Annotated in this window: 110 protein-coding genes, 1 tRNA gene and 1 pseudogene (1 of these 112 only partly in view); 62 read left to right on the forward strand and 50 right to left on the reverse strand. The window is 66.9% G+C overall.

The genetic code is table 11. The features are described from left to right. The first annotated feature begins 209 nt into the window (after window positions 1-209). From J2X50_RS08060 to zapE, 3 genes are all read left to right on the forward strand, one after another. Window positions 210-1613, forward strand: a complete 1404-nt coding sequence (locus tag J2X50_RS08060; protein WP_429093773.1) for a hypothetical protein — start codon at window positions 210-212, stop codon at window positions 1611-1613. A gap of 163 nt (window positions 1614-1776) precedes the next feature. Next, window positions 1777-2316 carry a protease inhibitor Inh/omp19 family protein gene (locus J2X50_RS08065; protein ID WP_429093775.1) on the forward strand — a complete coding sequence of 180 codons (540 nt, stop codon included), beginning with the start codon at window positions 1777-1779 and terminating at the stop codon, window positions 2314-2316. 32 nt (window positions 2317-2348) lie between these two features. Then, a complete protein-coding gene (gene zapE / locus J2X50_RS08070; RefSeq protein WP_429093776.1) occupies window positions 2349-3542 on the forward strand; it encodes a cell division protein ZapE in 1194 nt (397 codons plus the stop codon). A gap of 55 nt (window positions 3543-3597) precedes the next feature. On the opposite strand, the gene J2X50_RS08075 is transcribed toward zapE, so the two are convergent. Beyond that, window positions 3598-4296, reverse strand: a complete 699-nt coding sequence (locus J2X50_RS08075; protein ID WP_429093778.1) for a ceramidase domain-containing protein — start codon at window positions 4294-4296, stop codon at window positions 3598-3600. 218 nt (window positions 4297-4514) lie between these two features. Between J2X50_RS08075 and J2X50_RS08080 the strand changes: the two genes are divergently transcribed. Then, window positions 4515-5282, forward strand: a complete 768-nt coding sequence (locus J2X50_RS08080) for a DUF1223 domain-containing protein (RefSeq protein ID WP_429093780.1) — start codon at window positions 4515-4517, stop codon at window positions 5280-5282. A 394-nt stretch (window positions 5283-5676) separates the two neighbouring features. Further along, window positions 5677-6063, forward strand: a complete 387-nt coding sequence (locus J2X50_RS08085) for a DUF2794 domain-containing protein (RefSeq protein ID WP_429093782.1) — start codon at window positions 5677-5679, stop codon at window positions 6061-6063. 35 nt (window positions 6064-6098) lie between these two features. Here the strand turns inward: J2X50_RS08085 and J2X50_RS08090 are convergent, their stop codons facing one another. Beyond that, window positions 6099-6650 carry a DUF308 domain-containing protein gene (locus J2X50_RS08090; RefSeq protein WP_429093784.1) on the reverse strand — a complete coding sequence of 184 codons (552 nt, stop codon included), beginning with the start codon at window positions 6648-6650 and terminating at the stop codon, window positions 6099-6101. Between the two features lie 197 nt (window positions 6651-6847). Here J2X50_RS08090 and J2X50_RS08095 point away from each other — a divergent pair, with 197 nt between their 5' ends. Beyond that, window positions 6848-8950, forward strand: a complete 2103-nt coding sequence (locus J2X50_RS08095; protein ID WP_429093785.1) for a putative bifunctional diguanylate cyclase/phosphodiesterase — start codon at window positions 6848-6850, stop codon at window positions 8948-8950. 3 nt (window positions 8951-8953) lie between these two features. On the opposite strand, the gene J2X50_RS08100 is transcribed toward J2X50_RS08095, so the two are convergent. The 10 genes from J2X50_RS08100 to J2X50_RS08145 form a co-directional block, all read right to left on the reverse strand. Then, window positions 8954-9832 carry an SDR family NAD(P)-dependent oxidoreductase gene (locus tag J2X50_RS08100; RefSeq protein WP_429093787.1) on the reverse strand — a complete coding sequence of 293 codons (879 nt, stop codon included), beginning with the start codon at window positions 9830-9832 and terminating at the stop codon, window positions 8954-8956. Window positions 9833-9867: 35 nt separating this feature from the next. Further along, the gene (locus J2X50_RS08105; RefSeq protein ID WP_429093789.1) at window positions 9868-10311 is read right to left on the reverse strand and encodes a nuclear transport factor 2 family protein; all 444 of its coding nucleotides are present in this window, start codon (window positions 10309-10311) and stop codon (window positions 9868-9870) included. 24 nt (window positions 10312-10335) lie between these two features. Beyond that, window positions 10336-11241 carry an NAD-dependent epimerase/dehydratase family protein gene (locus J2X50_RS08110; RefSeq protein WP_429093791.1) on the reverse strand — a complete coding sequence of 302 codons (906 nt, stop codon included), beginning with the start codon at window positions 11239-11241 and terminating at the stop codon, window positions 10336-10338. Window positions 11242-11317: 76 nt separating this feature from the next. Next, window positions 11318-12967 (reverse strand): copper resistance protein CopC, encoded by a 1650-nt coding sequence (locus tag J2X50_RS08115; protein ID WP_429093793.1) that lies wholly within the window; start codon window positions 12965-12967, stop codon window positions 11318-11320. A gap of 1 nt (window position 12968) precedes the next feature. Next, window positions 12969-13499 (reverse strand): copper chaperone PCu(A)C, encoded by a 531-nt coding sequence (locus tag J2X50_RS08120; RefSeq protein WP_429093795.1) that lies wholly within the window; start codon window positions 13497-13499, stop codon window positions 12969-12971. A gap of 88 nt (window positions 13500-13587) precedes the next feature. Then, window positions 13588-13968, reverse strand: a complete 381-nt coding sequence (locus tag J2X50_RS08125; RefSeq protein ID WP_429093796.1) for a hypothetical protein — start codon at window positions 13966-13968, stop codon at window positions 13588-13590. A 91-nt stretch (window positions 13969-14059) separates the two neighbouring features. After that, the gene (locus J2X50_RS08130; RefSeq protein ID WP_429093798.1) at window positions 14060-14965 is read right to left on the reverse strand and encodes a bestrophin family protein; all 906 of its coding nucleotides are present in this window, start codon (window positions 14963-14965) and stop codon (window positions 14060-14062) included. A 149-nt stretch (window positions 14966-15114) separates the two neighbouring features. Continuing rightward, entirely contained in the window at window positions 15115-15282 is a 168-nt protein-coding gene (locus J2X50_RS08135) for a hypothetical protein (protein WP_429093800.1), read from the reverse strand. 234 nt (window positions 15283-15516) lie between these two features. Continuing rightward, window positions 15517-16551, reverse strand: a complete 1035-nt coding sequence (locus J2X50_RS08140; RefSeq protein ID WP_429093802.1) for an aspartate-semialdehyde dehydrogenase — start codon at window positions 16549-16551, stop codon at window positions 15517-15519. 106 nt (window positions 16552-16657) lie between these two features. Next, entirely contained in the window at window positions 16658-16789 is a 132-nt protein-coding gene (locus tag J2X50_RS08145) for a hypothetical protein (protein WP_347967184.1), read from the reverse strand. Between the two features lie 141 nt (window positions 16790-16930). On the opposite strand from J2X50_RS08145, the gene J2X50_RS08150 reads away from it, so the two are divergent. Then, window positions 16931-17704 (forward strand): DUF805 domain-containing protein, encoded by a 774-nt coding sequence (locus J2X50_RS08150; RefSeq protein ID WP_429093804.1) that lies wholly within the window; start codon window positions 16931-16933, stop codon window positions 17702-17704. Window positions 17705-17777: 73 nt separating this feature from the next. Here J2X50_RS08150 and leuB read toward each other — a convergent pair whose 3' ends face one another. Continuing rightward, entirely contained in the window at window positions 17778-18881 is a 1104-nt protein-coding gene (leuB, locus tag J2X50_RS08155) for a 3-isopropylmalate dehydrogenase (RefSeq protein ID WP_429093806.1), read from the reverse strand. A 146-nt stretch (window positions 18882-19027) separates the two neighbouring features. Between leuB and J2X50_RS08160 the strand changes: the two genes are divergently transcribed. Further along, complete coding sequence (locus tag J2X50_RS08160) at window positions 19028-19252, forward strand: type II toxin-antitoxin system VapB family antitoxin (RefSeq protein ID WP_429093807.1); 225 nt, start codon at window positions 19028-19030, stop codon at window positions 19250-19252. A 22-nt stretch (window positions 19253-19274) separates the two neighbouring features. Here J2X50_RS08160 and J2X50_RS08165 read toward each other — a convergent pair whose 3' ends face one another. From J2X50_RS08165 to leuD, 4 genes are all read right to left on the reverse strand, one after another. Next, complete coding sequence (locus J2X50_RS08165) at window positions 19275-20075, reverse strand: endonuclease/exonuclease/phosphatase family protein (RefSeq protein WP_429093809.1); 801 nt, start codon at window positions 20073-20075, stop codon at window positions 19275-19277. A gap of 17 nt (window positions 20076-20092) precedes the next feature. Then, a complete protein-coding gene (locus J2X50_RS08170; protein ID WP_429093811.1) occupies window positions 20093-20473 on the reverse strand; it encodes a RidA family protein in 381 nt (126 codons plus the stop codon). 10 nt (window positions 20474-20483) lie between these two features. Beyond that, window positions 20484-21314, reverse strand: a complete 831-nt coding sequence (locus tag J2X50_RS08175; protein ID WP_429093813.1) for a hypothetical protein — start codon at window positions 21312-21314, stop codon at window positions 20484-20486. 235 nt (window positions 21315-21549) lie between these two features. Beyond that, on the reverse strand, window positions 21550-22155 hold the full coding sequence (gene leuD / locus J2X50_RS08180) for a 3-isopropylmalate dehydratase small subunit (protein ID WP_429093815.1): 606 nt from the start codon (window positions 22153-22155) through the stop codon (window positions 21550-21552). A 203-nt stretch (window positions 22156-22358) separates the two neighbouring features. On the opposite strand from leuD, the gene J2X50_RS08185 reads away from it, so the two are divergent. Next, window positions 22359-23552 carry a chloride channel protein gene (locus J2X50_RS08185; RefSeq protein WP_429093816.1) on the forward strand — a complete coding sequence of 398 codons (1194 nt, stop codon included), beginning with the start codon at window positions 22359-22361 and terminating at the stop codon, window positions 23550-23552. A gap of 50 nt (window positions 23553-23602) precedes the next feature. Here J2X50_RS08185 and J2X50_RS08190 read toward each other — a convergent pair whose 3' ends face one another. Next, the gene (locus J2X50_RS08190; protein WP_429093818.1) at window positions 23603-24052 is read right to left on the reverse strand and encodes a glyoxalase superfamily protein; all 450 of its coding nucleotides are present in this window, start codon (window positions 24050-24052) and stop codon (window positions 23603-23605) included. A 262-nt stretch (window positions 24053-24314) separates the two neighbouring features. On the opposite strand from J2X50_RS08190, the gene J2X50_RS08195 reads away from it, so the two are divergent. After that, window positions 24315-24623, forward strand: a complete 309-nt coding sequence (locus J2X50_RS08195) for a hypothetical protein (protein ID WP_347967174.1) — start codon at window positions 24315-24317, stop codon at window positions 24621-24623. Window positions 24624-24686: 63 nt separating this feature from the next. Here J2X50_RS08195 and J2X50_RS08200 read toward each other — a convergent pair whose 3' ends face one another. From J2X50_RS08200 to J2X50_RS08220, 5 genes are all read right to left on the reverse strand, one after another. Beyond that, the gene (locus J2X50_RS08200; protein ID WP_429093820.1) at window positions 24687-25175 is read right to left on the reverse strand and encodes an SRPBCC family protein; all 489 of its coding nucleotides are present in this window, start codon (window positions 25173-25175) and stop codon (window positions 24687-24689) included. A gap of 27 nt (window positions 25176-25202) precedes the next feature. Next, a complete protein-coding gene (locus tag J2X50_RS08205) occupies window positions 25203-25544 on the reverse strand; it encodes an ArsR/SmtB family transcription factor (RefSeq protein ID WP_429093822.1) in 342 nt (113 codons plus the stop codon). Window positions 25545-25701: 157 nt separating this feature from the next. Then, on the reverse strand, window positions 25702-27141 hold the full coding sequence (locus J2X50_RS08210; protein ID WP_429093824.1) for an FAD-binding oxidoreductase: 1440 nt from the start codon (window positions 27139-27141) through the stop codon (window positions 25702-25704). 160 nt (window positions 27142-27301) lie between these two features. Then, on the reverse strand, window positions 27302-28090 hold the full coding sequence (locus J2X50_RS08215) for a DUF2189 domain-containing protein (protein WP_429093826.1): 789 nt from the start codon (window positions 28088-28090) through the stop codon (window positions 27302-27304). A gap of 106 nt (window positions 28091-28196) precedes the next feature. Next, window positions 28197-30179, reverse strand: a complete 1983-nt coding sequence (locus J2X50_RS08220) for a BTAD domain-containing putative transcriptional regulator (RefSeq protein ID WP_429093828.1) — start codon at window positions 30177-30179, stop codon at window positions 28197-28199. Window positions 30180-30352: 173 nt separating this feature from the next. On the opposite strand from J2X50_RS08220, the gene J2X50_RS08225 reads away from it, so the two are divergent. Then, a complete protein-coding gene (locus tag J2X50_RS08225) occupies window positions 30353-30595 on the forward strand; it encodes a DUF1127 domain-containing protein (protein WP_429093829.1) in 243 nt (80 codons plus the stop codon). A 1010-nt stretch (window positions 30596-31605) separates the two neighbouring features. Here J2X50_RS08225 and J2X50_RS08230 read toward each other — a convergent pair. Further along, window positions 31606-32775 carry an NAD(P)/FAD-dependent oxidoreductase gene (locus J2X50_RS08230; protein ID WP_429093831.1) on the reverse strand — a complete coding sequence of 390 codons (1170 nt, stop codon included), beginning with the start codon at window positions 32773-32775 and terminating at the stop codon, window positions 31606-31608. Between the two features lie 96 nt (window positions 32776-32871). Between J2X50_RS08230 and J2X50_RS08235 the strand changes: the two genes are divergently transcribed. After that, complete coding sequence (locus J2X50_RS08235) at window positions 32872-33762, forward strand: HpcH/HpaI aldolase/citrate lyase family protein (RefSeq protein ID WP_429093833.1); 891 nt, start codon at window positions 32872-32874, stop codon at window positions 33760-33762. 21 nt (window positions 33763-33783) lie between these two features. Then, a complete protein-coding gene (locus J2X50_RS08240) occupies window positions 33784-33990 on the forward strand; it encodes a DUF1737 domain-containing protein (protein WP_018430424.1) in 207 nt (68 codons plus the stop codon). 33 nt (window positions 33991-34023) lie between these two features. Here J2X50_RS08240 and J2X50_RS08245 read toward each other — a convergent pair whose 3' ends face one another. Beyond that, window positions 34024-34446, reverse strand: a complete 423-nt coding sequence (locus J2X50_RS08245; RefSeq protein WP_340040922.1) for a metallopeptidase family protein — start codon at window positions 34444-34446, stop codon at window positions 34024-34026. Window positions 34447-34638: 192 nt separating this feature from the next. On the opposite strand from J2X50_RS08245, the gene J2X50_RS08250 reads away from it, so the two are divergent. From J2X50_RS08250 to J2X50_RS08260, 3 genes are read left to right on the forward strand one after another with little or no spacing between them, the layout of a single operon-like run. Next, a complete protein-coding gene (locus J2X50_RS08250) occupies window positions 34639-35640 on the forward strand; it encodes an ImuA family protein (RefSeq protein ID WP_429093836.1) in 1002 nt (333 codons plus the stop codon). Beyond that, the gene (locus J2X50_RS08255) at window positions 35582-37051 is read left to right on the forward strand and encodes a Y-family DNA polymerase (protein WP_429093838.1); all 1470 of its coding nucleotides are present in this window, start codon (window positions 35582-35584) and stop codon (window positions 37049-37051) included. Before J2X50_RS08250 ends, J2X50_RS08255 begins: the two co-directional genes overlap by 59 nt. Beyond that, entirely contained in the window at window positions 37048-40383 is a 3336-nt protein-coding gene (locus tag J2X50_RS08260) for an error-prone DNA polymerase (protein ID WP_429093839.1), read from the forward strand. The genes J2X50_RS08255 and J2X50_RS08260 overlap by 4 nt, the downstream gene beginning before the upstream one ends. A gap of 59 nt (window positions 40384-40442) precedes the next feature. Here the strand turns inward: J2X50_RS08260 and J2X50_RS08265 are convergent, their stop codons facing one another. The 4 genes from J2X50_RS08265 to J2X50_RS08280 form a co-directional block, all read right to left on the reverse strand. After that, the gene (locus J2X50_RS08265) at window positions 40443-40670 is read right to left on the reverse strand and encodes a Trm112 family protein (RefSeq protein ID WP_429093841.1); all 228 of its coding nucleotides are present in this window, start codon (window positions 40668-40670) and stop codon (window positions 40443-40445) included. Window positions 40671-40901: 231 nt separating this feature from the next. Then, complete coding sequence (locus tag J2X50_RS08270; protein WP_429093843.1) at window positions 40902-41573, reverse strand: LON peptidase substrate-binding domain-containing protein; 672 nt, start codon at window positions 41571-41573, stop codon at window positions 40902-40904. A 65-nt stretch (window positions 41574-41638) separates the two neighbouring features. Beyond that, window positions 41639-42604, reverse strand: a complete 966-nt coding sequence (gene trxA / locus J2X50_RS08275; protein ID WP_429093845.1) for a thioredoxin — start codon at window positions 42602-42604, stop codon at window positions 41639-41641. A gap of 63 nt (window positions 42605-42667) precedes the next feature. Continuing rightward, entirely contained in the window at window positions 42668-43180 is a 513-nt protein-coding gene (locus J2X50_RS08280; RefSeq protein ID WP_429093846.1) for a prolyl-tRNA synthetase associated domain-containing protein, read from the reverse strand. A 211-nt stretch (window positions 43181-43391) separates the two neighbouring features. Here J2X50_RS08280 and J2X50_RS08285 point away from each other — a divergent pair. Further along, window positions 43392-43466, forward strand: a tRNA-Gly gene (locus J2X50_RS08285). 304 nt (window positions 43467-43770) lie between these two features. On the opposite strand, the gene J2X50_RS08290 is transcribed toward J2X50_RS08285, so the two are convergent. Beyond that, window positions 43771-44784, reverse strand: a complete 1014-nt coding sequence (locus J2X50_RS08290; RefSeq protein WP_429093848.1) for a sugar-binding transcriptional regulator — start codon at window positions 44782-44784, stop codon at window positions 43771-43773. A gap of 147 nt (window positions 44785-44931) precedes the next feature. Here J2X50_RS08290 and J2X50_RS08295 point away from each other — a divergent pair, with 147 nt between their 5' ends. From J2X50_RS08295 to J2X50_RS08330, 8 genes are all read left to right on the forward strand, one after another. Continuing rightward, window positions 44932-45708, forward strand: coding sequence for a hypothetical protein (locus tag J2X50_RS08295; RefSeq protein ID WP_429093850.1), 777 nt, complete (start codon window positions 44932-44934; stop codon window positions 45706-45708). A 331-nt stretch (window positions 45709-46039) separates the two neighbouring features. Beyond that, complete coding sequence (rplS, locus tag J2X50_RS08300; RefSeq protein ID WP_429093851.1) at window positions 46040-46564, forward strand: 50S ribosomal protein L19; 525 nt, start codon at window positions 46040-46042, stop codon at window positions 46562-46564. Then, on the forward strand, window positions 46536-47144 hold the full coding sequence (locus J2X50_RS08305; protein WP_429094264.1) for an N-acetyltransferase family protein: 609 nt from the start codon (window positions 46536-46538) through the stop codon (window positions 47142-47144). The genes rplS and J2X50_RS08305 overlap by 29 nt, the downstream gene beginning before the upstream one ends. 151 nt (window positions 47145-47295) lie before the next feature. Beyond that, window positions 47296-48093 carry a basic amino acid ABC transporter substrate-binding protein gene (locus tag J2X50_RS08310; RefSeq protein WP_429093853.1) on the forward strand — a complete coding sequence of 266 codons (798 nt, stop codon included), beginning with the start codon at window positions 47296-47298 and terminating at the stop codon, window positions 48091-48093. Window positions 48094-48277: 184 nt separating this feature from the next. Then, complete coding sequence (locus J2X50_RS08315) at window positions 48278-49087, forward strand: amino acid ABC transporter permease (RefSeq protein WP_429093854.1); 810 nt, start codon at window positions 48278-48280, stop codon at window positions 49085-49087. 13 nt (window positions 49088-49100) lie between these two features. Continuing rightward, the gene (locus J2X50_RS08320) at window positions 49101-49730 is read left to right on the forward strand and encodes a class I SAM-dependent DNA methyltransferase (RefSeq protein WP_429093856.1); all 630 of its coding nucleotides are present in this window, start codon (window positions 49101-49103) and stop codon (window positions 49728-49730) included. A 275-nt stretch (window positions 49731-50005) separates the two neighbouring features. Continuing rightward, window positions 50006-51415: a 3-isopropylmalate dehydratase large subunit gene (gene leuC, locus J2X50_RS08325; RefSeq protein ID WP_429093858.1), complete on the forward strand. Its 1410-nt coding sequence runs from the start codon at window positions 50006-50008 to the stop codon at window positions 51413-51415. A 157-nt stretch (window positions 51416-51572) separates the two neighbouring features. Further along, entirely contained in the window at window positions 51573-52805 is a 1233-nt protein-coding gene (locus J2X50_RS08330; RefSeq protein ID WP_429093860.1) for a GGDEF domain-containing protein, read from the forward strand. 6 nt (window positions 52806-52811) lie between these two features. Here J2X50_RS08330 and J2X50_RS08335 read toward each other — a convergent pair whose 3' ends face one another. Then, window positions 52812-53162 carry a hypothetical protein gene (locus tag J2X50_RS08335; protein WP_429093862.1) on the reverse strand — a complete coding sequence of 117 codons (351 nt, stop codon included), beginning with the start codon at window positions 53160-53162 and terminating at the stop codon, window positions 52812-52814. Between the two features lie 415 nt (window positions 53163-53577). Between J2X50_RS08335 and sdhC the strand changes: the two genes are divergently transcribed. From sdhC to J2X50_RS08365, 6 genes are all read left to right on the forward strand, one after another. Then, complete coding sequence (gene sdhC / locus J2X50_RS08340) at window positions 53578-53988, forward strand: succinate dehydrogenase, cytochrome b556 subunit (protein ID WP_429093863.1); 411 nt, start codon at window positions 53578-53580, stop codon at window positions 53986-53988. 1 nt (window position 53989) lies between these two features. Next, a complete protein-coding gene (sdhD, locus tag J2X50_RS08345) occupies window positions 53990-54385 on the forward strand; it encodes a succinate dehydrogenase, hydrophobic membrane anchor protein (protein WP_429093864.1) in 396 nt (131 codons plus the stop codon). Window positions 54386-54389: 4 nt separating this feature from the next. After that, a complete protein-coding gene (gene sdhA, locus J2X50_RS08350) occupies window positions 54390-56225 on the forward strand; it encodes a succinate dehydrogenase flavoprotein subunit (protein ID WP_429093866.1) in 1836 nt (611 codons plus the stop codon). Window positions 56226-56300: 75 nt separating this feature from the next. Next, window positions 56301-56672, forward strand: coding sequence for a DUF3052 domain-containing protein (locus J2X50_RS08355; protein ID WP_429093867.1), 372 nt, complete (start codon window positions 56301-56303; stop codon window positions 56670-56672). Between the two features lie 10 nt (window positions 56673-56682). Beyond that, the gene (locus tag J2X50_RS08360) at window positions 56683-57462 is read left to right on the forward strand and encodes a succinate dehydrogenase iron-sulfur subunit (protein WP_429093869.1); all 780 of its coding nucleotides are present in this window, start codon (window positions 56683-56685) and stop codon (window positions 57460-57462) included. Window positions 57463-57487: 25 nt separating this feature from the next. Then, window positions 57488-58129, forward strand: coding sequence for a YceH family protein (locus tag J2X50_RS08365; RefSeq protein WP_429093871.1), 642 nt, complete (start codon window positions 57488-57490; stop codon window positions 58127-58129). A gap of 327 nt (window positions 58130-58456) precedes the next feature. On the opposite strand, the gene J2X50_RS08370 is transcribed toward J2X50_RS08365, so the two are convergent. Both J2X50_RS08370 and J2X50_RS08375 read right to left on the reverse strand, forming a co-directional pair. After that, complete coding sequence (locus tag J2X50_RS08370; protein ID WP_429093872.1) at window positions 58457-59572, reverse strand: Glu/Leu/Phe/Val family dehydrogenase; 1116 nt, start codon at window positions 59570-59572, stop codon at window positions 58457-58459. 276 nt (window positions 59573-59848) lie between these two features. After that, window positions 59849-60001: a hypothetical protein gene (locus J2X50_RS08375; RefSeq protein ID WP_429093874.1), complete on the reverse strand. Its 153-nt coding sequence runs from the start codon at window positions 59999-60001 to the stop codon at window positions 59849-59851. Window positions 60002-60179: 178 nt separating this feature from the next. On the opposite strand from J2X50_RS08375, the gene J2X50_RS08380 reads away from it, so the two are divergent. Continuing rightward, entirely contained in the window at window positions 60180-61154 is a 975-nt protein-coding gene (locus J2X50_RS08380) for an AraC family transcriptional regulator (RefSeq protein ID WP_429093876.1), read from the forward strand. A 36-nt stretch (window positions 61155-61190) separates the two neighbouring features. Here the strand turns inward: J2X50_RS08380 and J2X50_RS08385 are convergent, their stop codons facing one another. Next, the gene (locus J2X50_RS08385; protein WP_429093878.1) at window positions 61191-61616 is read right to left on the reverse strand and encodes an OsmC family protein; all 426 of its coding nucleotides are present in this window, start codon (window positions 61614-61616) and stop codon (window positions 61191-61193) included. Between the two features lie 193 nt (window positions 61617-61809). Continuing rightward, window positions 61810-63072, reverse strand: coding sequence for a ubiquinone biosynthesis hydroxylase (locus J2X50_RS08390; protein WP_429093879.1), 1263 nt, complete (start codon window positions 63070-63072; stop codon window positions 61810-61812). Window positions 63073-63164: 92 nt separating this feature from the next. Between J2X50_RS08390 and J2X50_RS08395 the strand changes: the two genes are divergently transcribed. The 7 genes from J2X50_RS08395 (at window position 63165) to xth (ending at window position 71743) form a co-directional block, all read left to right on the forward strand. After that, window positions 63165-64037, forward strand: coding sequence for an acyl-CoA thioesterase (locus J2X50_RS08395; RefSeq protein WP_429093881.1), 873 nt, complete (start codon window positions 63165-63167; stop codon window positions 64035-64037). A 222-nt stretch (window positions 64038-64259) separates the two neighbouring features. Next, window positions 64260-64598, forward strand: coding sequence for a P-II family nitrogen regulator (locus J2X50_RS08400; protein ID WP_340040991.1), 339 nt, complete (start codon window positions 64260-64262; stop codon window positions 64596-64598). Window positions 64599-64625: 27 nt separating this feature from the next. Next, window positions 64626-66053, forward strand: coding sequence for an ammonium transporter (locus J2X50_RS08405; RefSeq protein ID WP_429093883.1), 1428 nt, complete (start codon window positions 64626-64628; stop codon window positions 66051-66053). A gap of 266 nt (window positions 66054-66319) precedes the next feature. Then, complete coding sequence (locus J2X50_RS08410) at window positions 66320-67237, forward strand: hypothetical protein (RefSeq protein WP_429093884.1); 918 nt, start codon at window positions 66320-66322, stop codon at window positions 67235-67237. Between the two features lie 152 nt (window positions 67238-67389). Beyond that, entirely contained in the window at window positions 67390-70038 is a 2649-nt protein-coding gene (locus tag J2X50_RS08415) for a DNA translocase FtsK (RefSeq protein ID WP_429093886.1), read from the forward strand. Between the two features lie 118 nt (window positions 70039-70156). Further along, the gene (locus tag J2X50_RS08420) at window positions 70157-70813 is read left to right on the forward strand and encodes an outer membrane lipoprotein carrier protein LolA (RefSeq protein ID WP_429093888.1); all 657 of its coding nucleotides are present in this window, start codon (window positions 70157-70159) and stop codon (window positions 70811-70813) included. Between the two features lie 123 nt (window positions 70814-70936). Further along, window positions 70937-71743, forward strand: coding sequence for an exodeoxyribonuclease III (xth, locus tag J2X50_RS08425; protein ID WP_429093890.1), 807 nt, complete (start codon window positions 70937-70939; stop codon window positions 71741-71743). 231 nt (window positions 71744-71974) lie between these two features. On the opposite strand, the gene J2X50_RS08430 is transcribed toward xth, so the two are convergent. Then, the gene (locus J2X50_RS08430) at window positions 71975-72430 is read right to left on the reverse strand and encodes a Crp/Fnr family transcriptional regulator (RefSeq protein WP_429093891.1); all 456 of its coding nucleotides are present in this window, start codon (window positions 72428-72430) and stop codon (window positions 71975-71977) included. Window positions 72431-72504: 74 nt separating this feature from the next. Beyond that, window positions 72505-73188, reverse strand: a complete 684-nt coding sequence (locus tag J2X50_RS08435; RefSeq protein ID WP_340041003.1) for a response regulator transcription factor — start codon at window positions 73186-73188, stop codon at window positions 72505-72507. A 147-nt stretch (window positions 73189-73335) separates the two neighbouring features. Here J2X50_RS08435 and J2X50_RS08440 point away from each other — a divergent pair, with 147 nt between their 5' ends. Next, on the forward strand, window positions 73336-73866 hold the full coding sequence (locus J2X50_RS08440; protein ID WP_429093893.1) for a L,D-transpeptidase family protein: 531 nt from the start codon (window positions 73336-73338) through the stop codon (window positions 73864-73866). A gap of 190 nt (window positions 73867-74056) precedes the next feature. On the opposite strand, the gene J2X50_RS08445 is transcribed toward J2X50_RS08440, so the two are convergent. Then, the gene (locus J2X50_RS08445; protein ID WP_429093894.1) at window positions 74057-74305 is read right to left on the reverse strand and encodes a hypothetical protein; all 249 of its coding nucleotides are present in this window, start codon (window positions 74303-74305) and stop codon (window positions 74057-74059) included. 135 nt (window positions 74306-74440) lie between these two features. Here J2X50_RS08445 and gcvA point away from each other — a divergent pair, with 135 nt between their 5' ends. Together gcvA and J2X50_RS08455 are read left to right on the forward strand one after the other, a co-directional pair. Beyond that, window positions 74441-75358: a transcriptional regulator GcvA gene (gene gcvA / locus J2X50_RS08450; protein ID WP_429093896.1), complete on the forward strand. Its 918-nt coding sequence runs from the start codon at window positions 74441-74443 to the stop codon at window positions 75356-75358. Window positions 75359-75373: 15 nt separating this feature from the next. After that, a pseudogene (locus J2X50_RS08455) lies at window positions 75374-75890 on the forward strand (integrase core domain-containing protein); the annotation flags it as partial. On the opposite strand, the gene J2X50_RS08460 reads toward J2X50_RS08455, so the two are convergent. Continuing rightward, window positions 75887-77872, reverse strand: a complete 1986-nt coding sequence (locus J2X50_RS08460; RefSeq protein WP_429093898.1) for an acyltransferase family protein — start codon at window positions 77870-77872, stop codon at window positions 75887-75889. The pseudogene J2X50_RS08455 and the gene J2X50_RS08460 overlap by 4 nt on opposite strands. A gap of 254 nt (window positions 77873-78126) precedes the next feature. Here J2X50_RS08460 and J2X50_RS08465 point away from each other — a divergent pair, with 254 nt between their 5' ends. Further along, the gene (locus J2X50_RS08465; protein ID WP_429093899.1) at window positions 78127-78564 is read left to right on the forward strand and encodes a hypothetical protein; all 438 of its coding nucleotides are present in this window, start codon (window positions 78127-78129) and stop codon (window positions 78562-78564) included. A gap of 129 nt (window positions 78565-78693) precedes the next feature. Here J2X50_RS08465 and J2X50_RS08470 read toward each other — a convergent pair whose 3' ends face one another. The 6 genes from J2X50_RS08470 to hemC all read right to left on the reverse strand — a co-directional run bounded on the left by J2X50_RS08470 (window position 78694) and on the right by hemC (window position 84671). Continuing rightward, the gene (locus J2X50_RS08470; protein WP_429093901.1) at window positions 78694-79404 is read right to left on the reverse strand and encodes a glutamine amidotransferase; all 711 of its coding nucleotides are present in this window, start codon (window positions 79402-79404) and stop codon (window positions 78694-78696) included. A 7-nt stretch (window positions 79405-79411) separates the two neighbouring features. Beyond that, window positions 79412-79891, reverse strand: coding sequence for a TerB family tellurite resistance protein (locus tag J2X50_RS08475; RefSeq protein WP_429093903.1), 480 nt, complete (start codon window positions 79889-79891; stop codon window positions 79412-79414). A 47-nt stretch (window positions 79892-79938) separates the two neighbouring features. Then, window positions 79939-81522, reverse strand: a complete 1584-nt coding sequence (locus J2X50_RS08480; RefSeq protein ID WP_429093904.1) for a heme biosynthesis protein HemY — start codon at window positions 81520-81522, stop codon at window positions 79939-79941. Window positions 81523-81538: 16 nt separating this feature from the next. Then, complete coding sequence (locus J2X50_RS08485; protein WP_429093906.1) at window positions 81539-82912, reverse strand: COG4223 family protein; 1374 nt, start codon at window positions 82910-82912, stop codon at window positions 81539-81541. A 112-nt stretch (window positions 82913-83024) separates the two neighbouring features. After that, the gene (locus J2X50_RS08490; protein ID WP_429093908.1) at window positions 83025-83741 is read right to left on the reverse strand and encodes a uroporphyrinogen-III synthase; all 717 of its coding nucleotides are present in this window, start codon (window positions 83739-83741) and stop codon (window positions 83025-83027) included. Next, window positions 83742-84671 carry a hydroxymethylbilane synthase gene (hemC, locus tag J2X50_RS08495; RefSeq protein WP_429093910.1) on the reverse strand — a complete coding sequence of 310 codons (930 nt, stop codon included), beginning with the start codon at window positions 84669-84671 and terminating at the stop codon, window positions 83742-83744. A gap of 98 nt (window positions 84672-84769) precedes the next feature. Between hemC and tsaD the strand changes: the two genes are divergently transcribed. Genes tsaD through J2X50_RS08520 form a run of 5 tightly spaced genes read left to right on the forward strand, consistent with a single transcriptional unit; the run spans window position 84770 to window position 88276 of the window. Then, the gene (gene tsaD, locus J2X50_RS08500; RefSeq protein WP_429094266.1) at window positions 84770-85855 is read left to right on the forward strand and encodes a tRNA (adenosine(37)-N6)-threonylcarbamoyltransferase complex transferase subunit TsaD; all 1086 of its coding nucleotides are present in this window, start codon (window positions 84770-84772) and stop codon (window positions 85853-85855) included. Beyond that, a complete protein-coding gene (locus J2X50_RS08505; protein ID WP_429093912.1) occupies window positions 85852-86835 on the forward strand; it encodes an NAD(P)H-dependent glycerol-3-phosphate dehydrogenase in 984 nt (327 codons plus the stop codon). Before tsaD ends, J2X50_RS08505 begins: the two co-directional genes overlap by 4 nt. Before the next feature lie 16 nt (window positions 86836-86851). Beyond that, entirely contained in the window at window positions 86852-87148 is a 297-nt protein-coding gene (locus J2X50_RS08510) for a YciI-like protein (protein WP_429093913.1), read from the forward strand. Between the two features lie 22 nt (window positions 87149-87170). Then, entirely contained in the window at window positions 87171-87605 is a 435-nt protein-coding gene (locus J2X50_RS08515) for an EVE domain-containing protein (RefSeq protein ID WP_429093915.1), read from the forward strand. Continuing rightward, complete coding sequence (locus J2X50_RS08520) at window positions 87560-88276, forward strand: class I SAM-dependent methyltransferase (protein WP_429093917.1); 717 nt, start codon at window positions 87560-87562, stop codon at window positions 88274-88276. Before J2X50_RS08515 ends, J2X50_RS08520 begins: the two co-directional genes overlap by 46 nt. Window positions 88277-88339: 63 nt before the next feature. Here J2X50_RS08520 and J2X50_RS08525 read toward each other — a convergent pair whose 3' ends face one another. Continuing rightward, entirely contained in the window at window positions 88340-89605 is a 1266-nt protein-coding gene (locus J2X50_RS08525; RefSeq protein ID WP_429093919.1) for an AGE family epimerase/isomerase, read from the reverse strand. Between the two features lie 250 nt (window positions 89606-89855). Between J2X50_RS08525 and J2X50_RS08530 the strand changes: the two genes are divergently transcribed. After that, window positions 89856-91025 carry a pyridoxal phosphate-dependent aminotransferase gene (locus J2X50_RS08530; RefSeq protein WP_429093921.1) on the forward strand — a complete coding sequence of 390 codons (1170 nt, stop codon included), beginning with the start codon at window positions 89856-89858 and terminating at the stop codon, window positions 91023-91025. A 98-nt stretch (window positions 91026-91123) separates the two neighbouring features. Beyond that, a complete protein-coding gene (locus J2X50_RS08535) occupies window positions 91124-91825 on the forward strand; it encodes a GntR family transcriptional regulator (protein WP_429093923.1) in 702 nt (233 codons plus the stop codon). 6 nt (window positions 91826-91831) lie between these two features. Here J2X50_RS08535 and J2X50_RS08540 read toward each other — a convergent pair whose 3' ends face one another. The 3 genes from J2X50_RS08540 to J2X50_RS08550 form a co-directional block, all read right to left on the reverse strand. After that, window positions 91832-92977: an aminotransferase class V-fold PLP-dependent enzyme gene (locus J2X50_RS08540; RefSeq protein WP_429093925.1), complete on the reverse strand. Its 1146-nt coding sequence runs from the start codon at window positions 92975-92977 to the stop codon at window positions 91832-91834. Window positions 92978-93005: 28 nt separating this feature from the next. Beyond that, entirely contained in the window at window positions 93006-93683 is a 678-nt protein-coding gene (locus J2X50_RS08545) for an amino acid ABC transporter permease (protein ID WP_429093927.1), read from the reverse strand. A 72-nt stretch (window positions 93684-93755) separates the two neighbouring features. Beyond that, window positions 93756-94550 carry an ABC transporter substrate-binding protein gene (locus J2X50_RS08550; protein ID WP_429093928.1) on the reverse strand — a complete coding sequence of 265 codons (795 nt, stop codon included), beginning with the start codon at window positions 94548-94550 and terminating at the stop codon, window positions 93756-93758. Window positions 94551-94989: 439 nt separating this feature from the next. On the opposite strand from J2X50_RS08550, the gene J2X50_RS08555 reads away from it, so the two are divergent. The 4 genes from J2X50_RS08555 (at window position 94990) to J2X50_RS08570 (ending at window position 100162) form a co-directional block, all read left to right on the forward strand. Then, window positions 94990-95784 (forward strand): cyclase family protein, encoded by a 795-nt coding sequence (locus J2X50_RS08555; protein WP_429093929.1) that lies wholly within the window; start codon window positions 94990-94992, stop codon window positions 95782-95784. Between the two features lie 165 nt (window positions 95785-95949). Then, entirely contained in the window at window positions 95950-96435 is a 486-nt protein-coding gene (locus tag J2X50_RS08560) for a MarR family winged helix-turn-helix transcriptional regulator (RefSeq protein WP_429093931.1), read from the forward strand. 11 nt (window positions 96436-96446) lie between these two features. Continuing rightward, window positions 96447-98600: a thiamine pyrophosphate-dependent enzyme gene (locus tag J2X50_RS08565; RefSeq protein ID WP_429093933.1), complete on the forward strand. Its 2154-nt coding sequence runs from the start codon at window positions 96447-96449 to the stop codon at window positions 98598-98600. After that, window positions 98597-100162, forward strand: a complete 1566-nt coding sequence (locus J2X50_RS08570) for an indolepyruvate oxidoreductase subunit beta family protein (RefSeq protein WP_429093935.1) — start codon at window positions 98597-98599, stop codon at window positions 100160-100162. Before J2X50_RS08565 ends, J2X50_RS08570 begins: the two co-directional genes overlap by 4 nt. Window positions 100163-100247: 85 nt before the next feature. On the opposite strand, the gene J2X50_RS08575 is transcribed toward J2X50_RS08570, so the two are convergent. After that, the gene (locus tag J2X50_RS08575; protein ID WP_429093937.1) at window positions 100248-100904 is read right to left on the reverse strand and encodes a TerC family protein; all 657 of its coding nucleotides are present in this window, start codon (window positions 100902-100904) and stop codon (window positions 100248-100250) included. Between the two features lie 76 nt (window positions 100905-100980). Between J2X50_RS08575 and J2X50_RS08580 the strand changes: the two genes are divergently transcribed. The 8 genes from J2X50_RS08580 to J2X50_RS08615 form a co-directional block, all read left to right on the forward strand. Next, on the forward strand, window positions 100981-102471 hold the full coding sequence (locus J2X50_RS08580; RefSeq protein ID WP_429093939.1) for a LysR family transcriptional regulator: 1491 nt from the start codon (window positions 100981-100983) through the stop codon (window positions 102469-102471). A 136-nt stretch (window positions 102472-102607) separates the two neighbouring features. Next, on the forward strand, window positions 102608-103636 hold the full coding sequence (locus tag J2X50_RS08585) for a YeiH family protein (RefSeq protein WP_429093941.1): 1029 nt from the start codon (window positions 102608-102610) through the stop codon (window positions 103634-103636). 65 nt (window positions 103637-103701) lie between these two features. After that, window positions 103702-104628 carry a LysR substrate-binding domain-containing protein gene (locus J2X50_RS08590; RefSeq protein ID WP_429093942.1) on the forward strand — a complete coding sequence of 309 codons (927 nt, stop codon included), beginning with the start codon at window positions 103702-103704 and terminating at the stop codon, window positions 104626-104628. A 389-nt stretch (window positions 104629-105017) separates the two neighbouring features. Then, on the forward strand, window positions 105018-106568 hold the full coding sequence (locus tag J2X50_RS08595) for an acyl CoA:acetate/3-ketoacid CoA transferase (protein ID WP_429093944.1): 1551 nt from the start codon (window positions 105018-105020) through the stop codon (window positions 106566-106568). Continuing rightward, entirely contained in the window at window positions 106565-107371 is an 807-nt protein-coding gene (locus J2X50_RS08600) for an SDR family NAD(P)-dependent oxidoreductase (protein WP_429093946.1), read from the forward strand. The genes J2X50_RS08595 and J2X50_RS08600 overlap by 4 nt, the downstream gene beginning before the upstream one ends. After that, the gene (locus J2X50_RS08605) at window positions 107368-108219 is read left to right on the forward strand and encodes a MaoC/PaaZ C-terminal domain-containing protein (protein WP_429093947.1); all 852 of its coding nucleotides are present in this window, start codon (window positions 107368-107370) and stop codon (window positions 108217-108219) included. The genes J2X50_RS08600 and J2X50_RS08605 overlap by 4 nt, the downstream gene beginning before the upstream one ends. Before the next feature lie 95 nt (window positions 108220-108314). Further along, window positions 108315-109829: an HAL/PAL/TAL family ammonia-lyase gene (locus tag J2X50_RS08610; protein ID WP_429094268.1), complete on the forward strand. Its 1515-nt coding sequence runs from the start codon at window positions 108315-108317 to the stop codon at window positions 109827-109829. A 110-nt stretch (window positions 109830-109939) separates the two neighbouring features. Then, on the forward strand, window positions 109940-110715 hold the 5' portion of the coding sequence (locus tag J2X50_RS08615; protein ID WP_429093948.1) for a glycine betaine ABC transporter substrate-binding protein. 112 nt of this gene lie beyond the right edge of the window; only the first 776 of its 888 coding nucleotides appear in the window; it begins with the start codon at window positions 109940-109942; the stop codon falls past the right edge of the window.

The raw sequence follows: 110715 nt of genomic DNA on the forward strand, positions 1-110715 counted from the left end.
GGCAACGGCTCGATTCGGTCCACATCCGCGCCCTGAATCACGTTTCACGCCCGGCGGGAATCCCTCAAATCCGATTTTCCAAACAGCCTCTAACGCCTGAGCAGTCCTGCAAGCACCTCGATCGGTGTTGAGACAAGACGCTAAACAGCTGTTCATCGCCTCGATTGTGCTGCAATCATCGAAAGCGGCGCAATTCATGCGGGGGTAACATGCGCATTGTGGCTTCGATTGCTGTTTCGCTACAGCTTATTTCATCCGCCTTGTCCGAAGAACAGAGTTTCAGTCGCGCGCCAAGTTGCAGATACGGGGCCGAGATCGAGAAAGCCGCCGACTTTCTTCTGACTGACCCGGCCACAAAATCACGCTTCCGCCGAAACCTGTATGCCACCGATGCCGCCTATCTGAAGCTGCACTATGGCGAGACAAGCTATGCTGCCGGTTCCGAACTGTTGAGCAGTTTGATGCAGGCAGATCAACCTCCCGCGAGGCTCGATGAGCTTCGCTTTGCCTATGCCAACAAGGCGGATCGGCGGAAACTATACGACAGCCTTCCAGCCGATCCGGGTGCACGCAAAGCGATTGCCATGCTTGGCCCATCCGGATGGCGCGCAGCGATCATCGACGGCGACGAAGACTGGCTGCTTGCAAATCTTGCTGAATGGCGAGCCTCAGACCCATTTGGATTCGACGCTGAAATCGACCCACTCGCATCCGCGCTGCTGGATTTGGACGATGAAGTGAAGCTCCGGATTTCGCAGAAGGCGGAAAAATTGGGCATTTCCAGCCTTGCGGTCGACCTGCTGGCCACCCTCTACGACCTCCAGCCACTTATCTCCATCCTCGATCGGACAAAGGAAATGGATTCGCAGAGATCCAGAATAGTTCGATCAGCAAGATGGAACAGCCTGTCAAAACCGCTCTTTGAAATCGAAAAGCAGCCAAAGGAAATAAAAGACGCAAAATTTGAGCTTTGGGTCCAAAGGATCTTCGATGCGATTGATGCGGCGCCGGAGGCATTCATACTTTACCCGTTGATGCAGTATACGGGCGACATGAGGCTAGGCACGGTTGTGGCGGAGAGCATGCTCGCCGGCATTGCCGGAGGCTCGCTGGATCCGGTCGCCGACCCCGACAAATCCATAGCCATCATGATCGCACTGCTCGACCAGATCTACGGTCGAGATGAGCGGGTCCAACTATTACAACGCGTCACGTCAACCGGCCCCGGCCGACCCGGCCAGTCTGCGCTGGAAATGGTCGACCGCGCATTGGCTCGCTACGCCATGCGGCCACTGTTTAGCGACCCTCGGCAATCGACTGCACCTTCGCGCCCGCCCGCCCTGTCACAAGCGCTCCCTTGGGACCAGTGGTCACGGATCGCCCTGGCTCTGAGACAGGGCAAGCCGATCAAGCCCGAGATGAAGCTTGTCGCCGCTGATCTACTTGCCGCCTCCGGGCTTATCGGAGCTGCGATAGCCACACTCGGCTCCGACGGTAGCATGAAGGCGCGGCAGCAAACCTACGAGTTGATGCTGTCGCTGGATCGCCGTTGCGCACAATGGTTCAGCCACCCACTGCCGTTATCGGACCCTCTTTATCGGTTTGACAATTGACGGATCGTTGGCGCTTTCTTGCTGCGACAAATTTGCAACAATTTCATACGCAAACCCTATTTTAACCATATCGGGTTGAAATTCTGCCAACTTCGCCGCTTTAGAGGCGAGCTATCGACCACGCGGGGGCGCCCCCAAGAACCGCCCCGATGGAGGGACTGCAATGGCACTATCGAACCCCGGCCTGCTGGCCGCATCGCTGATCACGCTGATGACCGTGGCCGGCTGCACCAGTTCGCGCCTTTCCTCGATGGACTCCCAGCCGGCACCGCTGCCGCCGGCTCCTGCCGGCACCGTGACCAGCGGCCAGCTGCCGCCGCCCGCGGCACCCGGCACGGCGAGCGCCTCGCAGTTCCCGGCGGCGCCGCAAACCCAGGTCGCGGCCCTGCCGGCGGATGGCGGCGCGGCCGCGGCCAACGCACCCGATCTCACCGCCGCCAGCGTCGCCGGCGTGTGGAGCGCCTCGGTTTCCGGCCAGAGCTGCAAGGTGGCCACCCCGCAGACCAAGTTCGGCCAGGGCTTCCGCGCCGGTCCGCTGCGCTGCCCGGCTCCGGTCGACGGCGTCAGGTCGTGGAACGTCTCGGGCAAGCAGCTGACGCTCTACGACGATGCCGGCTCGCCGCTGGCACGGCTCTATGCGTCGGGTGAGGGCCGCTTCGACGGCCAGACCTCCAACGGCCTGCCGATCTCGCTCAACCGCTGACGCAGCACCTCCTCCCGCGGTTGGAATGAACCATGCACGTGCGTGACGGCCTGCAGACCCACGTGACCGTCAGGCAGCGTTACGACCACCTGGTCGAGCTGGGCACGGTGCGGCGGGATTCGGCCCAGCTCGCGATCGTCGCCGCTCTCGACCGGCTGATCGACGAGATCTCCGACAAGCGGCTGGCGCGCAAGTCGAGCGCGCTGGGCTGGCTGTTCGCAAGGGGCAAGCCGCAGCGCGAGCCGATCAAGGGGCTCTATGTCCATGGCGGCGTCGGCCGCGGCAAGACCATGCTGATGGACATGTTCTTCGAGCTCGTCCCGGTCAAGCACAAGCGCCGCGTCCATTTCAACGACTTCATGGCCGACGTGCACGACCGCATCCAGAAGCAGCGGGCGGCGCGCAAGAACGGCAAGTCGCGCGACGACGACCCCATCCCGCCGGTGGCCGCACAGCTCGCCGAAGAGGCCTGGGTGCTGTGCTTCGACGAGTTCTCGGTCACCGACATCGCCGACGCGATGATCCTGTCCAGGCTGTTCTCGGCGCTGTTTGCGCAGGGCGTGGTTCTCGTCGCCACCTCGAACGTGGCGCCTCGCGATCTCTATCGCGACGGCCTCAACCGCCAGCTGTTCCTGCCCTTCATCGCCCTGCTCGAGGCCAATTCCAGGGTCCTCAATCTCGACGCCGACACCGACTACCGGCTGGAGAAGCTCGACCGCGTTCCGGTCTACCTCACCCCGCTCGGCGAGGCGGCGGACCGCGACATGGACAAGGCCTGGGCCAAGGTCACGCATGGCGCGAAGGCGGAGCCGGCGACGGTCGCGGTCAAGGGACGCAAAGTGGCGGTGCCCGCCGCCGTCGGCGATGCCGCGCGCTTCTCCTTCGCCGATCTCTGCGACAAGCCGCTGGCAGCCCGCGACTATCTGGCGATCACGGCGCACTACAAGACGATCTTCGTCGACCACGTGCCGGTGATGGCCGAGGCCAACCGCAACGAGGCCAAGCGCTTCATCCTTTTGGTCGACACGCTCTACGACCAGCACATCAGGCTGGTGGTCAGCGCCGCCGCATCGCCCGACAAGCTCTATGTCGGCAAGCGCGGCCACGAGGCCTTCGAGTTCGATCGCACCTCGTCGAGGCTCATCGAGATGCAGGGCGCCGAGTGGCTCGAGGGTTGGGCCGAACGCCATGCCGCCGCGGGCAGTGCGGTCGCGGCGGCGGTCTGACGGCCACGCCGATGCGGGGGCAGCGCCTTCGCCCGAACTCCCCGTCTCTCGGCCGTCAGGCCCTGGCGACGCCGGCGATGTGTCGAGGCGCGCTGCCGGGCCTTGCGTAGCGTGCCGTGGCGGACAGCAGCACCCCGAGCATCAGGCCGTTCAGCAGGTGCCACATGAAATGCGTGCCGATCGGCAGGCTGTCGCAGAGCAGCGGGTCGGCGACCCGGCAGGCGACCGAGCCGGCGAAGATCGCGGCCGCGGCAATGTTGTACCAGCCGGCAGGGTTGCCGCGGGCAATCACCATGCCGCCGAAGACGATCAGGGCAAGGAACGGCGGCAGGTAGCCGGTCGTGCCGTTGGAGGCCGCCCGCAGCCAGTCGGGCACCATGAAGGTGGCAAAGCCGACCACGACGTAGAAGGTGAGGAAGATGCCGAGCGCCCTGGGCCACGGCAGGGCGGCAAACCGCCGGAGATTGAACAGCGTGTAGGCAAGCGTAAAGCCGGCGATCGGCAAGATGTCGGCCCATTTGGTGCCTTCGGTGGCGAAGGTATGGAATAGCGTCGAGCCTATCCCGATCGCCACCACCCACCAGGACAGCAACTGGGCGAAAGCACCGGCCTCGTGGCGCCGTATATGGTAGATGCCCCACAGGCCGGCGGCGAAGAAGGCGAGATTGCTCACTGCATTGAACGGCTCCGCCCACAGCCCCGGCTCAAGACGCTCGCAATAGAGATCGACGCTTCGACCGAGATATCCCGGCATTGTACCCGCCTCGTCCCGCCACGATGGAATACTAGCTTCAGTTTCATGACGAACGTAGAGGATTCGATCTGAACGTGGCAAATGCGTCGGTAACGCGAGGGAGGCTTGCAGTGCTGGAAGTTTCACCTCAACGTGACTTCACGTTGAATGGCGCTTCTGCCACATAATGGCCGCAACCATAAAAAGCCGGTAACGCCGGCCGAGGAAGTTGGATCGGAATGGAGTTTCGCGCATCTCGTTGGCTGGCGGGTCTGGTGCTGGCCGTGGGCGCCATTGCCGGCTCGGCGACAGCCGAGGCGAAGGAGCGTCCCCTTGGCGTGATCGAACTCTTCACCAGCCAGGGCTGCAATGCCTGTCCGCCCGCAGACGAGCTTTTCGCCGAATTCGCCGCCAGGGATGACGTCGTGGCACTGGCCTACCACGTCACCTACTGGGATTATCTCGGCTGGCAGGACAATCTCGCCAACAAGGAAAACACCGACCGCCAGTACGGCTACATGCGCGGCTTCGGCGCGCGTGCCGTCTACACGCCCCAGGCCGTCGTCAACGGCCGCACTCACATGAGCGGCGCCAAGCGCGACGACATCACCCAGGCGCTCGACAATCTCGAGAAGACCGGCCAGGGCCTCAACGTCGACATCCACGTCACCGAAAACGCCGACACCATTTCCATCGATGTCGGCCAGGTCGAGGGGCCGCAGCGCATCAACGCCCACCTGGTGCTGGTCTACTTCGGGCCGCCGCAGCTGGTCGACCTACCGCGCGGCGAAAACAAGGGCCGCCGCATCACCTATTGGAACGCCGTCACAGACGTGAACACCGCCGGCATATGGCACGGGGAGAAACAACGCTTCGACCTGCCGCGCAGCGAGGTCGAGAAGAAGGGCGGGGCGGCGGTGCTCTTGCAGGCCGTCGGCAAGGACGGGCTGCCGGGCCCGATCCTCGGGGCGGCGGTCATCCGCAAGGCGCCCGGTCCGATGCGCTGAGCGCGGATGCAAAAAGGCCGACGTCGGCTCTCGCCTGACGCCGGCCTAGATTTGGGATCGTCGCACCGCCGGCTCATCCCTAAGGAGAACCGAGGTTGGTTCGATCCGACTCTGGCCCGTGGGCGGGGGGCTTGGGGTTTACGAGCCGGTGCCGGACCGAACCGTCTCAGGCAACACGGGTAAAGTCGTCGGACATTGGGGCGTCAGCGCGGATAAAAAAAGGCAGGAATGTGGCGAGACATCACCAATTCCAACAGTTTGTTTCGCAATCGTTACCAAGGCTGTAATCTTTCGTGAAGCCTTCGCCGAATGGTTTGATTCGGCTTCCCGGGTTGCAATTCGGGCGCGAATGCGCGACCCTCGACAGGGTCGGAATCTGCAAAGGGAATCATTGATGACCGATCGCAGTGCCGGGGCGGAGGACGGCGAGACATCCGCAGTCCTGATCCCGCTCCATGAGGCCCGCCGCGAGCGCCAGGATTTGCCGGTGGCCTTCGAAAGGCGGGAACTGGATCAGATCCTCCGGCTTTACGGGCGCATGGTCGCCGCCAACGAGTGGCGCGACTACGCGATCGACCACATGAGCGATCGCGCCATCTTTTCGGTGTTCCGACGCACCAGCGAAACGCCGCTCTACCAGATCGTCAAGGACCCCAAGCTCGCCCGCAGGCAGGGCGCGTTCAGCGTCGTCGCCGCTGGCGGCCTCATCCTGAAGCGCGGCCATGAGCTTGCCCGGGTGCTGGGTGTCTTCGACAAGCGCCTGAAGCTGGTCGAGGCCTGAATCCACCGCCCGCGACGTGGCGGCCGCGAGGCCGATCAGCCGTCCGCGCGGATACGCCAGGCGCGGTAGAGCAGCGCCGCCGCATAGGCGAGCATCAGCAGCATGGCCACGCGCATCAGCGTTCCGGCGCTCGTCAGCGGCACGAATATCAGTGCGAGGCCGAAGGCGGCGTAGATCGCGCCGCCGACGAATGTCGGCCAGAGGCGCGTCTGTCGCTCGCTGCCCAGCATGCTCGAGGCCATCTCGATCAAGCCGACCAGAAGCGCCAGCAACCCCACCAGCCAGGCCAGGAAAGCCGGGGTGAAGATCGTGGTCAGCGCACCGCTGCCGATGACGAGGACACCGGCTACGATCGACAGCAGGTTGCGGGCGAGCGTGAACCAGTGGCCTGCGTTTTTCGGAGCCGCATAGTCGACCGTGGCAAGCCCCAACACCCCGTCGACCAGCAGCAGCCCGCCTCCGACCAGCACCAGCAGCTGCACCGCCTGCGTGGGATAGACGAGCGCGACCAGCGCCGCTGCGGCGATGAGTATGCCGCGTAAGGCCGTCAGCACCGCTTCGAACCGTTGCGACCTTTCTTTGGCCATCTCTTGCCTCCATTGCCGCGGCCATTGTGGGTACATCGGACAGGGCTTGGCAATGGCCCCCGGACCGCGGATGCCTCGCGGCGCGCGCCGGCCGCTGGAATCCTGTACTATTCGTAAATTAGCGATTTCTTTGAATTTTCGGACGAACACTCGTCGCCGGGGCAGCCGGAATTGTGCTGGCATTGGGGGCTGGGGCGATGTTCAAGGTCATTTCCTATCTTGCTTACGAGCACGACTATTCCTTCGTGATGGTCGCGGCCATCGTCTGCATCGCCGGCGCGGCGATGACCATGCGGCTGTTCGAGCGCGCCGCCCGGCTTTCGCCGGAGGCACGCAGTGCCTGGATCGTGCTGTCTGGCATCGCCTGCGGTTCGGCGATCTGGACCACCCATTTTGTCGCCATGCTCGGCTTCCGCCTGCCCTTTGAGGCGGCCTTCGATCCGGTCCTGACTATTGCGTCGCTGCTCATCGCCATCGTCTTCACGGCGGCGGGGCTGCACTTGTCGGTCAGCCCGCCCAAGGGCTTGCCGGTCGAGACCGGCGGCGTCGTCATCGGCGTCGGCATCGTCGCCATGCATTTCACCGGCATGCGCGGCTACGATTTCGCCGGCCGCATCGAATGGGATGCGACGCTGGTGAGCGCCTCGATCCTGTTTGCCGTCGCCTTCGGCGCGCTCACCATGCACCTGGCGGCCAGGCAGCCGGTCCGCCATTCCAAGCTCTTGTCGGTGATCAGCCTCGTTCTCGCCATCTGCACCATGCATTTCACTGCCATGGGTGCGGCGACACTGGTTCCCGACCCCTCGGTCGTGGTGCCGGCCAAGCTGTTCTCGAGCGAGTTCTTGGCCGTGCTCGTGCTCGCCACCATGGCCATCATCGCCGGACTGACGCTTTCGGTCATGGATGCCAAGTCGCAGCGCGAGCTGGTCGACAGCTTCCGTCATGCCGCCCAGCACGACCCGCTGACGGGCCTGCCCAATCGTGCCTTCCTGTCCGACAACCTGCCGGCCATGCTGTTGCGCAGCGATGCGGCCGGCCGGAAGGCTGCCGTCATCGTCGTCGATCTCGACCGCTTCAAGGAGATCAACGACGTCCATGGCCACAGTGTCGGTGATCAGCTGCTGCGCACGCTCTCGGTCAGGCTCAGGGGGCTGGTCGGCTCGGGCGAGCTGGTCGCGCGCGTCGGCGGCGACGAGTTCGTCGCGGTCAAGCAGGACGTGTCTTCGGCGCGCGAGATCGACGATTTCGTCCGCCGCCTCATCGACAGCGTCCTCGACCCGGTCCAGAGCAAGGCCAAGACCCTGTCGGTCGGCGCCAGCGTCGGCATCAGCGTCTATCCCGACCACGCGGCAAGTGCAGACGATCTGATCGGGGCCGCCGACCTTGCCATGTACCGGGCCAAGCGCGCCGTCTCTGACAAGGTCTGCTACTACGACCGGTCGATGGACGAGGGCCGGCGCGAGCGCAGCGCGCTCGCCATCGAACTGCGCCATGCGCTCGAGCGCGACGAATTCGAGCTCTACTACCAGCCCCAGCACGACGTCCGCACCGGCGAGGTCGGCGCCTACGAGGCACTGCTGCGCTGGCATCACCGCGAGCGCGGCATCGTCCCGCCCGAGGAGTTCATCCCGATCGCCGAGGAGAACGGGCTGATCATCCCGATCGGCGAGTGGGTGCTGCGGACCGCCTGCGCCGAGGTTGCCGGCTGGCGCAAGCCCTACAGGATCTGCGTCAACATCGCCGCGGCGCAGCTCACCCAGGCGGACCTGCCCAAGGTCGTGCACGAGACGCTGCTTGCCACCGGGCTTGCGGCCTCGCGGCTCGAGCTGGAGGTCACCGAGGCGAGCATCATCGAGGACCGCGACCGCGCGCTTCACATCGTCCGCCAACTCAAGGCGCTCGGTGTCACCATTGCCATGGACGACTACGGGGTCGGCTATTCGTCGCTGTCGACGCTGCAGATATTCCCCTTCGACAAGGTCAAGATCGACCGCTCCTTCGTCGACGACGTGGCCAGCAACGACGCCTCCGCCGCGATCGTGCGCGCCACGATCCTGCTTGCCAACCAGCTGAAGATACCGGTCCTCGCCGAGGGCGTGGAGAGGCAGGAGAACTTCGAGTTCCTGCGCGCCGAAGGCTGCACCGAGATGCAGGGCTTCCTGTTCGGCCGGCCCCAGCCGCTGTCCGAGATCGCCAGTCTCGTCGGCCGCCCCGAAATCCGTCCCGCGGAGCCGACCAGGGCAGGCGCCGGCCCGCGGCTCGAGGACGCGGCGCTCGAAACGCGGCAGAGCGCCGCCTGACGCCTAGCCCTTTCGGGCGTGCGGCCGTGGCGTGTAGCCGTCGGCCTCGATGACCGGCAGGTGCGTCCAGCCGTTGTCGCCCGGCATGCGCATCCAGGCGCCCGCGGCGAGCACGCCGCCGTCGACATGGATGGTCGTGCCGGAAACCCAGCCGGAGAGGGTGTCCGAAGCCAGGAAGAGGGCCGCGCCCGCCGAGTCCGCGCCTTCGCCGAAGCGGCCGATCGGGAACCAGCGTTTGAGGTGCTCCAGGTTCTCCGGCGGCACCTTGGGCGTCGCCACGATCTGCGCCGAATTGGTGGTCTCCGGCGCGATCGCGTTGACGCGTATGCCATGTTGGCCGAGCTCGACGGCGAGGCTCTGGGTGAAGCCGGTGACCGCGGCCTTGAACGCCGAATAGACGACGGTCATCGGGATGCCGCGGAAGGCCTCGATGGTCGACACGTTGATGATGCTGCCCCCGGCGCCGCCTGCCCGCATCAGCGGGATCGCTGCCTTGCTCATGTGGAACATGTGCAGCAGGTTGATGCCGTAGAGCGCGTCCCACTCCGCCTCGCTCGACTGCTCGAACGGCGTCTTGAAGCCGAGATAGTCGCCGACATTGTTGACCAGCACGTCGAGCCGCCCGAAGCGCGCCGCGACCGCCTCGATCACTTTCGCCGCGTCGGCCGCCTTGCGCACGTCCGCCTCGACGACGAGATGGTCGTCCCCCAGGGCCGTGCGCACCGCAGCCACGCGAGCCGGATCGATCTCGGCCACCGCGACCTTCATGCCGGCCCGGGCGTAGAGCTCGGCCGTCGCGCGGCCGATGCCGGCGCCGCCGCCGGTGACGACGGCCACCTTGCCGGCCAGTCCGAGTATCGAGAGTTCTTCCGCGCTGGTCATCTTGTCCTCCGCAACCGGCAAATCGGGGTCGGGCTTCAGGCCGGGGTTTCCTGCGCCTCGTAGGTATGGGTCGACACCACCGCCAGTTCGCGCTGCGCAAGGCGCCAGCCGTCTGCTGTACGGGCGAAGCGGTCCTGGTAGCGGATGGTCATCTCGTAGCAGAGGTAACGGCCGGCCGGATCGCGGAAGTAGTGGCGGGCGATGCAGTAGGTCTCACCCTCGGCGCCGCCCTCGGCCGGCTTGATCACCTGGTTGAGCACGGCGTGGAAGGTCTTGAGATAACGCTCCTTGAGCATCGCCGGGATGCCGCGGATCTGTTCCGGCCCCTCGAAGGTGCCGCGCGGCGAGACGATCATGCCATCGGCGGTGAACTGGGCCGCGAGCAGCGCACCGTCGCCGCTGTCGACCGCATGGGCGTAGCGTTCAGACACCCGCCGGATCGCGATTTCCATGAGCAGCGCGCCCTGGTCGTCGGCCATGTTTGCCTCCCGGAAAGCCGTGCGCTATGCGCCCGAGACCTGGGCGAAGACCTCGCGAAGCGCCCGCTGCACGTCATTGCGGCGGTAGCCGAGCAACCTGGTCTCTTTGGGATCCGGATCGTAGGCAAGCACGTTGCCGCGGCCCGGAACGATGAAGAAGTCGGGCAGCAGCGGATGCTCCTCGTTGCGCTCCTCGACCCGGTGCGGATTGCCCACCGCATCGAACAGCGACTGGAAATACTGCTGGAAGGTCAGGTTCTCGTCGCCGACCAGGTAGGCCTTGCCGCTCTCGGCGTGCTGGAACGCGCCCCAGATGGCCTCGGCCAGCGACTGCACCGACATGTAGTTGGTGCCGCCGGGCGGGGCGAAGACCGGCAGGCCGGTCTCGCCGCGCGCATAGGCCATCAGCGTCTCGTAGCGCTTGGTGGGCAGGCCCTTCACATAGCCGACGATCGACGGCGGATTGAGCGTCGAGACGTTGAAATCGTCGGTCGCCAGCGAGCGCACGCCCTCGTCGGCCAGGCTGCGGCCGCGCACATAGGCGTTGGTCTCGACCAGATGCGGCATGACCTGGTGATAGTAGCTGCCGATATGGACGACGCGGCGCACGCCGGCCTTGCGTGCCAGCTCGACGAAGGCCGGCACGCCTTCGATCTGCATCTTGGTCCAGAATTCGTTCTCGTCCACGCCCCTGGGCAGGTGGCGGATGTCGTTGCCGGCGGCAAACAGGATCCCGTCGAAGGGCGCGAGATCGGCGGTTGCGAAATCGCCCTTGGTGTAGTCGCCGTAGATGGTCGGATATGCGGCCATGGGCGTCGTTTCAGGCGCCGGCCTGCGCGCCGCCAGCACCACCTCGTTGCCCTGCGCCTTGAGGTAGCCTGCCGTGTGGCCGCCGATCATGCCCGTTCCGCCGACGACGAGGATTTTCATGCGCACTCTCCCGGGCATTTCGCAAAGAATGTCCGGACGATAGGCGGCGACGCCGGCGCGGCATCGTCCGTATCGACTACCAGCCGGGTGCCGGCCGGATCAGCACGTCGCCGTCCAGCGTCGCCCGCTGGCCGTCGGAGATGTCGACGTCGATGGCAACGCTCCATCTGCCGGCAGCCGGCAGGTCGAGTTCGTCGATGCGCCATGTGCCGTCGCCGGGCTTGTAGCCCTCTGCCTTGATCTCGGCGGAGCCGGGCCTGCTCAGCCTGAGCGTCACGCCGCGCGCATCCAGCGGGCCGAAATCGCCGGTCATCACCACGATCGAAGCGCTGACCTTGCCGGTGTGACCGGGCGCGATGGCGAGGTCGGCCATGGCCTCGGCCGTATGGATGTGGATCGCGGCGGGCTCGGCCGCTTCGATCGCGAGTACGCGCGGCGGCGGGGTGAAGCGGAAACCGGCGACCACGCCGAGGATCGCCACCATCAGCAGTGTTTCGAGGGCGATGCTGCGCACCAGCCAGCGCTGCGCGCCTGTCTGTTCGGCCAGCGCCGGCCTGGTCAGCCGCCAGCGGTTGATGCCCGCGAGCAGCAGCAGAAGCAAGGCCAGCGCGAGCTTCAAAAGCAGCAGCCGGCCGTAATCCGAGCGCCAGAGTGCCAGCGGCGTTTCGACCTGGACGATTGCCAGCACGAGCCCGGCGGCAACGAGCGCCATCACCAGATAGGGGATGGCGATGGAGAAGCGGCGTAACGCGGTTTCCGCGTCTTGGCCGCCCTCGCGCCAGGCAAGGCCGAGCGGCAGCAGCGCACCGGCCCAGAAGGCGATGCCTGTGCCATGGACGAACACCATCGGTCGGGTCAGCCATTGCGGGGCGGCGGCGCTAGCATGGCCGCTTGCCGCGAGCGCCATGCCTGTGCCCGCCAGGGCGCCGAGCGAAAGCCAGCGCGCCAACCTGCCGGTGATGGCGAGTGCCGGCAGCGCCATTGCCAATGCCAGGAAGGCGAACGCCGCCGTCAGGCCGTAGCTGGTCGCCGCCGCGGCCTGCCAGGCCATTGCACTGCCGAACAGCCTGAGCGGCGCGCCCAGCGCGTCCAGTCCCTGGAGCCCGAGGGAGACCGGCGCGGCAACTAGGCCGAGCGCGACGAACGCAGCCGTGGCGGAGCGGCCAGTGCGCTTGCCGGGCTCCAGCCAGGCGAGCGCATAGGTGCCGCCAACCCCGAGGAACAGGCCGAGATAGAGCGCCAGCCTGGCGCTCCAGATGGCGAAGTTGAGCGCGCCGCGGCTCGGCTCGGCTGCGGTGGGCGGCGTCGCGCTCGGACTGCCGATGGAGAAGGACAATATCCCGGCGACGGGATGCCCGTCGGAGGAAACGACGCGCCAGGACAGCAGGTAGGTGCCGGGGGCGTCCTGCGCGGGCCAATCGATCGTCAGGTCGGCGCCGACAGCCTTGGCCGCCGGCCGCGCCGAGCTGCTGTCCGGCGCCGAAAGCTCGATGACGAGTGGTGTCACGGCTTCGCTGAAGCCGAGCACGATCCCGGCCGGTGCGGTCTGCACCACCGCGCCCTCGGAGGGCGTCGAGCGCAGCAGCGATGCATGGGCGCTCGCCGCCGCCGTCGCGCCGAGGACGGCCGCGACGGCGACGACGAGGCCGCAGATCAGCACCGGCAGGCGCGCGCCAACCCCGGCAAGGCCGGTCCCGGGAACGGAAGGAGGGCGCGCGCTCCCCACGTCAGTGGCCCGAGTGGTCCTGGCTCTGGCCGCCCATCTTGTCGACCGCGAACTCGACCGTCACGGTGCCCGCCTTCTCGAAGGTGAGCGTGGCCGAGAACTTCTCGGCCTCCTTCACCGGCGCCTTCAGGCCGATGAACATGATGTGATAGGAGCCGGATTTGAAGGCGACTTCGCCGCCGGCCGGAATTTCGACGCCGTCGGTGATCTGGCGCATCTTCATGACGCCGTCGGCGCCGACGCTCATTTCGTGGACCTCGGCCTTTTCGGAGATGTCGGACCGGATCGAGACAAGGCGGTCGGCCTCGCTGCCCTCGTTCTTGACCACGAGATAGCCGCCCGCGACCCGGGCGCCAGGCGGCGTCGCGCGAGACCAGGGATGGTCGATCTCGAGCTGGCCGAGCTTGAATTCGTGGGCGAAGAGCCCGTGGGCCGTGGCAATCAGCAACGACAGCGCAAGCACGACGATGCCGAGGCGCTGTTCGATGCTGCCGAAAAGCGGGCGCGCGATGGCGCGAGCGGAAACGTTCATGTGAAACTCCGATGGGAAAGGCGCCGGCATAAGCGGCGCGGGATTTATCTCAGAAGGTCGGGCCGCCGCGGCGTCCCGGCTGCGCGCGTCAGGCCGCCGGCGGCGGCGCGCGCGGACTGCCTGGGTCGTGATCCGGTGCCGTCGGCGGAGCGAGCCGTGCAGGCTGGAGAACGACTACAGCCTCGCGCGACCGCCCGACCGGAAGAGTGGCGCCGTCCGGCGGCGACGCCATCGCCGCGGCGAACATGTTGCAGCCGAGGGTGCAGCATTCGGGCAGGCTCGGGTGGTCGCTCTTGGCCGGCGCCGTGTGATCTGTGCTCGAGGTGATGCAGAGCGGATTGCCGAAGATGTCGAGTGGCGGCGTACCCTTGCCGAGGGCGAGCGCTCCGGCCGCGGTCTGCAGCATGAGGATCAGCGCTACGGCGAGCGCGGCCCCGATGCTCCATCTGTTGCGGCCAAGTCCGATCATGCAAACCTTCAGCTTCGGTGGAGAGTTAGCATTTTCAGCGTTGGCGGAAAATCGCCGATGGCTGCGACATTTTCGGGACGCCCGCCCGGCCTCACGAATAGAAGTAGTTCTCGGCCGCCAGCATCGGCGGCGGCGTCTCGCCCAGCGCCTCGAACACGGAAATCTCGCAGACGCGGCAGAGCCCGTCGAGCGCCAGGTCGTTGGCCTCCATGCCGAACGGGTCTTCAAGTTCCTCCGACAGCGCGTCGAGGCCGAAGAAGGTGTAGGCGATGAGCGCGGTGAACAGCGGGGTCGCCCAGCCGACGGAACCAGCCAGGCCGAAGGGCAGGAGCAGACAGAAGATGTAGGCGGTGCGCTGCAGGAGCAGCGTATAGGCGAAGGGCAGCGGCGTGCCCATGATGCGCTCGCAGCCGGCCTGGAGGGCGGCGATGGCCGACAGCCTCTCGTCGAGGATGCGGTAATCCATCGCCTCCAGCACGCCGGCGCGCTTCAGCGCGCCGATCTTCTGGCCCATGCGCCGCATCACGGCGTCGGGCCGGTTGGTGGCCGCATGGATTTCATCCACCGCGTCGCCGATGAAAGGCCGTGCCGCGTCGCGCGTGTCGACCCGGCGCAGTTCGCCGCGGAGGAAATGGCAGAAGGCCAGGGCGTCCATCAGCAGCGGCCGCAATTCGGCCCGGTCGGAAATCATCGCAGTGGCTGCGCGCGAAAAGTTCCGGATCTCGAAGACGAGCTGGCCCCATAGCTTGCGTGCCTCCCACCAGCGGTCGTATGCCGCGTTGTTGCGGAAGCCGAGATAGATGGAGAGCGCCACGCCAAGCAGGGCGAAGGGGGCTATGCCGGCGTTGCCGAATTCGAGGCCGAGCAGCCTGACGGCCACCACCACCAGGGCGCCATAGGCGGCAAAGCCGAAGATCTGCGGCAGGATGCGCGGCACGACCGAGCCGCGCATGACGAAGAAGAGCTTGAGCAAATTCGTGCGCGGGCGGACGATCATATGGGTGGTACCTCTTTCCGCCCGATACTGTGCGCAGGATGACCCGGTGTCATCCTCCAATAGCGACATGGGCTGCGGTTTCGTCGAACTGTTTCAGCTGCTTGCCGAGATAGAGCCCACGCGGGATCAGCTCTCGTAGGTTCGCCCGGTCAGCTTGTCCCAGAGCCTGCGCAGGAGACCGCCACGCCTGAGCCGCCGAACCGCCGGCGCAGGGCCAGCACCATGTCGCGCACCAGCGTTTCGGTGACGCTGCGGCCTCTCATGACGGCGTTGGTCATCAGGATGCGCAGCGGCCGCCCCGTGTCGGCATGGGCCATGCTGCCTGTGGCGTCGAGTCAGTCGCGCGCCATGCTCCCCGTCTCCGATATCCCAGCCCGCCGCCTGCCGCGAATGGCAATGTATCGAAGCAGTGCCCGGAATCAATCTTGGCGCGTACCGCGCCTCGGCCTCTGCCCGGGCGCGTCGCGTTTCGCTTGGATTTTGGTGACTGGCCGGCGCCGCACCGGCTACGTGGGGCCAGCCGCCGAGGCGGCCGGCCATTTCGGTTGCCGTCAGGCAGCCTTCTGCTTCGGCTGGATCAGGCCGCGCGCGACCAGCAGCTCGGCGATCTGCACGGCGTTGAGGGCCGCGCCCTTGCGCAGATTATCGGAGACGATCCACATGGCCAGGCCGTTCTCGACCGTGCCGTCCTCGCGGATGCGCGAGATGTAGGTCGCGTCCTCGCCGGCCGTTTCGACCGGGGTGGCGTAGCCGCCGTCTTCGCGCTTGTCGATGACCAGGCAGCCGGGCGCCTCGCGCAGGATGTCGCGCGCCTCGTCGGCGGTGATCGGGTCCTCGAACTCGATGTTGACGGCTTCGGAGTGGCCGATGAACACCGGCACGCGCACGGCGGTGGCCGTCAGCTTGATCTTGGGGTCGAGCATCTTCTTGGTCTCGGCCACCATCTTCCACTCTTCCTTGGTGTAACCGTCCTCCATGAAGACGTCGATGTGCGGAATGACGTTGAAGGCGATGCGCTTGGTGAACTTCTTGGCCTCGACCGGATCGGCGACGAAGACGGCGCGCGTCTGGGTGAACAGCTCGTCCATGCCTTCCTTGCCGGCGCCCGACACCGATTGGTAGGTCGAGACGACGACGCGCTTGATCCTGGCCTTGTCGTGCAGCGGCTTCAGCGCCACCACCATCTGGGCGGTCGAGCAGTTGGGGTTGGCGATGATGTTCTTCCTGGTGAAGCCGGCGATGGCGTCGGGGTTCACTTCCGGCACGATCAGCGGCACTTCGGCGTCGTAGCGCCAGGCCGAGGAGTTGTCGATGACGACGCAGCCCTGCTTGCCGATCTTGGGCGACCATTCCTTGGAGATGTTGCCGCCGGCCGACATCAGGCAGATGTCGGTGTCGGAGAAGTCGTAGGTGTCGAGCGCCTTCACCTTCAGCGTCTTGTCGCCATAGGACACTTCGGTGCCCTGGCTGCGGCGCGAGGCGAGCGGAACCACCTCGCTGGCGGGGAAGCCGCGTTCCTCGAGGATATTGAGCATTTCGCGGCCCACATTGCCCGTGGCGCCGACGATCGCAACCTTGAAACCCATCAGATCACTCCTGTCCCTCTCCGCTCGCTTCTGGAGAAAACCCGCCGGCCGTTGCGGGCTTCACCCCCGGGCCAGACCCGGGAGAGGGTGAGCAGGCCAAGGGAAATCACACCGTTTTGGTGGTGGTGGTTTTGGCCATGGTTTTGGTCGAAAGCAGGGAAACGGCTCCGCGCCCGGCACGATTTCCGTCGTGGCCGGGGAAATCGAATGCGAAAAGCGCCATCAAGAGGCCGCGCATCGGAGGGGTTCCCTGTTCGCCGCCGCTTTTATCGGGTTTCGGAAAAGAGTCAATCGCGGCAAGGCCCGTTCACTCCTTGGACTTGCGAGGATCGCCGACATTGCCCATCCTGCGCAAATCACTTGCTGGATGGGGGCGTCGATGCGAGGGGAAGTTCTGCACTACGACGAGGCCGAGGGCTTCGGCTTCATCACCGGGGTCGACGGCAACCGCTATGCCTTCGCCCGCGAGGACATGCGCCAGGCCGCCACGATGGGCAAGGGCACCCAGGTGGAGTTCACGCCGTCCGGCGGGCAAGCCCGCGATGTCTTCGCCATCCATGCGCCGACCGCGCGCACGGCAGCCCCCATTCCCCAAGCGGGGCGTTCGGTGCCGCAGTTCGGCCGCCGCGGCGTGGCGGAGAGCCAGCCGGAACAGCCATCCTACGCACCGGCTCGCGCGCCGAGCGACGCGTCAACCTACACGGGTGCGTCCGCCACCGGGGAAGCGACCGGGCTGTGGTCCTATTTCTGGCGGGCGATCACGACGAACTACGTCAATTTCGGTGGCCGCGCGCGCCGCAAGGAATATTGGGCCTTCGTGCTGTTCACCATCCTTGGCGGATTGACGATCGGCGCGCTCAGCGGCATCGTCGCCGCCGTCTCCGGCCAGGGCCGCGACAGCATCCCGATGGTGACCCTCGTGCTGGTCGGAGTCTTCTGCCTGGCGATCATCCTGCCCAGCATCGCGGTCACGGTCCGCCGGATCCACGATCTCGGCCTGTCCGGCTGGTTCTATCTGCTGATCCTGGTGCCCTATGTCGGCGGGCTCATCCTTTTCGTCTTCACCCTGATCCCGTCGCAGAAGCATGAGAACAGGTGGGGGCCGGTGCCTAAGGGCGTGAAGATCCCCGTGCCCTACGTTCCGGCCGGCTGAGCAATCCCGTCAGCACAAAGAAAAGCGGCGCCCGGTGAGGCGCCGCTTTCACGTGTTCTCGTTCGCCCGGCTATCAGGCGAAGAACTTGGCCAGGATGGCGTCGCCCATCTGGGTGGTGCCGACCTCGGTCTTGCCTTCCGACATGATGTCCCTGGTACGCAGGCCGTCGTCGAGGACCGCGGCGATCGCGGCCTCGAGGCGGTCGGCCTCGGCCACCATGTTGAACGAATAGCGCAGGCACATGGCAAACGAGGCGATCATGGCGATCGGGTTGGCGATGCCTTGGCCTGCGATATCGGGGGCCGAGCCGTGCACCGGCTCGTAGAGCGCCTTGCGCTTGCCGGTCACCGCATCGGGCGCGCCGAGCGAAGCCGACGGCAGCATGCCGAGCGATCCCGTCAGCATCGCCGCCACGTCCGACAGCATGTCGCCGAACAGGTTGTCGGTGACGATGACGTCGAACTGCTTGGGCCAGCGCACCAGCTGCATGCCGCCGGCGTCGGCCAGCATGTGGTCGAGCTTGACGTCCGAATACTTGGCCTTGTGGGTTGCGGTCACCACCTCGTTCCACAAGACGCCCGACTTCATGACGTTGCGCTTTTCCATCGACGTCACGTGGTTCTTGCGCGTGCGTGCGAGTTCGAAGGCAACGCCCGAGATGCGCTCGATCTCGAAGGTGTCGTAGACCTGCGTGTCGATGCCGCGCTTCTGGCCGTTGCCGAGGTCGATGATCTGCTTGGGCTCGCCGAAATAGACGCCGCCGGTCAGCTCGCGCACGATCAGGATGTCGAGGCCCTCGACCACCTCCTGCTTCAGCGACGACGAGGCGGCCAGCGCCGGATAGCAGATCGCCGGACGCAGGTTGGCGAACAGCTCCATATCCTTGCGCAGGCGCAGCAGGCCGGCTTCCGGGCGCACTTCATAGGGGACCGCGTCCCACTTCGGGCCGCCGACGGCGCCGAACAGCACGGCGTCCGCAGCCATCGCCTTGGCCATGTCGGCGTCGGAGATCGCCAGGCCGTGCGCGTCGTAGGCCGAGCCGCCGACGAGACCTTCCTCGATGAGGAAGCCGCTGCCGAGCTTCTCGTTCATGGCGGCGATCAGCTTGCGGACCTCCGCCATGGCCTCGGGGCCGATGCCGTCGCCGGGCAGGAGAAGAAGATTGCGCGTCGCCATGGGAAACCTTTCCGAAAGATGCGTGAACCGCGGCCTTGCTAGCCTTGCAAGGGCGCCGGTGCAAGCGGGAAAGGCGCGGATTGCTTGAATTGGCGGGCCCTTGCAGCTACGTTTTGCTGGTCCAGGCACATGGGTGCATCATGCGCATGACCATCCAGATCGATGACGACTTGATGATGAAAGCGATGAACGCGACTGGCGAGTCGACAAAGAAGGCGACGGTGGAAACCGCTCTGCGGACGGTGGTCACCATAGCTGGGCAGAAGGCTGCTCTCGAAGAGTTGCGCGGCATGGGTTGGGAAGGTGATCTTGGCGTCATGCGCAACGACTGGGCGCCGGATGCCGACTGGGCACTCGACGGCGAGAAGTAGCCTTAGCGAGACGCCGCTGTCGCTACCCGATCTCCAGCAACAGCGCTCGATGGTCGGAGACCTCCGGCTCGGCTACCAGCTCGAAGCTGCGCACCGCGACATTGCCGCTGACCAGCATGTAGTCGGCGAAGCGCGGCGTCTTTCGGTAGAAGGACGTCCGCGTGTCGGTGAAGCCGCGGGACGTCACCAGTTCCGCCAGCCCGATGTCGCGCAGCGCTGCAAGCATACGGCTGCCGGGCAGCACGTTGAAGTCGCCGCAGACGACCAGCCCGTCGCCGTCTTGGCGCAACGTGCCGATCATCTCGATCAGCATTTTCGTCTGCGCATCGCGCGCGGGCGTGTCGCCCTTGCCGTCGAGTTCGCGCAGGCCGTGGAGATGGACGACAAGAGTCGTTCGCCCCGTGGCGTAGTCGTGCAGTCTCACCGCGTGGGCATTGCGCGAGCGCGGGTGCTGGCCAAATCCATCTGCCGAAAAGCCGCCGTGGATGAAGTCCTGTACCTGCCCGATGATCGGGATCGAGCGTCGGACGAAGGTGGCCAGCCCCCATTCGGACGGGATCGCCCGGTCGCCGTCATGGAGAGGACCGCGGGCGGCTGGACAGAAGAAGGCCTGGTGCCCGGGCAGGGCGTTCGCCACTTCGCCGAAAAGGTTCGCCCGTTGCGGCAGCTCGCCGCCGTCGCGATAGATGAGCCATGGCACCGTCGCCTCGGGCGTGCGGGTCGCCTCCTGCAGGCAGAGCACGTCGGGATCGGCGGCGCCGACATAGCTGACCAGTTCCTCGCCGAGCCTGCCGCCCCAGCCGTTCAGCGATAGGATGCGCAAGCGATCCCCCCTGGTGGTTACCCGCGCTTCAGCGCCGTCACCTCGATCTCGATCTTCATCTCGGGCTTGTTGAGCTGGCAGACGATCATCGTCGCCGCGGGGCGGATGTCCCCAAAGGTCTCGCCGAGGATCGGGAACACCAGGTCCACATGGGCCTGGTCGGTGATGTAGTAGTGCGCCCGCACCACGTCGGCCATGTCGAAGCCGCCGTCGGCAAGCGCCTTGGCGATGGTCGCCAGGCAGTTGCGCGTCTGCGCCTCCACGCTCTCGGGCATGGTCATGGTGTCATAGTCGTAGCCGGTGGTGCCCGAGACGAAGCACCAGTCGCCCTGCACGACGGCGCGCGAATAGCCGGCGGTCTTCTCGAAGGGCGAACCGGTGGAGATCAGCTTGCGCATGGCGTCCGCCTCACTGCGAGACCAGGGCCTTGGTCATGGCGTCCTTCACGTCGCCCGGCCATTCGGCCAACGCCGGCCAGGTCCTGGGCTCCGGCGTCTCGCCCGCCTGGGCGAAATAGAGCTTCTTGCCGGCGGCATCGACGCCGATGAAGGCGTCGGCGCTGCCGCAGGCGTGCGGCACGCAGCCGCTGGCGAAGAGCACGCCCGAAGCCGTCTTCTCCGGCTCGCCGGCGACCGACAGCCCAAGCGCCACCTGCTCGAGCTGGTCGCCGAGCAGCGCGGTGGCCGCCGCATAGAGTTCGGCATTGGCGAAGAAGTCGGCCGGATAGGTGATCTTGTCGGGCGAAATGTCGGCCCAGGTAGTGCCGGGCTGCGGCGTGAAGCCCAGCTCGCCCGCGACCTTGAGGCCGTCCTGCGGCGACCAGCTGCGCACCGGTGCCTTCGATCCCGGCCTGAGATAGGGCACGAAATAGAGCGTATCGCTGGTGGCGGCCGCCGGCGGGGTGCCGCATTCGTCGGCGCCGACGATGGTCGACTGGATGCCCGCCGCCGTTTTCCAGGCAAGCACCGTTGCGGGGCCGCAGGCATTGCCGCCGTCACCGACGTCGAAGATGGCGACCTTGGTCCCGTTGAGGTCCACGGTACGCTCGTAATAGGCGACGTAGTTGCGGGCGAGCTCCTTGCCGTCATAGGCGAGGATCTTGTCGAGGTCCTCGGTCTCGTTGATGGTGAAGGTGCCGCCTTCGAAGGGGATCTCCACCGGCTCGTCCGACTGGGCCAGTGCCTGTACCGACAGGCTGCCCGCCAGCGCGATCGAGGCAAGGAGGGTGGACGGCTTCATGCGACGCTCCCGAAATCCAATGTGACGTCCGGAGCGGCCGTAGTTGCGCTCCGAATCCCGGAGCGCGACAATGCCATGGCGCCATTGCGGTGTCAGCCGTTCCGCATTGCGCCAAATCGGCCTTTGTGGCTTGCCAGCATCACGGAATCGCGAGCGTCACTCGCTCCCCCGAAACGAAGAAAGCCCCGTTCGGATGGAACGGGGCTTCCAGGCATATTCAAATGCAAGCGGGCGATCAGGCCCAGGGGCGGCTTTCGCCGACCTTCTTCTCGTAGCTGTCGATCGAGCCGGCCTTCTCCATCGTCAGGCCGATGTCGTCGAGGCCGTTGAGCAGGCAGTGGCGACGGAAGTCGTCGAGGTCGAACTTGACCACGCCGCCGTCGGGGCCACGGATTTCCTTGGCTTCGAGGTCGACCGAGATGGTGGCGTTGGCGCCGCGCTCGGCATCGTCCATCAGCTTGTCCAGGTCTTCCGGGCTGACGGTGATCGGCAGGATGCCGTTCTTGAAGCAGTTGTTGTAGAAGATGTCGGCGAACGACGTCGAGATCACGCAGCGGATGCCGAAGTCGAGCAGCGCCCAGGGCGCATGCTCGCGCGACGAGCCGCAGCCGAAATTGTCGCCGGCGACGAGGATCTCGGCCTTGCGGTAGGCCGGCTTGTTGAGCACGAAGTCCGGGTTCTCCGAACCGTCCTCGTTGTAGCGCATCTCGGCGAAAAGCCCGGTGCCAAGCCCAGTGCGCTTGATCGTCTTGAGATAATCCTTGGGGATGATCATGTCGGTGTCGACGTTGACGATCGGCAGGGGGGCGGCGACGCCCGTGAGCTTGGTGAATTTTTCCATGGCTTTTTGCCCGTCTGGCTGTTGCGGGGATTTTGGCTTGCCCCGCTTTACACAAGCTTGGCCGGGAATCAAAGCGTTTAGACGCTGCGGAAGCCGGGGGTGCGCCGTCGATGCTGCGGCGCTTCGCAGTCGATCGACCGGCGCTCGTGGCCCTGCAGGGCCGTTCGCCATAGAATGGATGCTCCGGGCGATGGGGAGGCGGGATGGAATCGTTGACGAAGACGCAGATTGTCAGGCTCGCGCTGCTCGCCGGTGGGGTGGGGCTGCTCGCCGGCGCTGCCGCGGCGGCGATGCTCTGGCTGATGCAGCGCGTCAGCTCGCTTGTCTGGGCAGTCAGTGATGCCCGCTGGTACATTCTTCTCGCGGCGATCGCGGGCGGAGCGCTGATCGGCCTCACGCGGATGATGGGGGCGACCGACGGTGTCGACGAGCAGCTCGCGGCCCTGCGCGACCCGGCGCATATCCATCGACGCAACGCCCTCTATGTCGGCATGGCGGCGGTGGTCGCCGTCGCGTTCGGCGGCGCGGTCGGACCCGAGGCCGGATTGCTGGCGGTCGTGGCGGAACTGACCTCCGCCATTGCGATCTTCCTTGGCCGGAGCCATGCCGATATGCGGGTCATTGGCGAAGCCGGCGCCGCCGGAGCGCTTTCCGGTTTCTATGGCTCGCCGCTCGGCGGCGCGGCCTATGCCGACGACAAGCCCGAGGCGCCGCGCGCCATGCTGCTGCTCGCCGGACTTTGCGGGCTGCTCGGGTTCCTGCTGGCGGCGCGGCTGCTGCTGTCGGGTGGCTTCCATCGCATCGAGCTGCCGGCGTACTCCCCGCCGGGAGATGGAAGCGATCTCGTCCTGGCCGTCGTCCCCGCGCTGCTCGGCGCCACGGTGGGCGTGCTGTTCCTCTTTGCCCTGCCGGCGGCAAAGGGGCTGGTCCGGCGCGTGTTGCCGTCGGCTTTCTGGCAGCCCGTCGCCGGCGGCGTGGCCTTCGGCCTGCTGGCTGCGATGCTGCCCTTGCTCCGATTTTCCGGCCATGGCGAGATTGCCGGCATGCTCGAATGGGCGGCCACTGCCGGCATGGCGGCGTTGCTGCTGCTGGGCGCGCTCAAGGTTATGGCCGCGGTGCTCTGCCTGTCGACGGGATGGCTGGGCGGGGCGATCTTTCCGCTGATCTTCGCGGGCGCTGCCGCAGGGGCGTCGGTGCTTGCCGTCGCACCCGGCATCGCACCGGCGGTGGCGATCGCCGCCGGCATGAGCGCCGCCGCCACGGCCGGGCTGGGCCGGCCGATCGCTGCGGTGCTGATCATGCTGTTCGCGGTCGATGGCTCGCTGTTCGGCCCGATCTGCGTCGGGGCGCTGTGCGGCTATGCCGGCAGCCTGCTCGCGCCAAAGCAGGAACACTAGTTGCCGAAGGTGGCCTCGAGGGCCGCCGTCGTGACGGCGGCCCGTGCCGGTCAGGCGCGTGCGAGCGCCATCACGCCGGTCTCGGTGCCGGTCAGGCGCCGCGAGCGGCCGTCGGCGCCCACCACCATCTGGATGCGCCGGCGTTCCGACGAGAACAGTTTCGAGGTCGACACGTCCACCGGCGGGTTGAAGGTTATGGTGACGCGCCAGAGATCCGGCTTGATCGTCTCTTCGAGGCCGATGACGCGGCCCCTGGCCGGGTTGCCGTTGAAGGTGCCTGCGACGGTCTCGCCGACGCCGAAGGGTACGGCCCCCTTGGGCTCGTCGGCCTTCGCTGTTACCGGACGCGCCGCAAGCGTGTTCCAGTCGCGGGCGCCGTTCTGCTTGGCGACCAGCTCGAGGGCCTTGGCGTGGCTGATGTCGAAACCCTCGGCGGCGAGCGCGTCGCGCAGCCTGCGGGCATTGGTCTTGTAGTCGGTCGGGGTCTGACCGTTGGTCATGGTTTCGCTCCTTCGCGATTGGCGAACGGCGTCTTTCGAAATCGGGAGCCCGCATTGCCGCTTCGGCCGTCGCATCGACAGGGAAACGAGATTTTCGAGGGAAGCTTCACCGTGCCTTGCGGCTGCGGGCGGCAGGGGCTTCCCGCCCTTGACCGCGCTCAGATAGGGAGAAGCCGACGCAACGTCAATGGCTTGGTCGCCCATTGCATCGGCTGCGCCAAGCACTACCTTGAGCCTTGCGCGGACGATGCGGGAGAATTGGATGCCGAATCTTGCGAAAAGCTCTCTGCTTGCCGCTGCCGTTCTGCTAGGCGGCATGGCGCAGGCGTTCGCAGGCGGCCTGGTGGGCCAGCCCGACCGTGACACGCTGATCCGCGAAGGCCGCTTCGACGAGCTGCAGATCCTCGAGAACCGCGAACGGCGCATCGAATTCCAGCAACGGCAGCAGCGGCTGCGCGAGGTCGACCGCCAGACGGCCAACCAGCCGACCCCGAGGCCGGACGTGCCGGTGGTCCGGCCGGGCTGCCGGATCGATGTCTTCGGCAGCAATTTTCTCCGCGCCTGCCGCTGAAGTTTTCTCCCCGGCCGCGCGAGGACCCGCCCGAGGCGCGGGATCGTGGCGGATAGTGGTGCTCTACTCGGCCGCCACCCGTTCTGCCAGCACGTCGTCGAGCCGGTCGTAGCCGGCGGCTACGCCATCGGCCATGCCAACCTGGATTGCGCCGTCGCGGACCTTTTCCGAGCTGTAGAGAACCGTCATTACCGAGGTGGTGCGGCCGTCCCTTTCGGTCAGCACCAGCGTCACATGTGCCTCGCCGTCGGTCCAGTCCATGTCGAAGAGCTCGGTGCTGGCGAGCCTCTCGGGCCTGACGATCTCGCGATATGTGCCGGTCATGCCCATGTCGCGGCCGTCGACGTGCTGCCAGACGAAGCGGTAGTTCCCGCCGACGCGCAGGTCGATGTCGCAGACCGAAAAACGCCAGCCGTCCGGCCCGGTCATCCAGCGCTTCAGCAACGCCGGAATCGTCCAGCAGTCGAAGACCAGGTCGCGCGGCGCGTCGAAGACGCGCGTCATGGCGATCTCGCGCGGGCTCGGTGTCGTCACTTCCAGTCGGTGCGTCATCGTCCTCTCCTCGTGTCGCTTTTCGGCTCAGGCCTTGCCCTTGTGCGCCTGCAATTCGGCAAGCAGGGTATCGAGCCGCCTGTAGTTGCCTTCCCAGACCTTGCGGTATTCCTCCATCCAGCCCACGGCCTCGGCGAGCGCCGCGCCCTCGATGCGGCAGGGCCGGCGCTGGGCGTCGCGGCCACGCGAGATCAGGCCGGCGCGTTCCAGCACCTTGAGGTGCTTGGAGATCGCCGGCTGGCTCATGTCGAAGGGCTCGGCCAGCTCCATCACCGTCGCCTCGCCCCCGATCAGCTTGGCGAGGATCGCCCGGCGCGTCGGGTCGGCAAGCGCCGCAAAGGTGGCGTCGAGGCGTTCGGACAGCGTCATCTCATGAACTCGCTTTTGATAACTATTTGGTTATATAAAAGATCGGCTGCGTTGTCCAGACGGTCGCTGGGGCTTCTCCAGGGCGCGGCAAGGAAAGGCCCTCCCCGTCGGGGGGAGGGCCTGCGGCGGGCAGGCGGGCAGAGCCCTTGCGGGCGCGCTATGCCGCCTTTCGGGCGTGCCGGGCCTTGAGGTTCTGGTTCAGGCGGAAGAAGTTCTTCGGATCGTACTTCTGCTTGACCTCGATCAGCCGCGCATAGTTGACGCCATAGGCGGCCTCCACCCGGTCCGCTTCGTCCGACGGCATGAAGTTGACATAGGCGGTGCCGATCGCCTGCGGCTTGGTCGCCTCGTAGATGCCGCGCGCCCAGGCGATGCAGGCGTCGTCCATCGCCGCCTCGCGCCAGCGCGCATGCACGTTCATGACATAGTGCGAGCTGCGCTGCGGGAAGGCCGTCGCCTCGGTGGCGACCTGCCCGGCGACGCCGCCGACATGGCCGATGAACACTTCGCATTCCGGTCCGGGCAGGTTTCGGATCGCCTGGTCGAGCGCATCGATGGTCTCGTCGGCCAGTTCGATGAAGTCGTGGCTCTTCCAGTAGTTGCGGGCGCCCGGCGCAAGCAGCGGGTCGAAGGCCGCCTGCCATCCGACGAAGGGGTTCGGTCCGACCACGTCGACGATCGGCTTGCCGATGCCGCGCAGGCGGGCCGTCGCCTGTTCGCCCGCCGCCATCTCGCCGCACCAGCACATGGCCAGCACCAGCACCTCCTTGCCGTGCCAGTCGGCCGGCAGGAACGGCAGCGGCGGGGCGCGGCGCGCAACCGTCCAGCAGGTCAGCTCGTCGGGGGCGTCCTCGAGCGCGGCCCGGTATCCTTCGAGCACCGCCTTGGCGTCGTCGAACGGGTGCACGACGAGGCCCGAAAGCACCTGCGGCCCGAGCTTGTGCAGCTTGAACTCGAAGGCGGTCACCACGCCGAAATTGCCGCCGCCGCCGCGGATGGCCCAGAACAGGTCCGGATGCTCGGCGGTGCTCGCCCGCACCAGCTCGCCGTCGGCGGTCACCACGTCGGCGGAAAGCAGGTTGTCGATGGTGAGCCCGAGCTTGCGCGCCGTCCAGCCGAAGCCGCCGCCGAGCGTCAGGCCGGCTATGCCGGTGGTCGAGTTGATGCCGGTCGGCACCACCAGCCCGAAGGCCTGAGTCTCCTTGTCGACGTCGGCCAGGATCGCGCCCGGCTCCACCCAGGCCCTGCGGGCTACTCGGTCGACGCGCACCGATTTCATCCTGGTGAGGTCGATCATCAGCCCGCCGTCGCAGACGGCGTTGCCGGCGATGTTGTGGCCGCCGCCGCGCACGGCGACGAGCAGATTGTTCTCACGCGCGAAATTGATGGCGGCGATGACGTCGCCCGCGCCGGCGCAGCGCACGATCAGGCCGGGCCGGCGGTCGATCATGGCGTTCCAGATGGCGCGCGCCTCGTCGTAGCCGGGATCGCCGGCATTGAGCACGTCGCCGCGCAGGCTGGCGGCGAAGGCATCGAGCACAGGCGCGCTGAGCATCGCCATGCCTCCGTCCAGCGTGGTCAGGCTGAGGTCGTTCATGGGGCTTCCTCCGTTGAGAGAAATGCCTCCTCGTCCCGCATGGCGGCGGATTGTGCGCCTCGCCCGCCGCCGCGACAAGCCAGACGGCGGCGTTATGGCCGAATTTGATGAGCCGGGGCCTTTGACGGCACGCCGCCGGGCCCGTTCATGGCCCGAATGCCTACACCACCGCCCGCCGGTAGAGGTGCCAGGTCGCGTGCCCGAGCACCGGCAGCACCACCAGGAGCCCGAGAAACAGGGGTGCGCAGGCGGCGAGCACCGCCACCGTCACGACGAGGCCCCAGCCCAGCATCACCAGCGGGCTCGCCAGCACCGTGCGGATCGAAGTCAGCATGGCGGTGACGAAGTCGACCTCGCGGTCGAGCAGCATGGGGATCGAGATCACGGTGATCGAAAACAGCACCAGGGCAAGGGCCGCGCCCTCGATGTGACCGACCGCCAGGAACACCCAGCCCTCGTTGGTGGTGAGCACCACGTCGGCGAAGCGGTCGAGCGTGGCATAGGACATGCGGCCGAGGATCAGCGCCATCAGCAGCCTGATCTGGTACATCCATACCCAGAACACGAACAGCATCGTGAAGGCCATCCACGACACCTCGCGCCGGCGCTGGGCCCAGATGACCTGCCACACCTCCCGGACGGTCGGCATCCGTCCCGCCTCCAGCCCGCGGCTCACCTCGTAGAGGCCGACGGCGGCGAAGGGGCCGACCAGCGGAAAGCCGATGGCGAAGGGATAGATCAGCCATGGCTCGTGCAGCACCAGGAGCGAGGTGGTGATCGCCAGGCCGATCACCACGAACACGGCGGCGATAGCGAGGCCGATTGTCGGCCGCCGCGCAAAGTCCGCGGCACCCTCGGCCAGGCTGTCGCGGATGTCGGCCATCGTCAGCGCCCGCACCTCGGGCAGTGCCCCCGGCCGCCTGGCATTGCCGCTGCCCATGTCGACCATCGCTTCCTCCCTCGCTCGGTCCGCCAAGATTCCAGCTTGCATCCCAGGGGGCGGACGGCCTTGATCGAGATCAAGGGTGCGCGGAACCACCCACCCCTTATCGCGGCTACTCCTCCGGCAGCCCGGCGCGCCGCCAGCCCTCGACGAAGGTGTCGAACAGGCGCGGGATGTGGCGAAACGGATGGCTTTTCTTCATCACCGCGATCGACACGCCGGGATTCGCCGCCCTGAGCGTCGCGATGGCGCGGCGGGCGGCTTCCGGATCGCCGGCGAAGACGGAGTAGGCGGCGAGCTGGCGATAGGCCCAGGTCACCTGCGGGTTCTTGTCGATCATGTCCTGCGTAAGTTTGGCGGCTTGCGCGAACTTGCCCTCGAGTCCGCTGGCCGCCGCCAGCCCCATGGTGAAGTTGTGTTCCAGCGGATCGAACGGGCTCAGGGCCATGGCGCGCTCGAAGTCGCGCCTGGCCGCCTGCGGCTGGTCGCGGTAGATCGCGACCCATCCGGATCGGGCCCAGGCCCAGGCGCTGTTCGGGTCGAGCGCCAGCGCCCTTTCGATATAGGCGCCGGCGCGGCTCTGGTCGGTGGTGCACATGCTGAGAGCCGCGCCCATCGCCGTCAGCGCCATCGGGTCGTTGCTCGCCAGCCGCGCCGCCGTCTCGGCGTCAGCGAGCGCCAGTTGCCTTTCCCTGTCGGGGTCGGACGACCACAGATAGACGAGGTTCTGGGCATGCCCCCAGGCGCGCAGCGCATAGGCCCGGCCATAGCGCTGGTCCGCCGCGATCGCCTGTTCGAGCAGGGCGATCCCCAGCCGGTTGCCGTCGCTCGTCGCGCTCCAGATGTCGGGATAGGCCCGCAGCACCAGCTCGTAAGCCCTGAGGCTCTCTGGCGGCTTGCGTCTCGCGGCTTCGATCTCGGCCTTGAGCAGGGCCGGGTGCATGGCGCCGGCCACCTGTCCGGCGATCTCGTCCTGCAGGGCGAAAATGTCGGATGCGGCGCGGTCGTAGCGTTCGGACCAGATCTGGGCGCGTGTTCGCGTGTCCTCCAGCTTGACGGCGACCCGCACCCTGTCCATCGACCGGCGCACCGAGCCTTCGACGGCATACTGGACGCCGAGTTCGCGTCCGATCTCGGCGAGGTCGACGAAGCGGCCGCGGTAGGTATAGGCCGACTGGCGGGCGATGACGAAGAAGTCGCTGACCCGGGAAAGCGTGGCGGTGATCTCCTCGACCACGCCTTCGACGAGAAACTCGTCCTCCGGGCCGCTCAGGTTCTCGAACGGCAGCACCACGACCGAGGGCTGATCGGTGCCGCGCGACGGCGACTGGCGGTCCGGCACAGGCGAGGTCGAATTTTGCCCGGGCGGGGGGCTAACCTCGCGCTCCGCCTCGATCAGCGCGCTCGTGGCGGCCTCCGGCTCGGCCTCGAGTTCGCGCCGCAGCGCCTCCTGGCACAGCTTGTATTGCCTGAGTGCCGCGTTCGGCTGGCCGCGCTGCAGGCACAGCCGGATGATGGCGCGGTGCGCTTCCTCTGCGGTCGGATCCGCCGCGAGCAGCCTTTCCGCCAGCCGTTCGCAGGCCGCCGCCGATGGCGAGCCGGGCCGGGGCGCGGCCTGGCTCAGCCGCTCCGCCACCTGCAAGGCGATGCGCCGGTAGCTGCGCTGGTGTGGCGCGAACCAGTCCGTCCCCTCGTGGATCGCGTCCGCGGCGAGCAGGTCGCCCCGGTAGAGTTCGGCGGCAGTCGCAAGACCGCCGTCGTCTCCTTGAGCCGTCTGCTCGAAAACCCAGATGTCGGCTGTGCCCGGTTCCGCCTTCAGCGTGACGGTGTCCAGATCGCTTTCGACCTCGACCCTGGCGGCGTTTCCGGCTGGAAAGCTGCGCCTGATGTCGACAAGCGCCTGGCGCAGGCTGTTGCGCGCCTGTGCCTCGCCGCGCCCCGGCCAGAACGCCTCGCAGAGCGCCTCGCGCCGCACCGGCTTGCCGCCCGCCAGCACGAGGGCGGCGAAAATCTGCGCCGTCTTGCGCGTGGCGAAGCGGACAGGCCGGTTTTCCGGGGAAACCACCTCGAGGCCACCGAACAACCGAATGCGCATCAGCGTGCTCCAGCACTGGCGATGTCATGCAACAATAACACTGCCGAGGCCCGATTTAACGCCGATTTAACGCGGTCACGCAGCCCTTTGCACGCGCCGTTCACGCCGCGCGAACGCCGGCATCACAGCCCGGTGGCAAAGTCTTCCCATCAACTTCGCAATGGGAGGCCATGATGGCTTACTCGGCATATTCCGGTCACAAGCTGCCGGCATCCGGTTTCACCGCACGCTTCGTCGAAGCCGCGGCCACGCGTTTCGCCGCGATCGGAGACTGGTGCCGGCTCGCCCGTACCCGCAGGGCGATCGAGGCGCTCGGTCCGGAGCAGCTCAAGGACATCGGCTATCCTTCGGTCGAAGCGAAACCCTCGATGGAAGTCGAGCGCGGACTGATGATCAGGCTCGCGACCATGCGCTGAAGCATTTTGCAGCCGGACGAATTCGTCTGGCGTCGCACGAATGCGGCCAGGAAAAACAAACTGGCGTGGCGGTCCCCCGCAATGTCTTGCAGGGCGGCCGCCGCATCGCAAAAGCAATATTCGGGCCGTCCGGCAAGCGAATGATCAAATTCGTCGAATTCGCCTATCTTATGGTTAACCACCTTTTAGGGCCTTTGTGGACGCCCCTACGGCATCGGCCTACGCTTCCATCGTTGCGAGTATCGATGGAGGCGAATATGGCAAAGCGGCCCTTTACTGTTTGATTTCATCCGCGGTCTCGCCTCTCTGCCGTGCGTCGGTGCCGGCGGCGATATGGGCGGCGGGCGCGAAAGCTGATCCGGCATTCGTGCCGGGTACGACTGAGCCGTCCGGGTCCGAGCCCGTGACGGCTCTTTCATTTCCCCTGGTCGCTCGCAGCCTTCGGCCGCCCGGCAGAGTTCGCAGGCGGGGATAGATTTCCGGCTATTACCGATACAACCTTTTGTTATTGCTTGGATTTCAAAAAAACTTCCGGCTGATTTCTCCACCCCTTCGAGAGCCGACTTAAGATCGGTTCATCTCCCTCGCGGGAAGCCTGGTGCGCACCGGGTATCAGGTGGGGGAGACGGTGTCCTGGCCGGCGGCGCTAACGGTGGCGTCGCTGGGTGTTGAGCCCCCAGGCCAGGGCCCCGCCAGCCGTCGCGCGAGAACGCGTTTCCACGGCACGAGGGCGGGGCAAGAGCACCGGCGGACGCATGGCGGCGTGCCGCACACATAGTATCAGGAAGGCGCGCCCCATGCGTCGGCTTCCCACATGACCAAATCCCGGCTGGTGCGCCAGGCCGGGCGGCTTGCCCGTGGCACATCCGCATGAAACGGCTGCAAGAGCGCATCGATGGTGCACCGAACGGGCTGGGGGGAGAGGTGGCCGCGAAGCGGCCGGTAAGGGGCGAAGCTCGGTGGCATGCGTGACCTCATCCTCCGGCATGCTCGGGACGAGGGGCGAAAAGTCAGATCACGTTCAGTTCGCGGAACGCCCGGCCCTCGGCGATGCGCTGATAGCCGAAGGCGGAGCAGTCGATGCTGCGGTAGCCGCCATGGACGATGAGCTCGGCCAGCGCCCTGCCGACGGCCGGCGCCTGCTGCAGGCCGTGGCCGGAGAAGCCGTTGGCGAAAATGAAGTTCTCGACCTCGGGATGCGGGCCGATGACGGCGTTCTGGTCGAGCGCGTTGTAGTCGTAGTGGCCGACCCAGGCGCGCGTCGGCTTGATCGCCTCGAAGGCCGGCACGCGGGTGGCGAGCACCGGCCAGATCACCTCTTCGAACAGCGGCCAGTCGGGGTTGAAGTCGGCCGGATCGGCCGCCTGCTCGCCCTCTTCGCTCTCGGCCCCGCCGGTGATGTAGACCGAGCCCTCGGGCCGGACATAGACGCCGCTCGGGTCGACCATCAGCGGCATGTCGTCGAAGCGGTCGCGCGCCTCGAAGACGAAGACGTTGCGCTTGCGCGGCTCGACCGGCAGCACGAGGCCTGCCATGGCCGAGACCTTGCCGGCATTGGGACCGGCGGCGTTGATGATCGTGCCCGCCTCGAGCCTTTCGCCGTTCGTCAGCGTCACGGCGGTGACGCGGCTGCCCTGCCGCTCGATGCCGGCGACTTCTGCCGTGATCAGGTCGACGTTCTTGGTCTTCAGCGCCTTGCGGAACAGGCCGAGCATGGCATGCGCGTCGAACCAGCCTTCGCCCGTGCGGCCATAGGCGCCGGCCGAAATGCCCTCGGTCGAGATCCACGAGAAGCGCTTCCGCAACTGCGCGGCGTCCTCGAGCACGATGTCGGCGCCCTCGGCCATCTGGGCCTCGTGGTTGGCCTTGAGGATGGGCAGGCCGTTCTCGCCGGCGAGGATCAGGTAGCCGCCCTCGCGGAAGCCGATGTCGGCGTCCTCGCCGAACTCGTCCTTCAGGCGCCGGAACAGGCCGAGCGTGAACTGCGACAGGCGGATGTTCTCGGGGATCGAGAATTGCTGGCGGATCGAGGCGCAGGACAGCGTGGTCGCGGCCGTGGCGAATTGCGGATCGCGTTCGACCAGCGCGATCGAGCCGGTAAAGCCCTCGTCGCGCAGGTAGTAGGCGATCGAGCTGCCGACGATCGCGCCGCCGATGATGACCACGTCGTAGCGTGCCATGAAATGATTCCGTCTGTTCGGATGGAGGAGAAAAGCAGTTACGCCACCGCCCGGCAAGCACTTGCAAGGGCCAGCATTGCCGGGCAAGAAGACCAGATGTCACATTCTCCGTCCCGCCCCCGCCGTTCGGCGCTGTTCGTGCCCGCCAGCAACGAGAAGGCGATCGCCAAGCTGCCGCAGCTTGGCTGCGACGCCGTCATCTTCGATCTGGAGGACGCCGTACTGCCCGAGCACAAGGCAGCCGCTCGCGACAGGCTGGCCGGCATCTTGGCCGAAAGGCCGGCGGGCAACCGCGAATTTCTCGTCCGCATCAATTCGCTGGCGAGCCCCTGGGGCGTGGAGGACCTTGCGGCTGCGAGCGGATGGGCTATCGACGGCGTGCTCCTGCCCAAGATCGCGACGCCGCGCGACATCATCGAGGCGGGCGACGTGCTCGACGACAGCGACGCGCCCGACAGCGTCAGGCTCTGGGCGATGATCGAGACGCCGCGCGCGCTGGTCAACATCGCCGCCATCGCCGAGCTCGGCCGCGATCCCGCCGCGCGGCTCGCTTGCCTGGTCGCCGGGCTCAACGACCTCGCCAAGGACACCGGCGTGATGCTCACGCCCGACCGCCGCTACCTGCAGTCCTGGCTGATGCAGATGGTGCTCGCGGCGCGGGCCGGCGGCGTCGACATGCTCGACAGCGTCTCCAACGATTTTCGCGACCTCGACGCCTTTTCGGGCGAATGCCGGGAGGCGGCCGCGATGGGATTCTCGGGCAAGACGGTGATCCATCCCGCCCAGATCGGCCCCGCCAACGAGGCGTTCTCGCCCTCGGCCGAGGCGCTTGCCGAGGCGCGCGCCGTCGTCGATGCCTTCGCGCTTCCGGAAAATGCCGGGCGCGGTGTAATCTCGCTCGAAGGCAAGATGGTCGAGCGGCTGCATCTCGCCCAGTCCGAAAAGCTGCTCGCCCGGGCGGCGATGATCGAGAAGCTGAAGAACTGACAGCGCGATGCGGAGACAAGCATGAAACTCTACCGCTTCCTGACCGGTCCCGACGACGCCACGTTCTGCCACAAGGTGACGGCGGCGCTGAACAAGGGCTGGCACCTGTTCGGCTCGCCCACCTATTCCTTCGATGCCGAGACCAAGACGATGCGCTGCGGCCAGGCCGTGGTGAAGGACGTCGACGGCGTCGAATACGATCCCGGCATCAAGCTCGGCGATTTCTAAGCCGGGAGGCGCCTGATGAATGGGGCGCCGCGTTCAGTCGACCGACGCTTCCAGCTTTTCCATGTCGTCGTCGGAAAGGCCGAAATGGTGCCCGATCTCGTGGATCAGCACATGGGTAACGATGTCGCCCAGCGTCTCCTCGTTCTCCGCCCAGTAGTCGAGGATCGCCCGGCGGTAGAGGGTGACGCGGTTGGGGCCTTCGCCGGTCTGCGGGTTCCAGCGCTCGGCGATGCCGCGTCCTTCGAACAGGCCGAGCAGGTCGAAGGGCGTTTCCAGCGACAGGTCGTCCATGATCTCGTCGGTCGGGAACTCGGCGATCTGGATGACGACGTCGCCGGTGAGGGCGCGGAATTCTTCAGGCAGGTGGGCATAGGCTTCGAGCGCCAGGAGCTCCATCTCCTCGATCGAGGGCGACAGCTGGTCGTGCCAGGCGCGGGTCTTGTAGATGCGGGCCATTCTTTTTCCTTTTGAGGGCATATAGCCTTTCACCGCACGCCTTACGAGGCCTTTGCCGTGGCGGGGATGATTTAGGCGCCGGAGGCACTTGCCCGGAGAGGAATAGATTCTCATCGAATCGGCTTGACTCTCCTCGATGGCTCTGGAATCTATGAGAACATAACGTGAACATATTGAGGAAGGCAGACCGACATGGCGACCAGCGCCGTGGCGCGGGACGTCGTTTTTGCCCTGCGCCGGAAGATAGCGAAGATCGAGGGGACGCTGGCCGAGAGGCTGGCCCCGCCCTCCGACGGCCAGTCTTCCGCCGGCCAGCCTGTTGCCGGTCTGCTTGTCCGCCGCAACGGTCTTGCCTCGGCGCGCGACTTCTTCCTGCCGACCGGCGTCGAACGCCTCGACGAAATCCTGGGCGGCGGCCTGCCTCGGGCGGCGCTGACCGAGATCCACGGAACCGAAACCCGCAATGCCGGGGCTGCCGCAGGGCTCGCCCTCTGCCTGGTCAGCCGCATGCTCAGGGAGCGGTCGCGGCCGCAGGATCTGGTCCTGTGGGTCGGCACGACCGAGATTTTCCGCGAGGCGGGGCTTCCCTACGTGCCAGGACTGGGCAGGTTCTTCGGCATTCTGGCCGAAAGCCTGCTGTTCGCCGAGGCGCCGAAGCCGGCCGACGTGCTCTGGATCGCCGAGGAGGCGGCCCGCATCGAGGAGATCGCGACAATCGTGGTCGAGATGCGGGGCAATCCGCGCAGCGTCGACCTCACGGCGACGCGCCGCCTGCACCGGCGGGCGCAAGACAGCGGCCGTCCCATCTTCCTGCTGCGCCAGTCGGCCGAGCCGGAGCCCACCGCCGCCCCCGTCAGGCTGGTCGCAGCACCCGCGCCGGCCACCCTGCGGCAGACACTTCTCGGCCCGCTCGCCGGCTCTATCGGCGCGCCCGCATTCGCTGTCGAGATCGGCAAGAGCCGTACCGCTCTGCCGGGCAGCTTCATTCTGGAATGGAACCCCGATGCACGCACCCTCGCAGAGAGAAGTCCAGAGAATCGTGTCGCTGTGGTTTCCCCATCTCGCGGCCGAACGCGTCCTCCGGCGCAGGCTGGGGCGGTCCTGGCGTTCAAGCCCGCAGGCGGCGAAGCCGCTGGTGACCAGCCACCGCGAGAACAACACCCAGCGCATCGCCGGCCTCGACGCGCAGGCTGAAGCGCTCCGGCTGAAGCCGGGCATGGGCATTGCCGAGGCGCGCGCCATGCATCCCGACATCGACGTGGTCGAAGCCGATCCCGAGGCCGATCGCAGATTGCTCGAAGGGCTGGCCGACTGGTGCGACCGCTACACGCCGCTCGTCGCCATCGACGGTGCCGACGGACTGTTCCTCGACATCACCGGCTGCGCCCATCTCTTCGGCGGCGAAAAGGCACTGCTCAACGACCTCATGATGCGGTTCTTCCACCAGGGGTTCGACGTGCGCGCCGGCCTCGCCTCGACACCGGGCGCGGCATGGGCCGCCGCCCGCTTCGCCACCGGCCACATCCTGGCTCCGGGCAGCGAGTGCAGTTTCCTGGCCCGCCTGCCACTGTCGGCGCTGCGGATCGATCCTGCCACGAAGGCGAGCCTCGAAAGCGTCGGGCTGCGCACCGTGGGCGCGATCATGGACGGTCCGCGCGCACCGCTCGTCCGGCGTTTCGGCGCTGAACTCATCGAACGGCTCGACCAGGCGCTGGGCCGGCTCGAGGAGGCGATCTCGCCGCGCCTGCCGGTGGCGCCGCTTTCGGTCGAGCGCCATCTCGCCGACCCGCTGTCGCTCATCGACGACATCGAGCGGCTGGTCGGCCTGCTCGCCGCCACCCTCAAGGCGGACCTGGAGCGCAGGGAGGAAGGGGCGCGGGTGCTCGAACTGCTGCTGTTCCGGGTCGACGGAATGGTCAGCCGCATAGCGGTCGGCGCCTCGCGTCCCATTCGAGAACCCACGCTGGTGCGCAGGCTGTTCCATGAACGGCTGGCGACGCTGGGCGAAACCATCGATGCCGGCTACGGTTTCGATCTCGTGCGCCTTTCGGCCCTGTCGACGGCCCGGTTCGACGCCCGCCAGGCCGATCTCGCCGGTGAGGTCGACGACGGCGGCGAGGAGCTGGCAATCTTTGCCGATCGCATCGGCGCCCGCCTCGGCGAGGCCGCGGTTCTCGAAGCCGTTGCCGTCGACAGTCACCTGCCGGAACGCGCCGCACCCGCCATCCCTTACGCCCTGGAAGAGGCACGTAAGGGTGCGGCCGGGCGCCCGGCCAGGGAGGTGCAGCCCGTTGGCAAGCGTCCCCGGCCGGCCGAGCGCCCCATCCGGCTGTTCCGGGTGCCCGAGCCCATCGAGGTGCCGGCCACCGAGGTGCCCGACGGGCCGCCACTCAATTTCCGCTGGCGTCGGGCACTGCATCGCGTGGCCCGCGCCGAAGGGCCGGAGCGCATCGCGCCGGAATGGTGGCGCGAGGGCGCCGATGCGCCGACGCGCGACTATTACCGCATCGAGGACGCCGAGGGCCGCCGCTACTGGCTCTACAGGCAGGGCCTCTACAGCGCGCAGGCAGTGCCGCGCTGGTTCCTGCACGGGGTCTTCGCATGAACGCGGTCTCTGCCCCAGGCTATGCCGAGTTCGGCATCCGTTCGAACTTCTCCTTCCTGCGCGGCGCCTCGACGCCGGAGGAACTGACCACGACGGCCAAGTTTCTCGGCTTTTCGGCCTTTGGCCTGGCCGACTGCAACACGGTGGCGGGCGTCGTCCGCGCCTGGAAGATGGCGGAGGAAGAGAAGCTCCCCTACCATCCGGGCTGCCGGCTGGTCTTTTCCGACGGCACGCCGCAGATGCTCGCCTATCCGCAGGACCGCGAGGGCTGGGGGCATCTCTGCCGCATGCTGACCCAGGCCAACATGCGCGGCGAAAAGGGCGCCCCCGACCTGCGCCACGAGGATCTCCTCGAGTGGGGCGATCTTCTGTCCCTGGCCGTGCTTCCGAATCTTGCCGGCGACGTCGAGCAGGAGATGGCGCTGCTGCGGCTGCTCAAGAAGCGTTTCGGAAATGCGCTCTGGCTGGCCGTCGCGCCCGCCTTCGGCGGCAGCGACCACTTCAGGATAGAGCAGGCGGCAGCCATGGCCCAGGCTGTCGGCCTGCCGCTGATGGCGACCAACGATGCGCTCTACCATGTGCCGGGCCAGCGGCCGCTGCACGACGTGCTGACGGCGATCCGCCTCAACGTGCCGGTCGCGGAAGCGGGCTTCGGGCTCGAAGCCAATGCCGAGCGTCATCTCAAAACGCCCATCGAGATGGCGCGGCTGTTCCGCCGCCATCCGGAGGCGCTCGCCGAGACCCTGCGCTTCGCCGCCAGCCTGCATTTCTCGTTGAAGGAGCTTCAGTACAACTATCCCGACGAGCCGACGGAATCGGGGCTCGGGCCACAGGCGGAACTCGAACGGCTGACCTGGGAGGGCGCGCATGAGCGCTATCCCGGCGGCATCCCGGAAAAGGTGAAGGGACTCATCGGGCACGAACTCGGCATTGTCGAGAAGCTCACTTACGCCCGCTATTTCCTCACCGTCCATGAGATCGTGAAGTTCGCGCGCTCGAAGGGAATCCTCTGCCAGGGGCGAGGCTCGGCCGCCAACTCCATCATCTGCTACTGCATCGGCATCACCGATGTCGGGCCGGAGATCGTCGATATCCTGTTCGAACGCTTCATCTCGGAAGAGCGCGGCGAGCCGCCTGACATCGACGTGGATTTCGAGCACGAGCGGCGCGACGAGGTGATTGCGCATATCTACGAAAGATACAGCGCCAAGCGCACCGCGCTCGCCGCCTCCGTCGTCACCTATCGCGGCCGCTCGGCGCTGCGCGAAGTGGCCAAGGCGATGGGGCTGTCGGACGATGTCAGGAGCGCCATGTCGGGGTCGATATGGGGGTGGTACTCGTCCGAACTCGGCGAGCGGGAAGCCGGAGCCGGCGGCCTCGACAAGGCCGATCCGGTGACGCGGCATGTCATCGATCGCGCCAACGAGATCATGGGCTTTCCCCGCCACCTGTCGCAGCATGTCGGCGGCTTCGTCATCACCAAGGATCGGCTCGACGAGATCGTGCCCATCGTCAAGACGGCGATGGACGAGCGCAAGATGGTCGAGTGGGACAAGGACGACCTCGATGCCGTCGGCATCCTCAAGGTCGACATCCTGGCGCTCGGCATGCTGACCTGCCTGCGCAAGGCCTTCGACCTGCTCGAGGCGCATTACGACGAGCGCGACGACTACGGCCGACCCTATACGCTGGCGACGCTGCCGCCGGAGGACCCAAGGGTCTACGACATGATCTGCCGCGCCGACACGCTCGGCGTCTTCCAGATCGAGAGCCGGGCGCAGATGTCGATGCTGCCGCGGCTCCGGCCACGCGAGTTCTATGACCTCGTCATCGAGGTGGCGATCGTCCGGCCCGGTCCGATCCAGGGCGACATGGTGCATCCCTATCTGCGCCGCCGGCAGGGAAAGGAGAAGGTCGACTTCCCCAAGGAGGAGTTGAGGGAAATCCTCGGCAAGACCAAGGGGGTGCCGTTGTTCCAGGAGCAGGCGATGAAGATCGCCATCGTCGCCGGCGGCTTTACGCCCGGCGAGGCCGACAAGCTCCGGCGCGCCATGGCCACCTTCAAGCGCACCGGCACCATCGGCAATTATCGCGAGCGGATGGTCGAGGGCATGGTCGCGCGCAGCTACGAGCGCGATTTCGCCGAACGCTGCTTCAAGCAGATCGAGGGGTTCGGCGAATACGGCTTTCCCGAAAGCCATGCCGCGTCCTTCGCACTGCTGGTCTACGCTTCCTGCTGGCTCAAGACCTTCTACCCAGATGTCTTCTGCGCGGCGATCCTGAATTCCCAGCCGATGGGCTTCTACAGGCCGGCGCAACTGGTGCGCGACGCGCAGGACCATGGCGTCGAGATCCGGCAGGTCGACATCAATCACTCCATCTGGGATTGTGCGCTCGAGCGCTCAGGCTTCGACCCAAAACGCATCCGGCCGCGCCACGCCGAAATGCGCGACGTCATCAGGACCAGCCATGCCGTCCGGCTCGGTTTCCGCCAGATCAGGGGGCTTTCCGACAAGAAGATGCGGGCATTCGTCGAGCGGCGCGGCAAGGGTTATGTCTCGGTTCGCGATGTCTGGCTGCGTTCGGGACTCGATGTCGGCGAGATCGAGCTGCTCGCCCAGGCCGATGCCTTCCGCTCGATCGGTATCGACAGGCGCGCGGCGCTGTGGGCCGTGCGGGCGCTCGACGGCAGGAGTGCCGCCGAGATGCTGCCGCTGTTCGACCGCCCCGATGTCCAGCTGGCTGACAACGAACCCGAGACGCAGCTGCCGCGCATGCCGCTCGGCGAGCATGTCATCCACGACTACCGCTCGCTCGGCCTGTCGCTCAAGGCGCATCCGGTGGCCTTCCTCAGGCATCATCTCGACCGTGCCGGCATCACGCCCAACGCGCGGCTCGGCTCGGTGCCCGACGGGCGGCGTGTCTCCGTCGCCGGGCTGGTGCTGGTGCGCCAGCGGCCGGGCAAGGGCAATGCGATCTTCCTCACGCTGGAGGACGAGCATTCGATCGCCAATGTCATCGTCTGGGCGCGCGTCTTCGAGCGTTTCCGGCCCGTCATCATGGGGTCGAAGTTCATTCGCGTCACCGGCAAGCTGCAGACGGAATCGGACGTGATCCACATCGTCGCCGACAGGATGGAGGATCTGACGCACTGGCTGGCGGCGATGTCGGAGGAGTTGCAGCCGAGTGCGGAGGCCGGCGCCGGGCCTTTGCCGGAAGGGCGGGCAGGTGCCGCTGACAAGGCGGCGCGCGACCCGCGCATGCTGCAGAGCTACGAAACCCTGGCCCGCAAGGCGAGCAGCGTCATGCCCAAGGGCCGGAATTTTCAATGATGCGGCTTTTCGCGATGCGGGACGAGACTACCGGGCGGGGCGGGCGGCCTGCCTCCACCTCATTCCGGCGACGAGCGCCGCTTGGCCGCAGTCTCCGCCTCGTCGATCTGCCTTGCCTCGGAAGGCAGCATGACCGGGATGCCGTCGCGGACGGGATAGGCGAGCCGCGCCAGCCGCGAGACCAGTTCGCCGCGTTCGGCGTCCCAGACGAGCGGCCCCTTGGTCAACGGGCAGGCGAGCAGTTCGAGCAGCTTGACGTCGATGCCGCGTCCCTTCGTTTCGGCCATGCGCACCTCCGACTATCGACCACTTCTGTTCCGCCACGCCCACCACGCCTAGAGCGTTTCCGCTTTTCTTCGAATCGCGGAAACACTCTATCTCTTTGTTTTGACGCAATTCCGGACGGAAAACCGCTACGCACTTTTCCTGGAATTGCTCTAGGCGCCGCCATTTCCGCCCCGCGTCATTCCCCGAAGCACGGTGGGATGCGGTCACGCGGTTCCTTCGCTCGGCCCTGCCTATTGCAGGCTCGAACCGAAATCGTCGTTGTCGCGCGCCAGCGTCATCTCGGTGATCGCGATCAGCGTCTCGGCGCGGGTCTTGAGGTCGGGAGCTTCCAGCAGCGCCTGCTTCTCGGCGGCGCCATAGGGCGCCATCATCGACAGGGCATTGACCAGCATCGCATTGTCGGCCCGGCTGACGCTTTCCCAGTCGGCCTCGAGTTCGTTGGCCTGCAGATAGGCGCGGAAGGCGCGCAAAAGCGCCGGGCGGTCGATATCGGTGGCGGCCCTGTCCTCGGCGAGGTCGGCGACGAAGGGAGCGATCTTGCACTGCCTGAAGGGGGTCTTGACCGCAATCTCCTGCACCACGCGGAACCGGCACACTCCCTGCAGCGAGATCAGGTAGCGCCCGTCGCCGGCCTCGGTGAAGGAGGTGACGCGGCCGATGCAGCCGACCGGGCAAAGCCCGGGCTCGCCATCGGCCATGAGCGTGCCGTCGAGCGCCGGCTGGATCATGCCGATCAGGCGCGAGCCGCCGATCGCCGTGTCGACCATCTGCAGGTACCGCGGCTCGAAGATGTTCAGCGGCATGCGGCCGCCGGGCAAGAGCAGCGCGGCCGTCAGCGGAAACACCGGGACAGTCGCCGGGAGATCGGTGCCGAGCCTGTAGTGCGCGTTTCCTGCCTGCATGGTACCCCCTGCCGATCTCTATCTGGGGCGGTTCCGGCGCGCCGCAAGCCCGTTTCGCCCAACCGTCACGAAAACAGCAGCGACGACAGCTTGCGCCGGGTGGCGAGCGTCACCTCGTCGGTCATGCCCCAGGCCTCGAACAGCTGCAGGAGCTGCGCCCTGGCGCCGTCGTCGTTCCAGCTGCGGTCGGCCTTGACGATGGCGAGCAGGTTGTCGGCCGCCTCGGTGCGCTGCCCGTTGGCGTTCTGGATCATGGCAAGGTCGAAACGCGCCTGGTGGTCCTTCGGGTTTTCGGCGATGCGGCGCTCCAGCTCGGCAGCGTCGCCCAGGCTGGCGGCCTGCTCGGCCAGCGCCAGCTTGGCGCGCACCGAAGCGATCGGGGCGGCATCCTTCTTGCCCTCCGGGACCTGGGCCAGCACGTCCTCGGCTCCGGCAGTGTCGCCGGCCTCGAACAGGAGGTCGGCGAGCGCGGCGATGGCGTCGACATTGTCGGGCGCCTGCGCCAGCACGGCGTCGTACATCTGGGCTGCGGCCTGCAGGTCGCCCGCGGCACGGGCTTCCGCAGCCGCCGCGATCGCGTCCTCAACCTGTGCGCCGCCGCCCTTGCCGGCGACGCGGTCGATGAATTCGCGGATCTGGGTTTCGGGCACCGCGCCCATGAAGCCGTCGACAGGCTGTCCGTTCTTGAAGGCGATGACGGCCGGGATCGACTGGATGCCGAGCTGGCCGGCGATCGCGGGATGGTCGTCGATGTTCATCTTGACGAGCTTGACGCGTCCGCCGGCGGCCTGCACGACGCGCTCGATCACCGGCGTCAGCTGCTTGCACGGTCCGCACCAGGGTGCCCAGAAGTCGACCAGCACCGGCTGCTTGCGCGATTCCTGGATGACGTCGGCGGCAAAGCCGGCCGTGGTGGTGTCCTTGATCAGATCGGCCGCCGGCGAGCCGCTCGCCGGCGCTGCGCCGCCAAATTGCACGTTGGTGGCGTACTGGCCGGACATGCCGCCGAAGGGATTGCTCTCGTTGCTCATCGTCGCTCTTTCGGAATTGGATGCTCGCCCGGCGGGCGCCTCGTTCAGCCCACCATGTGGCGATCAGCCGGAGACTTTCAAGATAACAGGGTCATGGCCGGTCGCACGGACGAATTGCAAGAGATCGTCGCGGCCGATCGAGGTGGTCGCCTCGTTGGTCAGCGGGTGGGCATTGACCACCTCGTTCTCCATCAGGGCGCTGTCGAGGACGACCTTCACCCGCGCCGCGGTATCGTTGATCAGGCCGAAGACGGTGACGGCGCCCGGGATCACGCCGAGCAGTTCCATCAGCGCCTCCGGCTTGCCGAAGGACACGCGGCTCGATGCGCCGATCAGGTGGTGTATCTGCTTGAGGTCGACCTCGGCCTCCTCGTCGACGGTGACGAGGAAGAAATTGTCCTTCTTGTCCTTGAGGAACAGGTTCTTGGTGTGCCCGCCGGCGATCTCGCCGCGCAGCGCCTGCGAATCGGCGACGGTGAAAAGCGGCGGATGGTTGCGCGTCCTGACCGGGATCCCCAGTCCGTCGAGGAAAGCCATCAATTCGGCCTGGGTCTTGGGGGTCGCTGGAGCTGTCATGGAATCTCGCCCGGATTGCTGTGCGCTAGGGTTTATGGGCAATGCCGGGAGCCGACACAAGCCTGCCCGTGCCGCCGCGCTAGCCTTCCCATGGGTCAACACCCGGTTTTCCGCGTCGGCGAAAAAAGATGAAAAAAGAGCGCTCATACCCTGTTGCATTCACCGCGCTCTTCGGCCATATAGGCGCCGTTGCGGCGGCGAGCCGCGGCGAGCGGGTGTAGCTCAGGGGTAGAGCACAACCTTGCCAAGGTTGGGGTCGAGCGTTCGAATCGCTTCACCCGCTCCAATTACTCCACGAAAAAGGCCGCGGCTCTCCGCGGCCTTCGTCGTTTCTGGGGCCGTCAAAACCATCTCGGATACCAGGTCGATGACGGTCCGGCGGCGCTGGCTACCGACACGTTTTTCAGCGAGCCTTCCGGACAGGCCTCATCACGCGCCAGCCCTGGTCGCGCCGCAATGCCCGATCATGCGCCGCCCCTGGGTGCGCGATCGATACGGGTCGGGTTTGCGGGCTTCATCGCGAAGATCCGGGCCTCGGTCTTTTCCAGCCGGGTGGTTTCGTCCCGTATATTGCCCACCGCCCTGGCCGCTCAGGGGGCCTCGATCATGAGCCGGGCGCTGTGCTCGTCGGTGATCAGCACCGTCGGGCTGACCAGCTTCATCGCCCCGAGCAGGGCGTCGATCTTGTCGGTGCCGCCGGAGGTGAGGATGCGCATCGGCGCGCGGCGGATGCGGTCGACGTCGACCGACATGACCAGGTCGTTGATCGGGTGGTCGACCAGGTTGCCGTTACGGTCGAAGAAATGGAACAGGAGGTCGCCCACCGCCCCCTTCGCGGCTAGCTTCTGGCGCTCCGCCTCGGTAAGGAAGCCGCCGCGGTAGAAGGTCGAGGCGGAGGCGATGTCGCCGACGCTGACCAGCACCGCGTCGAGCGAATCGGCGAGCGCGAAGATCTCCGACAGGCCGCAGCGCTCGATCAGCGCGCGCTTGGTGTCGATGCTGTCGACGACGGCCGGCGCCGGGATCAGATAGCCGTCGCCCTGGAAGGCCTGGGCGAAACGCCAGGCGAATTCGGCCGGGTTGGTGCGGCGCGCGACGCCGACGCCGCCGAGCAGCGAAATGACGCGGAAGTCGCTGAGCGGCCGGGCGCTGATGTAGGGCAGGGTGCCGAACAGGGTGCGGCCCCAGCCGACGCCGACGGACATGTCCGAGCGCATCGCCTCGGAAAGATAGCTCCCGGTGGCTGCGCCGATCGCCGGGATCGGGTCGGCGTCCGCGGACGACAGCGGCGCCACGATGGCGCGCTGGACGCCGAACTTGCGCTCGATCGCCCGCTCCTGCCTGACGATGCCGGACAGCTCGCCCTCGATGGCGATCTTGACCTCGTTGCGCGCGCGCGCCTCGGCCAGCATGCGGACCACCGTGACGCGCCCGACCCCGAGCACCTCGGCGATGTCGTTCTGGGTCATCTGCTCGATGAAATACATCCAGGCGGCGCGCAGGCGGAGCCGGTCGGCGCGGCTGTCGGTGGGAGACGTGTCGGCGTCCGTCGGAGCCTCCGCGGCGCGCGACCTCGCGCCCGAACCTCTTGTACCCTTGCTCACGCCGCTCCCCCTGCTTCGGTTTCCATCACTTTTCAAGGAACGCTCCACAGGTCAAGCACCTGTGCGCGGCGGGTGAATTGAAGTTGTGGCCGAACAATGCTGCAATGCCCTGAAAGCCGCGCCCGACGGGCTGCAAGGAACGCGCGCATGCTGAGAAGCTTTTCCGAAGAGGTCGTCGTCAACGTCAAGGACCGCCTGCGCGACGTGCGCCATTTCGTCCGGGCGAGCCGGCACGACAATCCCGGCGGGCCGCGGCGGCCGCCGGGCACCGATCCGTTCGCCCCGCCCGCCGAGATCGAGCGGCTCATCGGGCGGGCGGCGAGCGTGGTCGACGACACGCTGACCATGGCCGAGACGGTGTCGCTGTCGCTGCTGCCCATCGTCAGGCCCGACGACGGCGCAAGACTGCATGGCTTCGACGTCTATTTCGCCACCGGCAGCGGTACGGAGGGGGAGCGGCTGTTCCGCCGCGACCTCTACGCGGCGCTGAAATCCTGGCTGCGCCAGAAGGGCGGCCCGATGCCGCTGCTGCACGAGGCGCGTTTCTCGCAGGCGCATCTGGCCGTCCGCCGCAAGCACCCGGAACTGCTCGCGGCGATGCGCGCGGCCGGTCCCGAGGATCGCCTCGACGCGGTGGCCGCCGTGGCGGCGGCGACGCTGGTGGAGCTGCGCGCCAGCCAGCCGCTGCAGGGCGACATCCGGGTGGCCGAGGTCGAGCCGACGCTGCAGCTCTTGGCGCCTGCGGCGCTCGCGGCCGGCATCGCGACGCTGTCGCCATCGGAACTGAGCGATGCCGAACTGCTCGAGGCGGCGGGCATGGTGGTCGAGGCACGCGGCGACCGGATTTCGCGCGCGCTCGAGAGCGCCGATCCGGTAGCGGAGCTCGCCGCGATCTTTCGTGCGCTGCTTGCCCACCTGCCCTAGCGGCGACGATTCAGCCAGGCGTACGGCCCGCACTGGGCGGCAGCGGAGGCGCGCGCCGCAGGCGGCGGAGGCTCAGCATGACAAGCGGAGCCTCCACACAGGCGCGAAGCGTGCAAAAAAGACGCCGCAAAGGCGTGACAAATGAGCGAAATAGCGGTATGTGGCCGCCCGAACCGGACGAATGATCGTCCAGTCCCGTCAACAATGACGGTGTAGTCGCCCCTGCCGGAAGGCCCGCAAGGGAATGAAGGCATAGCCGAGCGGTCAACTGGACTGCAAGGCAAGTGCTGGGCGCTCTGGCTGTCGGAAGAACAAGAAGTGGATTTTTGAGATGGATCTGATCCGTCAGCTCGAGGCCGAACAGGCCGCCAAGATCGAAGCCAAGCGCACCCTGCCGGAATTCCAGCCGGGCGACACCGTGCGTGTCCAGGTGCGCGTCACCGAAGGTTCGCGTACCCGCGTGCAGGCCTATGAGGGCGTCGTCATCGCCCGCTCCGGCTCGGGCTTCCAGGAAAACTTCACCGTCCGCAAGATCTCCTATGGCGAAGGCGTGGAGCGCGTGTTCCCGGTCTACTCGCCGATGATCGAGGGCGTCGAGATCGTCCGCCGCGGCAAGGTGCGTCGCGCCAAGCTGTACTACCTGCGCGACCGTCGCGGTAAGTCGGCGCGTATCTCCGAGAACACCGGCGTGCGCGCCCGCAAGCTGAACGACGCCGAGCGCGAAGCGGCGAACGCCGAGAAGGCCCGCATCGAGGCCGAGAAGATCGCCGCCGCCGAGGCGCTGGCAGCCGAGAAGGCCGCCCAGGAAGCCGCCGAGAAGAAGGCCGCTGCCGAGGCCGCCAAGGCCGCCGAATAATCGCCGGCGCGACAGAGTTCCAAAAGGGCGGCTTCGAGCCGCCCTTTTTCGTTTCGGGAGGACGAACGGTGACCGCAAGGGATTTCGTCGTCCGCGGGCTCGTGCCGGGCGAGGGGGCGGCACTGAGGAAGCTCAGGCTCGCGGCGCTCGCGAACGCGCCGTATGCCTTCATCTCGACCGTCGAGGACGAGGCGGAACTGACGGATGCCGATTTCGACGCGCGACTGGCGTCCCCCGAGCCCGACGCCACCTTCGGCGTGGTGGCGAATGGCGAGATCGTCGGCATGGCGCGGCTGGCTGCCGAACGGCGCGCCAAGGTCCGCCACGAGGCGTCGATGCGCAGCGCTATGTCGATCCGGCCTGGCGCGGGACGGGGGCGTCACGCGCGCTGGTGCAGGCCGTCGTCGACCATGGCCGGGCGCACGGGCTGATCGTCACTGCCGCCGTCATCGCCGACAACGAGGCGGCACTCAAGCTCCATCTTAGTCTCGGCTTCAGGCCCTATGGCACCGGGCCCAAGGCGATGTTCCGGGACGGCGCCTTCCACGACGAGGCACTTCTGGTCCTCGGCGCGACGTGAACCGGGCTTCCGCAGGAGTGCCGGAAATTGCAACAAACACCGGTGCAGGGACGCCCGCGGCGCATCGTCCATGCTTGCAAGCCCATCCGGGACGGCTAAAGTCTCGCGCAATAGATCGGCGCAGCCGTCTAGTCATTTTGGGGAACTGACCATGAATAGTCTAAAGCTTGCGCTCGCCGGCGCCTTCGCCGTCGTGATTTCGCCCTTCGTTGCCCAGGCTCAGAGCTTGCCGGATCTCGGCGGCAAGTCGGTGGTGGTGGTGACCGAGAACGCCTATCCGCCGCTGCAGTTCGTCGATCCCAAGACCGGCAAGCAGATCGGCTGGGAGTATGACGCGATGGACGAGATCGCCAAGCGGCTCAACTTCAAGATCGAGTACCAGAACACCAGCTGGGACGCGATGATCCAGGCGGTGTCGGACGGCCAGTACCAGATCGGCATGACCGGCATCACCATCAAGGAAGACCGCAAGGAGAAGGTCGACTTCTCCGATCCCTACATGCTTTCGCAGCAGTTCATGCTGGTGCGCGCCGACGAGAGCCGCTTCACCGATGCCAAGAGCTTCGCCGCCCTCGAGGACGGCCTGATCGCGGCGCAGCCGGGTACCTCGCCGTTCTACACCGCCGTTTACGAAATCCTCGACGGCAACGAGCAGAACCCGCGCATCAAGCTGTTCGAGACCTTCGGCGCCACGGTGCAGGCACTGAAGGCCGGCGACGTCGACCTGGTGCTGACCGACAGCGTGGCGGCACAGGGTTATGTCGACGCTTCCGAGGGCAAGCTCAAGGTGGTGGGCGAGCCGCTGGGCAGCGAGGATTTCGGCTTCATCTTCAAGAAGGGCTCGGACCTCGTCGCGCCGGTCAACCAGGCGATCGCAGCCCTCAAGGCCGACGGCACCTTCGACAAGCTGAACAAGAAGTGGTTCCTCGACTACAAGATGGGGCAGTGAGAACGCTGCCTTACCCTTCCCCTTGCGGGGAGGGTGGCCCGAAGGGCCGGGTGAGGGCGAGCCCAGGGCGGCTTCCCTACCCCCACCCCGGGTCGCAGACGCCGCTTCGCGCCGTTAGCTTCCCGATCCTCCCGACAAGCGGGAGGGCGGAAGGCGCCGCGTTCCTCGCCCGCCAGGCGCCTGCATGAGCCAACATCCGGTCAAGAAAGACGATTTCCCCTGGTGGCTGGTTGCCGCCGGCATCATCGCCGTGGCCGCCGCGCTGGCGATCGGGTCCGACGAGCTCTATCGCCAGATCATCGCGACCCTCGCCAAGGGGTTGCTGGTGACGCTGTTCGTCACCGTCGTCGCCTTCGCGCTCGCCTCGGCGCTCGGGCTGTTCGTCGCGCTGCTCGGGCTGTCGAACGCGCCGGTGCTGCGCCAGATCGCGCGCTTCTATGTCGAGATCATCCGCGGCCTGCCGATCCTGGTGCTTCTGTTCTGGATCGCCTTCGTCGGCGCGCCGGCCTTCGTGGCGGCCTGGAATTGGGTTTCGGCACCGCTGCAGGCCGCAGGCCTGATCGAGCCGATGCAGGTGCGCGACTTCTCGCTTCTGTGGCGGGCGATCATCGCGCTGACCGTCGCCTATTCGTCCTTCATCGCCGAAATCTTCAGGGCCGGCATCCAGGCCGTCGATACCGGCCAGATCGAGGCGGCGAAGGCGCTGGGATTGTCACGCTATCAGCGCTTCCGGCTGATCGTCTGGCCGCAGGCGTTCAAGACCATCCTGCCGCCTTATGGCAACGACTTCATCGCCATGGTGAAGGACTCGTCGCTGGTGTCGGTGCTGGGCGTGGCGGACATCACGCAGATGGCCAAGGTCTATGCCTCGGGTTCGTTCCGCTTCTTCGAAACCTACTCGATCGTCGCCTATGTCTACCTCATACTGACGGTGGGGCTGTCGCTGGCCTTGCGGTCGCTGGAGCGGCGGCTGAAGCGGGGACAGGCGCGATAGGCGAGGATAGCCGATGAGCGAGGAAGGCGAGGCGCTGGCCCGGGTCTATGCGGCAAGGACCGACGGCGAACTCGCCGATGCCTATGCCGCCTGGGCCAACGGCTACGACACCGAGACGGCGGCGCTGGGCTACTGCCTGCCCTTCGTCGTCGCGGCCTGGGTGGCGCGGCACGTGCCGAAGGGAGCCGGGCCGCTGCTCGACGCCGGCTGCGGCACCGGGCTGTCGGGGCCCTATCTCGCCGCGCTGGGCTATCCCGGGATCGAGGGGCTGGACCTTTCCGACGAGATGCTGGCGCTGGCTCGCGTGCGCGGCGGCTATTCGGCGCTGACCCGGGCGGCGCTCGGCCGGCCACTGCCCTGGGTCGACGGGCATTTCGCGGCGTTCTTCTCGACCGGCGTGTTCACGGCCGGCCATGCGCCGGCGGCGAGCCTGGACGAACTGGAGCGGATCACCCGTCCCGGCGGCTTCGCCATCTTCACCGTGCGTGACACGGTGCTGTCGCAGGGCGGGTTCCTGGAAAAGTTCGCCGAACTCGAGGCCGCCGGCCGATGGCGGCCGGTGGAGGAGAGCCCACCCTTCCGCGCCTTCGCCGTGGCGGAGCCGGAGGTGCTGGTCAAGGCGTTCGTGTTCGAGATCCGCTGAGCCGGCCTTCGGAACCTCGACCGGGGTGGGCGCTGCAGTCGCAATTGCCGGAAGCCCAAAAGGCTGATATGAGCGGGCCATGGAAGAGCTCTTTGGAGATCCGGCCTACAAGGGTTTCGTGCTGCAGGACCACAAGCGCCTGCCGTCGCGTTTCTTTGCCCGGATTTCAGGCGCGCTGACGAGCCGACTTATCTAGTCGCCTCCATGCGCCAAGCCGACGGGCCTTTGGCGCGCCCTGTCGCCTTCCCCAGTTTCATATCGACGGATCTACGCACATGAGCGCACCGCGCACCCTCTACGACAAGATCTTTGACGACCACGTCGTCGACCGCCAGGACGACGGCACCTGCCTGCTCTACATCGACCGCCACCTCGTGCACGAGGTGACCAGCCCGCAGGCCTTCGAGGGCCTGCGCATGGCCGGCCGCAAGGTTCGTCACCCCGAGAAGACGCTCGCCGTCGTCGACCACAACGTGCCGACCTCGCCGGACCGCAAGAACGGCATCAAGAACGAGGAAAGCCGCATCCAGGTCGAGGCGCTGGCCAAGAACTCGGCCGAGTTCGGCGTGGAGTATTACTCCGAGAACGACAAGCGCCAGGGCATCGTCCACATCGTCGGCCCCGAGCAGGGCTTCACCCTGCCGGGCATGACGATCGTCTGCGGCGACAGCCACACCTCGACGCATGGCGCCTTCGGCGCGCTGGCGCACGGCATCGGCACCTCGGAAGTGGAGCATGTGCTGGCCACCCAGACGCTGATCCAGAAGAAGGCCAAGAACATGCTGGTGCGTGTCGACGGCGTTCTGCCCGAGGGCGTGACCGCCAAGGACATCGTGCTGGCCATCATCGGCGAGATCGGCACCGCCGGCGGCACCGGCTACGTCATCGAGTATGCCGGCGAGGCGATCCGCGCGCTGTCGATGGAAGGCCGCATGACGGTCTGCAACATGTCGATCGAAGGCGGCGCCCGCGCCGGCCTGATCGCGCCCGACGAGACGACCTTCGCCTATGTCCAGGACAAGCCGCGCGCGCCCAAGGGCAAGGCGTGGGACATGGCGCTCGACTACTGGAAGACGCTGCGCTCGGACGAGGGCGCGCACTTCGACAAGGTCGTGGTGCTCGACGCCGCCAAGCTGCCGCCCATCGTCACCTGGGGCTCGTCGCCCGAGGACGTGGCGTCCGTCACCGGCATCGTGCCGAATCCGGAGGAGATCCAGGACGAGACCAAGCGCAACTCCAAGAAGCGCGCGCTCGACTACATGGGGCTCTCCGCCGGCACCAGGATCACCGACATCGCCATCGACCGCGTCTTCATCGGCTCGTGCACCAACGGTCGCATCGAGGACCTACGCGCGGTGGCCAAGGTCGTCGAGGGCCGCAAGGTGGCCTCGACCGTCAACGCCATGATCGTGCCGGGCTCGGGCCTGGTGAAAGAGCAGGCGGAGGCCGAGGGCCTGGACAAGATCTTCGTCGCCGCGGGCTTCGACTGGCGCGAGCCGGGCTGCTCGATGTGCCTGGCCATGAACGACGACCGGCTGAAGCCGGGCGAGCGCTGCGCCTCGACCTCGAACCGTAACTTCGAGGGCCGCCAGGGCTTCAAGGGCCGCACCCACCTGGTGTCGCCGGCGATGGCTGCGGCCGCCGCGATCGCCGGCCATTTCGTCGACATCCGCGACTGGAAATAGCCGTCGCCGACGCGCTTGCGGACGAGGCGGCGGGCGTCAGCCCGCCGCCTTTTCCATTTGTTGAGGATATAGGCAAAACCCGCCTTCCGCCGGTCACGTTAACGTCTTTTTCTCGCGCGTATGATTTACTTCTGAGCATCGGAGGCGACCACAAGCGATGAGCGGTGCAGAGTTCATTCTCGCGATCAACGTGTTCGTCGCCGGCCTGCTCGCCAGCGCGTTCCTGGCGATCGCGATCTATGACTCGAGGCGCATTTCGGCGCGCTGGTTCGCGCTCTGCTACGGCCTCGGCATCGTCTATATCGGGACGGAATTCACCATTCCGCTGTTCCAGGACACGCGGGTGATCGTCGCGGTCAATTTCGCGATGTTCCTGGCCATCACGCTTCTGATGAATGTCGGCCTGGCGCGCCGCTACGAAGTGGCGCCGCCGTGGCGGTCGATGCTTGCCTTCTTCATGCTGGCGACCATTGCGGTCTATGTCACGCAGGGGCTCGACCGCGACTCGCTGTTGCGCATGATGACGTTCCAGACGCCCTACGCCATCGCCCAGGCCGTCGGCGCGGCGATCGTGCTCCGGGCGCGGACCAAGCTCAGTCATTTCGACTACGCGCTCGCAGGCGTGCTCCTGGCAAGCTCGGTGCAGTTCTTCTCCAAGCCGTACCTGGCGCTTGCGGTCGGCGGCTCGGGTTCCGATCCTCACTTCTACCTGCAGAGCACCTACGCGATGATCTCGCAGGCGCTGGGCACGGTGTTCGCCCTGTCCATCGCGCTGCTGATCATGGTCATCCTGATGCGCGATATCCTCGCCGACGTGTTGCAGAAGTCGGAGACGGATGCGCTGTCGGGGCTGCTCAACCGCGGCGGCTTCGAGCGGCATGCCGCGGCCGCCCTGCGCGATGCGTCGCGCCAGGGCCTGCCGGTGACGCTGGTGATCTCCGATCTCGACCACTTCAAGTCGATCAACGACAGCTACGGACATGCCTCGGGCGACCGTGTCATCGAGGCATTCTCGCGCTTCCTGCACGAATCGAAGGCGGGCCACCACATAGCCGGCCGCATCGGCGGCGAGGAGTTCGCCATCATCCTGCCGGGCACGCACATGGCGGCGGCGCGCCTGTTCGCCGAAGGCGCCCGCAGCGCGTTCTCGGCCCTGCCGATCGACGGCCTGCCGGTGAACCGGCGGTTCACCGCGAGCTTCGGCGTGGCGGAACTCGTTGCCGGCGAGGGTATCGACCAGCTGATGCGGCGGGCGGACGCCGCCCTCTACGAAGCCAAGAAGGACGGCCGCGACTGCGTCCGCATCGCCGGTATCAGCGTGCTCGAAGTCTCGTTCGAAGCGAATGTCTCGAATGTCGTGCCGTTCGGCGGCAAGCCGCCGTCGGCCTGAACGGGCTCAGCGGCAACGAAGGCCCGGCTGGGGAATCTCGCCCTCGGAAAAGCCGTACATGTAGCTGCGGCCCTTGAGCAGCATGGGCGGACGGTAGCAGCGGCGAACCGAATCCGTGCCCTGCCGGTCGAGATAGACCACTTTCGGACCGGCGCCGGCCGCGAGCCTGCGGGCCGATCCGCCTTCGCCGACGACGATGCGCTTGTATCCCGCACCGCTTTCGACGACGAGGTTGCCGAAGGAATCGGCGTAGACCCGGTCGCCGTCCCAGCCGCCCGCGGAAGCGGATGCCGCAAGTGCAACGGCTGCTGCCATCGCCAGCGGCAGGATCCCGGTCAAGGCCAATGCAGTGCGCATCGCAGAATCTCCCTGGCTCGCAGCGCCGCTTCTCGAATCGAATCTTAACGCTTTCTTAACCTTTGTTAAGGGATTGCGGCCAGCAGGGACGTTTCGATTAACAAACAAGGTTAATTTTGCTCCCGTATTGGGCGCGTGAGCGCCCCACGCCCGGGTAGGGCCGGCGGAGGCGGACGGGCAGGCAGCGACGACGACCGGCTGCCGCCTCGTTCAGGCGTCGCTCACCCGGGCGGGTAGTGGGGCCCGGCTTCAATCGATTGAAGGCGCGATACGACTAAATATGTGCGCCAGAACGGTTTTCCGACTTTGACGCGGTGCAAAAACCGCATTAGAAAGCGCCCATTCCGACGTCGCAAAACGGTGCGACGACGCCGTATTCAAACATAGCCACGCTCGGATGCAGACCGGGGGAGCCATGAGCAAATCACAAGCAACCCAATCGCGAGCGCGGCCGCTGTCGCCGCACCTGACCATCTATCGCCCGCCGATCACTATGACGACGTCGATCATCCATCGCATCACCGGCGCAGCACTCTATTTCGGCACGCTGCTGGTGGCCTGGTGGCTGATTGCTGCGGCGACGTCGCAGGAATATTTCGATTTCGTGAACGGCATCTACGGCAGCTGGATCGGCCGGATCGTGCTGCTGGGCTACACCTGGGCGCTGATGCAGCACCTGCTCGGCGGCATCCGCCACCTGATCTGGGACACCGGCGCTGGGCTCGAGAAGCACACCGCCTCCAAGCTCGCATGGGCCACCGTCGTCGGCGCGGTGCTGCTGACGCTGCTGGTCTGGATCGTCGGCTACATGGTGCGGGGAGCCTGAGATGAGCGGCAACAACAAAGACATGCGCACCCCGCTCGGCAAGGTCCGCGGCCTGGGCTCCGCCCGCGAGGGCACCGAGCATTTCTGGCGCCAGCGGGTGACGGCGGTGGCCAACGTGCCGCTGATGCTGTTCTTCGTCGGCCTCCTGGTCGTGCTCAACGGCGCCGACTACGCCGCCGTGCGGGCGACGCTCGCCAACCCGCTGGTGGCGCTGGTCATGGCGCTGGTGCTGATCTCGGGCCTCTACCACATGCGGCTCGGCATGCAGGTCATCATCGAGGATTACGTGCATGGCGAGGGCAGCAAGGTCGCGCTCATCATGCTCAACACTTTCTTTACCATAGCGGTCGGCGTGGCTTCGCTCTTCGCCCTGCTCAAGATGGCATTCGGAGGCTGATACGGTGGCCAAGGACGGCAAGAGCGGAGCAGCTTCCGCCTATACCTATGTCGATCACAAGTTCGACGTCGTCGTGGTCGGCGCCGGCGGCGCGGGCCTGCGCGCCACGCTCGGCATGGCCGAGCAGGGGCTGAGGACGGCCTGCATCACCAAGGTGTTCCCGACCCGCTCGCACACGGTGGCGGCGCAGGGCGGCATCGCCGCTTCGCTGCAGAACATGGGGCCCGACTCCTGGCAGTGGCACCTCTACGACACCGTCAAGGGCTCGGACTGGCTCGGCGACGTGGACGCGATGGAGTATCTGGCGCGCGAGGCGCCGGCCGCCGTCTACGAGCTCGAGCACTACGGCGTGCCCTTCTCGCGCACCGAGGACGGCAAGATCTACCAGCGCCCCTTCGGCGGCCACATGATGAACTACGGCGACGGCCCGCCCGTGCAGCGCACCTGCGCTGCCGCCGACCGCACCGGCCACGCCATCCTGCACACGCTCTACGGCCAGTCGCTGAAGAACAACGCCCAGTTCTTCATCGAGTATTTCGCGCTCGACCTGATCATGGAGCCGGACGGCACCTGCACCGGCGTCGTGGCCTGGAACCTCGACGACGGCACCATCCATCGCTTCTCGGCGAAGATGGTGGTGCTGGCGACCGGCGGCTACGGCCGCGCCTATTTCTCCGCCACCTCGGCGCACACCTGCACCGGCGACGGCGGCGGCATGGCGGTGCGCGCCGGCCTGCCGCTGCAGGACATGGAGTTCGTGCAGTTCCACCCGACCGGCATCTACGGCTCGGGCTGCCTGATCACCGAGGGCGCCCGCGGCGAGGGCGGCTACCTGGTCAACTCCGAGGGCGAGCGCTTCATGGAGCGTTACGCGCCGTCGGCCAAGGACCTCGCCTCGCGCGACGTGGTTTCCCGCTGCATGACGCTGGAGATCCGCGACGGCCGCGGCGTCGGTAAGAACAAGGACCACATCTTCCTGCATCTCGACCACCTCGATCCGGCGGTGCTGCACGAGCGCCTGCCCGGCATCTCGGAGTCGGCGAAGATCTTCGCCGGCGTCGACGTGACCCGCGAGCCGATCCCGGTGCTGCCGACCGTGCACTACAACATGGGCGGCATCCCGACCAACTTCTGGGGCGAGGTGCTGAACCCGACCAAGGACAACCCCGATCGCGTGTCGCCCGGCCTGATGGCCGTGGGCGAGGCCGGCTGCGCCTCGGTGCACGGGGCCAACCGCCTCGGCTCGAACTCGCTGATCGACCTGGTGGTGTTCGGCCGCGCCGCTGCGATCCGCGCCGGCCAGGTGGTCGACCGCAACGCGCCGATCCCCGCGCCGAACGCGGCCTCGGTCGAGAAGATCATGGATCGCTTCGACCGCCTGCGCCACGCCAATGGCGGCACGCCGACGGCGGTGCTGCGCGAGAAGATGCAGCGCGCCATGCAGGAAGACGCTGCCGTGTTCCGCACCCAGGAGTCGCTCGAGCAGGGCTGCAAGCGCATCTCCCAGATCTGGGGCGAGCTCAAGGACGTCAAGGTCTTCGACCGCTCGATGATCTGGAACTCGGACCTGGTGGAGACGCTGGAACTCGAGAACCTGATGGCCAACGCCATCGCCACCGTCCATGGCGCCGAAGCCCGCAAGGAAAGCCGCGGGGCGCACGCCCGCGAGGACTTCTCGGCCCGCGACGACCAGAACTGGCGTGTGCACACGCTGGCCAATGTCGCCGAGGACGGCAAGGTGACGCTGACCTACCGGCCGGTGCACACCGAGCCGCTGCTCAAGGAAGAGGACGGCGGCATCTCGCTTGCCAAGATCGCGCCGAAGGCGCGCGTGTACTGAGCCATGGCGCTGCCGGCGGCAGGATACTCGCCAACGCCACTTGTGGCCAAGCTCGGCCTCAAGGACGGGCAGAGCGTGGTATTCGTCGACCTGCCGGAGGAACTCGGCGAACTGGCTTTTTCGCGCGACTTCGCGGCGAGGAAGCTGACCGGCTGGGCCGGGATCGATGCGGCGGGCGAGGGCCACGACGTGGTTCATGCCTTCACCCGGCGCCGCGCCGACCTCGACGGCAACGCCGAGACATTCAAGAAGATGATCGCGCCGGACGGCGCGGTCTGGATCTCCTGGCCCAAGAAGGCGTCGAAGATCGCCACCGACATCACCGAGGATGTCATTCGCGACGTGGCGCTGCCCAAGGGGCTAGTGGACGTAAAGGTCTGCGCCGTGGATGCCGTGTGGAGCGGGCTCAAGCTCGTCATCCGCAAGGAACTCCGCGCCAAGATGTGAGGAACCGATCGTGGTCGAACTAGCACTCCCCAAGAATTCGCAGATCCGCGAGGGCAAGACCTGGCCGAAGCCGGCGGGCGCGACCAATCTGCGCGAATACCGGATTTACCGCTGGTCGCCCGACGATGGCGAGAACCCGAGCATCGACACCTATTTCGTCGACGTCGACGACTGCGGGCCGATGGTGCTGGACCACCTGCTCTACATCAAGAACAAGATCGACCCGACGCTGACGCTGCGCCGCTCCTGCCGCGAGGGCATCTGCGGCTCCTGCGCGATGAACATCGACGGCTCGAACACGCTGGCCTGCACCAAGGGCTGCGACGACATCTCGGGCGCGGTGAAGATCTACCCGCTGCCGCACATGCCGGTGGTCAAGGACCTGGTGCCCGACCTGACCAACTTCTACGCCCAGCACCGCTCGATCGAGCCGTGGCTGAAGACGGTGTCGCCGGAGCCGGCGAAGGAATGGCTGCAGAGCCACGAGGACCGCGCCAAGCTGGACGGCCTCTACGAGTGCATCCTGTGCGCCTGCTGCTCGACCTCGTGCCCGAGCTACTGGTGGAACGGCGACCGCTATCTCGGCCCGGCCGTGCTGCTGCAGGCCTATCGCTGGCTGATCGACAGCCGCGATGAAGCCAAGGGCGAGCGCCTCGACGATCTCGAGGATCCGTTCCGCCTCTATCGCTGCCACACGATCATGAATTGCGCCCAGACCTGCCCGAAGGGTCTGAACCCGGCCAAGGCGATCGCCGAGATCAAGAAGATGATGGTGGAGCGGCGCGTCTAGCCGGGTATGAGGCAGAGCGGCTGATATGACGGACACGGAGCTTCCCCACCTCACAGCCGCCGAGGCACGCGTGCTCGGCTGCCTGATCGAGAAGAAGGAATTGACGCCCGACGTCTATCCGATGACGTCGAATGCGCTGGTGGCCGCCGCCAACCAGAAGACCTCGCGCGAGCCGGTCATGGCGCTGGAGATGGTCGACATCACCAGGGCGCTCGGCACGCTGCAGGCGAAGGGACTGGCGAAGCAGCAGTTCGCCTCTCGCGTCGAGCGCTACGAACACCAGATGGCGCAGAAGTTCTCGCTGACGCGCAACCAGGGCGTTCTGATCGGCCTGCTTCTGCTGCGCGGGCCGCAGACCGTCTACGAACTGCTCGCCCGCACCGAGCGCATGGCGAACTTCGCCGACGCCGACGCCGTGCGCGGCGAACTCGACATGCTGATCGGCCGCCGGCCGGCGCTGGTCAAGGAGATCGGCCGCGCACCCGGCCAACGCGAGGATCGCTTCGCGCATCTCCTGTCCGGCGATGTCGAGGCTGCGGTCGTCATCACGACAAGCCGGGCACCGAGCGCCGCCTTGCCCGTCGTTTCGGAACTCGAGGAACGCGTCCGTGTCCTGGAAGGGGAAGTGGCGGCGCTCAAGGCGCGGCTCGACGCTGCCGGGGCGTAGGCGCGCTGCGGAAAGATTGAAAACGGCCCGGTTGCGGAAGCAGCCGGGCCGTTTTGCGTTCCTGCGAATCGAGGGCTCGCCTCGCCCTTCGACAAGGGCTCAGCGCCAATAAGTGGCGGGGCAATCGCATGTGATTCACCCCCACCTCCAACCCCTCCCCACAAGGGGGAGGGGTATCGGAGAGGTGGGCGCCGAGCACGTTGATTTCAAGGAAGCCGCTAAGCCGCTGGAGTCCCCCTCCCCCTTGTGGGGAGGGGTTAGGGGTGGGGGTACAAGACCTGCCAAGCCCTTCAACTATTGGTTCGTCCTGCCTTTGCGGGAGAAGCCCTACCTGCGCGCGGCCTCGACGATTTCGCGGGCCATGGCCTCGGCGACGTCGTCGGTGGTGCGGTCCTCGCGCTCGGCGCGCTCGAAAATCCTGGTCAGCGTCCCGGCGATCTTTTCGACGCGCGGCATCACCGCCTCGACGCTGTAGCCGCCGTCGGCCAGCTCGGCCGCGACGTTGATGACGCCGCCGGCGTTGATGACGTAGTCCGGTGCGTAGAGGACGCCCTTCTCGACCAGGCGCTGGCCGTCTTCGGGCGTGGCGAGCTGGTTGTTGGCGGCGCCGGCGACGATACCGGCCTTGAGCAGGGGGATGGTTTCGGCAGAGAGCACGCCGCCGAGCGCGCAGGGCGCGAGGACATCGACGTCGGCGGCGACGATGGCGTTGCCCTCGACGATCGTTGCGCCGAGCATCTCGGCGGCGCGGGCGGTGCGGGCCGCGTCCAGATCGGAGACGGTCAGGACGGCGCCTTCGGCGTGAAGCTTGCGGCAGAGCGACCAGCCGACCGAGCCGAGGCCCTGGACGGCGACGCGCACGCCCTTGAGTTCGTCGCTGCCGGTACGGTGGCGAAGTGCGGCCTTGAGGCCGATGAAGGTGCCCTGTGCGGTGAACGGCGAGGGATTGCCGCTGCCGCCCCTGGTGGTGCCGGCGACATTGGGTGCGCGCTCGGCGAGGAAGTCGGCGTCGGCGAGCGTCATGCCGACGTCCTCGGCGGTGATGTACTGACCGACCAGCGTGTCGAGCATCTCGGCATAGGCCTCGAGCATGGCCGGCGTCTTGTCGGTCTTCGCGTCGGCGATGATGACGGCCTTGCCGCCGCCGAGCGGCAGGCCGGCGATGGCCGACTTGAAGGTCATGCCGCGCGACAGGCGCAGCGCATCGGTGAGCCCGGCCTCGAAGCTGACATGGGGCCAGATGCGGGTGCCGCCCAGCGCCGGGCCGAGGACGGTGGAATGAATGGCGACGATGGCGGTCAGCCCGCGCACGGTGTCGCGGCCGAGCCAGACCTGCTCGTGGGCGTCGAAGGCCGGGAGACGCGCCGCTTCGGCGGTGATGTCGGTGATTTCGAGGGTCGTCGCGCCGGCGACTTCGTGGCGCGGTTTCAGGACGTTCAGCATGAGGGTTCCTCCCGGTGAGCTGGTCCCTGGAGGCTAAACTTTTTGGACGATCTTTGGTTTCGAAGTGGGGGCGCGGCACGACCGCGCATTGCGCCGGCCTGCTTTGCCGCGCAACAAACGTAAAGACGGCTCCAGGGCGGAAGGTGGCCGGACGCGGGTCTGCCCCCCCACGCGCCCGGCCTGCCAGCTGGCGGATTGCCACTGCCCTGGCATCCGCTGCCGCCGGACCCCGGCGACCGGCGGCGAAGCCCGCCGCCGTCTTCGAGGCCTGTCCGCTCAGGCCTCGGGTTCGTTCTCCTCCTTCGGCCGATGTCTGTCGGCCGGTTCGGGCAGCTTGCCGCCAAGCGCCATGGGGGCAAGGAAGGCGCGCGGGTTGAAGCCCGCCACGGCGAGCGCCGCTAGCGTCTTCCAGAATTGCAGACGGTACATGTGCGTTTCCTCGGACCGGCCACATCGATTCGCGTGGGCAGGCTAGACGGATGGCAAAGCCCGTTCTTGGACTGCGCGGCCCCAGTTCCGGGCCTCGGCGGTACTGGCTTGACGTGTCAATTGGCGCGAAATAGAAAGTGCGCCTGCCCGCCTTGGTTGTATATTGTCGAGTAAGCCAATGACGAATTCCGACGGGCAGTCCTTCTCATTCCGCGTGCTTACCGCCGAGCTTCCACCGCAGGACCGGCTCGCGGTGCTGCGCGAGGTCTATGGGCGCACGATCCTCAAGGCCGAACTCGTACCGGCGGACGATATGCCGGTGCACATGGACATGCGGGTTCGCCTGCTGCCGGGCGTGGGGATTGCAACGGGCACCGCCTCGCCGATCAGGGTGGCGGTGCGCAAGGAGGCGATCGACAACGACGACGTGATCCTGCTGGCCGCGCTTTCGGGCGGCAGCCACATGCAGATCGGCAGCTTCGAGGGGAGCATCCGCCCGGGCTGCGCGATGTTCGTGCCCGGCGGGCGCGAAGGCGCCAACGTGACCCGGCCCGGCTTCAGCTATATCAACCTGCGCTTCGAGCGGAAGGCGCTGCAGCCGCTGCTCGGCGACGTGTCGGCGATGCTGATGCGGCCGATTCCGATCAACCGGGGGCCGATGCAGCTTCTGCTCAGCTACGCGACGGCCTTGCAGAAGCTGGACGAGCCGCTGCCGGGCAACATGGCGCGCTTGGTTTCGAGCCATCTGCTCGACCTGACGGCGCTGACGCTGGGTGCGGAGCGCGATGCGGAGCAGGTGGCGCTGGGGCGGGGCCTGCGCGCGGCGCGGCTGGCGGCAATCAAGGCGGACATTGCCGCCCGGACGGAGCTGCGCGGGCTTTCGGCCGAGGCGCTGGCGGCGGAGCACAAGCTGTCGCCGCGCTACGTGCGCAAGCTGTTCGAGGGCGAGGGGCTGTCGTTCACCGAATTCGCCCTCGGCCAGAAGCTGACGCGGGCGCACCGCATGCTGGCCGACCCGTTGCGGACCCAGCGCAGCATCACCGACATCGCCTACGAGGCAGGCTTCAACGACCTGTCCTACTTCAACCGGGCATTCCGCAGGCGCTTCAATGCAACGCCGTCGGAGATCAGAGCGGCGGCGCTCGCCGCCTGAGGCGAGGGCGCCGGTCGGGCCGGCGCCCCGGAAGGCTCAGGCGAGCCTGGCGTCGAGCGACACCTTGATGGCGCCGAGGGCCTTGGAGACCGGGCAGTTCTCCTTGGCCTTGGTGGCGAGTTCCTGGAACTTGGCGTAGTCGATGCCGGGCACGGTGCCGACGAGGGTGAGCGCGCTCTCGGTGATGCCGGTGCCGGGGATCAGCGTCACGACCGCCTGAGCGTCGAGCTTGTCGGCCGGCGTGCCGTTCTCGGCGAGGAAGTGCGACAGCTGCATGGCAAAGCAGCCGGCGTGGGCGGCGGCGATCAGCTCTTCGGGATTGGTGCCCGACTTGCCGGTCTCATCCTCGAAGCGTGCCTTGAACGAGTAGGGCTGGCCCTTGAGCGCACCGCTCTGGGTGTCGAGGGTTCCAGACCCTTCCTTCAGATTGCCTTTCCAGACGGCGTTGGCGCTGTGCTTCATGACGTTCTCCCTGATTGCTGACTGGGCCAGGTGCGGCGACCGGGGAGACTATAGCGCCGGCCGGCGCGGCTGCCAGCATCCGAGCCGTCACGAAAACAAAGGGCCACGAAAAAAGTGTCTTGCGAAAATGTCGGCTTGTATTCGCGAAGGGCGTTCTTGGGGCGCACGAGGTCCGGGGAATGGCGACGCGGCCCTAGATCGCCTCGCCCTTGAGCAGGCGCGGCGTCTCGCCGGTCGTGCCGGAAGCCTGGCGGATGAAATACTCCTTGAGGCGCGGCACCCGGTCGACGAGGCCGAGGCCGAAGTCGCGCAGCGCGCGCACGGGGGCGATGTCGTTGGAGAACAGGCGGTTGAGGACGTCGGTGGTGACCCCCATGCGCACCGTGTCGAAGCGGCGCCAGACCTCGTAGCGCTCGAGCACGTCCATCGCGCCGATGTCCTGGCCGAGTCGATCGGCCTCGACGATGGTTTCGGCGAGTGCCGCGGCATCCTTGAAGCCGAGGTTGAGGCCCTGGCCGGCGATCGGATGGATGCCGTGGGCGGCGTCGCCGGCGAGCGCGAAGCGCGGCGCCACGAAAGCGCGCGCCAGCGTCAGCCCCAGCGGCCACGCGCGCGGCTTGTCCTCGACGCGGATCTCGCCGAGCTTGAGGCCGAAGCGCTGCTCGAGTTCGATCTCGAAGACGAAGGGATCGCCCTTGACCAGCTTGTCGGCGTCCTCGGTGCGCTCGTTCCAGACGATGGAGGAGCGGTTGACGCCTTCCCTGGTGGGCTTGAGCGGCAGCGTGGCGAAGGGGCCGGCGGGCAGGAAATGCTCCTCGGCGCGGCCGTTGTGCGGCCGTTCGTGGGCAACCGTGCAGACGATGCCGGACTGGCCGTACTCCCAGCGCACGGTCTTGATGCCGGCCATGTCGCGCAGCCTGGAATTGACGCCGTCGGCGGCGACCAGCAGGCGTGTGTCCATGCTGATGCCGTCGGCGAGATGCACCCTGGCGGTGGCGGTGCCGGTCTCGAAGGCCTGGACGGCGACACCCTCGATGATGTCGATGCCGAGCTCGGTGGCACGGCGGCGCAGGGCGCCGTTGAGTACCCTGTTCTCGACCATGTGGGCGAAGGGCTCGCCCGGGGCGATCTCGCCGTCGAAGGTGAGGAAGACGGGGCGGACCGGATCGGCGGCCTTGGAATCGGTGATGACCATGTCGGTGATGGCCTGCGCCTCGGGCTCGATCTCCTCCCAGCAGCCGAGATGGTCGAGCATGCGGCAGGCGGCGGCGGCGATCGCCGAGGCGCGGCCGTCCTTGCGCCAGACCTCCGGCGGTGCGGCGTCGACGATGGCGATGTGGAGGCTCGGGCGCGCCTCTTTCATCGACACGGCGGTGGCGAGACCGACATAGCCGGCACCCGCGACGAGTACGTCGAGCTGCGTCGATTTGTTGTCGTCACCGTCGCGCGTGGCCATGGCGGATCCTTCCTGCGTCAGGCTTCCCGCCTTGACTCGGCGGGGGCTTCCTGCTGGAAACCGGGTGTATTTCGTCCCGAAGAGGGGAACGCATGCCGGCCGCCATACAAGAGCTTCTCAGCATTCTCAATCTCGAGGAGCTGGAACACAACCTGTATCGTGGTCGCAGCCCGCAGGTGAAGTGGCAGCGCGTCTTCGGCGGCCAGACGATCGCCCAGGCGCTGGTGGCCGCGCAGCGCACCGTCGAGCCCGACCGGCACGTGCATTCGCTGCACGGCTACTTCATGCGCCCCGGCGACATCACCGTGCCGATCGTCTACGAGGTCGACCGCATTCGCGACGGTTCGAGCTTCACCACCCGCCGTGTGGTGGCGATCCAGCACGGGCACGCGATCTTCTCGCTGGAAGCCTCGTTCCAGCTCGACGAGCCGGGCCTCGAATACCAGATGCCGATGCCGCTCGACGTGCCGGCGCCGGAGACGCTTAAGTCGCAGCGCGAGCTGCTGCAGGAGGCGACCCACGTGCCCGACATGATCCGCATGTTCTGGGCCAAGGAGCGGCCGCTGGAACTCAGGCCGGTCTATGCCGAGCACTATTCGAGCCGGGACAAGCTGCCGCCGCTGCAGAAGGTGTGGATCAGGCTGACCGGGCCGGTGCCGAACGGCCGGGCAGTGCGCACGGCGGTGCTTGCCTACCTTTCCGACATGACGCTGCTGGATACGGCAACCTTTGCCCACGGGCGCGGCATTTTCGATCCCGACATCCAAGCGGCGAGCCTGGACCACGCCATGTGGTTCCATCGCGAGCATTCGCTCGACGGCTGGCTGCTCTACACCCAGGACAGCCCGTCGACGAGCGGGGCGCGCGGCTTCACGCGCGGGGCGATCTATGCCCAGGACGGCACGCTGATCGCTTCGGTGGCACAGGAAGGACTGATCCGCCTGCGCACAAAGCCTACAAACTAGGCATTTCAGGAATTTTGCACATTGTGTGAGCAGATGCCTTGCTGCGTCTGCGAACGCGCGCCTGCGGACAAGAGATTTTTACATTCAATTTCAGTTGCTTAGCCAATGCCAATGTAAACTGGCACGGAGCTTGAATCCTGTTTGTCACTCACCAGTGGCTTTCGGGTCCGCTGGGGATGACTGAAATCGCGGGGGACCCGCATCAGCAAGGGGTGAAACCTGATGAAAATCGTGATGGCTATCATCAAGCCGTTCAAGCTCGACGAGGTGCGCGAAGCGCTGACCAGCGTCGGAATCCAGGGCCTGACCGTCACCGAGGTCAAGGGCTACGGGCGCCAGAAGGGCCACACCGAAATCTATCGCGGCGCCGAATATGCCGTGAGCTTCCTTCCCAAGATCAAGATCGAGGTCGCGGTCAGCACCGATCTCGTCGACAAGGCCGTCGAGGCGATCACCGGTGCCGCCAAGACCGGGCAGATCGGCGACGGCAAGATCTTCGTCTTCGGCATCGACCAGGCCGTGCGCATCCGCACCGGCGAAACCGACACCGACGCGCTCTGAGCGGCCAGCAATCTCATGGAGACCTCGATGACAATTCCTTCCTCACTGAAGTCGGCGGCGCGCTCGGCGCTGCTCGGCACGCTGGCGCTCGCCGCCCTCGGCACGGTCGCCGCATTCGCCCAGGAAGCCGCCCCCGCCGCCACTGAAGCCGCGGCGACGCCGGCCTTCACCGTCGACAAGGGCGACACCACCTGGATGATGGTTTCGACCGTGCTCGTGCTGCTGATGACGGTGCCCGGCCTGGCGCTGTTCTACGGCGGCCTGGTGCGCGCCAAGAACATGCTGTCGGTGCTGATGCAGGTGTTCACCATCACCGCCGTGGTGATGATCATCTGGGTCACCTACGGCTACAGCCTCGCCTTCACGCCCGGCAATGCCTTCATCGGCGGCTTGTCGAAGGCCTTCCTGGCCGGGGTGGACGTCACTACCGTGTCCGAGACCTTCACCAAGGGTGTCGCCATTCCGGAACTGGTCTTCGTCGTCTTCCAGATGACGTTCGCGGCCATCACGCCGGCGCTGATCGTCGGTGCCTTCGCCGAGCGCATCAAGTTCTCGGCGGTCATCCTGTTCACCATCCTTTGGGTGACGTTCGTCTACTTCCCGATCGCGCACATGGTGTGGTTCTGGGGCGGCCCGAGCGCCTATTCCGATCCGTCCGGCCTGATCTTCGGTTTCGGCGCCATCGACTTCGCCGGCGGCACCGTCGTGCACATCAATGCCGGCATTGCGGGCCTGGTCGGCGCAGTCATGATCGGCAAGCGGGTCGGCTACATGCGGGACCTGATGGCGCCGCATTCGATGACGCTGACGATGGTCGGCGCGTCGCTGCTGTGGGTCGGCTGGTTCGGCTTCAACGCCGGCTCCAACCTAGAGGCCAACGCCTATGCCGCGCTCGCCATGATCAACACCTTCGTGGCGACCGCCGCCGCGGCGGTGACCTGGATCGTGCTGGAGACGCTGCTGCGCGGCAAGGCCTCGATGCTGGGCGCCGTGTCGGGTGCGGTCGCCGGCCTCGTCGCCGTCACCCCGGCCGCCGGTTTCGCCGGTCCGATGGGCGCCATCGTGCTCGGCATCGTCGTCACCGCGATCTGCTACTTCTTCGTGTCGGTGGTGAAGAACAAGTTCGGCTACGACGACAGCCTCGACGTCTTCGGCATCCACTGCGTCGGCGGCATCTTCGGTGCGCTCGCCACCGGCATCCTGGTCAACCCGGCACTCGGCGGCGCGGGCATCGTCGACTACTCGACGGCCGACTTCGCCGCGGGCTACGCCGGCGTGGCCACGCAGCTCCTGGCCCAGGCCAAGGGCGTGCTGGTGACCCTGGCGTGGTCGGGCATCGGCAGCGCCATCCTCTACAAGGTCGTCGACATGGTGGTCGGCCTGCGCATCACCCCGGACGCAGAGCGCGAAGGCCTCGACCTCACCTCGCACGGCGAGGCGGCCTACCACGCCTGAGCGCAGGTGGCGGCCGGAACGGGCCGCCGCATCCTCCCCTATCCCGTCGTGCCCTCCGAATGGTGGTCACGCCTTGAGGCCCGGAGCAATCCGGGCCTCCTTTTTTTACCGGTACGTCGAGGCCCGGAGCGATCCGGGCCTCCTTTTTGCGGCAATGTCAGGTTCCGCACCGGCGGCCGAGAATTCCGTGAAGTTTCCGAGGTCCCTTGCTTTCGAAGAAGAACAATAAAATATGCATGCGGGCTAATTCGGGGGTGCGTGTGGGGATGAATATCGACCGCAAGCTGCGGCTGACCGCGGCTTTTGTTGGCGCGGGGACGCGGAAAGACCTTGCCGCGGCGTTCCGGCGCATCAACCCCGCGACCGCCTTCGACGTCGACCGGGCCGACAAATGGCTGCAGGGGCGCTCGACGCCGCGACAGTTCAGCGTCTACGACGACTGGATCAGGCTGCTCGACCTGCCGAAGACGGCGGACTGGATCGCCGACAGCGACCTGGAGACGTTCATCGCCGAAATCTGCCGGCATCACGGCCGCGACCGCCAGCAGCTCGAGCGGCGGGCGCAGGCCTTCGGCAAGGCGCAGGCCAACGGACATGACGCCAGGGGCGGCTCGCTTGCCGGCGCCTATGCGTGCTACTCGCACAGCTGGTCGCCTTACTTCCGCGGTCAATTCATCCGCGGCTCGATGCTGATCGAGCCGGAGCAGGGGCAGCGGCTGTCGGCGACCTACACGGAAAGCCTGCCGACCATGCGCCTGCAGATCAAGGGGCAGGTCATCGTGACCAGGCGCAGCCTCTACATCCATGTCGGCGGACCGGCCGACGACACGCACTTCTTCTGCGCGCTGTTTCCGTTTTCGCCGCCCGGCAGCGTGCTCGGCGGCTACCTGACGGGCACGACCGTGCTGGGGCCGGATTCGCAGCCTTCGGTGACGCGCATGGTGCTGGTGCGGCTCAAGGAGCCGGCCGCGCTCGACCATGCCGGCCTGGGCTATCTCGAACCGGGAACGAGCATTCCGCAGGATCTCGAACGCTTCGAGGTCAGGCTGGAGCAGCCCGACCTCGCCGAGGAGCACCTGCGGCAGTTCCTGACCCGCGACGGCAAGGGCGGCACCGACCAGATCGCCAAGGAGGACTTCCAGAAACTGGTCGACGTCTTCGATCGCGCCTGGCTGGGGCGCTGAAATGGGCGCCGTGCGCGGCCGTCGACACCACCCGGCGTGAACGATGGCTTAACCTTAATGCGGCCTTAACCTTCGCCCCGATAGTCTGGTTGCCGAATCTGCCCGCGACGCGTCCGCGCGTGGGACAAAGGCATCTTTGGACGGGGACAAGCATGCGTTCTGGGGTTTCCTCACCGCTCGCGCTGACCGAGACGGGGCACGGCATCCAGGCATTCGCGCGACGGCAGGCTGGCCGCGCGGCCGGGCTGGGCCTTTTTGCCTTCGTCGCCTTCGGTCTTGCCGCGCTCGGTACCTGGAACGTCGCCGACCCCAGCTTCAGCCATGCCACGGATAGTCCGGTTACCAACGCGATGGGTTATGCCGGCGCCGTCTTCGCCGACATCGCCATGCAGTTCTTCGGTCTCGCCGCAGTGGCGGCGCTGGTGCCCGCGGTGATCTGGGGCGTGCTCTTCGCGACCGCCCGCGGCGTCGACCACATGCCCAGGCGCGGGCTTGCCTGGTTCGGCTCCGCGGTGCTTGCCGCCGCGATCTCGGGATGCGTCGGGGCGCCGCCCACCTGGCCGCTGCCGACGGGGCTCGGCGGCGTGTTCGGCGACATGGTGCTGAAGGTGCCCGGCCTGTTCCTCGGCGGCTATCCGACCGGACTGGTCGCAATGGTGATCGGCGTGCTGCTGCTCGCCCCGACGCTGTGGCTGTTTGCCTACGGCGCGGGCCTGCTCAAGCGCGAGAACGGATTTGCCGCAGTCCACGCCAAGCCCAAGCCGGACATGCGCGAACAGGATTTCGCCAGTTTCGACGAGGAGGACGAGGACGACAGCGAAGGCGTGCTGGCGCTCGGCGCCATCACCCATTGGTGGCTGTCGGCCAAGGCCTGGATGCGCCGCCGCGCCGCCAAGCGCCGCGAGGAAGAGGGCCTCGACCAGCCCGTCAGGCGCGAGAGCGCCTGGCGCCAGGCCGCCCAGCGCGTCGAGAAGGCGGAACGGGCCGAAGCACGCGTCACCAGCGCCGGCCGCGCCCGCGTCGAGCCGGAGTTCTTCGCCCAGATGGTTTCGCACGACCGGTCGGTGTCGATCGATCCCGACGACCAGGACGTGTTCGGCGACGAGGACGATTTCGATCCGGTGACCGGCGAGATCCGTGGCGGCGGCGCGCAGGTGCAGAACTTCCGTTCCCCTGCCGGGCAGGCATCCGCCCGCGTGGCGGGGCCGGCGCCGCGGCCGGTTCCCGGCGCCCGGGTGCAGCGCGAGGCGCAGACCTCGCTGATCGGTTCCGACAAGTTCGAGATGCCGTCGCTGCATTTCCTTTCCGAGCCCAAGAACGTGGCGCGGGACACGAGCCTTTCCAAGGATGCGCTGGAACAGAACGCGCGGCTGCTCGAGGGCGTGCTGGAGGATTTCGGCGTCAAGGGCGAGATCATCCATGTGCGTCCGGGTCCGGTGGTCACGCTCTACGAACTCGAGCCCGCTCCCGGCATCAAGTCGAGCCGCGTCATCGGCCTTGCCGACGACATTGCCCGCTCGATGAGCGCGATCGCCGCGCGCGTGGCGGTGGTTCCCGGGCGCAACGCCATCGGCATCGAGCTGCCCAACACCAAGCGCGAGACGGTCTATCTGCGCGAGATCATGGCCAGCCGCGACTTCGAGACGACCAAGGCCAAGCTGGCCCTGGCGCTCGGCAAGTCGATCAACGGCGAGGCGGTCATCGTCGACATCGCCAAGATGCCGCACGTGCTGGTCGCGGGCACCACCGGCTCGGGCAAGTCGGTGGCGATCAACACGATGATCCTGTCGCTGCTCTACCGCATGACGCCGCAGGAATGCCGGCTGATCATGATCGACCCGAAGATGCTGGAGCTCTCCGTCTACGACGGCATTCCGCACCTGCTGACGCCTGTCGTCACCGATCCCAAGAAGGCGGTGGTGGCGCTGAAGTGGACGGTGCGGGAGATGGAGGACCGCTATCGCAAGATGTCGAAGGTCGGCGTCCGCAACATCGACGGCTTCAATGCCCGGGTGGCTGCCGCCGACAAGAAGGGCGAGAGGATCTCGCGCACCGTGCAGACCGGCTTCGACCGCCAGACCGGCGAGGCGATCTACGAGACGGAGGACCTCGATCTCGAGCCGATGCCCTACATCGTCGTCATCATCGACGAGATGGCCGACCTGATGATGGTCGCCGGCAAGGACATCGAGGGCGCGGTGCAGCGCCTGGCGCAGATGGCGCGCGCGGCGGGCATACACGTCATCATGGCGACGCAGCGTCCCTCGGTCGACGTCATCACCGGCACCATCAAGGCCAACTTCCCGACCCGCATCTCCTTCCAGGTGACGTCGAAGATCGACAGCCGCACCATCCTCGGCGAACAGGGCGCCGAACAGCTGCTCGGCATGGGCGACATGCTCTACATGGCCGGCGGCGGCCGCATCCAGCGCGTGCACGGGCCCTTCGTCTCGGACGACGAGGTCGAGAAGGTTGTCGCCCATCTCAAGCTGCAGGGCGTGCCGGAATATCTCGACGCCATCACCGAAGACGACGGCGAGGACGAGGACGACCAGCCCTCGGGCCGCGGCGGCGGAGGTGGCGGCAATTTCGAGGATTCGGACGATCCCTACGACCAGGCGGTGGCGGTGGTGCTGCGCGACGGCAAGGCCTCGACCAGCTACATCCAGCGCCGTCTCGGCATCGGCTACAACCGCGCCGCCTCGATCATCGAGCGCATGGAGAAGGAAGGCATCGTGGGCGCGGCCAACCATGCCGGCAAGCGTGAGATCCTGGTGCCGACCGAAGACGACAAAATGTGAAGCCGGCGGAACCGGCGATCACGTTTTCGCGTTCGGAGGGCATGGCGTGAACCATGTCAAACTTCAGCCCTACTAAGTGCCGATAGAACCGTCGAACTGAAGTGAGAGAGTAACCGGCATGAACGACGACATTGGCACCATGACTCGCCGCCGCCTGCTTGGCTTCGCCGCCGCGATGGCCCTGACTGCCGCGCCGCTGATGGCGTTGCAGAGCCCGGCCCAGGCGGCTTCGGACGCCGCGCAGCGCATCGCCGACCACTTCTCCAGCGTGAAATCGATGTCGGGGGAGTTCGTCCAGTTCGGTCCGCGCGGCGAGCAGACCGGCGGCAAGTTCTTCCTCGAGCGCCCCGGCAAGATCCGCTTCAACTACGAGGCGCCATCGAATTTCAAGGTGATTTCCGACGGTCAGTCGGTGGTGATCCTGAATTCGAAGATGCGCACCTCCGACCTCTATCCGCTGTCGAAGACGCCGCTGAAGCTGCTGCTCGACGACCGCATCGATCTCAGCGGCAACAAGGTCCAGAGCGTCGCCGAAGAGGACGACCTGACCACCATCAAGCTGTCCGACAAGCAGGTGTTCGGCAACTCGACCATCACCATGATGTTCGATCCCAAGACCTACGAACTGCGCCAGTGGACGATCACCGATGCGCAGGGCAAGGACACCACGGTGATGGTGTTCAACGTCCAGCAGGGCGGCTCCTTCCCGGCCGACACCTTCACCATCGACTACAAGCTCAACCGCGAACTCAACACCCGCAAGAAGAACGACTGACGCCGGGACTGCGGCTTAGCTGTGGAAAGCGGCGCGCCCTGCGCCGCATGAGCCGCCGCGCCTTGTCTTTGCCGCGCCCTGCTGGCAGGTTCCGGCGCGAATTCCCGCCGGACGAAGCCAGCCATGCCCTTCACGATAGCCACCTGGAACATCAACTCCGTGCGCCTGCGCATGCCACTGGTCGAGCGCCTGCTGCTCGAAAAGGCGCCGGACGTTTTGTGCCTGCAGGAGACAAAGTGCCCCGACGACCAGTTCCCCTCGGCGGCGTTCCGCAAGCTCGGCTACGAGCACGTCGCCTTCCATGGCCAGAAGGGCTACCACGGCGTGGCGACGGTGGCGCGGCGGCCGATCGAGATCGTCGAGAAGCGCCGCTTCTGCGAGATCGACGACAGCCGTCACCTCTCGGTGCGCTTCGACGCCGGCGGCAAGCAGGTGACGCTGCATAATTTCTACGTGCCGGCGGGTGGCGACGAGCCCGATCCCGAGATCAATCCGAAGTTCCGCCACAAGCTCGACTTCGTCGCCGAGATGAACGCCATCCGCGCGACTCACGACGACAGCTCGGCTTCGGTGCTGGTCGGCGATCTCAACATCGCGCCGCTCGAGCACGACGTGTGGTCGCACAAGCAACTGCTCAACGTCGTCAGCCACACCCCGGTCGAGACCGAGAATTTCGAGGCGATGCGCAAGGCCGGCGACTGGGTCGACCTGATGCGCCTCAACGTGCCGGACGATCAGAAGATCTACACCTGGTGGAGCTACCGGGCGAAGGATTGGGAACTGTCCGACCGCGGCCGCCGGCTCGACCATGTCTGGGCGTCGGCCAATCTCGCGCCGAGCCTCGCCGGCATCGACATCCTGCGCGAGGCACGCGGCTGGGAGCGGCCGTCGGATCATGTGCCGGTGCTCGCGCGGTTCGATTTGGACTAGGGGAATACGCCCCGGCGGGCTTCAGCCGCAGCTTGCCGAGCAACTGGCGGTCCCGTATTGCAATCGCGCGCGAGGTCGAGCTGCCCCTCATCCCCTACCGGACCTTCTCCCCGTCATGACGGGGAGAAGGAGGCTGGCCGCTACGCTCGCGACTACCTCTCCCCGTTCTTCACGGGGAGAGGGTAAGGGTGAGGGGCGCTTGATAGCGCAACAGCTTGATTGGGTGTCGGCCTACTTCCCGAACCTGGGCGCCATGCTCTCGATCCGCGCGATCATGTCCTGGAGGTCCTCGAGGATATGCTGGTGCAGGCGGGCCGCGACCTCGGGATATTCCTCGAGGATGCGGTGGAACATCTTGCGGTTCAGGCGGATGATTTCCGAATTGACCTGGGCGGCGGCGCTGGTCAGGCGCCTTGTATCGGCGATGAGGGCGAGTTCGCCGAGCATGGCGCCGGGACCGGCTGAGCCGACTTCGGCGCGCGTTCCATCGATGTCGCGATAGAGGCTGATTCGGCCGCTGACGACGACATAGGCCGAATCGGCTTCGTCTTCCTCGCGATAGAGCTTGCGGTCGGCGGGGAGATGGATGTTCTCCGCGCCGAAGGCGAGCAAACGCAACTGCTCCTGGGTGAAGCCCTCGAACAGCCTCACGCCGGACAGGATGCGGATGTCGTCATCCAGCGCCATTACGTCCCCGACTTTTCAGACCGGTTTTCCCTCCCTGTCGTTTGCCAGCGGCCCCACCTGCCGCCAAGAACCGGTCAGGGGACCAGCTTGTATCCGCCGCTTTCTGTCACAAGTATTTCCGCATTGGAAGGATCGCGCTCGATCTTCTGGCGCAGCCGGTAGACATGGGTTTCCAGCGTGTGGGTCGTGACCCCGGAATTATATCCCCACACTTCTTCGAGAAGTACGTCGCGGGTCACCACCTTCTGGTCGGCCCGATACAGATATTTGATGATCGAGGCCTCCTTTTCGGTGAGCCTGACCTTGCCGCCGCGCGCGTCGATGAGGAGCTTCTGGCTCGGCTTGAAGGTGTAGGGCCCGACGGAGAAGGTGGCATCCTCGCTCTGTTCGTGCTGGCGCAGCTGGGCGCGGATGCGGGCAAGCAGGACCGCGAAGCGGAACGGCTTGGTGACGTAGTCGTTGGCGCCAGCCTCAAGGCCGAGGATCGTGTCCGAATCGGTATCGTGGCCGGTGAGCATGATGATGGGCGCCTTGTAGCCGCCCTTGCGCAGGATCTTCACCGCCTCGCGGCCGTCCATGTCGGGCAGGCCGACATCCATGATCAACAGATCGATGATGCCGCCGCGCGCGACGTTGATGCCCTTTGCGGCGCTTGCTTCCTCAAGGACTTCGAACTCCTCGTAGAGCGCCAGCTGCTCGACGAGCGTGCCGCGCAGATCGTCGTCGTCGTCGACGATGAGGATGGTGCGTGAGGTCATGGATCAATCCGTTATTGAAGATCAGAATTCTGTTGACCGTAGACTATGGATGCGGAAGCTGGTCGCCACAACCGCCCGACGGGTGATTTGCTTCGGTTGGCGATCATACAAGAAAAATCAACGGCGTAATTGGGGCGGACGATCTTTTTGCGACAAGGCATTTCCACGATCGTCGTCCGGGCCAGGCCCGGCGACCGGACCAAGGGGCTGCTGCAGGCAGGCGGCTCGGTGTTTCCCTGTGCACTGGGACGCGGGGGGATCACGGCCAACAAGCGCGAAGGCGACGGCGGCACGCCGCTCGGCGCTATGCGGCTCCTGTCGGGCTACTTTCGCAACGACCATTTCCGCGGCGGCGGCACGCGGCTTGCGATGAGCCCGATCGGCGACGCCCTCGGCTGGTGCGAGGTGCCCGACGACCGCAACTACAACAGGCCGGTGAAGATACCTTACGGCGCCAGCCATGAACGCATGAAGCGGGACGACCGGCTCTACGACGCCTGCATCGTGCTCGACTGGAACATCAGGCCGCGCCGGCGCGGTCGCGGCAGCGCGATCTTCTTCCACCTCGCCCGGCCTGGCTTCACGCCCACCCAGGGCTGCGTGGCGGTGACGGCAAAGGTGATGGCGCGGCTCCTGCCGCATCTTTCCAGCCGCACGGTCATGAAGGTGGTGCGCTGAAGCGGCGAGCATTCCGATGAATGCGGTTCCGCCCCTCCAGCTATTTTTCTTGGCCGCATCTGTGCGACGCCAGACGATTCCGTCTGGCTGCAAGATGCTCGAAAAAAGCGGCCCGACGATCCCATGGGATCGTCGGGCCGGAGGTACTGCCTTCCAACAGCAGTGGGAGATGCGGAAACTGCAGGTAAGGTCAGCGGCGGTTCGGACGGCGCGGCGGCTGCCAGCCGATGTCGAGCAGCCCGAGGCGGCCAAGCTCGGCGTCGACGGCGTGGCCGACGTCACGGCAGGGGATGCCGGTGTCGCGGCGGTAGTGTTCGGTCAGGCAGCCGAAGCTCCTGGCCGGCAGGCTGAGCGCTGCCCGCATCTGGCGGAGCCAGTCGAAAAGCGGCTTCAGCGGGTTCGGCTGCGCATAGGGTGCCTTGAAGACATCGGTGGACATGGTCTGCTTCCATTTCGCCCGGACATCAAATCCGGTTTGACATTGTTTCAACTGATCCCATGATGGAGCGCTGAAAGACAAAAGAGAAACGAGTAGTTCTTTCTCGATCATCAAATTTGGCTTGAAGATAAGACGATGCGGTCGATGCCTGGGACACGTGCGCTGAGGACGTTGGTGGCGGCCGGCCGGCACCTCAACTTCACGCGCGCGGCCGACGAGCTGGGGCTGACGCCGGCTGCGGTGAGCCACCAGATCAAGGAAATCGAGGACCAGCTCGGCGTGGTGCTGTTCACGCGCACCAGCCGCAGCATCAGGCTGACGGAGGCGGGGGCGGCGCTGTGCGACGCCTCGACGGACGCCATCGAACTGCTCAACCGGGCCGTCTCCAAGGCGCGCAAGCTGACGCGCGGCACCACGCAGCTCAAGGTGACGCTCGACGCGCAGTTCGCCTCGAAGTGGCTGATGCGGCGGGTGGACGGCTTCCGCAAGCTGCACCCGGACATCGAACTCAGGTTCGACATCAGCTACGACGTGCGCGACTTCGACCTCGACGACGTCGATGTCGCCATCCGCTTCGGCATGGGCAAGTATCCTGGCCTGTGCGCCGACCGGCTGTTCGACAACATGATCATTCCGGTGTGCAGTCCGAGGCTGCTGGCGTCCGGACCGCCCTTGCGCGTGCCGCGCGACCTGTTCCATCACACGCTGGTGCATATCGAATGGTCGCAGCAGGGCGTGACCTGGCCGAACTGGCGCATGTGGATGGCCGCCGCCGGCGTCGAAGACTTCGACGATAGCCGCGCCATCGTCTTCACCGCCTCCTCAGACGCGGTGCAGGCGGCAATCGACGGGAGTGCGGTGGCGCTGGCCGATTTCGCCATGGTGGCCAACGACCTTTCCGAAGGACGGTTGGTGCGGCCCTTCGACCTCGGCATCCGCGTGTCGCGCGAGTTCGCCTATTTCCTGGTCTATCCGAAAAGCACCGAGGACGACCCGCGCATTTCAGCGTTCAGGGAGTGGATGCTGGAGGAGGCGGCGAAGACGGAGGTGTGAGGGGCTAGACTAGCCGTGAGTCACCGCATCACCGGGCGATATCCCGGCGTGGTCAACCGTCATCTCGGCATCGGCTGGGAGTTCGTGCACGTCTGCATCGATGATGCCTCGCGCGTCGCCTTCGTCCAGGTCATGCCCGACCAACGAAAGGGGAGCGCCGTCACTTTCCTGGAAGCTGCCGTTGCCTATTACGTAAGCCTCGGCATCAACGTGCAGCGCGTGATGACCGACAATGGCTCGTGCTATCGGTCAAAAACTTTCCGGGCAGCCTTAAGACGTCTCGGTCTGCGCCAAATCTTCACCAGTGCCATACACGCCCAAGACCAATGGAAAGGCCGAGCGCTTCATCCAGACGAGCCTGCGCGAATGGGCTTACGCCAGAGCCTACGACACTTCCCGTGAGCGCACCGCTGAGCTGTCACGATGGCTTCATCGCTACAATTGGCACAGGCCACACAGCAGCCTACGCTCAAAAACACCGATCAGCCGCCTCGCATTGACCAAGGACAACCTGTTGACACTCCACAGCTAGCGCGCCCTCTGCGCCAGCTGGTCGCCGAAGATCGCCCGCTGCAGCGGCGCCGCCAGCGACGCGGCATAGGGCGTGGCGATGTGATGGCGGTCGCGGAACGTCAGCTTGCCGCCGATCATCGCCGGGCAGTGGCGCGCATCGCAGAACTGGCCGGTGAGGTCGACATAACGCACGCCGCCCATGCCGGCGACCGCCGCCTGTTCTGCGGCAAAGACCCGCTCGTCGATCGCCTGGTCGCGCGGCGTATCGCAGGCCTCGGCACCCCGCCCCTGCCAGAGCGACCGCGCCACGCATTTGTCGAGATAGGACCTGTGCACAGGGACGTCCCTGATCAGCACCACCTCGGCGCCCGCCTTGCGCAGCCGGTCGGCCACCCCCCTCAGTCCCTCGGCCCACGCGTCGCGGCCGACGAGGTGCTCGAGTTCTCCGTTCACCCGGTTCTCGACATAGCTGTAGGAATACTGCGAGACGATCACCAGTTCGGGCCGGAGTGCGGCGATCTCGTCGAGGGCCCGGCGCCGCCACTCGTCGCATTCGGCATATTCCCTCGCCAGCACCTCGTTCCAGGTCTGCACCTGTGCTGCCGGGCATGACGACTTCATGTAGGTGACCAGCCGCCAGCCCCGGCTTTTGGCGATCTCGGCCAGCGGCGTCGACCAGTGGTCGGCATGCGAATCGCCGAACAGCACCACCGTCCTGCCCGAATTCGCGGCCCCGAGGATGCAGCGCCGCGGCACCGTCTCCTCCCGGGCGAGCACGCATCCGCTGTCGAGCTGGCGCGCCGAGGAGCCGCGGGCCGCACTTTCCATGATCAGGCGCTGGTTGGGGTCGATGCTCTGCGCCGCAAGCTGTGCCGCGGCATAGGACAAGGTCGCCCCCGCCGAAGTCAGCAGCGCCGCCAGCCCCAGCGACCGCACCGACCTTGCCGCGAGCCAGCCGCTCAGCCGGATAGGGTTCTCGACCAGGTGGTAGCTCAGCAGCGACAGGCCGAAGGTCAGCGCGAGACAGGCGAGCCGCCCCGCGAGCGAAAGCTCCGGAACCAGGATGGTGGCGAAGACGATGACCGGCCAGTGCCACAGATAGAGCGAATAGGACAGCTTGCCGACCCACTGGAACGGCGCAAGCGCGAGCACGGCGCCAGGCGCAGGCCCGCTCTGGCGGGCGCCGGACAGGAGCAGCATCGCGGTGCCCGCCACAGGCATCAGCGTGATGAAGCCGGGAAACGGATCGGCCTCCCTGACGCCCAGATAGGCCGCGCCGATCAGCGCGATGCCGGCCCATCCCATCGCCGGCGCCGGGCGCAAGCCTGCCGCCCAGCGTCTGGCGACGGGAAGCGAGACAAGCCCGCCCACCGCGAACTCCCAGGCGCGCAGCGGCGAGAAGTAGAAGGCCCAGGGCTGCGACGTCTTCGTCATCCAGGCGCTCGCGGCGAACGAAACGAGGGCCGCCAGCCCCAGGAGCACGGCCATGCCCCTTTCGCCCGGCCGGAAGCGCGCGACGAGCAGCAGCAGCGCCGGCCACAGCAGGTAGAACTGCTCCTCCACCGATAGCGACCAGAAATGCAGGAACGGGTTGTTCGCCGTGTCGGTCGCGAAATAGTCGAACGACCATCGGAGCAGCCACATGTTGATGACATAGGTGGAGGCGAACAGCGCACCCTTGGCATAGAGCTGCTGTTCCGACGGCGCGAGGATGAAATAGCCCGCCGCCAGCGTGGCTGCGATCACGAACAGCGAGGCCGGCAGCAGGCGGCGCGCGCGGCGGCCGTAGAAGCGCCAGAGGTCGACCGTTCCCGTACGGCCGATCTCCTGCATCAGGTGGCTGGTGATCAGGTAGCCCGAGATGACGAAGAAGATGTCGACGCCGATGAAGCCGCCGGGAAGGCTCGTCATGCCGAAATGGAACGCGACCACCCCGGCGACGGCGATGGCCCGCAGCCCCTCGATGTCCGGACGGAACGACGCCGAAGCGGGTGTCGTCATGCCTTCGCCTGCCTGTCTGTCATGGGCGCAGGATTGTTCAGGCGGCAGCGCCGGACAATTCAAACCATATTGCAATGCAACATAGTCGCCCCGGCCAGGAGCTGCTGTAGCGCAAGGGACACAAGGCGTTGCGGCTGGTCGGCGGGATAACATCGCACCGGACTTTTCGTCCCGCCGGCCGAATTGTCGGGGAACCGATGCACGCGCAGACGGGTTAACCCGCGCGAGGGGCCGAATCTCGAAGAGGAAGATCAATGAGACATTCTCTCGCCATCGCGATCCTGCTGGGCGGTGCCGCGCTGGCCGCGCCGGCGGCCGGTGAGGACGCGAGCGCGCCGTCGACGATGCCAGCCCAGGTCGATCCGGGCACGACGGCCAGCACCGGCTCCACCGGCTTCGCCGCCGTCATGTCGTCGATCCAGGCGAGCAGCAGTACGGCCACCGCCATCCAGTCGCTGACCGCGGTCACGTCGGTGAACATCGTCAAGGTTGCGGCCATCGCCAGCAAGGACGAACTGCAGAAGCTGGATCAGGCGGAGAAGGACAACCAGGCCGACATCACCGGCGTCCAGGCCGCGATCATGGCCAACGCGCTGCTCAAGGAAAAGCTCGACGCCGAGAACGTCGACACCTCCAGCATCCTCGCCGCGAACGTCGCGGCCGATGGCGCCGTCACGGTCTTCGTGCGGTAGCGAGACCCCGCGCGTCGCAGGCGCGAGACAGGCATTTGCGCAGAGCGGTGTGGTCCGGTGGCTGCGGCGCCGGGCCGGCCGGTTTTTTTCCGCCTCGACCAGCCGCACCACCTTGGCCGGAGTCGTGCATCAATCGTGCACAGGGCGTCCGAAGATATTGTCCAGGAACTCGTCGAGCCAGCGCTTGAGATGCATGTCCCAGATCAGGCGGCCGCCGAGATGGTCGCGGCCGGGCTGCGCGCCGGGCAGCACGAAGCGCTCCGCCCCGCGCACCACCCAGCGCTGCATCATCATCCGGGTCAGCTCGGCATGGAACTGGATGCCCCAGGCATTGTCGCCATAGCGGAACGCCTGGTTCGGATAGGTCTCCGACGCGGCGAGCAGCACGGCGTCCTTCGGCAGCGAGAAGCCTTCGCGGTGGAACTGGTAGACCATCTCGGGCCAGTGCATCAGCTTGCGGCCTTCCTCGGTCGCCTTGATCGGGTACCAGCCGATCTCCACCAGCCCGTCGCCGTGGCCCTCGACCTTGCCGCCGAGATGGTTGACCAGCATCTGCGCGCCCAGGCAGATGCCGAGCAGCGGCCGGTTCTCCTTGAGCGGCACGGCGAGCCAGTCGGTCTCGCGGCGCACGAACTCGTCATGGTCGTTGGCGCTCATCGGCCCGCCGAAGACGACGGCGCCGGCGTGTCGGTCCAGCGTTTCGGGCAGGGTATCGCCCAGCGGCGGGCGGCGGATATCGAGGTCGAAGCCGTTCTCGATCAGCACATGGCCGACGCGGCCTGCGCTGGAATGCTCCTGGTGCAGCACCACCAGGATCTTGGGTCTCGCCTGCCCCCGCATCGAGCGTCTATTCGTCCGACTCCGATCCAATGGCGGCGCGGGCGTTCTCGGCCGCCCTGTGCTTCTCCGCGATACGGTCGCGCCGCTCCACTCCCATCAGTTCGGCGACGCGCCAGATGGTGTTGTCCTCCATCTCGTGCACCTGGCCGTCGGCATAGACGACCTCCCACATCATGCCGATGAAGTCCCTGCGCGCCTGCTCGTCGAGATTGCGCTTGAGCACGCTGGTGAAGGCATAGAGGTCGATCGCCTCGTTGTCGGCCTGCTCGCCCGCCTTGACGAGGCGGTCGAGTTCGGCGCCGGAAATGCCGTAGCTCTGCGCCAGGAGCTGCTTCAGCCGCTCCCACTCGACGTCCTGCCGGTCTCCGTCCGCGTCCATGACGTGATAGAGCAGTGCTGCCACGGCGACGCGCAGGTCGTCCTGGCGCGACGGAGCGCCGCCCACAGCGGGCAGGTCCCTCAGGAATGAGATCATGCGTTCGAACATCGGCGGTTCCTGTTGCGGCAAAACCTGGATTTAGGCACGGCCACCGCTCAAAACAATCGGAAGCGGCGCTGGGCGTTCTCCCGATCCTCGTCCGGATCGACGCCGGGATCGTCGGGCAGGCGGATCGGTTCGGCGTCGCCGTCGTCCAGAATCGCATCGTCGCGCGGCTTCGGCTCGGGACTGACAGTCCCCCCATCCGGACCGACCTTCGCCGGCTGTAGGTCGGCCGGTGCCACCTCGTGCTCGATCTCGACGATGTCGTCGCCGGCCGGCTGCGCGGCGCGGATGGACGGGATCGGAACCCGCTCGGCGGGTTGGTTCTGCTGTTCGATGAGATGGCCGAGCCGCTCTTCCGGCGCCCGCCACTCGAACGCGTCGAGCCGCCCGGTGACCGGCGAGAACGGCGCCCAGCGCTCGGAGACGACGCCATCCGCCACCCAGGCCGGGTCGCGCGGTGCCCGCACAGCCTTGGAAAGCCACTGCCGCACCTTGCCCTGGTTGCCCGTCTCGGCCTCCTCGATGTCGGCCAACAGCAGATAGGCGCCCTCGCGGGGCTGCATCCGCGCCGCGGCCGTCGCCTCCGACCGCGCCAGCGCATAGTCCTGCGCCCCGAGCGCCGCGCGCGCCACCGTCAGCGACGATTCCGGATTGTTCTGCTTGAGCGACTGCAGCTTCTTCGCCCGCGCCAGCCGGTCGAGCACCGCATCGCCCGGCCGGGCGTGGACGTAGAGTTCGGCGATGTCCGGCAGCGGTTCTGCCTTCCATGCCGCCTCCAGGAGCTTCGAGCCCTTGCGCACGTCGTTCTGGCGGAACAGCACCTTGGCCGCGACGATCGCCGCAGGGCCGAAATCCGGACGCAGCCGATTGGCTTCCAGTGCCGCGGTCCGCGCCGCGTTGAAGTCGCTGTCGAGCAGCGACATCGCCTTGGCGGTCAAAAGCACCGAGCGGCGGTTGTTGGCGACGTCGCGTTCCACCAGCCTCGACGCCTTCTGCGCGTCGACCAGCGCCAGCGCGCCGTCCCAGTCGCCGCGCTCGGCCTTCTCCTCCATGGTCGCTTCCGCGGCCCAGCCGAGCTGCGGCGCGAGCCCGGCGGCGCGCCCTGCATAGTGGCGGGCCGCCGCCCGGTCGCCCAGTCTTTCGGCCTCGAGATAGAGCCCGCGCAGCCCGAGCAGGCGCATTTCGGGATCGTCGAGCATCGCCTCGAACTTCTGCCGCGCCGCGTCGTGGTCGCCTTCGAGCAGCGAGGCCTGCGCCTCGAGCAGATGGATCAGCGGCTCCTGGTCGGAACGGATCAGCTTGGCCGCTTCCTTGTTCTTCTTGCGGGCAAGTGCTGCGTCGCCGGCGCCCGCGGCGATCATGCCGGTCGACAGCGCCTGGTAGCCTCGGTCGCGCCTGCGGGCGCGGAAATGGCGGGCGATCGCATAGGGGCTGTTCCACAGCGCCTTGGTCAGCCACCAGAGCAGCATGACCGCGGCCACGATGGCGGTGACAGCCACCGCCGCCACCATCAGCGTGACCCTGTACTGATATCCCCCGAAGGTGACGACCATGTCGCCGGGACGATCGGCCAGCCAGGCGAAGCCGAGCCCGAGCAGGAAGACGACGGCCAGATAGAACAGGATGCGGATCATCTCGTATCCCCTCGCCTCAGGCCTTCATCGCATTGGCGACGAGCTGGTCCACCTGGTTCTCGACATCGAGCCGCGCCTTGAGCATGGCGGCGAAGTCGGCGCCGGCGGCCTTGGCCGCCTCGGGCAGCGTCTCGTATTCGGCGATCGCCTTGGCGAAGTCGCCCTGATTGACCGCAACTTCCATGCGCGCCACGGTTTCCGGCACTCCGCTGCCCTCTACCTGCCCGATCGGCCGGACCTTCACCAGCTGCTCGGCGCTCGAAACCAGCCGCTCGACGATCCCCGCATCCGGATTGACGGGCTTGGCTGCGACGATCATCGCGTCGGCTACGGTACCGGTCTCGGCCACGATGTCGGCACGTGTCGCAACGCCCTTCTCGGCATAGCCGCGCAGGGCCGCCAGCTGCGGCGAATCGGGGGCAATCGCCGCAAAGGTTTCCAGTTCCGCCGCAAACCCGCCGCCGCGGTCGACGGCCGCCTTGAGAGCCGACGCCGCGATCGCCAGCGCGATCTTCGGCTGCGAGGCCTGCGCCTCGACCTTGGAGGCGAGCGACGACATCGACTGCTCCAGCGCCGCGATGTCGCCCGCATCAGACTTGGTGGCCTCGCCCGCGGCCTTCACCGTGGCGTCCAGCGCCGCGACGCGCTCGTTCAGCGTTGCGATATCGGCCGACACGCCGCCGCCCTGGCCGAGCGACGCGACCTGCCCTTCCACCGCCTTGATCCGATCGTCGAAGCCGGCAAGGGCCTCGCTCGAACCGGCCTGTCCGGCAGCCTGCTTCAGCGTTTCGATCTCGGCCTTGACCTGGTCGATCGCCGAAGCCAGCCCGGCGATGCGGCCGTCGACGTCTTCGGTCGCGTTCGATGCCCCGAGATCGGCGACGCGCGATTTCAGCGATTCGATTTCGGCCTGCATCTGGTCCGCGCCCACCGGCGCCCCCGAACCGCCAGGCGCGCCAAGAATACCGGCAAACTGCAGCCCTCCGGCGGCCAGCAGGGCGATCAGGCCGCCCGCGAGGCCGGCGGCGATGCCCGGCATGCCGCCGCGCTGCACGGCCACGCCGGGCACCGGCGCGGCACTTTCCGAAAATGCCGCCGCCTTGGGCGTTTCGGCGGCTTTCGGCTGCTCGCTGTCGAAGCTGTAGTCGTAGGAGACATAGTCGTCGCCCGGCCGGGCGGCCGTTTCGCCCGCGTCGGCCGGCTTTGCCCCCTCTGCAGCAGCGGCCGCCTCGTCGCCGGTCGTCGCGGCGACCGCCTCGGCAGGCTCCACAGCCTCTGCCGCCTCGGTCTCGGCCGCCTCCTCGACGCGCGAAACCGCACCGGGTTCCAGTTCGATCGTCATCGGCTCGCGATGCGACTTCGAGTGGCGCGTCTTCGGCGTCTTGACCATGCTTGGGGCTCCGCGATTTCGTTGGCACAGGTCCCGCGACCGATGCGGGGTCGAAGATGGAAAGCAGTAACACCCACCGACCCTCGAAAAAAGGCCGCGATATGGCGGGTCGTCAGTCGGGATCGCCGAGAAGGGCGAACAGCGCGTCCTCGTTCGGATCGAGCGCCACCTCGACATTCAGCCCGCCGCCGATGGCCGCCGCGATCCGTCCCGACAGGCAGCAGCAGCGGGCGTTGCGCAGCAGGCTGTCGGCCTCCGCCTGGGTCTCCATCAGGGCGCCCAGCGCCGCCGCCGCCCGCGCCGAATAAACGAGTACCGCATCGATCGGTTGCCCACCCAGCCGCTGGCTGACCAGCGCCGGGTTCGGCGACAGGCCGACCGTGTCGTAGGTCTCGATGGCCACGACCCGCGTGCCGTTCATGCCCAGCCGGCGCTCGAAGTCGGGCATGCGCACCCGACCGCAGAGATAGGCCAGCGTCGCCTTGCCCATTTCCCTGGCGATGCTGTCGGCGAGGGATGCGGCATCGCCCGGCCCCTCGCGGACCGACGCAAATCCGGCCTTGCGCGCGCTTTCAGCCGTGCGGGCGCCGACGGCATGGCAAGGCAGGTGGCTGAGGCGCTCGACGAGCCCGCTCGGGGCATGGCGCAGCGCGTTGGCGCTGGTCACGGCCACCGCGACGGCGTCAGGCGGCACCAGGCCGCGGGCAACCGGCAAGGCGCGCGTTTCGGAGAGCGGCAGCAATACCGGCTCGAAGCCGAGCATTTCGAGGCGCCGCGCGGTGCGGGTGGCGCCGGGATCCGGCCTCGTCACCAGCACGCGCCGCGCCATCTAGCTCCACCCTTCGAAGAACTTTTCGCCGGCCCGCGCCCGCACGTCTTCGCCGGCCTTGCGGCCGATGGCGGCCGCGTCGGCCGCCCTGCCTTCGGCCCTGGCGTCATGCGACTGGGTGCCGTCCGGCGTCAGGATCAGCCCGGAGAAGGACAGGCGATCGCCGTCGATCTCGGCATATCCGGCAATGGGCGTGCGGCACGAGCCGTCGAGTGCTGCCAGGAACGCGCGTTCGCAACCCAGCGCCTGCCCGGTCGGCTTGTGGTCGATTGCCGCGAGCATGTCGCGCACGCGGTTGTCGCCGATGCGGCTTTCGATGCAGATCGCGCCCTGACCCGGCGCCGGCGGGAACACGTCCACCGGCATCAGGTCGGTGATGATCTCGGTCAGCCCCAGCCGGCGCAGGCCGGCATGGGCCAAGATCGTGCCCTCTGCCACGCCCTCGTCCAGCTTGCGCAGGCGGGTCTGCACGTTGCCGCGGAACATCACGACGTCGAGGTCCGGCCGCATGCGGCGGATCAGCGCCTGCCGCCTCAGCGACGACGAACCGACGACGGCGCCCTCGGGCAGATCGACGATCTTCTTCGCCGAACGGCCAATGAAGGCATCGCGAACGTCCTCGCGCGGAAGGAAGGCCGATAGTTCGAGCCCATCCGGCAGCTGCGTCGGCATGTCCTTGGACGAATGCACGGCGAAATCGATCGTGCCGGCGTAGATCGCCTCTTCCAGTTCCTTGGTGAACAGCCCCTTGCCGCCGGCGAGCGAGAGAGGGCGGTCCTGGATGCGGTCGCCGCTGGTGGAGATCGCCACGATCTCGAAGGCTTCCTCGGGCAGGCCGTGCGCCGCCATCAGCCGCGCACGGGTCTCGTGCGCTTGCGCGAGCGCCAGCGGACTGCCGCGGGTTCCGATTTTCAAGGCTCTGGTTTGCATGGCGCCCGGTCCGTGATAACCCCGCGCTGGCGGGGCGGTCCCGTACCTCCTATCTAGGAAATTACCACCGGGCAATCATGCAGGGTAGCGACCAATTGATCCGCGTTCTGGGCATCGAGACGAGCTGCGACGAAACCGCGGCCAGCGTCGTCGCGCTCGAGCCGGGCAAGGAGCCGCGTATCCTGTCGAGCACGGTGCTCAGCCAGATCGAGGAACACGCGGCCTTCGGCGGCGTCGTGCCCGAGATCGCGGCCCGCGCCCATGTCGAGGCGCTCGACGGCATCGTCGAGGCGGCACTCGAGGATTCGGGCGTTGACCTTCGGGACATCGACGCGGTTGCGGCCACCGCCGGTCCCGGCCTCGTCGGTGGGCTGATCGTCGGGTTGATGACGGCCAAGGCCGTCGCCGCCGCCGCCGGCAAGCCGCTGATTGCCATCAACCACCTCGAGGGCCACGCGCTGACCGCGCGGCTGACCGACAGGCTCGACTTCCCTTATCTTTTGTTGCTTGTCTCCGGCGGCCATACCCAGATCGTGCTGGTGCGCGGCGTCGGCGACTACCAGCGTTGGGCCACTACCATCGACGACGCGCTCGGCGAAGCTTTCGACAAGACCGCCAAGATGCTGGCCTTGCCCTATCCCGGCGGCCCCAATGTCGAGAAGGCCGCGGCCATCGGCGATGCCGGCCGTTTCGTCTTTCCGCGCCCGATGAAGGGCTCGGCCCAGCCCGATTTCTCCTTCTCCGGCCTGAAGACGTCGGTACGCCAGGCCGCGACCGCCGTGGCGCCGCTCAGCGACCAGGACGTCGCCGACATCTGCGCCTCCTTCCAGGCCGCCGTCACCGATACGCTCGGCGACCGCGTCAGGCGCGCGCTGGCGCGCTTCCGCGCCGAGTTTCCCGATACAGCGAAGCCAGCCCTCGTCGTTGCCGGCGGCGTCGCCGCCAACAAGCAGATCCGCGCCCGCCTGGAAGCGCTTTGCGCCGAGAATGGCTTCAGTTTCGTCGCGCCGCCCCTGGCGCTGTGCACCGACAATGCCGCGATGATCGCCTGGGCCGGCATCGAGCGGCTGCGCGCCGGGCTCGCCGAGCCCGACGCATTCGACTTCGTGCCGCGCTCGCGCTGGCCGCTGGACAGCGTGTCCGCGCCGGTCGTCGGCTCCGGCAGGCGGGGAGCCAAGGCATGAGCGCATACAAGGTCACCGTTCTCGGCGGCGGCGCCTGGGGCACGGCGCTTGCGCTGGCCATGCTGCGCGCCGGCCATGCCGTGTCGCTCTGGGCCCGCGACGCCGAAAGCATCGAGGCGATCGGCAAGGGCCGGAACCCGCGCTATCTGCCCGGCATCAATTTCGAGACCGGCATCATCGCCACCACCGACCTCGCCAGGGCCGTCGAGGGCGCCGACTGCGTGCTGGTCGTCATCCCGGCGCAGGCGCTGCGCAGCGTGCTCGACGAGGTGAAGCCGCATGTCGCGGCCCATGTCCCGCTGGTGCTGTGCGCCAAGGGCATCGAGCGCGACACCGGGACGCTGCTCTCCGAGATCGCCAAGGAAATCCTGCCGGAGAACCCGGTCGCAGCCCTTTCCGGCCCGAGCTTCGCCACAGACGTCTCGCGCGGCCTGCCCACGGCAGTCGTCGTCGCCGCCGAGGACGAGGCCCGCGCCTCGGCGCTGGCAACGCGCTTTTCGGCCGCCAACCTGCGCTGCTATTCGAGCGACGACCTGATCGGCGTCGAGATCGGCGGCGCGCTGAAGAACGTCTTCGCCATCGCCGCAGGCGCCGTCACCGGCGCCGGCCTCGGCGCTTCGGCGCAGGCAGCGCTCGTCACCCGCGGCTTCGTCGAGCTGCGCCGCATCGGTGCGGCTTTCGGCGCACGCCCCGAAACGCTGATGGGCCTGTCCGGCCTCGGCGACCTGATGCTCACCTGCTCCTCGGCCCAGTCGCGCAACTTCGCCTATGGCGTGGCGCTCGGCAAAGGCGAGGAACTGTCCGGCCGCCCGCTCGCCGAGGGCGTCGCCACCGCCTACATCGCCGCCCGCCTCACCCGCGAGCGCGGCATCGACGCGCCCATCGTCCAGGCGGTCGCCGCCCTGCTCGACAAGGCCATCACCATCAACGAGGCGGTCGCCGGCCTGATGTCGCGGCCGCTGCGCGCCGAAGCCGATTGATCCAGAGAGGGACAACATGCTTTTCGCACTGATCTGCAAGGACAAGCCGGGCCATCTCCAGGTCCGCCTCGACACGCGCCCCGACCATGTCGCCTTCCTCAACGACCTCAACGCCAAGGGCGCGCTGAAATTCGCCGGCCCCTTCCTCGATGCCGACGGCAAGCCGGACGGCAGCCTTGTCGTCATCGAAGCGGCAGACGCAACCGCGGCACAGGCAATGGCCGACGCCGACCCCTATGCCAAGGCCGGCCTGTTCGAAAGTGTCCAGGTCCGTCCGTGGAACTGGGTATTCAACAATCCGGCCAGCGCCTGACCCGCGCATCGAGGGGGACGACATGAGCGAGAAGAAATACTGGCTGTTCAAGTCCGAGCCGTTCAAATTCTCTTTCGAGATGCTGAAGGCCAAGGGCAGGCAAGGCACGCAGTGGGACGGCGTGCGCAACTACCTCGCCCGCAACAACATGCGCGCCATGCAGATCGGCGACCTCGGCTTCTTCTACCATTCCAATGAGGGCCTGGAAGTCGTCGGCATCGCCGAGGTCTGCGCGCTTGCCCACCACGACACCACGACCGAAGACCCGCGCTGGGAATGCGTCGACATCCGCTACCACAGCGAGATCCCGAAGACGGTCACCCTGGCCGACGTCAAGGCCAATCCGGCGCTGGAGAAGATGGCATTGGTCACTTCGATGCGCCTGTCGGTGCAGCCGGTCACACCTGACGAATGGCAGGAAGTCTGCCGCATGGCCGGGCTCGCCAAGGCTCCGTGACCACCGCCTCCTCGACACGCCTGACGCCCAAGAGTGCGGAAGCCTTCATCCTCGCCAACACGGCGCTGATGTTGCCGCCGCACGTGCCGGAGATTTCGCTGCGCCTCGCCGACGAGGCCCATGACCTCTGGCATCGCACAGAAGAAGAGCTCTCCGAAATCGGCCTGCCGCCGCCCTTCTGGGCCTTCGCCTGGGCCGGCGGCCAGGGCCTGGCGCGTTATGTGCTCGACCACCCTCAGACCGTGTGCGGCAAGCACGTGCTCGACTTCGCCTCCGGTTCCGGCCTCGTCGCAATATCAGCCATGAAGGCGGGCGCAGCCTCCGTCGTCGGCGCCGACATCGATCCCTTCTGCGAGGCAGCCATCCGCCTCAACGCCGCGGCCAACGACGTTACCGTCGGCTTCGAGGGTTCAGACCTCGTCGGCCGTGACTGCGGATGGGAGGTCGTGCTCGCCGGCGACGTCTTCTACGAGAAGCCCTTCGCCGACCGCCTGGTGCCATGGTTCGAGACGCTGCGCGCCCGCGGTGCCGAGGTGCTGGTCGGCGACCCCGGCCGCGCCTACCTGCCCAAGCAGCGGCTTGAAAAACTCGCCACCTACGAAGTTCCCGTCACCCGCGCCCTCGAAGACGCCGAGGTCAAGCGCACCACCGTCTGGCGATTTGCTTCCTGAAGGCCTGGGTTGTCTGAAAGGACCCTTCGCGGCTCCATCCCTCCCTTGACCAACACGGATACTCTAGAGCCGGATGCCGGTTTGGACGAGCCCGCGGGTGATGCTGCCCGTGGTCGGCAGCAGCGGGATCAGGCACGCCTGCAGGGCATGATAGATGTCGGGCTTGCCGTAGAAGGGGCCGGCATTGGGCTTGAGGTCGCCGTCGAGCTGGGCATGCCAGCCGCCATTGGCGCGGTCGATGAAGCGCGTGGCCGAAAAATTCCAGATGCGGCGGTACCACTCCTCGTAGCGGGGATCGCCGTCGATGGCATTGAGGAAGGCGGAGGCACCGATCGCCTCGCAGCATGGCCACCAGTAACGGTCGCGGATGCGGGCCGAGCCGTCCCATTCGAGCGTGTAGTAGAAGCCGCCCCTCGCCGTGTCCCAGCCGTCGGCGGTCGCCTGGCCGAACAGGTTCCTGGCCGCGTCGGGCAGCCAGGCGGGCTTGCGGCCGCCGAGTTCCCAGAGCTGCAGCAGAAGCCGGGCCCATTCGAGCGAATGGCCGGGCGTCGTGCCAAAGGGCCGGAACATCGGGTCGCCGGAATAGTTGCGGTCGAGCTTCCAGTCGGTGGTGAAATGCTCGGGCAGGCGCCAGCCGGCGGCAGCGGAATGACGGCGGATGATGAGATCGGCGATGCGCTCGGCCATCGAGAGGTAGTTGCCGTCGCCGGTCGCCTCGAACGCGGCCATCAGGGCCTCGGTGAGGTGCATGTTGGAGTTCTGGCCGCGATAGCCGTCGTAGGACTTCCAGTCCGCCGTGAATTCCTCCGCGACCGCCCCATGGGCCTCTTCCCAGAATCTTTCTTCGAGCACCGTCGAGATGTCGGTGAGCAGCCGGTCGGCGTCGGGGTGGCCGGCGACCTTGGCGCTGGAGGCGGCAAGCATCACGAAGGCGTGGCCGTAGGCCTGCTTGGTGTCGTTGGTCGGCCCCTCGTAGCCGACGCCCCAGAAGTAGCCGCCGTTGGCCTGGTCGCGGTGACCGTTCCAGAGGAAATCCATGCCGTGGTCGATCAGCGACGCGGCACCCGGACGGCCCATCAGATGGGCGATCGAAAAGCAATGGACCATGCGCGTGGTGACATGGATCTGGCGACCGGCATGCTTTCCGGGCACGGCGCCGGGAGCGAAGGGGCGACCCCGGTCGTCGAGGTCGTAGAAGCCGCCGAGCGGGTTGATGCTGTGGCGCTCGAAGAAGGCGAACAGCGCTTCGGCCTGCTGCAGCAGCCAGAGGCGGTGGCCAGCCAGCGTCGCCCACTTTGCCGAGCCTGCGGCCGTTTCCAGTGAAGCCATGAACGTCGTCTCCCATTGTCCGGCACGCACATGCCGGCGTCGACCGGGAACTATTACGTTCCTGGCGCGGGGCTCAACTGGAAAACGCGTGTCGACGCGAGGCATTGACGCTCCATGAGAGATAAAATGCGCATTTGATCAAATGCTCACGAGATGTTAAATGGTCCTCGTTCAATCATGCGGAGTGGCGACGGCCGGGCTGTGCCATGGCGACGAAGCGCCAGCCGCCACCAATCGATCAGGATATCCCATGCCCCGCTTCGCCAGACGCATCACGCAGACCTCCAAGAAGAGCTACGGCATGTTCGCCAAGGCGGCGGCGCTGGGGAATGACGGGCGCGACCTCATCCATCTCGAGCTCGGCCAGCCCGTGCACGACACACCAAGCCACATCAAGGACGCGACCATCCGGGCGCTGCAGGCGGGCGAGGTGCACTACAGCGACCTGCAGGGCATCCTGCCGCTGCGCCAGGCCCTGGCGGCGAAACTCAGGGAGCATAACAAGCTCGATGTCGAAGCCGGTGAAATCCTGATCACCAACGGCCTGACGCAGGCCTCTTTCGCTGCCTTCATGGCGCTGGTCGACGACGGCGACGAGGTGATCCTGCTCGAACCCTACTACCCGCAGCACCTCGGCAAGGTGGAGATGGCGGGCGGGCGGGTCGTCTTCGCGCCTCTCGACAAGGAAGCCGGGTTCCGCATCCGCAAGGAGCTGATCGCGCCGCTGGTGACGCCGCGGACGCGGGTGATCGTGCTCGTCAACCCCTCGAACCCGACGGGCAGGGTCTATTGTCGCGAGGAACTGCAGGACATCGCCGACCTCGCCATCGAACATGACCTCGTCGTGGTTTCCGACGAGGTCTACGAGCAGATCGTCTTCGATCGCGCCGAGCACGTCAGCATCGCCTCGCTGCCCGGCATGAAGGAGCGGACCATCAGCATGTTCGCCTTCACCAAGGCCTATGCCATGGACGGCTGGCGCCTCGGCTATCTCGCCGCCGACAAAGCGATGATGCCGGCGCTGATGAAGGTGACGGCAAGCGAGGTCACCCACGTCAACACCTTCATCCAGCATGGCGCCCTGGCGGCCGTGACCGGCCCGGCCGCGGTCCTGGACGAGATGGTGCAGGACGACCGCCGCAAGCGCGACCTGGTGGTGAGCCGGCTCAACCAGATGCCGGGCGTGAAATGCGCCATGCCGGAAGGCACCATCTATGCCTTCCCCGACATCCGCGGCACCGGTCTCGGCGCGCAGGAGGCGGCCGACGCGATCCTCGACAAGGTCGATGTCGTGGTCGAGGCGGGCAGCTTCTATGGCCCCGCGGGCGAGGGGCACCTGCGTGTCTGCTTCGGATCGCAGAGCTACGAGCGGCTGGAAGAGGCGATGGACAGGCTGGCGAGGTTCTTCAACGGCCTTTGAGCTCGCTCTGGCAGCAGCAGCGCCGTTGCGCTAGAGCCGTTGCCTGAAGGGAAAGCGGTTCCGACGATGGAGCCGCCGGCCGGAACAGAGGACCGGAGATGCTGGACGATCGACTGGAGCCCGTTGCCTCGCGCGTCACCATGGGCGACGGCGTCTATCTGCAGCTGCGCAACGCCCTGATCACCGGGCGCTTCGACCCCGGGCAGGCCCTGACGATCTCGGCGCTGGCGTCGTCGTTCCGCACCAGCCACATGCCGGTGCGCGAGGCGCTGCGCCGCCTGGCTGCCGAAAATGCGCTCGAGGTCGCGTCGAACGGGTCTGCCAAGGTGCCGCAGGTCTCGGTCGAGCGGCTCGATGACATCTATCGGGCGCGCGCCGTGCTCGAGGGCATGGCCACGGAACTCGCCGCCGCGCATGTCGACCAGGGCGGGCTTGCCGCATTGGAGGCGATCGTCGCCGACCACGAGGCGACCTATGCGTCCGGCAACGTCTACGACATGCTGCTGAAGAACCGGGATTTTCACTTCGCGATCTACCGCGCCTCGGGTTCCGAGGTGTTGGTGCAACTCATCGACACGCTGTGGCTTCGCCACGGTCCCTACATGCGGATGCTGTCCTCCGAGATCTCGCCGCGCCCGGGGAGCGGGTTGCAGGAGCCGTTGTCACAACACCATCGCGTCATCGTCGAGGCGCTGCGCAAGCGCGACGGGGCGGCGGCGCGCGATGCCATGGTCGCCGACATCGGCGCCACCCAGGGCCTGCTCAGGCAGCTTTGCATGGCCGTCGAATCGTCGCGCTGAAAGTGTTCACCGACCGAGAAGGCCGCGAAGGCGGGCGAACAGCCGGTCGATGCCCTCGGGCGTGGTGATCATGCCGGGCGACAGGCGAAGGGTCCGCCCGCGGCAATCCGCATGGACGGCGTCCGCGCGCAGCCGGTCGACGATCTCGGCGGTGTCGGCCGAGTCGGGAAGCCGGAGCATGACGCTGCCGCCGCGACGGCGCTCGTCGCGCGGGCCGGCGAGGGCAAGCCCGATCTCGTCGGCGCGGCGGATGATCTCGCCGCCGAGGGTCCGGTTGTGCGCGAGCATCGCCGCATGGTCCTGCGCCGCGTGCCATTCGAGGGCGGGCAGAGAGCCGGCGCAGGCCAGCACCGAGGGCGTGCCGTGATCGAAGCGGCGCGCGTCGGCGGCATAGGCGAAGGCGTCGAGATCCCAGGAGAAAATGTTCTCCTGGCTGAACCAGCCGCGCAATTCCGGGCGGCATTGCTTCAGCAGCGGCTCGGCGACGTGGATGATGCCGGCGCCGGGCGTGCCGCAAAGCCACTTGAGCGTGGTCGAGACGGTGAAGTCGACGGCCGGTGCATCGACCCTGAAGGGCAGGAGGCCTACGCCCTGGGTGATGTCGACGCCGACCAGGCTGCCCATGCGGCGGCCGTGGGCGGCGAGCAGCTCCAGGTCGCAGCGATGCGAGGCCGTCGAGGTCACGAAGGTGATCAGCGCGAGCCCGACCTCCTCGGTCCAGGCCGCGATCACGTCCTCGTCGCGGACCCAGTTTTCGCCGCTGCGCAGCGGCACGGTTTCAAGCGTGAAGCCGAGGCGCGGTGCAAGGCCAGCAAGGAGGAAATGCAGGCTCGGGAAACAGTCGGCCGCGACCAGCAGCTTGCGGCCGGCGAGATGATGCGCGGGCAGCGAGCCGATCAGGCTGTAGAGCGCGGTGGTGACGTTCTCGGCCGTGGTCAGCGTACCCCTGGGCGCGCCGATGAGATTGCTCCAGCGATCGATGAATTGCTGCCGCTGGCCGAGCGCCCGCATCCATTGGCCGTCGTCGAAGGCGCCCCAGCTGGAGGAAAACGCCGAGAACGCCGCGGCCATGTCTTCGGCCTTGCCCGGGTACATGCCGATCGAGTGGTAGAGGAAGTAGCCGGAGCCGTCCGCCGGGTTGGGAGCATTCATTGCCTGTGATCCTCCGAACGCGGACACTCTAGCGCGCTGCCAGCTGCTGCTTGCCGCGTTCTTCCAGGTAGCTGACCAGCCGGACCAGCGGCAGCAGGAAGGCGAGGTAGATGATCGCCGCGCCGATGAGCGGGGTGGGATTGGCCATCAGCGCCTGCGCGTCGGTGGCCTGCTTGAGCAGGTCCGGCATGGCGACCACCGAGGCGAGCGCCGTGTCCTTGAAGATCGAGGCGGCGTTGCTGGTCAGCGGCGGAACCACGACACGCAGCGCCTGCGGCAGGATCACCTTGCGCATGGCCATCCAGAAGCCGAGGCCGAGGGCCGAGGCCGCCTCGAACTGGCCCTTGGGCACGTTCTCGATGCCGGCGCGGCAGACCTCGGCGGTGAAGGCGGAGAGGACAAGCGACAGGGCCAGCGTGGCGGAGGTGAAGGACGAGAAGCGGATGCCGACGAAGGGCAGCGCGTAGTAGATCAGGATGAGCAGCACCAGGATCGGCATGGCGCGCAGCACGTCGATATAGGCGATGGCCATCAGCCGCACCGGCCTGGGGCCATAGAGCCGCATGAGGCATACCAGAAGCCCGGCCACGCCGCCGAAGACGATGCTCGCAGAACCCAGGAGCAAGGTGTTGCTGACGCCGCGCAGCAGCATCGGGAAGGACCTGACGAGGATTTCCCAGTTGAAGAACGTGTTGATCAGTTCCATGGCAAGGCCCGGTTAGGGGCGCACCGGCGGACCGGTGCGTCGTTTGAGTGGCTGTGGGGTGCCGCGGGGCGGTCATTCCGCCTTGGGCAGAGGCATGTCGGTCACCGTGCTGGTGCCCTGGTCGGGATCGACGCCGAACCACTTCTTGTGGATGGCGGCCAGCGTGCCGTCCTTCTTCATCGCCGAGATCGCCTCGTTGGCTTCGCCGACGGCGGGATGGTCCTTGCGCGACATCATGGCGAAGCGTTCGCCGGTCGGGATGCGGACCAGCACCTTCAGGCCCGGCGTCTTGGTCATGGCGTACTGGAAGCCGGCGAGTTCACCCGCGCCGCCGTCGATGCGGCCGTTCTGGACGTCGAGCAGCAGGTCCTGCTGGGCGTTGTAGCTGGTGATGTCGGCGATGCCGAGCTTGTCCTTGTTTTCCTTGGCCCAGGCCTCGCCGGTGGTTCCGGCGACCACGCCGATCACCTTGCCCTTGAGGTCCTCGAGCGCCGCGATGGGCGTGCCCTCGCGGCCGACGACGGTGCCGTCGCTGTCGTAGTAGGGCTGCGTGAAGGACTGGTTCTTCAGGCGCTCGTTGGTGACCGAGATCGAGGAGATCGCAAAGTCGATGCGACCGGAACTTGTGGCGGCGAACAGCGCCTGGAAGCCCATGTCCTGGAACTCGACCGGCCGGTTGAGGCGCTTGGCGACCTCGGTGGCGACGTCGATCTCATAGCCTTCGAACGTGCCGGTTTCGGACTTGAATTCCCATGGCGGATTGGCGGGGTAGGCGCCGACGACGATCTTCTCCTGGGCGCCGACGGGCGAGGCGATCGCCATCGCAAGGGCCATCGCAAACCCGGCAACTGCGCTGGAAAGCTTCATATCATACTCCTCCGGTTGTGCCCCATCGTTCCGTTTCTGCGGGATATCGAGGCGGGTTTTCCATGGTCGCCGGGGCGCTTCGGTGACCATTAATATGCATTTGCAAATAAATTCGACCGAGTGGAGAGCGAGCCTGACATGCCGCTATATCCCGACATGCGCCAACCTCGTCGTTTCGATCCCGTCCGGCCTTAAACTCCCCCCATTCATGATCCTGGGCCACAGGGTTTTCCGCTGGCTGGTGCGCCAGTCACGGAAATAGGCGCGCCACATCCTCAATCCGGTGGCAGGGCCCAGGTCATGTTTTTGCTTGTCCTCGGAAATGATATTTGCATATGCAACTAAAGCCGTCTAGTCTCTTGTTCGGGAAGAGCGGGCGCGGCCGGTGCGGACGATGGATCCGTGCCAAGGCCAGGCGCCATCAAACGGAGGACTGGAAATGACTGCAGCGGCAGCCACTCTCGACAATCTCGGGGAATTGCTTCTGAGCGGACGGGTCGAGGTCGTCGATCTGACGGCGCCGCTCGGGCCGGACACGCCCCTGATCAAGCTGCCGCCCGAGCTTGCGGTGGATACGCCCAGGATCGAAGTGCACACGATCTCCGAATATGACGACAAGGGGCCGTTCTGGGCCTGGAACTGGCTGAAGATCGGCGAGCATTCGGGCACGCATTTCGATGCGCCGCATCACTGGATCACCGGCAAGGACTATTCCGACGGCTACACCGACACGATCCCGGTGCGTAGCTATGTTGCCCCGGTCAACGTCATCGACTGCTCGGCGCAGTCGGCGGCCGACAACGACTTCCTGCTCAGCGCCGACGGCGTTCGCGCCTGGGAGGCCGAGCACGGCGCGATCGGCAAGGGCGAGTGGGTGCTGATGCGCACCGACTGGGACAGGCGCAAAGATTCGGAGGCGGCCTTCCTCAACGTCGACGAGAAGGGACCGCATTCGCCCGGCCCGACCGTCGACTGCATCGAATACATTATCGAGCGCGGCGCCATCGGCTGGGGAACCCAGTGCATCGGCACCGATGCGGGTGCGGCCGGCGGGATGCAGCCGCCGTTTCCGGCGCACAACCTCATGCACAAGGCCAATCGCTATGGGCTGGCGAGCCTGTGCAACCTCGACAAGCTGCCGCCGAAGGGAGCGATCCTCGTCGCTGCGCCGCTGAAGATCGTGCGCGGCACGGGCAGCCCGGTGCGCGCGCTGGCGCTGGTGCCCAGGGGCTAGGCGAGGCTGGCTCGAGGCGGCGGGCTCCGCCCGTCTCGGGCCGAAAGTTGCAGGGCCGCTTGGATTGATCAGGCCGACCGTTGGCGCTGGCCGACGGTCGTGCTCTGTATCGCAGATCCGCGGCGAAGACTCGCCGCGGGCGGATTGGCTGCGAAGGAAGACCCAATGAACGAGCACATCATTTCGAGCGAAAACGACGAAGGCCCCCGCCTTGGCGAGATCGGCCTCCAGCAGTTTGCGCCCTATCTGATGAACCGCATCATGGGGCGCTACAACGCCTCGCTGCGTGAGGACCTGGCAAAGCTCGGGCTGACGACGCCGAAGATGCGCACGCTGGCCGTGCTGTCGGTCGTCGACGGGCTGCTCGTCGGCCGGCTCGCGGTCTATGCGGTGGTCGAGCAGTCGACGCTCAGCCGCGCGCTCGACGCGCTCGAGGCCGACGGCATGGTGCGGCGCACCCCCGACCAGGAGGACAGCCGCGCCATCCGCGTCTCGATCACCGAGGCCGGGCGCGCCGCCTTCGAGAGCCTGTGGCCGACCATGCGCCAGAGCTACAACCGGATGTTCGCCGGCATCGACGCGGCCGAGCACGCTGCTTTCGTCTCGACCCTGCAGAAGATACTCAACAACATAAAAAAGCATGATTTCTGAGGAGCTGCCCCATGGCTGAACGATCGTTTGCGAAGGAGGTCGAGAAGCTCAAGCTGGGCGATGGCGAAGTGTTCACCGGCGAGGGCATCCTCGCCATCACCAAGGCGCTGCTGCAATGCGGCGTGGGCTATGTCGGCGGCTACCAGGGCGCGCCGATCAGCCATCTCATGGACGTGCTGGCCGACGCGCAGGAAATCCTCGGCGAACTCGGCGTGCATTTCGAGGCGAGCGCATCCGAGGCGACGGCCACGGCGATGCTGGCGGCATCCGTCCACTATCCGATCCGCGGTGCCGCGACATTCAAGTCGACGGTGGGCACCAATGTCGCGTCCGATGCGCTGGCCAACCTCGCCTCCGGCGGGGTGACCGGCGGCGCGCTGATCATCGTCGGCGAGGACTATGGCGAAGGCTCATCCATCATGCAGGAACGCAGCCATGCCTTCGCCATGAAGAGCCAGGTCTGGCTGCTCGATCCGCGGCCGAACCTGCCGTCGATCGTCGCGGCGGTCGAGCACGGCTTCGAGCTGTCCGAGGCCTCCAACACGCCGGTGATGCTGCAGGTGCGCATCCGCTGCTGCCATGTCAGCGGCTCGTTCGTGACCAAGGACAACGTGCGTCCGGCGATGACCGTCGCCGAGGCGTTGGAGAACCCGCGCCGCGACACCCAGCGCATCGTGCTGCCGCCGGCATCCTTCCTGCACGAGAAGGAGAAGATCACCAAGCGCCTGCCCGCGGCGATCGACTACATCAGGCGCCACGGGCTGAACGAGACCTTCGGCGACAACGGCAAGGTCGGCCTGATCATGCAGGGCGGCATGTATAACGGCGTCATCCGGGCGCTGCAGCGGCTGGGGCTCGCCGACGCCTATGGCGAGACGGACGTGCCGCTGCACGTGCTGAACGTCACCTACCCGCTGGTCGCCGACGATCTCGTGGCGTTCTGCGCCGACAAGGAGGCCGTGCTCGTCATCGAGGAAGGCCAGCCGGACTACATCGAGCAGGCGCTGGGCGCCATGCTCTACAAGGCCGGCGCGACCGTCAGGCTCGAGGGCAAGGGCATCCTGCCCATGGCCGGCGAATATGCGGGCGACGTGATGCTCGCGGGCATCGGCTCGTTCCTGCGCAAGCACGCCGCCGACATGCTTGCGCCCGAGGTCAGGGCGCCCAACATGCCGGCTCCGCCCATGTTCGAGGATCTCGCGAAGACCGTGCCGACGCGCCCGCCGGGCTTCTGCGTCGGCTGCCCCGAACGGCCCATCTTCGCGGCGACCAAGCTCGCCGAGCAGGAACTCGGCAAGCATCACATCGCCTCCGACATCGGCTGCCACCTGTTCTCGATCATGCCGCCGTTCGAACTCGGCGCCACGACCATGGGCTACGGGCTGGGACCGGCCTCGGCCTCGGCCTTCAACGCGCCCGACGCCAAGCGCCGCTCGATCTCGTTCGTGGGCGACGGCGGCTTCTGGCACAACGGCCTGACCTCGTCGGTCGGCAACGCCGTGTTCAACAAGAACGACGGCGTCATCGTCGTGGTCGACAACTACTATTCGGCCGCCACCGGCGGGCAGGACATCCTGTCGTCGCGGGCGAGCAACAGGACCAAATCGACGAAACACCCGATCACCGACGCGCTCAAGGGCATGGGGGTCAAGTGGATCCGCCATGTCGAGCGCACCTACGATGTCGGCCTGATGCGCAGCACCCTGAAGGAGGCGCTGACCACCGAGGAGAGCGGGCCCAAGGTGATCGTCGCCTCGTCGGAATGCATGCTGAACCGGCAGCGGCGCGAAGGCCCCCTGCGCAAGCAGGCGATCGCCGACGGCAAGCGCGTGACCAAGACCAAGTTCGGCGTGGACGAGGACGTCTGTACCGGCGACCACGCCTGCATGCGCCTTTCTGGCTGTCCGTCGCTTTCGGTCAAGCAGCTCGACGATCCGCTGCGCGACGACCCGGTGGCGGCGATCGACGAAAACTGCGTCGGCTGCGGCAATTGCGGCGAGGTGGCGGACGCCGCCGTGCTGTGCCCATCCTTCTATCAGGCCGACGTCGTCTCCAATCCCACGGCCTGGGACCGGTTCGCGTTCGGCCTGCGCCAGCGCGTCATCGGGGCGCTGCAGGCATGGCGCGAGCGCGGCCGGCTGGTCTTCGAAGGAGTATCCGCATGAGGCTCGGGCTCCCGGAGGGCGCGGACACGACGCGTGCCATCATCAAGCTCGCGGTCCTCGCCGTCGGCGGTCAGGGCGGCGGCGTGCTGACCAACTGGATCACGGATCTTGCCCAGCGCTGCGGCTGGCATGTCCAATCCACCTCGGTCGCCGGTGTGGCGCAACGCACCGGCGCCACGATCTATTATGTCGAGATGATGCGGAAGGATCCGGCCCGGCCCGACACCAGGCCGGTGCTGGCGCTGAGCCCGGCGCCGGGCGACGTCGACATCCTCATTTCCGCGGAACTGGCCGAAGCGGGGCGGGCGGTGCTGCGCGGCTTCGTCACGCAGGACAGGACCACGCTCATCGCCTCCAGCCACCGCATGCTCGCGGTCTCTGAGAAGATCGTCCCCGGCGACGGCCGCGCCGACAGCGAAACCGTGCTGAAACGGGCGGAAGAAGCGGCCCGCCGCTTCATCCATTTCGACATGGAGAGTATGGCGCGGCAGGCCGGCAGCGTGATCTCGGCAAGCCTGTTCGGCGCGCTGGCCGGCTCGGGCGAGCTGCCGTTTCCGCGCGAGGAGTTCGAGGCGACGATCGGCAGCGGCGGACGCGGCGCCAAGGCGAGCCTCGCGGCCTTCGCCATCGCCTATGAGCGGACCCTGGCCGGTCCCCCGCCGCAGGCCGAGCAGGCACCGCAGGCCGCGCCGGCGGTTGCGGGGCCCGCCGGGCTGCGCGACAAGTGGTCGGCGCTCGAGCGCCGCCTGGAGAGGCTGCCCGAGCCTGTTCGAGAGATGGCGGGGCACGGCCTGCGCAAGGTCGTCGACTTCCTCGATCCGGCCTACGGCGCCGAATATCTCGACAGGCTCGACGCGGTGACGGCTGCCGATGCCGCCGCGTCTGGCTACGTCTTGACGCGCGAGGCGGCCAAACATGTCGCCAATGCCATGGTCTATGACGACATCATCCGCGTCGCCGATCTGAAGACGCGATCGTCGCGGGCCGAACGGGTGCGCCGCGAGGTGCATCTCGGCGAGGACCAGACGCTGACGACGACCGAATATTTCCATCCGCGCATGGAGGAGATCTGCGGTACTTTGCCGGCAAGGCTCGGCGCGGCGATCGAGGCCCGCCCCGGTCTCATGAGGGGGCTCAACCGCTTCGTCGACCGCGGCCGCAGGATCAGGACCGACGGCATGCTCGGCTTCGGCATGCTGTGGCTGGTCGGGGGAATGCGGCGCTGGCGGCGCGGCCTGCTGCGCCACCGGGTGGAGACGGCGCATCTGGAGGCGTGGCTGGCCCTGGCGATGAGCGAGGCCAAGGCCGACTACGAACTCGGCGTCGAGGTGCTGAAATGCCGGCGCCTGATCAAGGGCTATTCGGACACCCATGTCCGCGGGCAATCGAGGTTCGACCGGGTGCTGGGCTGCCTCCGGATGCTGCGCGGGCGCGACGATGCCGCGGCGTGGATCGCGAGGCTGCGCGAGGCGGCGCTGAAGGACGCCGAGGGTGTCGCGCTCGACGGCGCGATCATGACGGTGCGCTCCTTCGCCGAGACGCCGGACGGCAAGGCCGCCTGACCGAGATTCGATGGCTTCTCCCGACGCCAGGGAGAAGCTTCGGAATGAAAAGCGGGCCGGAAAAATCCGGCCCGCTTGGCTTTTGTCAGGCGCCAGTCATGTAGGGCATGATCTCGAGTGTGCCGCGATAGATCATCTCGCCGGCCACGTAGAGGATGATCAGAAGGCCGACATAGGCGATCCAGCGGTACTTCTGCAGAAGATTGGCAATGAAGCTCGCGGCGATGCCCATCAGCGCGATCGAGAGCACCAGGCCGAAGACCAGCACGTTGGGGTGATCGCGCGCGGCACCGGCAACCGCAAGCACATTGTCGAGCGACATGGAGACGTCGGCGATGACGATCTGCCAGGCCGCCTGGGCAAAGGTCTTGCGCGGGGCAGTGCCCGCGACCTTGCCGTCACGATCGAGGTCCTCTTCATTGAGCGCCTCGACCGCCTGGGTCTCCGCGGCGTGATTGTGCTGGAGTTCGCGCCACATCTTCCAGCATACCCAGAGCAGCAGCACGCCGCCGGCAAGCAGCAGTCCGACGATCTGGAGGAGCTGGGTGGTCGCGGCGGCGAAGCCGATGCGCAGCACGGTGGCGGCGATGATCCCGATGAGGATCGCCTTTGCGCGTTGATCCTTGGGAAGCCCCGCGGCGGCGAGACCGATAACGATGGCATTGTCGCCCGCCAGCACCAGGTCGATCATGATGACCTGGAAGAGAGCGGTTAGAGCTTCAGGAGTGAAGAATTCTGTCATACGGCACCCTTTGCGTCAGCTGGGGCGGCGTGGCTCGCAGACCTGTTCAAGCGCGCCGGAAAGCGCGCATGCCAGGGTGCTGAAGATCGAGAGACGTCAAAGCCAGGCCACCGGATTGCAATTCCAGTCCGACATCGCAGCCGTGATCGACTGCCAGAGGGGCCCGGCCTGGTGGCTGCTACCTAGTGGACGTACACGAGAAACTCAAGCCGAAATTGCGATCCATCCAAGGTCAGGTTGCCGATCGAAGCTGGATTTCCGGCATTCGCTATTGCAAGAGTCCAAAGCGGCACTCGGCCGGCTGCGCCTACAGGCACGCTCGCAATTACGGAAAGCGGTAGATCAGGTCATGGATACGGCAACGCTGCTGATTGCCCACAAGGTGATGAGCGAACGCAGCATTCGCGGCACCGCCCGGGTCATGGGCAAGCCGGTTTCGAGCATTGCAGCGGCGATCGACCGACTGGAAAACCAGATCTCCGTGCCGCTGGTGCAAAAAGCGGGCACGAGCGTCGTGCTCACCCTCGAGGCGGAAAGGCTGTCGCCTTCAATCAAGCTGCTCGCCGACCACGTCGAGGAGATCATGGCCATCGGCAGCCGCAGCCGGCCCGACGTGTCGCTGAGCCTCGCCGCGCTGGCCCGCTTCGCCCATGTGGCGGAGACCGGCAGCATTCGCCGGGCGGCCAAGTCGCTTGGACTGGGGCAGCCTCAGCTCGCCCGCCAGATCGCGCATGTGGAGTCCACGCTCGGCTGCCGCCTGCTCAATCGCCACGTCGGCGGCTCGACGATGACGGAGGCGGGAAAGCGGCTGGCCAGGTCGGCCCGCGCCATCGAAGCGGTATGGAACGAACTCGCGCATGCCGCGGCCGGACGCTCGCGCCGCAGTGCCGCGACCATCAGGCTCGGCTCGATCATTCCGATGGGCCATGACAGCTTTGTCGCCACTCTGCTTGCCTCTCTGGTCTCCGCATGGATGAACGACAAGCCCCGTCAGCCCCTTCTGGTCGCCAGCACGACGACCGAAGGGCTCATTGCCGGGCTGAAGAGCGGCACCTACGATGCGGTGTTCCTGAACAGCGTCACCGTGCCCACGGACTTCGACGGCTACCTGATCGCCAGGTCGCCGCTGTCGCTCGTCGGTCAATCGAATGTCATCGGAGCGGCCGAGGGCAGGGACGACCTGGCCGGGATCGTCCTGGGCTCGCCCATCGCCGTTCCCAGCCCGAGGAGCGGGCTGCGCCAGATCATCAATCGCCTGCTGGCCGAAATCCTCACCGAGGCCGAGCTGGACCGGTTGAGGGTGATCGAGGTCGATTCGATGCCCGTCATCCTCAATCTCGTCCTCCGCCACGGGGCCGTTTCGGTGCTGCCGTCGGAATCGGTCGACAGGATCCGCGGCGACCTGCGCCAGATCCCGCTGCCGTCCGAGCTTGCCCTGCCGTACTGGCTGGTCTGCGGCAAGAGCGAAAGCAGCCGCCAGACCGCCCGGGCGGTTCTGAAGGTGCTCGTGGGGCTGGGCTACGGCGAAGAGGCGAAACAGCACCGGCCGGTCGGCCCTGGCCAGTAGCTCCCTTGCCGCAACGGTTCCGTCGGCTGGACCATTCGGAAATGACGATTAGAACGATCTTCCAATCCAATTGGAAGTTTGCGAATATTTTTCCTAATGCTGCGTCGAAATGAAATCACATCCGGATGCAGCGAAAATGAGCCATTCCTCCGTCGTCATTGCCCCGCCCAAGGCGAGCGCGATCGCGAGCCACGCTCCGGGTCTCGTGCTTGTCGCGGTCATCACGGCCTCCGCATATGGGCTCCGGCAACTGCCGTTCTTCTCGGCGCTGAGCCCGATGATCTCGGCCATCTTCGTGGGCATGCTGTTTGCCAACACGGTGGGTTTTTCGAGCGCCGCAAATGCCGGAATTGCGATTGCGGGCAAGCGCCTGCTGCGCCTGGCGGTCGCCCTGCTCGGCCTGCAACTGACATTCGGGCAACTGGCCGGGATCGGGATCCGGGGGCTGGCCTATGCTGCTACGGCCCTGCTCCTGACCTTCTTCTTCACCATCTGGGCAGGCCGGATGCTGGGCGTCGACCGCAGGCTCAGCCTGCTGCTCGCGGCCGGCACGTCCGTATGCGGCGCCTCCGCCATCGCAGGCGCCAACGCGGTCACCCGGGCCGACGACGCGGACGTGTCCTATGCGGTCGCCTGCATCACGCTGTTCGGCACCATGGCGATGTTCCTCTATCCCTTCATGCAGGCCATACTCGACCTCGGCCCGCAATCCTACGGCCTATGGATCGGCCTTTCGGTCCACGAGGTCGCGCAGGTGGTGGGGGCCGGGTTCCAGGGCGGCGAGGTGGCCGGCCAGACTGCCGTCGTGGCAAAGCTCGCACGGGTGATGATGCTGGCGCCGCTGGTCATCTGCCTCGCCGTCTTCGTGGCGCGGCCCGCAAGCGAACGCTCGAGCCGCCAGGCCGGAGTGCAGATGGTGCCGTTCTTCATCGTCGGCTTCCTGCTGCTTGCGATGCTCAACAGCTCCGGCCTCGTGCCCGACCAGGTCCGTGCGCCGATCGTGTCGGCAACGCCCGTGCTGCTGACGGCCGCCATGGGGGCGCTCGGGCTGGGCACGAATTTCACCAAGCTGAGACAACGCGGTTTCCGGCCCTTGCTTCTCTCGGCCATTGCCTCTTTGTTCATTGCCGTCGTAGGCCTGCTGCTCGTCAACATGGCGCCTTGATCGAGGCGGCTCGCCGAAGCCGGGCGGTGAGGCGGCAGGCGAATGGATAGGCAAAGAGGCGCGACGTGACGCTTGACCAGCTTCGGATATTCCTCGCGGTGGCGGAACGGGAACATGTGACGCGCGCGGCGGAAGCGCTGAACCTGACGCAGTCGACGGTGAGCGGGGCGATCAACGCGCTGGAGACCCGGCATGACGTCAAGCTCTTCCATCGGGTCGGCCGCCGGATCGAACTGACCGAGGCGGGCAAGGCGCTTGCCGAGGAAGCCAAGGCCATTCTCGCCCGGGTGCGGGCCGCCGAGACGGCGATGGCGGACCTCAGCGGCATCAGGCGCGGCACGCTCACCGTCTTTGCGAGCCAGACGATCGCCAGCTACTGGCTGCCCCGCCTGCTCGTCCGCTTCTACGACCGCTACCCGCAGATCGACCTGAGGCTGGAGGTCGGCAACACGGCGCAATGCACCAGGGCGGTGATGGCGGGCGCGGCCGATCTCGGCTTCATCGAAGGCACCATCGACGAGCCTTCGGTGTCGGTCGAACTGATCGCGACCGACCGCCTCGTCATCGTCGTCGGCCGCGAACATCCCTGGACGAAGCGACCGCCGGTCCTGCCCCAGGATCTGAGCCAGACCGAATGGGTCCTGCGCGAACCTGGGTCCGGCACGCGGTCCAGCTTCGAGGGGGCATTGCGCGGCTGCGGGCTTAGACCCGACGACCTGCGCATCGCCATCGAGCTGCCGTCCAACGAAGCGATCTGCGCGGCGGTCGAGGCCGGCCAGTTCGCCACGGCGGTGTCCGAGACCGTGGCGCAGGCGGGCGTGAGCGCCGGGCGGCTGGTCATCATGCCGCTCGAGCTGCCGTCGCGCGCCTTCAGCCTCATCCGCCACCGCGAAAGACACCGCACCCGGGCGAGCGAGGCATTCCGCGAATTGATTGTCGCCGACAGGGCGACGAAGCCTGCCGCCGGCGCCGAAGCGACGCCCTGGCGCTGACAGACTTGCATTGCGCCGTGGGGCGCGAGAGGCCTGCCGATGTCGGAAGACGAAGGCGTCCGTGACCTCGGATACATCCAGGTCTCATGGCGACCGTCGGTGGCTTCCCGGCCGTACTGAAAAGCGGTGGCGCGAGCCTTGCAAGGCGTTCGAAACGGGACATATGGATAGCGACGCCGGCCGAGGTGCGTTGCCTCGCAAGCGTCATAAGTAGCTGATTTTGCAGCTCTATCATTCAGGACGCAGATCGGGAGAATAGGTATTCTACGCCGAATATCGGATTTTGGGATATCCCAAAACATATACACCTTGACCTTAGGTCATAGGGCCTTCTCAAGGGCCGGAACCTGTGCTTGTCTATACATATTAGAAGAATTCCAGGGGAACAGATGCGTATCATTACTGCCCGTGAGGCAGCCGATCGGCTGCGCGACGGGATGACCGTTGCTGTCTCCGGTTTCGGAGGATGCTGCCATCCCGAAGCGATAACCGCCGCGGTCGAGGACAGGTTCCTCGCCGAAGCCGGACCTCGCGACCTGACCCTGCTCTTTGCCGCCAGCACCGGCGACCGCAAGACCCGCGGCATGGGCCATTTCGGCTATGACGGGCTGGTGAAGCGCGTCATTGCCGGCGGCTGGCGCGGCACCCCGCGCCTCGGCAACCTCGCTCTCGAAGAGAAGATCGAAGCCTATTGCTGGCCCCAGGGGGTCATCGCCCAGCTGTATAGGGCGATTGCCGCCGGGCAGCCCGGCGTCGTCACCCATATCGGCCTCGGCTCGTTTATGGACCCGGTCAACGGCGGCGGGCGGATGAACGCCTCGACGCGCGAGGCGATGGTCGAGCGGGTCTCGCTGCGCGGCCGCGACTGGCTGCTCTATCCGTCCATGCCGCTCGACTGCGTGCTGCTGCGCGGCACGACCGCCGACGAGGACGGCAACATAACGCTCGAGGACGAAGCCTTCCCGCTCGACGTGCTGGCAATGGCGCAGGCGGGACGCAACTCCGGCGGCATCGTCATGGTGCAGGTCAAGCACGTCGCCCGGCGCGGGTCGCTGGCGCCCGGCGACGTGCGCATTCCCGGCGCCCTGGTCGACTACGTCGTCGTCTGCCAGGACCCCGCCCAGCACGGGATCAGCTTCGGCGAGACCGACAATGCGTCCTATACCGGCCGGCTGCAAGCGGCAGCCGGCAGCCTCGAACCGCTGCCGCTGGCGGTCGACAAGGTCATCCAGCGCCGCGCCTTCCAGGAACTCCTCAGGCTCGACCGCCCGGTCATCAACCTCGGCATCGGCATCCCGGCCGGCATCGGCCGCATCGCCAGCGAAGAGGGCCTCGACGGCTATACGGTGACGATCGAATCCGGCGTCATCGGCGGCGTTCCCGCCGAGGAACTGTCCTTCGGTGCGGCGATCAACCCTTCGTCGATCATCCCGCAGGCTTCCCAGTTCGATTTCTACGACGGCGGTGGCCTCGACATCGCCTTTCTCGGCATGGCCGAGGTGGACGTGCGAGGCGCGGTCAATGTCAGCCGCTTCGGCAAGTCGATCGTCGGCGTCGGCGGCTTCACCAACATCTCCCAGACCGCGCGCCGGATCGTCTATGTCGGGGCCTTCTCGACCGGCGGCGCGGAGATCGACATACGCGACGGCAGGCTCGACATCGCCAGCGACGGGCGGCTGTGCAAGATCGTCGGCCGGGTGGCGCAGGTCAGTTCCGATCCGGCCTTCGCGCCCGCCGGCCAGGAGCAGATCGTGGTGACGGAACGGGCGGTGTTCAGGGTGCTGGACGGCCGGCTCACCCTCACCGAAGTCGCTCCCGGCATCGACGTCCGCAAGCACGTCATCGAACGGCTGCCGGAAGGCGTCGCGATCGCCGACCACCTCGTCACCATGGATGCCCGCCTCTATGCGCCGGGTGCAATGAAGGATTTCGCCGCATGAACATTCGCGAGGCCGCGGTCATCGTCACGGGTTCGGCCACCGGCGTCGGCGCGGCCTGCGTCCGGCAATTCGCCGAACGGGGCGCGCGCGTCGCGGTCAACTACAATCGCAGCAGGGCGGAAGCCGACGAGACCGCCGATGCCTGCCGGGCGCTCGGCGCCGAGGTCATCGTGGTCCAGGGCGACGTCGCCGACGACGGCGCCTGCCGGGCAATGGTCGGCGCGGTCGTCGACCGCTGGGGCCGCCTCGACGCGCTGGTCAACAACGCCGCCATGACGGTGAAGTCGGATCCCTTCGATCTGGAGACCCTGTCGGCGCGCGATTTCCAGGATGTGTTCTCGGTCAACGTCATCGGCGCCTACCAGATGTGCAGGGCGGCGATCCCGGCGATGCGCGCCAACGGCGGCGGCGCCATCGTCAACGTCTCCTCCAACGTCGCCTTCACCGGCGGCGGCAGCTCTCTCGCCTATACCGCGTCGAAGGGAGCGCTCAATGCGCTGACCATGGCGCTGGCGCGCACCTGCGGGCCGGACATCCGGGTCAACGCGGTCTGCCCCGGCGTGATCGACACGCGCTGGATGCGCCAGACGCTCGGTACGGATGCCTATGCGGCGCTCGCGCAGCGGTTTTCCGACCAGGCGCCGCTGGGCCGCGTCGCCACTCCGGAAGATGTCGCCGGCGCCGTGGTCTGGCTGGTCGAGGGCGCCGACTTCGTCACCGGCGAATTGCTTTCGGTCGATGGCGGGGTGCGGCTGGCAGGCGGCGTGCGCAAGAAGGCGGCGGGCTCGGGAGGCGGTTCGTGAGCCTTCCCGCCGCCTCGATCCTGGATTTCGCCATCCCCGAAACCCGCCAGACGGTGACGGCCAGGGATGCGATCCTCTATGCCCTGTCGGTGGGATACGGCGCGGAGCCGCTGGATCCGTCGCACCTGAGGTATCTCTACGAGGCGGACCTGGCGCCGGCGCCGACGCTCGCCAATGTCGTGGCGCATTCGGGCCCGTGGATGAAGCAGGTGGGAGTCGACTGGAGCCAGGTGGTGCATGCGGAGCATCGCCTGACTGTGCATCGCCCGATGCCGCTCGATTTGCCGCTGGTGTCGCGTTCGCGCAGCCTGTCGATCGTCGATCGCGGTGCCGGCAAGGGCATGTTCGCCGCGTTCGAGCGCGTCGTGTCCGTCGAGGCGACCGGCGAGCCGGTGGCATCGATCGTGCAGACCAACGCCTGCCGGGGCGATGGCGGCTGCGGCTCCGCGGGCAGGCCGCCCGAGCCGCTTCCGCCGGTCCCCAACGGGCAGCCCGATGCTTCGCTGCAATTGGTCATCGCCGAGGACGCGGCACTGCTCTACCGGCTGAACGGGGATCTCAACCCCCTGCATGTCGATCCGGCGGCGGCCGAGAGGGGCGGTTTCCGCCGACCTATCCTGCACGGGCTGTGCACCTTCGGACATGCCGGCTACGCGATCTCGCGGATGGCGGCAGCGTCCGGCTTTGCCGGGCTCGGCGCGCTTGCCGCCCGCTTCAGCGCAGCGGCGTTTCCAGGGGACACTTTGGAATTCCAGATGTGGCGCACTGGCCAGGACATCCGCTTCCGGTGCATCGCCCCGGCGCGGGGCGTCACGGTTCTCGACAACGGCGTGGCGAGGCTCGCATGACCAGGCAATTTCCCTATCCGGCCGAGAAGCAATGCCTCGAAGCCCAGTTCAACGAAGACGGACGGCACCGGCGTCCGGCGGAAAGCAACGACAGCATGACCAACGCGCCCGCAACCGTGGTGTTGAAGACCCCTCCCGCGACGATCGAGGACATCGTCGCCATAGCGCGCACTGATGCACGCATCGAAATCTCGCCCGAGGTCGAGCAGCGCATCGTCGCGGCCCGCGCCGTGGTCGACCGCTATGCGGAGCTCAACCTGCCTGCCTATGGCCTGACGACCGGTCTCGGCGCCGGCGTCGACACGCGGCTCGCCGCCGACGACCTCGTCACCTTCCAGATCAGGGTGCCGCAGGCACGCGCCGTCGGCGTCGGAGAAGCGCTGCCGCGCGAAGCGGTCAGGGCGATGATGGCAGTCCGGGTCGCCGGCATGGCTGCGGGTGGCTCGGGCGTCTCGCCGCGCATCGTCAAGTCGATGGTCGCCGCGCTGAACGCAGGGTTCCATCCGGTGGTGCCGTCGCTCGGCTCGATCGGCGCCGCCGACCTCGCGCCGCTCGCGCATATGGGGCGCGCGCTTCTCGGCTACGGCGAGGCCGAGTTCGGCGGCGAGGTGATGCCGGCGCTGGAAGCGCTGAAGAGGGCCGGGCTGGAGCCGCTCGATCTCGGGCCCAAGGACGGCCATGCGCTCGTCGTCGCCAACAGCCTTTCGGTGTCCCAGGCCTGCCTGCTCGTCCACGACGTCGACCGCCTGTTCGACTGGTCGCTGCTTTCCGTCGCGCTGAATTTCGAAGCCTTCCGTGCCAACACGACCGCGTTCGACGACCGCGCGCTCGCGGCACGTCCCGCCTTCGGCCAGCGCGCCGTGGCGGCACGGCTGCGCGAGATCCTTGCGGGAAGTTCGCTGCTCGAGGAGGGCGCCGCGCGGCGCCTGCAGGATCCGCTGAGCTATCGCTGCGCGCCGCAGGTGTGGGGAGCGTTGTCGCATGCCATCGCCGAGGCTAGGGAAGCAACGCTGATCGAGCTGTCCAGCTCGGGCGACAATCCCGTGGTGCTGGCCTCGGAGGGGCTCATCCTGTCGCATGCCAATTTCGACCTGACGGCCTTCGTGCTCGCCTGGGAGCGGCTGGGGCAGGCGCTGGCGCATTGCGCCGCCGCGACGGCCTACCGGACGATGAAGATCATGTCGCCGGGCATGTCGGACCTCCCCCGCTTCCTCACCACGATGGGCCAGAACCGCGCCGGCTTCGCCACTGTCCAGAAGACGGTTTCGGCCCTGGAGGCGGAAATCCGCCACCTCGCCGCGCCGGTCTCCCTCACCCCCATACCCGTCGCCGACGGGGTCGAGGACCAGGCTTCGATGGCGCCGCGGGTGCTCGCCAAGACCGCGGCGATCGTCGAGCGGCTGCGCTACCTGGTGGCGATCGAACTCGTCGCCTCCGCCCAGGCGACGGATCTCAGGGGCCTGCCGGACCAGCTGGGGTCCGGGTCGGGCGCCGCCTACCGTTTCGTGCGCAACCTTGTCGAGCCGCTCGGAGAGGACCGGGCGCAAGGGCCGGACTTCATGCGCCTTGCCGACGCGATCGCGCATTCCGCCCCGGCGACGAGGAGCTGATCCCGCACTTCCAACCCGTGCCGAACGACGAAGGACCGAACCCAACCAAGCCACCGAACCGATCCGACAGCCATTCAACCCGACAATCACTATCAATGGAGGAAATGATAATGAAAAACTGGACCACGAAAGCCATTGCCGCAACCATCGCCATTGCCGCCGCGACGCTTCAGCCGGCCGCGGCGGAGCCGATCAAGGTCGGCAGCAAGAACTTCACCGAGCAGTTCATCCTGGCCGAGATGTACGCGGCCGTGCTGGAGAACGCCGGCTTCGAGGTGGAGCGCAAGATCAACCTAGGCGGAACCCTGATCGCCCACCAGGCGCTGACGACCGGCCAGATCGACCTCTACCCGGAATACACCGGCACGGCGCTGTCGGCCGTGGTCAAGGGCGAGGCGTCGACCGATGCGCAGAAGGTCTATGACCAGGTCAAGGATTTCTATGCCAAGGAGTTCAAGCTCAACTGGCTGAAGCCCACCGGCATCAACAACGGCTATGTCATCGTGGTGCGGGGCGAAACGGCGCAGGAGAACAACCTCAAGAGCCTTTCCGATCTCGCCAAGGTCTCCGGCTCGATGGTCTTCGGCGGCGGGCCGGAATTCCCCGACCGCAAGGACGGCCTGCCCGGCCTGAAGCGGGTCTATGGCGCGGAATTCAAGGAATTCAAGCAGTTCGCCAAGCTCGGCCTGCGCTACGATGCGCTTCAGCAGAAGGACATCGATGCGTCGAACGGCTCGGCGACAGACTGGCAGATCGAGCAGCAGAACCTGGTTGCGCTGGAAGACGACAAGGGGCTTTTCCCGCCCTACTACGTCGCGCCGGTCGTGCGCCAGCAGACGCTCGACGCCAATCCGAAGATCGCAGAACTGCTCGAAGCCATCGGCCC

Origin of the sequence: Aminobacter sp. BE322 (assembly GCF_050433525.1) — a bacterium.
In the GTDB taxonomy this organism is placed as follows: Bacteria; Pseudomonadota; Alphaproteobacteria; order Rhizobiales; family Rhizobiaceae; genus Aminobacter.

What these genes read in the sequence shown, in the direction of transcription:
- leuD (WP_429093815.1), bottom strand. Translation starts at nt 22,155, where the DNA reads ATGGAAAAATTCACCAAGCTCACGGGCGTCGCCGCCCCCCTGCCGATC.
- J2X50_RS08510 (WP_429093913.1), top strand. Translation starts at nt 86,852, where the DNA reads ATGCTTTTCGCACTGATCTGCAAGGACAAGCCGGGCCATCTCCAGGTC.
- J2X50_RS08380 (WP_429093876.1), top strand. Translation starts at nt 60,180, where the DNA reads ATGACGAATTCCGACGGGCAGTCCTTCTCATTCCGCGTGCTTACCGCC.
- J2X50_RS08520 (WP_429093917.1), top strand. Translation starts at nt 87,560, where the DNA reads ATGGCAGGAAGTCTGCCGCATGGCCGGGCTCGCCAAGGCTCCGTGACC.
- J2X50_RS08190 (WP_429093818.1), bottom strand. Translation starts at nt 24,052, where the DNA reads ATGACCAACGGTCAGACCCCGACCGACTACAAGACCAATGCCCGCAGG.
- J2X50_RS08480 (WP_429093904.1), bottom strand. Translation starts at nt 81,522, where the DNA reads ATGATCCGCATCCTGTTCTATCTGGCCGTCGTCTTCCTGCTCGGGCTC.
- sdhD (WP_429093864.1), top strand. Translation starts at nt 53,990, where the DNA reads ATGAGCGGCAACAACAAAGACATGCGCACCCCGCTCGGCAAGGTCCGC.
- J2X50_RS08230 (WP_429093831.1), bottom strand. Translation starts at nt 32,775, where the DNA reads ATGGCACGCTACGACGTGGTCATCATCGGCGGCGCGATCGTCGGCAGC.
- J2X50_RS08270 (WP_429093843.1), bottom strand. Translation starts at nt 41,573, where the DNA reads ATGCAGGCAGGAAACGCGCACTACAGGCTCGGCACCGATCTCCCGGCG.
- J2X50_RS08465 (WP_429093899.1), top strand. Translation starts at nt 78,127, where the DNA reads ATGAGACATTCTCTCGCCATCGCGATCCTGCTGGGCGGTGCCGCGCTG.
- J2X50_RS08375 (WP_429093874.1), bottom strand. Translation starts at nt 60,001, where the DNA reads ATGTACCGTCTGCAATTCTGGAAGACGCTAGCGGCGCTCGCCGTGGCG.
- J2X50_RS08215 (WP_429093826.1), bottom strand. Translation starts at nt 28,090, where the DNA reads ATGGTCGACATGGGCAGCGGCAATGCCAGGCGGCCGGGGGCACTGCCC.
- J2X50_RS08125 (WP_429093796.1), bottom strand. Translation starts at nt 13,968, where the DNA reads ATGATCGGACTTGGCCGCAACAGATGGAGCATCGGGGCCGCGCTCGCC.
- J2X50_RS08335 (WP_429093862.1), bottom strand. Translation starts at nt 53,162, where the DNA reads ATGCGCACTGCATTGGCCTTGACCGGGATCCTGCCGCTGGCGATGGCA.
- gcvA (WP_429093896.1), top strand. Translation starts at nt 74,441, where the DNA reads ATGCGGTCGATGCCTGGGACACGTGCGCTGAGGACGTTGGTGGCGGCC.
- J2X50_RS08310 (WP_429093853.1), top strand. Translation starts at nt 47,296, where the DNA reads ATGAATAGTCTAAAGCTTGCGCTCGCCGGCGCCTTCGCCGTCGTGATT.
- J2X50_RS08075 (WP_429093778.1), bottom strand. Translation starts at nt 4,296, where the DNA reads ATGCCGGGATATCTCGGTCGAAGCGTCGATCTCTATTGCGAGCGTCTT.
- J2X50_RS08555 (WP_429093929.1), top strand. Translation starts at nt 94,990, where the DNA reads ATGACTGCAGCGGCAGCCACTCTCGACAATCTCGGGGAATTGCTTCTG.
- J2X50_RS08100 (WP_429093787.1), bottom strand. Translation starts at nt 9,832, where the DNA reads ATGACCAGCGCGGAAGAACTCTCGATACTCGGACTGGCCGGCAAGGTG.
- J2X50_RS08080 (WP_429093780.1), top strand. Translation starts at nt 4,515, where the DNA reads ATGGAGTTTCGCGCATCTCGTTGGCTGGCGGGTCTGGTGCTGGCCGTG.
- leuC (WP_429093858.1), top strand. Translation starts at nt 50,006, where the DNA reads ATGAGCGCACCGCGCACCCTCTACGACAAGATCTTTGACGACCACGTC.
- J2X50_RS08140 (WP_429093802.1), bottom strand. Translation starts at nt 16,551, where the DNA reads ATGGGTTTCAAGGTTGCGATCGTCGGCGCCACGGGCAATGTGGGCCGC.
- J2X50_RS08195 (WP_347967174.1), top strand. Translation starts at nt 24,315, where the DNA reads ATGCCGAATCTTGCGAAAAGCTCTCTGCTTGCCGCTGCCGTTCTGCTA.
- J2X50_RS08490 (WP_429093908.1), bottom strand. Translation starts at nt 83,741, where the DNA reads ATGGCGCGGCGCGTGCTGGTGACGAGGCCGGATCCCGGCGCCACCCGC.
- J2X50_RS08315 (WP_429093854.1), top strand. Translation starts at nt 48,278, where the DNA reads ATGAGCCAACATCCGGTCAAGAAAGACGATTTCCCCTGGTGGCTGGTT.
- J2X50_RS08600 (WP_429093946.1), top strand. Translation starts at nt 106,565, where the DNA reads ATGAACATTCGCGAGGCCGCGGTCATCGTCACGGGTTCGGCCACCGGC.
- J2X50_RS08595 (WP_429093944.1), top strand. Translation starts at nt 105,018, where the DNA reads ATGCGTATCATTACTGCCCGTGAGGCAGCCGATCGGCTGCGCGACGGG.
- rplS (WP_429093851.1), top strand. Translation starts at nt 46,040, where the DNA reads ATGGATCTGATCCGTCAGCTCGAGGCCGAACAGGCCGCCAAGATCGAA.
- J2X50_RS08105 (WP_429093789.1), bottom strand. Translation starts at nt 10,311, where the DNA reads ATGGCCGACGACCAGGGCGCGCTGCTCATGGAAATCGCGATCCGGCGG.
- J2X50_RS08220 (WP_429093828.1), bottom strand. Translation starts at nt 30,179, where the DNA reads ATGCGCATTCGGTTGTTCGGTGGCCTCGAGGTGGTTTCCCCGGAAAAC.
- J2X50_RS08370 (WP_429093872.1), bottom strand. Translation starts at nt 59,572, where the DNA reads ATGCTGAACGTCCTGAAACCGCGCCACGAAGTCGCCGGCGCGACGACC.
- J2X50_RS08610 (WP_429094268.1), top strand. Translation starts at nt 108,315, where the DNA reads ATGACCAACGCGCCCGCAACCGTGGTGTTGAAGACCCCTCCCGCGACG.
- J2X50_RS08280 (WP_429093846.1), bottom strand. Translation starts at nt 43,180, where the DNA reads ATGACAGCTCCAGCGACCCCCAAGACCCAGGCCGAATTGATGGCTTTC.
- J2X50_RS08445 (WP_429093894.1), bottom strand. Translation starts at nt 74,305, where the DNA reads ATGTCCACCGATGTCTTCAAGGCACCCTATGCGCAGCCGAACCCGCTG.
- J2X50_RS08585 (WP_429093941.1), top strand. Translation starts at nt 102,608, where the DNA reads ATGAGCCATTCCTCCGTCGTCATTGCCCCGCCCAAGGCGAGCGCGATC.
- J2X50_RS08435 (WP_340041003.1), bottom strand. Translation starts at nt 73,188, where the DNA reads ATGACCTCACGCACCATCCTCATCGTCGACGACGACGACGATCTGCGC.
- J2X50_RS08250 (WP_429093836.1), top strand. Translation starts at nt 34,639, where the DNA reads ATGGCGACCAGCGCCGTGGCGCGGGACGTCGTTTTTGCCCTGCGCCGG.
- J2X50_RS08095 (WP_429093785.1), top strand. Translation starts at nt 6,848, where the DNA reads ATGTTCAAGGTCATTTCCTATCTTGCTTACGAGCACGACTATTCCTTC.
- J2X50_RS08395 (WP_429093881.1), top strand. Translation starts at nt 63,165, where the DNA reads ATGCCGGCCGCCATACAAGAGCTTCTCAGCATTCTCAATCTCGAGGAG.
- J2X50_RS08400 (WP_340040991.1), top strand. Translation starts at nt 64,260, where the DNA reads ATGAAAATCGTGATGGCTATCATCAAGCCGTTCAAGCTCGACGAGGTG.
- J2X50_RS08485 (WP_429093906.1), bottom strand. Translation starts at nt 82,912, where the DNA reads ATGGTCAAGACGCCGAAGACGCGCCACTCGAAGTCGCATCGCGAGCCG.
- J2X50_RS08160 (WP_429093807.1), top strand. Translation starts at nt 19,028, where the DNA reads ATGACCATCCAGATCGATGACGACTTGATGATGAAAGCGATGAACGCG.
- xth (WP_429093890.1), top strand. Translation starts at nt 70,937, where the DNA reads ATGCCCTTCACGATAGCCACCTGGAACATCAACTCCGTGCGCCTGCGC.
- J2X50_RS08365 (WP_429093871.1), top strand. Translation starts at nt 57,488, where the DNA reads ATGACGGACACGGAGCTTCCCCACCTCACAGCCGCCGAGGCACGCGTG.
- leuB (WP_429093806.1), bottom strand. Translation starts at nt 18,881, where the DNA reads ATGGCGACGCGCAATCTTCTTCTCCTGCCCGGCGACGGCATCGGCCCC.
- J2X50_RS08560 (WP_429093931.1), top strand. Translation starts at nt 95,950, where the DNA reads ATGAACGAGCACATCATTTCGAGCGAAAACGACGAAGGCCCCCGCCTT.
- J2X50_RS08185 (WP_429093816.1), top strand. Translation starts at nt 22,359, where the DNA reads ATGGAATCGTTGACGAAGACGCAGATTGTCAGGCTCGCGCTGCTCGCC.
- J2X50_RS08295 (WP_429093850.1), top strand. Translation starts at nt 44,932, where the DNA reads ATGCTGAGAAGCTTTTCCGAAGAGGTCGTCGTCAACGTCAAGGACCGC.
- sdhC (WP_429093863.1), top strand. Translation starts at nt 53,578, where the DNA reads ATGAGCAAATCACAAGCAACCCAATCGCGAGCGCGGCCGCTGTCGCCG.
- J2X50_RS08575 (WP_429093937.1), bottom strand. Translation starts at nt 100,904, where the DNA reads ATGACAGAATTCTTCACTCCTGAAGCTCTAACCGCTCTCTTCCAGGTC.
- J2X50_RS08210 (WP_429093824.1), bottom strand. Translation starts at nt 27,141, where the DNA reads ATGAACGACCTCAGCCTGACCACGCTGGACGGAGGCATGGCGATGCTC.
- J2X50_RS08170 (WP_429093811.1), bottom strand. Translation starts at nt 20,473, where the DNA reads ATGCGCAAGCTGATCTCCACCGGTTCGCCCTTCGAGAAGACCGCCGGC.
- J2X50_RS08235 (WP_429093833.1), top strand. Translation starts at nt 32,872, where the DNA reads ATGTCACATTCTCCGTCCCGCCCCCGCCGTTCGGCGCTGTTCGTGCCC.
- J2X50_RS08470 (WP_429093901.1), bottom strand. Translation starts at nt 79,404, where the DNA reads ATGCGGGGGCAGGCGAGACCCAAGATCCTGGTGGTGCTGCACCAGGAG.
- J2X50_RS08565 (WP_429093933.1), top strand. Translation starts at nt 96,447, where the DNA reads ATGGCTGAACGATCGTTTGCGAAGGAGGTCGAGAAGCTCAAGCTGGGC.
- J2X50_RS08060 (WP_429093773.1), top strand. Translation starts at nt 210, where the DNA reads ATGCGCATTGTGGCTTCGATTGCTGTTTCGCTACAGCTTATTTCATCC.
- J2X50_RS08385 (WP_429093878.1), bottom strand. Translation starts at nt 61,616, where the DNA reads ATGAAGCACAGCGCCAACGCCGTCTGGAAAGGCAATCTGAAGGAAGGG.
- J2X50_RS08110 (WP_429093791.1), bottom strand. Translation starts at nt 11,241, where the DNA reads ATGAAAATCCTCGTCGTCGGCGGAACGGGCATGATCGGCGGCCACACG.
- J2X50_RS08245 (WP_340040922.1), bottom strand. Translation starts at nt 34,446, where the DNA reads ATGGCCCGCATCTACAAGACCCGCGCCTGGCACGACCAGCTGTCGCCC.
- J2X50_RS08540 (WP_429093925.1), bottom strand. Translation starts at nt 92,977, where the DNA reads ATGAATGCTCCCAACCCGGCGGACGGCTCCGGCTACTTCCTCTACCAC.
- J2X50_RS08145 (WP_347967184.1), bottom strand. Translation starts at nt 16,789, where the DNA reads ATGCGCGGCCTCTTGATGGCGCTTTTCGCATTCGATTTCCCCGGCCAC.
- zapE (WP_429093776.1), top strand. Translation starts at nt 2,349, where the DNA reads ATGCACGTGCGTGACGGCCTGCAGACCCACGTGACCGTCAGGCAGCGT.
- J2X50_RS08120 (WP_429093795.1), bottom strand. Translation starts at nt 13,499, where the DNA reads ATGAACGTTTCCGCTCGCGCCATCGCGCGCCCGCTTTTCGGCAGCATC.
- J2X50_RS08535 (WP_429093923.1), top strand. Translation starts at nt 91,124, where the DNA reads ATGCTGGACGATCGACTGGAGCCCGTTGCCTCGCGCGTCACCATGGGC.
- J2X50_RS08530 (WP_429093921.1), top strand. Translation starts at nt 89,856, where the DNA reads ATGCCCCGCTTCGCCAGACGCATCACGCAGACCTCCAAGAAGAGCTAC.
- J2X50_RS08175 (WP_429093813.1), bottom strand. Translation starts at nt 21,314, where the DNA reads ATGAAGCCGTCCACCCTCCTTGCCTCGATCGCGCTGGCGGGCAGCCTG.
- J2X50_RS08200 (WP_429093820.1), bottom strand. Translation starts at nt 25,175, where the DNA reads ATGACGCACCGACTGGAAGTGACGACACCGAGCCCGCGCGAGATCGCC.
- J2X50_RS08265 (WP_429093841.1), bottom strand. Translation starts at nt 40,670, where the DNA reads ATGGCCGAAACGAAGGGACGCGGCATCGACGTCAAGCTGCTCGAACTG.
- J2X50_RS08430 (WP_429093891.1), bottom strand. Translation starts at nt 72,430, where the DNA reads ATGGCGCTGGATGACGACATCCGCATCCTGTCCGGCGTGAGGCTGTTC.
- J2X50_RS08475 (WP_429093903.1), bottom strand. Translation starts at nt 79,891, where the DNA reads ATGTTCGAACGCATGATCTCATTCCTGAGGGACCTGCCCGCTGTGGGC.
- J2X50_RS08505 (WP_429093912.1), top strand. Translation starts at nt 85,852, where the DNA reads ATGAGCGCATACAAGGTCACCGTTCTCGGCGGCGGCGCCTGGGGCACG.
- J2X50_RS08130 (WP_429093798.1), bottom strand. Translation starts at nt 14,965, where the DNA reads ATGATCGTCCGCCCGCGCACGAATTTGCTCAAGCTCTTCTTCGTCATG.
- J2X50_RS08460 (WP_429093898.1), bottom strand. Translation starts at nt 77,872, where the DNA reads ATGACGACACCCGCTTCGGCGTCGTTCCGTCCGGACATCGAGGGGCTG.
- J2X50_RS08550 (WP_429093928.1), bottom strand. Translation starts at nt 94,550, where the DNA reads ATGAAGCTTTCCAGCGCAGTTGCCGGGTTTGCGATGGCCCTTGCGATG.
- J2X50_RS08525 (WP_429093919.1), bottom strand. Translation starts at nt 89,605, where the DNA reads ATGGCTTCACTGGAAACGGCCGCAGGCTCGGCAAAGTGGGCGACGCTG.
- J2X50_RS08415 (WP_429093886.1), top strand. Translation starts at nt 67,390, where the DNA reads ATGCGTTCTGGGGTTTCCTCACCGCTCGCGCTGACCGAGACGGGGCAC.
- trxA (WP_429093845.1), bottom strand. Translation starts at nt 42,604, where the DNA reads ATGAGCAACGAGAGCAATCCCTTCGGCGGCATGTCCGGCCAGTACGCC.
- J2X50_RS08410 (WP_429093884.1), top strand. Translation starts at nt 66,320, where the DNA reads ATGAATATCGACCGCAAGCTGCGGCTGACCGCGGCTTTTGTTGGCGCG.
- J2X50_RS08065 (WP_429093775.1), top strand. Translation starts at nt 1,777, where the DNA reads ATGGCACTATCGAACCCCGGCCTGCTGGCCGCATCGCTGATCACGCTG.
- J2X50_RS08320 (WP_429093856.1), top strand. Translation starts at nt 49,101, where the DNA reads ATGAGCGAGGAAGGCGAGGCGCTGGCCCGGGTCTATGCGGCAAGGACC.
- J2X50_RS08330 (WP_429093860.1), top strand. Translation starts at nt 51,573, where the DNA reads ATGAGCGGTGCAGAGTTCATTCTCGCGATCAACGTGTTCGTCGCCGGC.
- hemC (WP_429093910.1), bottom strand. Translation starts at nt 84,671, where the DNA reads ATGCAAACCAGAGCCTTGAAAATCGGAACCCGCGGCAGTCCGCTGGCG.
- J2X50_RS08515 (WP_429093915.1), top strand. Translation starts at nt 87,171, where the DNA reads ATGAGCGAGAAGAAATACTGGCTGTTCAAGTCCGAGCCGTTCAAATTC.
- J2X50_RS08090 (WP_429093784.1), bottom strand. Translation starts at nt 6,650, where the DNA reads ATGGCCAAAGAAAGGTCGCAACGGTTCGAAGCGGTGCTGACGGCCTTA.
- J2X50_RS08260 (WP_429093839.1), top strand. Translation starts at nt 37,048, where the DNA reads ATGAACGCGGTCTCTGCCCCAGGCTATGCCGAGTTCGGCATCCGTTCG.
- J2X50_RS08405 (WP_429093883.1), top strand. Translation starts at nt 64,626, where the DNA reads ATGACAATTCCTTCCTCACTGAAGTCGGCGGCGCGCTCGGCGCTGCTC.
- J2X50_RS08390 (WP_429093879.1), bottom strand. Translation starts at nt 63,072, where the DNA reads ATGGCCACGCGCGACGGTGACGACAACAAATCGACGCAGCTCGACGTA.
- J2X50_RS08135 (WP_429093800.1), bottom strand. Translation starts at nt 15,282, where the DNA reads ATGGCCCATGCCGACACGGGGCGGCCGCTGCGCATCCTGATGACCAAC.
- J2X50_RS08420 (WP_429093888.1), top strand. Translation starts at nt 70,157, where the DNA reads ATGAACGACGACATTGGCACCATGACTCGCCGCCGCCTGCTTGGCTTC.
- J2X50_RS08545 (WP_429093927.1), bottom strand. Translation starts at nt 93,683, where the DNA reads ATGGAACTGATCAACACGTTCTTCAACTGGGAAATCCTCGTCAGGTCC.
- J2X50_RS08570 (WP_429093935.1), top strand. Translation starts at nt 98,597, where the DNA reads ATGAGGCTCGGGCTCCCGGAGGGCGCGGACACGACGCGTGCCATCATC.
- J2X50_RS08240 (WP_018430424.1), top strand. Translation starts at nt 33,784, where the DNA reads ATGAAACTCTACCGCTTCCTGACCGGTCCCGACGACGCCACGTTCTGC.
- J2X50_RS08150 (WP_429093804.1), top strand. Translation starts at nt 16,931, where the DNA reads ATGCGAGGGGAAGTTCTGCACTACGACGAGGCCGAGGGCTTCGGCTTC.
- J2X50_RS08225 (WP_429093829.1), top strand. Translation starts at nt 30,353, where the DNA reads ATGGCTTACTCGGCATATTCCGGTCACAAGCTGCCGGCATCCGGTTTC.
- J2X50_RS08205 (WP_429093822.1), bottom strand. Translation starts at nt 25,544, where the DNA reads ATGACGCTGTCCGAACGCCTCGACGCCACCTTTGCGGCGCTTGCCGAC.
- J2X50_RS08085 (WP_429093782.1), top strand. Translation starts at nt 5,677, where the DNA reads ATGACCGATCGCAGTGCCGGGGCGGAGGACGGCGAGACATCCGCAGTC.